Source organism: Variovorax atrisoli 110B (genome assembly GCF_000382045.1).
In the GTDB taxonomy this organism is placed as follows: domain Bacteria; phylum Pseudomonadota; class Gammaproteobacteria; order Burkholderiales; family Burkholderiaceae_C; genus Variovorax; species Variovorax atrisoli.
On record NZ_KB907450.1, the window covers coordinates 335,890 to 446,531 of the forward strand.

Annotated in this window: 118 protein-coding genes and 5 tRNA genes (2 of these 123 only partly in view); 66 read left to right on the forward strand and 57 right to left on the reverse strand. The window is 66.5% G+C overall.

The window, feature by feature from the left end; all coding sequences use genetic code 11:
- The 3 genes from G369_RS0101570 to G369_RS0101580 all read left to right on the forward strand — a co-directional run.
- Nucleotides 1-346: the 3' portion of an aspartate kinase gene (locus G369_RS0101570; protein ID WP_019652220.1), read on the forward strand. It extends 923 nt beyond the left edge of the window; only the last 346 of its 1,269 coding nucleotides appear in the window; its start codon lies beyond the left edge, outside the window; its stop codon occupies nt 344-346.
- Between the two features lie 27 nt (nt 347-373).
- Nucleotides 374-466: transfer RNA gene (locus G369_RS0101575), tRNA-Ser, on the forward strand.
- 211 nt (nt 467-677) lie between these two features.
- Nucleotides 678-1,895: a tyrosine-type recombinase/integrase gene (locus G369_RS0101580; RefSeq protein ID WP_019652221.1), complete on the forward strand. Its 1,218-nt coding sequence runs from the start codon at nt 678-680 to the stop codon at nt 1,893-1,895.
- On the opposite strand, the gene G369_RS37430 is transcribed toward G369_RS0101580, so the two are convergent.
- From G369_RS37430 to G369_RS0101665, 17 genes are all read right to left on the reverse strand, one after another.
- Nucleotides 1,852-2,052 (reverse strand): helix-turn-helix transcriptional regulator, encoded by a 201-nt coding sequence (locus tag G369_RS37430; protein ID WP_038113759.1) that lies wholly within the window; start codon nt 2,050-2,052, stop codon nt 1,852-1,854. The genes G369_RS0101580 and G369_RS37430 overlap by 44 nt on opposite strands.
- Nucleotides 2,049-2,534, reverse strand: coding sequence for a DUF551 domain-containing protein (locus tag G369_RS0101590; RefSeq protein WP_157773617.1), 486 nt, complete (start codon nt 2,532-2,534; stop codon nt 2,049-2,051). The genes G369_RS37430 and G369_RS0101590 overlap by 4 nt, the downstream gene beginning before the upstream one ends.
- Nucleotides 2,527-2,883, reverse strand: coding sequence for a hypothetical protein (locus G369_RS35275; RefSeq protein ID WP_019652223.1), 357 nt, complete (start codon nt 2,881-2,883; stop codon nt 2,527-2,529). Before G369_RS35275 ends, G369_RS0101590 begins: the two co-directional genes overlap by 8 nt.
- Nucleotides 2,880-3,104 carry a hypothetical protein gene (locus tag G369_RS38395; protein WP_157773619.1) on the reverse strand — a complete coding sequence of 75 codons (225 nt, stop codon included), beginning with the start codon at nt 3,102-3,104 and terminating at the stop codon, nt 2,880-2,882. Before G369_RS38395 ends, G369_RS35275 begins: the two co-directional genes overlap by 4 nt.
- Nucleotides 3,097-4,050: a hypothetical protein gene (locus G369_RS0101600; protein ID WP_019652224.1), complete on the reverse strand. Its 954-nt coding sequence runs from the start codon at nt 4,048-4,050 to the stop codon at nt 3,097-3,099. The genes G369_RS38395 and G369_RS0101600 overlap by 8 nt, the downstream gene beginning before the upstream one ends.
- 156 nt (nt 4,051-4,206) lie before the next feature.
- Nucleotides 4,207-5,163: a hypothetical protein gene (locus tag G369_RS0101605; RefSeq protein ID WP_020722912.1), complete on the reverse strand. Its 957-nt coding sequence runs from the start codon at nt 5,161-5,163 to the stop codon at nt 4,207-4,209.
- Nucleotides 5,164-5,237: 74 nt separating this feature from the next.
- Nucleotides 5,238-5,768 (reverse strand): hypothetical protein, encoded by a 531-nt coding sequence (locus G369_RS0101610; protein WP_019652226.1) that lies wholly within the window; start codon nt 5,766-5,768, stop codon nt 5,238-5,240.
- A gap of 134 nt (nt 5,769-5,902) precedes the next feature.
- Complete coding sequence (locus G369_RS35280; protein WP_019652227.1) at nt 5,903-6,841, reverse strand: recombinase RecT; 939 nt, start codon at nt 6,839-6,841, stop codon at nt 5,903-5,905.
- Nucleotides 6,838-7,845 (reverse strand): YqaJ viral recombinase family nuclease, encoded by a 1,008-nt coding sequence (locus G369_RS0101620; RefSeq protein ID WP_019652228.1) that lies wholly within the window; start codon nt 7,843-7,845, stop codon nt 6,838-6,840. Before G369_RS0101620 ends, G369_RS35280 begins: the two co-directional genes overlap by 4 nt.
- Complete coding sequence (locus G369_RS0101625) at nt 7,845-8,051, reverse strand: hypothetical protein (RefSeq protein WP_019652229.1); 207 nt, start codon at nt 8,049-8,051, stop codon at nt 7,845-7,847. The genes G369_RS0101620 and G369_RS0101625 overlap by 1 nt, the downstream gene beginning before the upstream one ends.
- Nucleotides 8,052-8,061: 10 nt before the next feature.
- Entirely contained in the window at nt 8,062-8,289 is a 228-nt protein-coding gene (locus G369_RS0101630) for a hypothetical protein (protein WP_019652230.1), read from the reverse strand.
- Nucleotides 8,286-8,459: a hypothetical protein gene (locus G369_RS38400; RefSeq protein WP_019652231.1), complete on the reverse strand. Its 174-nt coding sequence runs from the start codon at nt 8,457-8,459 to the stop codon at nt 8,286-8,288. Before G369_RS38400 ends, G369_RS0101630 begins: the two co-directional genes overlap by 4 nt.
- A complete protein-coding gene (locus G369_RS38405; RefSeq protein ID WP_157773620.1) occupies nt 8,456-8,884 on the reverse strand; it encodes a hypothetical protein in 429 nt (142 codons plus the stop codon). The genes G369_RS38400 and G369_RS38405 overlap by 4 nt, the downstream gene beginning before the upstream one ends.
- A gap of 219 nt (nt 8,885-9,103) precedes the next feature.
- A complete protein-coding gene (locus G369_RS0101650) occupies nt 9,104-9,343 on the reverse strand; it encodes a hypothetical protein (RefSeq protein WP_019652233.1) in 240 nt (79 codons plus the stop codon).
- Nucleotides 9,340-9,525, reverse strand: coding sequence for a hypothetical protein (locus G369_RS0101655; RefSeq protein WP_019652234.1), 186 nt, complete (start codon nt 9,523-9,525; stop codon nt 9,340-9,342). The genes G369_RS0101650 and G369_RS0101655 overlap by 4 nt, the downstream gene beginning before the upstream one ends.
- Nucleotides 9,522-9,881, reverse strand: a complete 360-nt coding sequence (locus G369_RS0101660; protein ID WP_157773621.1) for a hypothetical protein — start codon at nt 9,879-9,881, stop codon at nt 9,522-9,524. The genes G369_RS0101655 and G369_RS0101660 overlap by 4 nt, the downstream gene beginning before the upstream one ends.
- 164 nt (nt 9,882-10,045) lie before the next feature.
- The gene (locus G369_RS0101665) at nt 10,046-10,237 is read right to left on the reverse strand and encodes a YegP family protein (protein ID WP_019652236.1); all 192 of its coding nucleotides are present in this window, start codon (nt 10,235-10,237) and stop codon (nt 10,046-10,048) included.
- 11 nt (nt 10,238-10,248) lie between these two features.
- On the opposite strand from G369_RS0101665, the gene G369_RS0101670 reads away from it, so the two are divergent.
- Entirely contained in the window at nt 10,249-10,446 is a 198-nt protein-coding gene (locus G369_RS0101670) for a hypothetical protein (protein ID WP_019652237.1), read from the forward strand.
- A gap of 5 nt (nt 10,447-10,451) precedes the next feature.
- Here G369_RS0101670 and G369_RS38410 read toward each other — a convergent pair whose 3' ends face one another.
- Together G369_RS38410 and G369_RS0101675 are read right to left on the reverse strand one after the other, a co-directional pair.
- Nucleotides 10,452-10,838: a hypothetical protein gene (locus tag G369_RS38410; protein WP_157773622.1), complete on the reverse strand. Its 387-nt coding sequence runs from the start codon at nt 10,836-10,838 to the stop codon at nt 10,452-10,454.
- Nucleotides 10,838-11,575 (reverse strand): LexA family transcriptional regulator, encoded by a 738-nt coding sequence (locus G369_RS0101675; protein WP_019652238.1) that lies wholly within the window; start codon nt 11,573-11,575, stop codon nt 10,838-10,840. Before G369_RS0101675 ends, G369_RS38410 begins: the two co-directional genes overlap by 1 nt.
- 131 nt (nt 11,576-11,706) lie before the next feature.
- Here G369_RS0101675 and G369_RS0101680 point away from each other — a divergent pair, with 131 nt between their 5' ends.
- Nucleotides 11,707-11,952 carry a helix-turn-helix domain-containing protein gene (locus tag G369_RS0101680; protein ID WP_019652239.1) on the forward strand — a complete coding sequence of 82 codons (246 nt, stop codon included), beginning with the start codon at nt 11,707-11,709 and terminating at the stop codon, nt 11,950-11,952.
- 92 nt (nt 11,953-12,044) lie between these two features.
- Here G369_RS0101680 and G369_RS0101685 read toward each other — a convergent pair whose 3' ends face one another.
- Nucleotides 12,045-12,371, reverse strand: a complete 327-nt coding sequence (locus G369_RS0101685; protein ID WP_019652240.1) for a hypothetical protein — start codon at nt 12,369-12,371, stop codon at nt 12,045-12,047.
- 320 nt (nt 12,372-12,691) lie between these two features.
- Here G369_RS0101685 and G369_RS0101695 point away from each other — a divergent pair, with 320 nt between their 5' ends.
- From G369_RS0101695 to G369_RS0101810, 23 genes are all read left to right on the forward strand, one after another.
- Nucleotides 12,692-13,123: a hypothetical protein gene (locus tag G369_RS0101695; RefSeq protein ID WP_157773623.1), complete on the forward strand. Its 432-nt coding sequence runs from the start codon at nt 12,692-12,694 to the stop codon at nt 13,121-13,123.
- A gap of 10 nt (nt 13,124-13,133) precedes the next feature.
- Nucleotides 13,134-13,700 (forward strand): HNH endonuclease, encoded by a 567-nt coding sequence (locus tag G369_RS37315; protein WP_019652243.1) that lies wholly within the window; start codon nt 13,134-13,136, stop codon nt 13,698-13,700.
- Entirely contained in the window at nt 13,700-14,653 is a 954-nt protein-coding gene (locus G369_RS36995) for a hypothetical protein (RefSeq protein WP_019652244.1), read from the forward strand. Before G369_RS37315 ends, G369_RS36995 begins: the two co-directional genes overlap by 1 nt.
- Nucleotides 14,628-15,122: a hypothetical protein gene (locus tag G369_RS0101710; RefSeq protein ID WP_020722916.1), complete on the forward strand. Its 495-nt coding sequence runs from the start codon at nt 14,628-14,630 to the stop codon at nt 15,120-15,122. The genes G369_RS36995 and G369_RS0101710 overlap by 26 nt, the downstream gene beginning before the upstream one ends.
- On the forward strand, nt 15,119-15,346 hold the full coding sequence (locus G369_RS0101715; protein ID WP_019652246.1) for a hypothetical protein: 228 nt from the start codon (nt 15,119-15,121) through the stop codon (nt 15,344-15,346). Before G369_RS0101710 ends, G369_RS0101715 begins: the two co-directional genes overlap by 4 nt.
- Entirely contained in the window at nt 15,343-15,954 is a 612-nt protein-coding gene (locus tag G369_RS0101720) for a hypothetical protein (protein ID WP_019652247.1), read from the forward strand. Before G369_RS0101715 ends, G369_RS0101720 begins: the two co-directional genes overlap by 4 nt.
- Entirely contained in the window at nt 15,951-16,484 is a 534-nt protein-coding gene (locus G369_RS35295) for a hypothetical protein (RefSeq protein ID WP_019652248.1), read from the forward strand. Before G369_RS0101720 ends, G369_RS35295 begins: the two co-directional genes overlap by 4 nt.
- A complete protein-coding gene (locus G369_RS0101730; protein WP_019652249.1) occupies nt 16,481-16,726 on the forward strand; it encodes a hypothetical protein in 246 nt (81 codons plus the stop codon). Before G369_RS35295 ends, G369_RS0101730 begins: the two co-directional genes overlap by 4 nt.
- Nucleotides 16,723-16,893: a hypothetical protein gene (locus G369_RS38415; RefSeq protein ID WP_019652250.1), complete on the forward strand. Its 171-nt coding sequence runs from the start codon at nt 16,723-16,725 to the stop codon at nt 16,891-16,893. The genes G369_RS0101730 and G369_RS38415 overlap by 4 nt, the downstream gene beginning before the upstream one ends.
- 145 nt (nt 16,894-17,038) lie before the next feature.
- Nucleotides 17,039-17,308 carry a hypothetical protein gene (locus G369_RS38070; protein WP_099047467.1) on the forward strand — a complete coding sequence of 90 codons (270 nt, stop codon included), beginning with the start codon at nt 17,039-17,041 and terminating at the stop codon, nt 17,306-17,308.
- Between the two features lie 365 nt (nt 17,309-17,673).
- Nucleotides 17,674-18,012, forward strand: coding sequence for a hypothetical protein (locus G369_RS0101745; protein ID WP_019652252.1), 339 nt, complete (start codon nt 17,674-17,676; stop codon nt 18,010-18,012).
- A 36-nt stretch (nt 18,013-18,048) separates the two neighbouring features.
- Nucleotides 18,049-18,222: a hypothetical protein gene (locus tag G369_RS38420; RefSeq protein WP_019652253.1), complete on the forward strand. Its 174-nt coding sequence runs from the start codon at nt 18,049-18,051 to the stop codon at nt 18,220-18,222.
- Nucleotides 18,223-19,863: a portal protein gene (locus G369_RS0101755; protein ID WP_019652254.1), complete on the forward strand. Its 1,641-nt coding sequence runs from the start codon at nt 18,223-18,225 to the stop codon at nt 19,861-19,863.
- Nucleotides 19,860-20,108 (forward strand): Bbp19 family protein, encoded by a 249-nt coding sequence (locus tag G369_RS0101760; RefSeq protein WP_019652255.1) that lies wholly within the window; start codon nt 19,860-19,862, stop codon nt 20,106-20,108. The genes G369_RS0101755 and G369_RS0101760 overlap by 4 nt, the downstream gene beginning before the upstream one ends.
- Nucleotides 20,105-21,007, forward strand: coding sequence for a hypothetical protein (locus tag G369_RS0101770; RefSeq protein ID WP_157773624.1), 903 nt, complete (start codon nt 20,105-20,107; stop codon nt 21,005-21,007). The genes G369_RS0101760 and G369_RS0101770 overlap by 4 nt, the downstream gene beginning before the upstream one ends.
- Nucleotides 21,008-21,229: 222 nt before the next feature.
- Nucleotides 21,230-22,090, forward strand: coding sequence for a phage capsid protein (locus G369_RS0101775; protein WP_019652258.1), 861 nt, complete (start codon nt 21,230-21,232; stop codon nt 22,088-22,090).
- Between the two features lie 42 nt (nt 22,091-22,132).
- Complete coding sequence (locus tag G369_RS35300) at nt 22,133-22,594, forward strand: hypothetical protein (RefSeq protein ID WP_020722919.1); 462 nt, start codon at nt 22,133-22,135, stop codon at nt 22,592-22,594.
- Between the two features lie 70 nt (nt 22,595-22,664).
- Complete coding sequence (locus tag G369_RS0101785; protein ID WP_019652260.1) at nt 22,665-23,243, forward strand: phage connector family protein; 579 nt, start codon at nt 22,665-22,667, stop codon at nt 23,241-23,243.
- Nucleotides 23,243-25,663 (forward strand): phage tail protein, encoded by a 2,421-nt coding sequence (locus G369_RS37435; protein ID WP_019652261.1) that lies wholly within the window; start codon nt 23,243-23,245, stop codon nt 25,661-25,663. The genes G369_RS0101785 and G369_RS37435 overlap by 1 nt, the downstream gene beginning before the upstream one ends.
- A 3-nt stretch (nt 25,664-25,666) precedes the next feature.
- The gene (locus G369_RS35315; protein ID WP_019652262.1) at nt 25,667-26,113 is read left to right on the forward strand and encodes a GNAT family N-acetyltransferase; all 447 of its coding nucleotides are present in this window, start codon (nt 25,667-25,669) and stop codon (nt 26,111-26,113) included.
- A gap of 1 nt (nt 26,114) precedes the next feature.
- Entirely contained in the window at nt 26,115-26,603 is a 489-nt protein-coding gene (locus G369_RS0101800) for a hypothetical protein (RefSeq protein WP_019652263.1), read from the forward strand.
- 2 nt (nt 26,604-26,605) lie between these two features.
- Nucleotides 26,606-28,624 carry a hypothetical protein gene (locus G369_RS0101805; protein WP_020722920.1) on the forward strand — a complete coding sequence of 673 codons (2,019 nt, stop codon included), beginning with the start codon at nt 26,606-26,608 and terminating at the stop codon, nt 28,622-28,624.
- Nucleotides 28,621-30,852 (forward strand): transglycosylase SLT domain-containing protein, encoded by a 2,232-nt coding sequence (locus tag G369_RS0101810; RefSeq protein WP_019652265.1) that lies wholly within the window; start codon nt 28,621-28,623, stop codon nt 30,850-30,852. Before G369_RS0101805 ends, G369_RS0101810 begins: the two co-directional genes overlap by 4 nt.
- Here G369_RS0101810 and G369_RS0101815 read toward each other — a convergent pair.
- Nucleotides 30,838-31,032 (reverse strand): hypothetical protein, encoded by a 195-nt coding sequence (locus tag G369_RS0101815; protein ID WP_019652266.1) that lies wholly within the window; start codon nt 31,030-31,032, stop codon nt 30,838-30,840. The genes G369_RS0101810 and G369_RS0101815 overlap by 15 nt on opposite strands.
- On the opposite strand from G369_RS0101815, the gene G369_RS0101820 reads away from it, so the two are divergent.
- From G369_RS0101820 to G369_RS37440, 7 genes are all read left to right on the forward strand, one after another.
- Complete coding sequence (locus tag G369_RS0101820) at nt 31,033-33,549, forward strand: hypothetical protein (RefSeq protein WP_019652267.1); 2,517 nt, start codon at nt 31,033-31,035, stop codon at nt 33,547-33,549.
- Nucleotides 33,546-33,935 (forward strand): hypothetical protein, encoded by a 390-nt coding sequence (locus G369_RS0101825; RefSeq protein WP_019652268.1) that lies wholly within the window; start codon nt 33,546-33,548, stop codon nt 33,933-33,935. The genes G369_RS0101820 and G369_RS0101825 overlap by 4 nt, the downstream gene beginning before the upstream one ends.
- Nucleotides 33,922-35,544 (forward strand): phage terminase large subunit, encoded by a 1,623-nt coding sequence (gene terL / locus G369_RS0101830; RefSeq protein WP_019652269.1) that lies wholly within the window; start codon nt 33,922-33,924, stop codon nt 35,542-35,544. The genes G369_RS0101825 and terL overlap by 14 nt, the downstream gene beginning before the upstream one ends.
- Nucleotides 35,541-37,778 carry a glycosyl hydrolase family 28-related protein gene (locus tag G369_RS39690; protein WP_019652270.1) on the forward strand — a complete coding sequence of 746 codons (2,238 nt, stop codon included), beginning with the start codon at nt 35,541-35,543 and terminating at the stop codon, nt 37,776-37,778. Before terL ends, G369_RS39690 begins: the two co-directional genes overlap by 4 nt.
- Before the next feature lie 20 nt (nt 37,779-37,798).
- Nucleotides 37,799-38,107: a hypothetical protein gene (locus G369_RS35320; RefSeq protein WP_020722921.1), complete on the forward strand. Its 309-nt coding sequence runs from the start codon at nt 37,799-37,801 to the stop codon at nt 38,105-38,107.
- Nucleotides 38,104-38,568: a lysozyme gene (locus G369_RS0101845; RefSeq protein WP_019652272.1), complete on the forward strand. Its 465-nt coding sequence runs from the start codon at nt 38,104-38,106 to the stop codon at nt 38,566-38,568. Before G369_RS35320 ends, G369_RS0101845 begins: the two co-directional genes overlap by 4 nt.
- 70 nt (nt 38,569-38,638) lie before the next feature.
- Complete coding sequence (locus G369_RS37440; RefSeq protein ID WP_080647785.1) at nt 38,639-39,142, forward strand: DUF2514 family protein; 504 nt, start codon at nt 38,639-38,641, stop codon at nt 39,140-39,142.
- Here the strand turns inward: G369_RS37440 and G369_RS37005 are convergent.
- The 14 genes from G369_RS37005 to G369_RS39025 all read right to left on the reverse strand — a co-directional run bounded on the left by G369_RS37005 (nt 39,130) and on the right by G369_RS39025 (nt 54,086).
- The gene (locus G369_RS37005) at nt 39,130-40,410 is read right to left on the reverse strand and encodes a class I SAM-dependent methyltransferase (protein ID WP_020722922.1); all 1,281 of its coding nucleotides are present in this window, start codon (nt 40,408-40,410) and stop codon (nt 39,130-39,132) included. The genes G369_RS37440 and G369_RS37005 overlap by 13 nt on opposite strands.
- 86 nt (nt 40,411-40,496) lie before the next feature.
- Nucleotides 40,497-40,763, reverse strand: a complete 267-nt coding sequence (locus G369_RS35330; RefSeq protein ID WP_038113762.1) for a hypothetical protein — start codon at nt 40,761-40,763, stop codon at nt 40,497-40,499.
- Nucleotides 40,764-41,242: 479 nt separating this feature from the next.
- Nucleotides 41,243-44,035: an isoleucine--tRNA ligase gene (gene ileS, locus G369_RS0101865; RefSeq protein ID WP_019652276.1), complete on the reverse strand. Its 2,793-nt coding sequence runs from the start codon at nt 44,033-44,035 to the stop codon at nt 41,243-41,245.
- 58 nt (nt 44,036-44,093) lie between these two features.
- The gene (locus tag G369_RS0101870; protein WP_019652277.1) at nt 44,094-45,485 is read right to left on the reverse strand and encodes an MFS transporter; all 1,392 of its coding nucleotides are present in this window, start codon (nt 45,483-45,485) and stop codon (nt 44,094-44,096) included.
- The gene (gene argE, locus G369_RS35335; RefSeq protein WP_019652278.1) at nt 45,482-46,624 is read right to left on the reverse strand and encodes an acetylornithine deacetylase; all 1,143 of its coding nucleotides are present in this window, start codon (nt 46,622-46,624) and stop codon (nt 45,482-45,484) included. Before argE ends, G369_RS0101870 begins: the two co-directional genes overlap by 4 nt.
- The gene (locus tag G369_RS0101880) at nt 46,621-47,724 is read right to left on the reverse strand and encodes a Leu/Phe/Val dehydrogenase (protein WP_019652279.1); all 1,104 of its coding nucleotides are present in this window, start codon (nt 47,722-47,724) and stop codon (nt 46,621-46,623) included. The genes argE and G369_RS0101880 overlap by 4 nt, the downstream gene beginning before the upstream one ends.
- A 279-nt stretch (nt 47,725-48,003) precedes the next feature.
- Entirely contained in the window at nt 48,004-48,621 is a 618-nt protein-coding gene (locus tag G369_RS35340) for a Rieske 2Fe-2S domain-containing protein (protein WP_019652280.1), read from the reverse strand.
- Nucleotides 48,622-48,651: 30 nt separating this feature from the next.
- Nucleotides 48,652-49,377, reverse strand: a complete 726-nt coding sequence (locus tag G369_RS0101890; protein WP_019652281.1) for an alanyl-tRNA editing protein — start codon at nt 49,375-49,377, stop codon at nt 48,652-48,654.
- A gap of 50 nt (nt 49,378-49,427) precedes the next feature.
- On the reverse strand, nt 49,428-50,348 hold the full coding sequence (locus tag G369_RS0101895; RefSeq protein ID WP_019652282.1) for a DMT family transporter: 921 nt from the start codon (nt 50,346-50,348) through the stop codon (nt 49,428-49,430).
- A gap of 89 nt (nt 50,349-50,437) precedes the next feature.
- A complete protein-coding gene (locus tag G369_RS0101900) occupies nt 50,438-50,752 on the reverse strand; it encodes a DUF1330 domain-containing protein (protein ID WP_019652283.1) in 315 nt (104 codons plus the stop codon).
- Nucleotides 50,753-50,787: 35 nt separating this feature from the next.
- Nucleotides 50,788-51,603 carry a hypothetical protein gene (locus G369_RS0101905; RefSeq protein WP_019652284.1) on the reverse strand — a complete coding sequence of 272 codons (816 nt, stop codon included), beginning with the start codon at nt 51,601-51,603 and terminating at the stop codon, nt 50,788-50,790.
- 79 nt (nt 51,604-51,682) lie between these two features.
- Nucleotides 51,683-52,675, reverse strand: a complete 993-nt coding sequence (locus tag G369_RS0101910) for a class I SAM-dependent methyltransferase (RefSeq protein ID WP_026346142.1) — start codon at nt 52,673-52,675, stop codon at nt 51,683-51,685.
- A 278-nt stretch (nt 52,676-52,953) separates the two neighbouring features.
- On the reverse strand, nt 52,954-53,793 hold the full coding sequence (locus G369_RS0101915; protein WP_019652286.1) for an AraC family transcriptional regulator: 840 nt from the start codon (nt 53,791-53,793) through the stop codon (nt 52,954-52,956).
- Complete coding sequence (locus G369_RS39025) at nt 53,772-54,086, reverse strand: hypothetical protein (RefSeq protein ID WP_145758629.1); 315 nt, start codon at nt 54,084-54,086, stop codon at nt 53,772-53,774. Before G369_RS39025 ends, G369_RS0101915 begins: the two co-directional genes overlap by 22 nt.
- On the opposite strand from G369_RS39025, the gene G369_RS0101920 reads away from it, so the two are divergent.
- Nucleotides 54,085-55,794 carry an acyl-CoA dehydrogenase family protein gene (locus tag G369_RS0101920; protein WP_038113949.1) on the forward strand — a complete coding sequence of 570 codons (1,710 nt, stop codon included), beginning with the start codon at nt 54,085-54,087 and terminating at the stop codon, nt 55,792-55,794. The genes G369_RS39025 and G369_RS0101920 overlap by 2 nt on opposite strands.
- Here the strand turns inward: G369_RS0101920 and G369_RS0101925 are convergent.
- Nucleotides 55,782-57,725: a sensor histidine kinase gene (locus tag G369_RS0101925; protein WP_019652288.1), complete on the reverse strand. Its 1,944-nt coding sequence runs from the start codon at nt 57,723-57,725 to the stop codon at nt 55,782-55,784. The genes G369_RS0101920 and G369_RS0101925 overlap by 13 nt on opposite strands.
- Before the next feature lie 100 nt (nt 57,726-57,825).
- Complete coding sequence (locus G369_RS0101930; RefSeq protein ID WP_020722923.1) at nt 57,826-58,170, reverse strand: c-type cytochrome; 345 nt, start codon at nt 58,168-58,170, stop codon at nt 57,826-57,828.
- A gap of 142 nt (nt 58,171-58,312) precedes the next feature.
- Between G369_RS0101930 and G369_RS0101935 the strand changes: the two genes are divergently transcribed.
- Nucleotides 58,313-58,981, forward strand: a complete 669-nt coding sequence (locus tag G369_RS0101935; RefSeq protein WP_019652290.1) for a hypothetical protein — start codon at nt 58,313-58,315, stop codon at nt 58,979-58,981.
- Between the two features lie 57 nt (nt 58,982-59,038).
- Here G369_RS0101935 and G369_RS0101940 read toward each other — a convergent pair whose 3' ends face one another.
- From G369_RS0101940 to G369_RS0101955, 4 genes are all read right to left on the reverse strand, one after another.
- Nucleotides 59,039-59,845 carry a PPK2 family polyphosphate kinase gene (locus tag G369_RS0101940; protein WP_019652291.1) on the reverse strand — a complete coding sequence of 269 codons (807 nt, stop codon included), beginning with the start codon at nt 59,843-59,845 and terminating at the stop codon, nt 59,039-59,041.
- A 56-nt stretch (nt 59,846-59,901) separates the two neighbouring features.
- Nucleotides 59,902-60,336: an RNA-binding S4 domain-containing protein gene (locus G369_RS0101945; RefSeq protein ID WP_019652292.1), complete on the reverse strand. Its 435-nt coding sequence runs from the start codon at nt 60,334-60,336 to the stop codon at nt 59,902-59,904.
- A 19-nt stretch (nt 60,337-60,355) separates the two neighbouring features.
- A complete protein-coding gene (locus tag G369_RS0101950; protein WP_019652293.1) occupies nt 60,356-61,798 on the reverse strand; it encodes a sensor histidine kinase in 1,443 nt (480 codons plus the stop codon).
- 115 nt (nt 61,799-61,913) lie between these two features.
- Nucleotides 61,914-62,597, reverse strand: coding sequence for a response regulator transcription factor (locus tag G369_RS0101955; protein ID WP_019652294.1), 684 nt, complete (start codon nt 62,595-62,597; stop codon nt 61,914-61,916).
- 136 nt (nt 62,598-62,733) lie between these two features.
- Between G369_RS0101955 and G369_RS0101960 the strand changes: the two genes are divergently transcribed.
- From G369_RS0101960 to G369_RS0101970, 3 genes are all read left to right on the forward strand, one after another.
- A complete protein-coding gene (locus G369_RS0101960) occupies nt 62,734-63,693 on the forward strand; it encodes a Bug family tripartite tricarboxylate transporter substrate binding protein (protein WP_019652295.1) in 960 nt (319 codons plus the stop codon).
- Nucleotides 63,694-63,835: 142 nt separating this feature from the next.
- Nucleotides 63,836-64,372, forward strand: a complete 537-nt coding sequence (locus G369_RS0101965; RefSeq protein WP_019652296.1) for a tripartite tricarboxylate transporter TctB family protein — start codon at nt 63,836-63,838, stop codon at nt 64,370-64,372.
- A gap of 1 nt (nt 64,373) precedes the next feature.
- Nucleotides 64,374-65,897, forward strand: coding sequence for a tripartite tricarboxylate transporter permease (locus tag G369_RS0101970; RefSeq protein WP_019652297.1), 1,524 nt, complete (start codon nt 64,374-64,376; stop codon nt 65,895-65,897).
- An 84-nt stretch (nt 65,898-65,981) separates the two neighbouring features.
- Here G369_RS0101970 and G369_RS0101975 read toward each other — a convergent pair whose 3' ends face one another.
- Genes G369_RS0101975 through G369_RS0101990 form a run of 4 tightly spaced genes read right to left on the reverse strand, consistent with a single transcriptional unit; the run spans nt 65,982 to nt 72,569 of the window.
- Nucleotides 65,982-69,098, reverse strand: coding sequence for an efflux RND transporter permease subunit (locus tag G369_RS0101975; RefSeq protein ID WP_019652298.1), 3,117 nt, complete (start codon nt 69,096-69,098; stop codon nt 65,982-65,984).
- Between the two features lie 20 nt (nt 69,099-69,118).
- Complete coding sequence (locus G369_RS0101980; protein ID WP_019652299.1) at nt 69,119-70,327, reverse strand: efflux RND transporter periplasmic adaptor subunit; 1,209 nt, start codon at nt 70,325-70,327, stop codon at nt 69,119-69,121.
- Entirely contained in the window at nt 70,324-71,874 is a 1,551-nt protein-coding gene (locus G369_RS0101985) for an efflux transporter outer membrane subunit (protein WP_019652300.1), read from the reverse strand. Before G369_RS0101985 ends, G369_RS0101980 begins: the two co-directional genes overlap by 4 nt.
- Entirely contained in the window at nt 71,871-72,569 is a 699-nt protein-coding gene (locus G369_RS0101990; RefSeq protein WP_026346143.1) for a TetR/AcrR family transcriptional regulator, read from the reverse strand. Before G369_RS0101990 ends, G369_RS0101985 begins: the two co-directional genes overlap by 4 nt.
- Before the next feature lie 135 nt (nt 72,570-72,704).
- Between G369_RS0101990 and G369_RS0101995 the strand changes: the two genes are divergently transcribed.
- The 12 genes from G369_RS0101995 (at nt 72,705) to G369_RS0102050 (ending at nt 83,848) form a co-directional block, all read left to right on the forward strand.
- On the forward strand, nt 72,705-74,237 hold the full coding sequence (locus tag G369_RS0101995; protein WP_019652302.1) for a sigma-54-dependent Fis family transcriptional regulator: 1,533 nt from the start codon (nt 72,705-72,707) through the stop codon (nt 74,235-74,237).
- A gap of 54 nt (nt 74,238-74,291) precedes the next feature.
- On the forward strand, nt 74,292-74,627 hold the full coding sequence (locus G369_RS0102000) for a hypothetical protein (protein WP_019652303.1): 336 nt from the start codon (nt 74,292-74,294) through the stop codon (nt 74,625-74,627).
- Entirely contained in the window at nt 74,624-74,911 is a 288-nt protein-coding gene (locus G369_RS0102005) for a hypothetical protein (protein WP_019652304.1), read from the forward strand. The genes G369_RS0102000 and G369_RS0102005 overlap by 4 nt, the downstream gene beginning before the upstream one ends.
- Before the next feature lie 132 nt (nt 74,912-75,043).
- The gene (locus tag G369_RS0102010; RefSeq protein WP_019652305.1) at nt 75,044-76,234 is read left to right on the forward strand and encodes a substrate-binding domain-containing protein; all 1,191 of its coding nucleotides are present in this window, start codon (nt 75,044-75,046) and stop codon (nt 76,232-76,234) included.
- A 246-nt stretch (nt 76,235-76,480) separates the two neighbouring features.
- Nucleotides 76,481-77,941: an extracellular catalytic domain type 2 short-chain-length polyhydroxyalkanoate depolymerase gene (locus G369_RS0102015; protein ID WP_019652306.1), complete on the forward strand. Its 1,461-nt coding sequence runs from the start codon at nt 76,481-76,483 to the stop codon at nt 77,939-77,941.
- Nucleotides 77,942-77,986: 45 nt separating this feature from the next.
- Nucleotides 77,987-78,751, forward strand: coding sequence for an ABC transporter ATP-binding protein (locus tag G369_RS0102020; protein ID WP_019652307.1), 765 nt, complete (start codon nt 77,987-77,989; stop codon nt 78,749-78,751).
- Nucleotides 78,748-79,476 (forward strand): ABC transporter ATP-binding protein, encoded by a 729-nt coding sequence (locus tag G369_RS0102025; protein ID WP_019652308.1) that lies wholly within the window; start codon nt 78,748-78,750, stop codon nt 79,474-79,476. The genes G369_RS0102020 and G369_RS0102025 overlap by 4 nt, the downstream gene beginning before the upstream one ends.
- A 154-nt stretch (nt 79,477-79,630) precedes the next feature.
- On the forward strand, nt 79,631-80,614 hold the full coding sequence (locus G369_RS0102030; protein ID WP_019652309.1) for a branched-chain amino acid ABC transporter permease: 984 nt from the start codon (nt 79,631-79,633) through the stop codon (nt 80,612-80,614).
- A 16-nt stretch (nt 80,615-80,630) separates the two neighbouring features.
- Nucleotides 80,631-81,698 carry a branched-chain amino acid ABC transporter permease gene (locus tag G369_RS0102035; RefSeq protein WP_019652310.1) on the forward strand — a complete coding sequence of 356 codons (1,068 nt, stop codon included), beginning with the start codon at nt 80,631-80,633 and terminating at the stop codon, nt 81,696-81,698.
- Nucleotides 81,695-82,579, forward strand: a complete 885-nt coding sequence (locus G369_RS0102040) for an alpha/beta fold hydrolase (RefSeq protein ID WP_019652311.1) — start codon at nt 81,695-81,697, stop codon at nt 82,577-82,579. The genes G369_RS0102035 and G369_RS0102040 overlap by 4 nt, the downstream gene beginning before the upstream one ends.
- 65 nt (nt 82,580-82,644) lie before the next feature.
- The gene (locus G369_RS0102045; protein ID WP_019652312.1) at nt 82,645-83,151 is read left to right on the forward strand and encodes a DUF1993 domain-containing protein; all 507 of its coding nucleotides are present in this window, start codon (nt 82,645-82,647) and stop codon (nt 83,149-83,151) included.
- 133 nt (nt 83,152-83,284) lie between these two features.
- Complete coding sequence (locus G369_RS0102050; RefSeq protein WP_020722924.1) at nt 83,285-83,848, forward strand: thioredoxin family protein; 564 nt, start codon at nt 83,285-83,287, stop codon at nt 83,846-83,848.
- Between the two features lie 10 nt (nt 83,849-83,858).
- Here G369_RS0102050 and G369_RS0102055 read toward each other — a convergent pair whose 3' ends face one another.
- The 3 genes from G369_RS0102055 to hemH are packed head-to-tail and all read right to left on the reverse strand — an operon-like array spanning nt 83,859 to nt 86,856.
- A complete protein-coding gene (locus G369_RS0102055) occupies nt 83,859-84,968 on the reverse strand; it encodes a hypothetical protein (protein ID WP_019652314.1) in 1,110 nt (369 codons plus the stop codon).
- On the reverse strand, nt 84,965-85,813 hold the full coding sequence (locus G369_RS0102060; protein WP_019652315.1) for a class I SAM-dependent methyltransferase: 849 nt from the start codon (nt 85,811-85,813) through the stop codon (nt 84,965-84,967). Before G369_RS0102060 ends, G369_RS0102055 begins: the two co-directional genes overlap by 4 nt.
- Nucleotides 85,810-86,856, reverse strand: a complete 1,047-nt coding sequence (hemH, locus tag G369_RS0102065) for a ferrochelatase (protein WP_019652316.1) — start codon at nt 86,854-86,856, stop codon at nt 85,810-85,812. The genes G369_RS0102060 and hemH overlap by 4 nt, the downstream gene beginning before the upstream one ends.
- Before the next feature lie 15 nt (nt 86,857-86,871).
- Here hemH and G369_RS0102070 point away from each other — a divergent pair, with 15 nt between their 5' ends.
- On the forward strand, nt 86,872-87,618 hold the full coding sequence (locus G369_RS0102070) for an HAD family hydrolase (protein ID WP_019652317.1): 747 nt from the start codon (nt 86,872-86,874) through the stop codon (nt 87,616-87,618).
- A 124-nt stretch (nt 87,619-87,742) separates the two neighbouring features.
- Here the strand turns inward: G369_RS0102070 and G369_RS0102075 are convergent, their stop codons facing one another.
- Nucleotides 87,743-88,048: an NIPSNAP family protein gene (locus G369_RS0102075; RefSeq protein ID WP_019652318.1), complete on the reverse strand. Its 306-nt coding sequence runs from the start codon at nt 88,046-88,048 to the stop codon at nt 87,743-87,745.
- 139 nt (nt 88,049-88,187) lie between these two features.
- On the opposite strand from G369_RS0102075, the gene G369_RS0102080 reads away from it, so the two are divergent.
- Nucleotides 88,188-88,829, forward strand: a complete 642-nt coding sequence (locus G369_RS0102080; protein WP_019652319.1) for a LysE family translocator — start codon at nt 88,188-88,190, stop codon at nt 88,827-88,829.
- Between the two features lie 19 nt (nt 88,830-88,848).
- On the opposite strand, the gene G369_RS0102085 is transcribed toward G369_RS0102080, so the two are convergent.
- Genes G369_RS0102085 through hpnC form a run of 4 tightly spaced genes read right to left on the reverse strand, consistent with a single transcriptional unit; the run spans nt 88,849 to nt 92,177 of the window.
- Complete coding sequence (locus G369_RS0102085; protein WP_019652320.1) at nt 88,849-89,157, reverse strand: hypothetical protein; 309 nt, start codon at nt 89,155-89,157, stop codon at nt 88,849-88,851.
- Nucleotides 89,158-89,161: 4 nt separating this feature from the next.
- On the reverse strand, nt 89,162-90,424 hold the full coding sequence (gene hpnE / locus G369_RS0102090; RefSeq protein ID WP_019652321.1) for a hydroxysqualene dehydroxylase HpnE: 1,263 nt from the start codon (nt 90,422-90,424) through the stop codon (nt 89,162-89,164).
- Nucleotides 90,425-90,426: 2 nt separating this feature from the next.
- A complete protein-coding gene (gene hpnD / locus G369_RS0102095) occupies nt 90,427-91,266 on the reverse strand; it encodes a presqualene diphosphate synthase HpnD (RefSeq protein WP_019652322.1) in 840 nt (279 codons plus the stop codon).
- On the reverse strand, nt 91,263-92,177 hold the full coding sequence (gene hpnC / locus G369_RS0102100; protein WP_019652323.1) for a squalene synthase HpnC: 915 nt from the start codon (nt 92,175-92,177) through the stop codon (nt 91,263-91,265). Before hpnC ends, hpnD begins: the two co-directional genes overlap by 4 nt.
- A 150-nt stretch (nt 92,178-92,327) precedes the next feature.
- Between hpnC and G369_RS0102105 the strand changes: the two genes are divergently transcribed.
- From G369_RS0102105 to G369_RS0102120, 4 genes are all read left to right on the forward strand, one after another.
- Nucleotides 92,328-94,172 carry a potassium transporter Kup gene (locus G369_RS0102105; protein WP_026346144.1) on the forward strand — a complete coding sequence of 615 codons (1,845 nt, stop codon included), beginning with the start codon at nt 92,328-92,330 and terminating at the stop codon, nt 94,170-94,172.
- 118 nt (nt 94,173-94,290) lie between these two features.
- A complete protein-coding gene (locus G369_RS0102110) occupies nt 94,291-95,490 on the forward strand; it encodes an efflux RND transporter periplasmic adaptor subunit (RefSeq protein WP_019652325.1) in 1,200 nt (399 codons plus the stop codon).
- On the forward strand, nt 95,487-98,675 hold the full coding sequence (locus G369_RS0102115) for an efflux RND transporter permease subunit (protein ID WP_019652326.1): 3,189 nt from the start codon (nt 95,487-95,489) through the stop codon (nt 98,673-98,675). The genes G369_RS0102110 and G369_RS0102115 overlap by 4 nt, the downstream gene beginning before the upstream one ends.
- Nucleotides 98,676-98,780: 105 nt before the next feature.
- Nucleotides 98,781-98,867, forward strand: a tRNA-Leu gene (locus G369_RS0102120).
- A gap of 87 nt (nt 98,868-98,954) precedes the next feature.
- Here G369_RS0102120 and G369_RS0102125 read toward each other — a convergent pair.
- Complete coding sequence (locus G369_RS0102125) at nt 98,955-99,926, reverse strand: tetratricopeptide repeat protein (protein ID WP_157773626.1); 972 nt, start codon at nt 99,924-99,926, stop codon at nt 98,955-98,957.
- A gap of 262 nt (nt 99,927-100,188) precedes the next feature.
- Here G369_RS0102125 and tig point away from each other — a divergent pair, with 262 nt between their 5' ends.
- The 8 genes from tig to G369_RS0102165 all read left to right on the forward strand — a co-directional run bounded on the left by tig (nt 100,189) and on the right by G369_RS0102165 (nt 107,190).
- Complete coding sequence (gene tig, locus G369_RS0102130; protein WP_019652327.1) at nt 100,189-101,505, forward strand: trigger factor; 1,317 nt, start codon at nt 100,189-100,191, stop codon at nt 101,503-101,505.
- A gap of 116 nt (nt 101,506-101,621) precedes the next feature.
- Nucleotides 101,622-102,230: an ATP-dependent Clp endopeptidase proteolytic subunit ClpP gene (gene clpP, locus G369_RS0102135; RefSeq protein ID WP_019652328.1), complete on the forward strand. Its 609-nt coding sequence runs from the start codon at nt 101,622-101,624 to the stop codon at nt 102,228-102,230.
- A gap of 107 nt (nt 102,231-102,337) precedes the next feature.
- Nucleotides 102,338-103,603, forward strand: coding sequence for an ATP-dependent Clp protease ATP-binding subunit ClpX (clpX, locus tag G369_RS0102140; protein WP_026346146.1), 1,266 nt, complete (start codon nt 102,338-102,340; stop codon nt 103,601-103,603).
- Between the two features lie 23 nt (nt 103,604-103,626).
- Nucleotides 103,627-106,068 (forward strand): endopeptidase La, encoded by a 2,442-nt coding sequence (lon, locus tag G369_RS0102145; protein WP_019652330.1) that lies wholly within the window; start codon nt 103,627-103,629, stop codon nt 106,066-106,068.
- A 61-nt stretch (nt 106,069-106,129) separates the two neighbouring features.
- A tRNA-Gly gene (locus G369_RS0102150) sits at nt 106,130-106,205 on the forward strand.
- Nucleotides 106,206-106,268: 63 nt separating this feature from the next.
- Nucleotides 106,269-106,342, forward strand: a tRNA-Cys gene (locus G369_RS0102155).
- A gap of 103 nt (nt 106,343-106,445) precedes the next feature.
- A tRNA-Leu gene (locus G369_RS0102160) sits at nt 106,446-106,537 on the forward strand.
- A 20-nt stretch (nt 106,538-106,557) separates the two neighbouring features.
- Nucleotides 106,558-107,190 (forward strand): DUF6806 family protein, encoded by a 633-nt coding sequence (locus G369_RS0102165; RefSeq protein ID WP_019652331.1) that lies wholly within the window; start codon nt 106,558-106,560, stop codon nt 107,188-107,190.
- Between the two features lie 102 nt (nt 107,191-107,292).
- Here the strand turns inward: G369_RS0102165 and G369_RS0102170 are convergent, their stop codons facing one another.
- From G369_RS0102170 to murI, 3 genes are all read right to left on the reverse strand, one after another.
- Nucleotides 107,293-109,509: an Ig-like domain-containing domain gene (locus tag G369_RS0102170; protein WP_019652332.1), complete on the reverse strand. Its 2,217-nt coding sequence runs from the start codon at nt 109,507-109,509 to the stop codon at nt 107,293-107,295.
- A gap of 90 nt (nt 109,510-109,599) precedes the next feature.
- Complete coding sequence (locus tag G369_RS0102175) at nt 109,600-110,397, reverse strand: PA3715 family protein (RefSeq protein ID WP_019652333.1); 798 nt, start codon at nt 110,395-110,397, stop codon at nt 109,600-109,602.
- Between the two features lie 8 nt (nt 110,398-110,405).
- Nucleotides 110,406-110,642, reverse strand: the final stretch of a protein-coding gene (murI, locus tag G369_RS0102180; protein WP_019652334.1) for a glutamate racemase. 567 nt of this gene lie beyond the right edge of the window; 237 of the gene's 804 nt are visible here — the last part of the coding sequence; its start codon lies off the right edge, out of view — the gene reads right to left on this strand; its stop codon occupies nt 110,406-110,408.

Genomic DNA, 110,642 nt, shown 5'->3' on the forward strand with positions numbered 1-110,642 from the left:
CCAGAACCTGAGCAAGGACGGAAAGACCGACTTCAGCTTCACCGTCCACCGCAACGAATACGCGCGCACCATCGACCTGCTGCAGTCGAAGGTGATGCCCTCGCTGGGCGCGACCGAAGTGGTCGGCGACACCAAGATCTGCAAGGTCAGCATCGTGGGCATCGGCATGCGCAGCCACGTCGGTGTGGCGAGCAAGATGTTCCGCGTTCTGGCCGAAGAGGGCATCAACATCCAGATGATCTCGACCAGCGAAATCAAGACCTCGGTCGTGATCGACGAAAAATATATGGAATTGGCAGTGCGCGCACTGCACAAAGCCTTCGATCTTGATCAGCCGGGCGCCTAAGTAGTGGCATAATCTCAGCTTCTTTCAGGAACTGTGACCGAGTGGCCGAAGGTGCTCCCCTGCTAAGGGAGTATGGGGTGTAGAGCCTCATCGAGGGTTCGAATCCCTCCGGTTCCGCCAACTGAGGTTCTGGATCAATCCAGAGTCTTCCAAAAAAGCCCCGTAAATCGCTGATTTACGGGGCTTTTTCTTCGAATGAGCTTCCCAAGCGTTCCGAAGTTTTCCAGCACTTTCCAACGCGAGTCGGCCCCATGGGGTGGTAGGTGGGGTGGTAGGCCCCATTTGCGGTGGTAAGACTTCCCCGAAAAGCCGTGTGGTAAAACCCGCGCCCATGGCTCGACACACACTCACGGCACTGGCGCTGAAGGCACGACTGGCGGAAGCCCAGAAGGTCGCTGCGGAGAAGAAAAAACCGCAGCGCATCGGCGATGGCGATGGCCTCATGCTGGTCGTGCAGCCGAACGGGTCGGCCTCTTGGGTGTTGCGCTACACGACGACCAGGCGCACCGACATCACGCTTGGGCGCTGGCCCACGGTGACACTTGCGATGGCGCGTGAAAAGGCAGAAGAGAAGCGCCGGCTGATCGCGACGGGGGAGGATCCAGCGCAGAAGCGCGCCGAGGAGAAGCAGGCCCGCGCTGCAGTGGCGTCGCCCGACACCGTGCGCAAACTCTTCGATGACTGGATGGCCACGACGAAGGCCGATCTGAGCGCCGTCTACCGCGGCAACATCGAAGCCGCGATGACCAAGGACGTGCTGCCGAAGCTGGGCGCGAAGCGTCCCCACCTGATCACGCGAGCCGACATCATCGACTTGATGCGCAAGATCGAGGACCGAGGAGCCTTCGAGATGGTGCGGCGTGTCCGCATGTGGCTGCGCGAGATGTTCGAGTTCGGCATCGACGACGAGGAACGGCCGCTCATGCTGGCGTCCCCGGTGCCCATGGGAACACTGCGCAGCTTCAAGACGCGCAAGACCATGAACTTCCCCGCGGTCACGAACCACAGCGATGTGAAAGACCTGATGGTCGCCTTGCGCCGGACCGAGAACTGGACCGTGCGGGCGGCGCTGCTGTTCTCGGCCTACGTGTTCCAGCGGCCCACCGAGGTCCGCGAGGCCGTCTGGGCAGAGATCGACCTCGAGCAGGCGAAGTGGACGATTCCTGCCGAGCGGATGAAGGGGAGGCTTGAGCACTGGGTGCCGTTGGCGCCTCAGGTCGTCGAGCTCCTGCGGCAGCACCAGGGTGTCGTCGGAAGCGAGGGGTGGGTGTTCCCTGGGCGCCGATACGGCAAGACGCTCTCAGAGGGAACTCTGACGGGGCGCCTGAACGCCTGTGGCTACGAGGGGAAGCACTCGCCGCATGGCTTCCGTGCGATGGCCCGCACGGTGATGGACGAGTTGCTGAAAGTCGATACACGCTTCATCGAGAAGCAGCTTTCGCACGAGGTCGACGCCAGGCTGAAGGGCGCGTACAACCGCGCCGAGTACTGGGACGACCGCGTGCTCATGATGCAGAAGTGGGCGGACTGGCTGGACGCTCAGAGATGAGCTTCTGCAGGTGCGCGTCGATTTCGGATTCGAGCCAGAAATTCCCGCCGCCTTGCTTCAGCGGGGCAGGGAAGGTGCCCTTCTTGATCTCGCTGTAGATCGTCGATTTGCCGCGGCGCACGCGCTCGCAGACCTCTGGTATGCGCAGTAGTTTCATGAAACCTCCTTCGATTCGTCGTTGTCCTGTTCCCCCCTCCCCGAGCTTCTGATAGCGGCAGCGGGAGCTTCGGGCAATGGCATCCAGTGAGTCGCTTTGCAGTACCCGCTGGTGTAGTTCGATCCATCCATTCCTTTGGGCACGGTGCTTTCCCAGCAGCCACGGTTGAACTCTTGCCCGGAAACAAGCGATATCACGGGGTCATGGGTTCGTTCTGCCAAAGGGCGAAAGGCGATGAACAGGCGGCCATCTCTCGGCGCTGTTTCGATTGGCAGCCACGCCTCCTTCGCCGCCCGCTCAGTAGCGGCGTCCCAGACGGCTTGCATTGCGGTGCGCATTTGGTCGGCGGTGTAGAGGGGTTCGGCGTCAGGCGGCACTGCTCGGCCAGCGAGTTGCCAGCGCGAGCTGTGGCCGTGCGACATGTACCGATGTGCGGCCGGCTCCGGCATCAGCGCCTCGAACTCGTCTCTCAGGTCAGGCATGGGCATCTCCCTTCATTGCATCGTCGATGGCGGCGTCGAGTTCTCTCGGGCTGAGACAGGTCGCCCATCCATTGCTGTACTTCTCTACCGTGAAATCGCCATTTCGACCACGTATGAACCGATACCGCTCCGCATCAGCCCTCATCGCCTCAGCCTCATTGCGTGCGGCTTGAATGGCGGCGTCCCAGACGGCCTTGGCAAAGGTCTGCATGTCGGCATAGTCCTTGCCGGTCAGGAAGTTCCAGCCCACAGGAACAGCGAGCAGCGCAAAGTGCAATTCACTGCCTGGCTCGATCTTCTTTGCCACCTTCAGCGGCTCGGGCGATTCGGGTTGGGGGGATGTAGTCATGCGGAGGCTTCCTCTTCGTCTTCCGGTTCAGCCGGATTCACGCGCTCAGCCAAGCGGCGCAGTCGGTCGATTTCTCGGCTAAGGGCGAACTCAACGCTCCCGAAGTGCTTGGCATCGCGTCGGTACTCATCGCAGAAGCCTGCGATCTCGTTGGAGCGGCGATCAAGGATTTGGGCTATCTGTGCACGCTCGGAATTGGAGAGATCGGTGTGCTTAGCCACGGTCACCCCCTGCAGGAGTCAGGCCCTTGATCGCTGCATCGATGGCCTCCCGGGCCGTCTTGCCTTGCCCGTAAGCGTTGTCCATGCCATGGACGCGGTATTCGCCATCGTCTGGCGCATCGACGATCACGGAGCAGGAGAACTCATCTCCTTGCCTGACGATCCAATCGAGGCGAGCTGTGTCCGCCTCTCCCTCCTTTGCGCTCGGCGCTGCCTCGGGGGCTGGGGTTGCTGCGAGGGCTTTTCGCGTGTCTTGCTCGATGCAATAGAGTTGCAGGATTTCGTCCACGACGGCTACATCTCCCGTATACCAGCGGCGGCCCAGTTCTGTCAGGTGGTCCTTGAGTTGGCGCAGCATTTCGGCCAATGCGGGTTCGCGGCGAAGGCCGACTTGGGCTTGCTTGAGCAATCCCGAGTAGTCCACGCGCATGCCAGTGTGCTTGGCAGCCAGTATCGCCACCGCCCCCTGTGCCGCAGCCGGGGCGGCGAGGAAGCGCACGCGGTCGCGATAGCGCATGACGGTGCGGGCGTCTTCTTGGCTGGCAGGCCCCTTGACCAATCCGTCCTCGATCATTCGCTGGAGAGCCTCCCAAACCGAATCGGGAACGGGCTCTGGCGCCACTGCCTGCTGTGCTCCTGCCGGGGCAGCGAGGGCGGCGCGAGCTCGCCATGCGTCATATGCGGCCTGCGTCTCATAGCTCTCGTAGGACCACTTGCCGAGCGCGCTGCAGAACTTGTCGAGGCGATTCCCGCGCGCCTCGGCCCACGCTTCAAACGCCTGTTGCTCATCCGCCACCGCCTGCTGTGCTCCTGCCGGGGGAGGGGCGGAGAGGGAGGCAATCTCGTTGCTGCGCGCATTGACGACGTGCGTTGACCAGCATTCATGCGTGCGATGGCCCTCCTTCTCGCAATGCAGGCAGTAGGGCGCGTAGGTTTGCTCAGCCATGATTGCTCTCCTCCCCTTTAGGAGTGGCCTTGGAGTTCAGTCGATTGCAGAAGTTGATGGCCTTCACAAGCCGCAGATGGCGTCCTTTCCGGTCGCCTCCGGTGGCAGAGGCGTACCACTGCCCATGCCACAACTTGATGCGCACACGCACCGGCGTCATTCCGACCTCCCGCTCTTCTCTGCGGCTTTAGGAGCGGCGGCAGTGGCATTCCGGACTTCGTCTTTCTTGGCCATCTCGTAGGCCGCGTCAAGCGTGCTGGCGCTGAATTGCACGGGGCCGACTGGCGGGACGATGATCCATCGGTCAGCCTTCCAGATTCGCGCATACCGACGCAGTTCGACGCCAGCATTCATGCGGTCCCTTTGTTCGGGCGTCATGTCGCGGTGCGTCATTCCAGGACGAAGGCACAACCGCTCGTAGTCGATGCGGTCGGCAAGCTCGTACAGCTTCTGCTGCTTCGCGCTCGGGGTATCGCCATCGCTCTCCTCGGTGGAGGTGAGGGAGAGGGCGGATTCGACGTTTCTCACAAACGCGATCAACTCCTCGGCTGGTACGGTGGCAAGGGCCGTCGAATACGGGCGGACCGCTGTAACGCAATCCGCGATCTGCGTATGGCTCAGGACCACTGCATCGCCTCCCAGAGACTGGAGGGTGGGGCGGGTGGCGAATCCGCAGACGCGCTCGATGCTCACACCTCCGATCTCGAACGTGATCTCGTGTGCGCCTCCGCGCCCGTTGTGATCTTCTTCGTGCCGATCGAAGTCGTCCTTGATCTGCAGAAGCGTCTCTTCATCCTCTCTGCCGAGCCATTCGCGGATCATGAATCGGCGCACGCCTTCCCAGTCGGTGACAAGCTCGGCGCTGGCGAGGTCAGTTTCGCCCCACGCGCGGCACAGGAAGGCGTCGAAGGCCTTGGGCTCTCCTCGCTCGTCCACCATAGTGGTAGCGGGGGTGGGGAGGGATTTGAGTTCGTAGAACATGCACCAGGCACCCTGCACCCATTCCTCGCAGTATTGCGATTCGCCTTCTTCGTCTGGCTTGAAAGTCTCGCGGCTCCAATACGGCTTAAGCCACTTCTCGAACTCGACTCTCAGCGCACTTTTGTCGGTCATCGTCTGTTCTCTCTTTTCTGGCATGGTGGGACTCAGAAGGGGTGAAGCGGGCGCCGCGGGGGCGCTCCGAAAGATCAGTTTTCGATCTCGGACTGATCGACCTTCGGAAGCGCGAGCAGCAGCTGCACGTCGCGCGACTTGAACGTGGCCAGCTTGCCGAACACGGCCTCGCCCACGTCGTTGATTTCGCAGGTCCATGTCCACGTCGTGGTGCCGCCTTCCTTGGGCGTGATGTGCAGGTTGTCGACCTTCACGTCGGGCAGCGTGATGTCGCTCTTGCCGCCGAGGCCGAAGTCGAAGGTGAGCTCGCAGCCGGTCTGCTCACCACCCCACGAGAAGCGGCCGATGCGCTGGCCGATCTTCGTGAGGTTCGGGCGGTCGGTGATGGGCTCCACGCCGTCGAGGCCTTGCTGTTCCTGCTCAGCGGCCTGCTTCGTGTACAGCATGCCCAGCAGGAAGCCATCCAGCATCGACAGCGCGCCGTTGGGCATTTCTGCGGAGAACCCGAGCTTCACGCCCGGGTTGCTGTCCGGCGGCCGGTTCTTCTGCGACAGGACATCGATGTCGGTCAGCTTCGCTTTGGTCGAGGACTCGAGATAGAACATGGGTCAGGCTCCTGGAATAAAACGTGGAATAAATTGCGGTCGGTTTTGTAGAAATGGGCGCCGCCGAAGCGGACCGGCCGGGAAGCAGAACGGAGGGAGGACAGGGGATTGCCGGCCGGGCTCGCCCGAAAGGGTTAGACGGGGTACTTGCCGTCGATCAGCGCCGCGAGGTCCTTCTGCTGGTCAGCAGGCAGATGACGCGCCGTGTCGAGCACCAGGTCAGCGGTGTCGCGGCTCGTGGCCTTGTTGATCTGGTCTGCGAGCTGGGCGTAGGTCGGGCCGGAGTCCTGGGTGCTTGCGCCCTTGATCTCGCCGGTGTCTTCGTCGACGCCTTCCTGCACCGTCACCACGTCGGCTTCGATCACAGCGCCGCGGCCTTCCTCGGCAGCATGCGAGACGGTGACGGCGTTGTGCAGCTCGATGCTCGACGGCATGTACTTCAGCACCTGCAGCAGCGCTACCTTGCGCGCGTACATCTCGAAGTTCGATTCGCTCGCCTTCGCGTAGTGGCGGTCGCCGACCTTGTTGAACTGCTTCAGGTGCTTTTCGACCTTGGCGCGCGTCCACACCTCGATGACAGGCATCTGCGCATCCTTGACGCGGCCGATGGCGTAGACGTGGGTGAACTTGCCTTCGTTGTCGCCGGGCTTGTGACGGCAGAACGGTGCATCGCCGAGTTGGTAGTCGAAGTCGTCGCCCTCGAAGACAACACCGGTCCAGACGGTGGCGCGGCCGCTGCGCGCTACGAGGTCGACAAGCCCTTTCCAGCCGGGCACGAAGGTGCAGGTGGTCTTGTAGGGGATGAGGTAGCCTTGACCACCGATGCCGGGCTCCAAGCCGAGCTGCGCGGCCGTCATGATGCAGCCGGCGATGCTCTGCGGCGTGCACTGCTGCAGGGCCGGCGTGGTACTGAAGGCCGTGAGCGCGAGCCGCGCCATGCGGTCGGCGTTCATGTGCTTCGGCAGCGCGAGCGCCAGTTGCGGCTTGAGCTTGTCGAGGAAGCTCGAAAACTTCGCCACGGGCGAGACGGCGACTTGGCCAGTTGCTGCGGCCTTGAGGTTTGCTACGGTCATTTCTTTCCTTTCTTGAGGCGCAGGACGCGCACGGTTTGCTGCTTGGTGAATTCGGCGCAGAGCGCGGGGTGGGCTTCCTTGAAGTCCTTCGCGCGGAAGCTGCTGTGGCCTTGGCCCTTCCAGGAGGCGATCTCTTTCCCCTCGAAGGTGAGCAGGGCGTTCGGGCTGATGAAGTCGGCGATCTCGAAGGTCAGTGCCTCTTCGGCCTCCTCAAAGTCCTTGATGCGGGACTTGATGTCGGCGAGTTGGCGCACCTTGTCGGCGATCTCGGCTGTGGCTTCCACGGGCTGGCCGTTGTCCATCGGGAAGAGCAACTTGATGTCGCTGAACTCGATAGGGTCGGGCGGCGTGTCACCCAGCACGTGGTCCACCCAGAAGCGAACCATCTTTTCGCGCATGGCCGCCACCGTCTCGTCGTCGCGCAGCGTCCAGAAGATGTCCACGTCATCGAAACTGCGCAGCGCGGCAACCAGGCACATGCGCCGGCCGGTGACGCCCAGGCCATGCATGAACTGTGCGGCGTACTCGATCGGCACGTCTTCGCTGTCCGTCTCGCCCCACTTCTTGCGAGCGAAGCCGCTCACGCTCTTGGCGTCGGCGTTGATGTGCTCGCGCTGCAGTTCGTACATCTCCCCGCCGATCTCGACTTGGCCGGTGAGCCGCAGCTCGAAGTCGATCTCGCAAGCGAGGAACGGGTGCTCGGCATCGGTGTAGCGCTGGTTCACCGCAATGAGTTCGACCTGCAGGCCCATGTCCTGCAACTTCGTGATCGTCATGTCGCGGATGAAAGGCTCGAGCTTGTGCCCGCGTTCGAGCATGCGCTGCCGAACTACATCAGGCTCTTCCTTCGGCGCACGGCCGGTCTTCTGGTTCCACAGTTCAACCGGCGTGGCCCATGGGCTCAGGCCCATCACAGCCGCGGCGTCAGAGCCGCCCAGGAACTTAGAGCGGTCCGGCGGTGACAGCACCTCGCACGGCAGCAGGTCGGTTTCGACGGCGCCCATTACGCAGCCTCAACGACATCCTGAGATGCTTGCGCGACGCGGTCGGGCATCTGCTCGAATGGAAGGTCATGGGGCGCGAAGCCTGAGACTTCGACGACGCCGTCGTCAGTCTCAAATACGACCTTGTGCGACACGAAACTGCCGAAATCGGTTCGTTCCAGACGGATTGCCTTCACGCCGTGAATATTGGTGGTGCCGAGAAACATGGTCAGCCTTTCAACGGAAGTAAAAATGAACGCCCAGCGCGATCAGCAGCAGGGCAATGAAGAGGGCCGCGAGCACGCGGAAGCACCCGTTGGCGCGCGCGATGTCGTGGCGCTCGTCGGCCTCGGCGATCTCGTCGGGCGTGGGCATCTCGAACACGGCCGGATAGGGCCGCTGCTTGCGCGCACGCTTGGCGCGTTCGTCGGCGAGGACGATGGGAGCGTGGTAGCCGGTGTTCATGACGTCACCCCCACGACGATCAGCGCCACCACGAACAGGATGTAGATCACCCAGTCCACTGCGGTGAAGTCGCGCACCGGGTCTTCCATGGGCACGATCTCGCACTGGCTGCTGCGGTTGTATGGACCGAAAGCCTCATCGGTCGTGCGGGGGTAGCGGCGCGTGTTCATGCGGCCCTCTTCGCAATGGTGGCTGCGTAGTAACGCAGCAGGTCACGGATCTCTACGCGCGCCCCATAGGGGCCAGACCACGCACCGGCATCCCCGAACACATGCAACTTGCCGTCAGGCAGCAGACTGCAAACCTTGTAGCCGGGCTTATCACTGCATTGCCAATGCCGGATCACAAACTCCGTGTCCTTCGTGATTTGCCCAAGAACCATGCGTTGCTCGGCGCCTTCGTACATCCCATTCCATGACCTGGATTGGCATGCTCGATCAATCACTGCAAGAAGCGTTGCGCCATCTCGCAGCATCTCGTTTGCTGCATCAAGGTCGGCCAGCCATTCGCTCCATTCCTGCGCGGCGGACTTCGAACTGTGCTTTTTGCCGTCAGCGGTTTCATAGACCGTGAGAGTTTTGTATGCAGGGCTCACAGCACACCTCCCTGCTTAAGCGTCGCAACCGCCGCCAAGCCAAACCCAGCAGCACCGAACAAGAAGCCTGCGAGCCAGGCGATGTACTCGCGGCGGGTCACGATGCAGCCTCCTGCGTCTTGGCGAGGGCGGCGAGCAGCAGAGCAACAAGAGCCGCCCCAATATGAGCGAGCGCAGCGCGCGAGCCGGAGCACCGCGCACATTGACAGTTCCAGCCCTTCACGCCTCGACTCCATTGGCGCGAAGAAACTCTCGGCGATCTGCAACGCTCTTGATGCCAGCTGCCTTGCGAAGCATGGCGGCCTTGCCCAAGTCTTCGCAGTAGCGGTGGGCTTGCCCGAGGATGACCCATGTCGGAAGGCTTCCCTCGGCCGACGATTCCAGTTCGGCCGCTGCTGACTCCAGCCATTCGGCGCTGACGGTCGGGCGGCGCCCCGGCTTGCTCTGCGCGGCGCTCACGATGCACCTCCCTCAGCGGCGGCAATCGCAGCCTTGGCGCACTTGCTCGCCAGCGCCACCCGGCGGAACCCCATCCGGGTACGCGGCACGTCCTTCGTCACCTCGATCACTCCAGCAGGCCCAGCCCACACGGTGAACTGCTGCCCGCCGACCGTCACCGTGGTCTTGCGCGGGGCGGTCACGATGCGTTCCTCCGGACGATGCCCTCGATCCGCTCATGAACCAGGTCCATCAGCAGCTTCCCGACTTCGGCCGGCGCGCGTCCATCGCGCAGGCACTTGGCCAGGCGCTCATCGTGCGCAACATCGCCGACCGTCGAGGCGTCCAGCTCGCGCCACTGCCGCGTGCGGATCTCGTCGCAGCGCTCGCGGTATGCGCGGTCGCCGGCGTCTGAGGTGTTATCAGCCTTGGCCGGGAAGAAGTTGCGCCCGACCTTCCAGCCGTTGAGCTCGGCCAGGTCGACGGCCATGTCGGGGATCAGGTCCGGCATCGGGCGGAAGTTCCGTCCGTAGTCCCTTGTCTGGGGTGCTGCTTTCATGTCCATCTCCGTGTTGGGATGGATGAATTATTAGTCGGGCTGCTTTATCTGTCAACAGTCCGACTGATAATTCCTGCCGCGGTCCGAAAAAAAGCCCGCGCGCGGCGGGCTTTGGTGCTGGTGCCCCCAGCAGGGTTCAGGCGGTCGCGCGGGCGCGCGTACGCTCAGGCAAACACTTGGCGAATCGGGGTCTGTGTGTTCGTGGCCTGGAGAAGACTTATGCCGTGAAGGCAGGCCTCCTTCGAGTTGTATCCCTCACCGCTGGCAATGATCTCGTGATTTGCGCCTTTCAGCCGCCAACGCCACTGCTGAACACCGAGTAACCCGCCAACGGTGGAATAGATCTCGAAATACATGGAGCCTCCTCATGGCTGAAAAAGAACGCATCGCGGGCTGGAAGGCCCAAACCGAGTACGTTGCTGAATACACCCATCGCGGAAGTACGTGGGCGCTCAACTTCTTTGCCGTCGACGACGAAGATGCCGCCGCCAAGCTAGCGAGCTTGCGAGCGAGCGTGACGCTGCTGGGGAGGTTGGAAGGGCGCATCGAGGTGGACCTCCAGTAGGCAGCTCAGTTGCAGTGGAAGGTGTTGCCGGCCCCGCGCGCGCAGAACGATCCGTTCGTCCCTTGTAGATTGCCGCCCGCGACGAAGTTGTACCGCACGCCGTTCGCGGATCCCCAGCAGCCAGCCTGGTCGCAGTTCACGAACTGGCCGGGCGGCCGGCGCACTGGGTTGGGTTCGGGTTCTGGTTGGTACTGGGCGCGCGGGGGGAGGGGTGCCGCCGGGCCGTACCCGCACGCGGCCTGCATTTCACGGACGGCACGATCAACCATGCCAGCGTCCGGCCGCATTGAGTTGATCGACACCTCGTAGTTGCGCGTAGCACGCGCGCAGTCCTGAGCGTGCACACCACCAGCGGCCAGCACGGCAAGGATGAATATTGCATTGGCTCGCATCAGAAGTCCTCGCTTTCCCAGGCCTTGACCACTCGGCCAAAAATCTCGAAATCCATGCCCTTCACGATGTCGAACGGGTCGTAATCGGTGTTGGCCGACTTCGCCCGCAAGATCACTCCGTCGATGGTGGGGATGCGCTGTAGACGCTTGACGAACCCCTCTTCGCCAACGCGGAAGAAGTAGATGCCGTCGATGTCGGCGCGCGTGACGCCTGTGTCGATCAGCAACGGGTCGCCGGGGTTGAACACGCCCTTCATCGAGTCACCGAAGCCGGTCACGATCGCCAGGTTCTTCGGGCTGGTTATGCGGTGCACGTTCTTCTGGACCCAGTCGGGGCTGACGGTCCAACTGCGAATGACGCCTGGCTGATCTTGCAGCACGAGTCCGTGGCCCATCTTCCCTCCGGTGTCGAACTGGTTGATGCGAATGGTTCGGTCGGCAGGCGGAGACTCGATGATTTCGGCGTTGCCGTAGACCGGGAGGCCCTCGCGCGCGACGAGCGCGGACGCAGAGAGCTTGCGAATCTCATCCGCGAGGGAAGGGCTGAAAACCGAGACGTCGACGCCTAGGAGCGCGGCGAACTTCGACGCGGCCTCAGGGTTGAGCGGGATTTTCCCGTTCAGGTACTGGTTGATAGCGCTTTGGCCGAAGCCCATTTCGCCGGCACACCAGTCTTGCGAAGCCGGCAGCTTCGCCTGCTTCCGGTCGGCCTGCCACTGCGCGAACAGCTCCTTCAATCGGTTTGCGTCTCCGAGTTGTCGGACGGTTAAGGGTTTGGCGGGCATCAAGCGAGCCTATTAGTGCGGCTCATGAGAATCAAACAGTCGGGCTGTTGACTTTGACAATCAGTCCGACTAATAATTCCGACATGAACCCCATCAAAGCAATTCGTGAGCGGTTGGGTCTGACCCAGGCCGCGCTGGCAGCCGAGCTCGGGTGCTCTCAGAGCAACGTCTCGTTCTACGAAAAGGGTCAGACCGTGCCCCAGCCGATGGCGAAGGCGCTGATCACGACCGCCGCTCGGCTCGGCTTGGCGATCGGCTACGAGCACGTCTACGGCGACGAGGAACTGCCGCCCGCCCCAGTCCCCGAGCCCGAAGCGAAGGCTGCGTGACATGCGCAGCACCCAGAAGAAGGGCCCGCGCACGCCGGCGCTGATCCGGCCCAGCGCCGCAACAAGGCGGCGCACCGAGATCAATGCGCGCGTCAGCGCTGCGTTGGAAGCCGCACGAGCTCTTTCAGCCCAGTCGGAAGCATCCGTTGAAGGATGTCGTCGCGCTGCTGGAGGTACTGCTCTGTGACCGGAAAGCCCAGCGCCACACCGTGCATGCGTTCCGCGGCTTCTTCGATCTCGGGTGCCAGCTTCGCAGCGAGCTTCGGATTCTTCGCTGCCATCCGGAGGATCCCGATGACGCATACCTGCAGCCCGTGGAACCGCAATTCGCTCATCTCGGCAGCGCGGTTCTGCATCTCGAGCGTCTTGGCGAACAGCTCCCTGAAGCCGTCGAAGTCCTCTTGGTTCATTTCGTCCACCCCTCGCGGGGTCCGTGTTGTGGTGACCGGACTCTATCCCGCGAGCGGGTGGGCACCCATCGGAGCCTGACCCATGGCCGCCCACCCCCTCACCGCCTGGTTCGTCCTCGTCGTCCTGCTCGTGTACGTGAGCGGGGCGTTCGAGGACTACAGCGATTCCGAGTAGAGCGGCGTCGTGCACGTGAATCCATTCAGAGGCCTTGCGCGGCCGTCCTTCCGTAAGGCCCTCAAGCGGCCGACTCCCCCGCAAGGGGGCTGAGCGGATAGGGCGGCCACCTAAGCCCTTTTTTTCATCAACCAAAGCGATGGGAGTCGTTTTCATGGATCGCAGTTTTTTTCCTACCGAATGGAAACCACAAGAAACCACTGGAAAGCGCTGGCAAGCCGGCCTCTCCGTGACAGAGCAGGTTCCTCGCCCCGAGGCGGTCGAGCTCGAGTTGATCGAGCGTTCGGGCTTCAGCAAGGCGCTCTCCGATGCCGCGATGCAAAGCGGCATGGACAACTACCAGATCGCCGACGCGATCCACATCAGCCACGGCTACATGTGCAAGTTCATGCGCGGCGTGGGCGAGCAATGGGCCAAGCGCCTCGTTGCGTTCATGCGCAAGACGAAGAGCTTGGCGCCCCTTGTCTGGCTGGCCGATCAGATGGGCTGCGACGTTGTGGTGCGACACAAGATGTCCGCGGAGTTGATGGCGGCCTACTCCAAGATCCAGGAGTACGAGCGCGAACACGGGCGGCTGATCGCCTGAGGGGAACGCCATGACGAAAGCAGTACGTGCCACCGTCTCGAAGAAGTTGCGGTTCGAGGTCTTCAAGCGCGACGCCTTCACGTGCCAGTACTGCGGAGCTCACCCTCCCAACGTGCTGCTGCACGTCGACCACATCAATCCTGTCGCCAACGGCGGCAAGAACGACATCGACAACCTGGTCACGTCATGTGAACCATGCAACCTTGGCAAGGGCGCCCGGCTTCTGACGGTGGTGCCCGAAACGCTGGCCGCGAAGGCGGCTGCCGTTGCGGAACGCGAAGCGCAGCTGCTTGGCTACCAGGAAATCCTTGAGGCCAAGCGCGCGCGCATCGAGGACGAACTGTGGCGCGTTGCCGAGGTCGTCGACCCGGGAAGCAGCAAGTTGGGCATGTCACGGGATTGGACGGCCAGCATTCGACGGTTCAACGAGCGCCTTGGAGTGCATGCGGTGCTCGACGCGGCTGAGATCGCCAGAGGCCGCTATCCGTGGGGCGGCAAGCGCACGTTCCTCTACTTCTGTGGGATTTGCTGGAACCTCGTGCGCCAAGCTGACGCTGGGCGAGGAGGGGAACTCTGATGGCCCGCGCACGCAACATCAAGCCGGGGTTCTTCAAGAACGAAGACCTCGCCGAATGCACGCCGTTCGCGCGCCTGTGCTTCGCCGGCCTGTGGACGATGGCGGATCGTGAGGGACGCCTTGAGGACCGTCCCAAGCGCATCAAGGGCGAGCTGTTCCCCTACGACAGCGTGGAGGTCGAGCCACTGCTTGAGGAACTGGTGCGCTGGGGGTTCATCCGCCGCTACCAGGTGGGCGGGGAGCGCTTCATCTTCATCCTGAAATTCGTGGAGCACCAGGCGCCTCATGGCACCGAAAAGGACGGAACTATCCCGGATGAGAACGGTTTCCTCACGATCCACGAACGCGGCAAGAACGGGTACATAACAGGGAATTACCGCCTTGAACCCCATGCCTTAACAGTTAAAGCGACCAGTCAAACTTCGAATCAACCAGCTACTGATAACGAGTCCTTAACTGTTAAGCCCCCATCTCCAGATGGGGGGCAAAACACCCTGATTCCTGATTCCGGATTCCTGATTCCTGATTCCCCCATCCTGAATCCTGATTCCGAAGAAAAGCGCGCGCCACTGCATTCCGCGGGCGAGGCCTGCAAAGCGATGAAGGCCGTCGGCCTGCCTGGCGTGAACCCCTCGCATCCCGACCTCGTGCGGCTGCTGGCCGCTGGCGTCACCGCGCAGGAGTTGGCCGACTGCGCCGTCGAGGCCGTGAGCACCGGCAAGCGCACGCCGTTCGCTTGGGTGCTGGCCACCGTCGAGGGTCGCAGACGCGATGCCGCGCAACGGGGTGCCGTGCCGCCAGCGCAGCAGTCCGCGCCCACCGAAACGCCCTACGAGCGAAAGGCTCGAGAACGCATGAACGCGTGGGCGCCAGGCGTTGCGAAACGCGCGCCGCAGCAGTCCGAAACCGTCGAAACGGAGGCCCGCGATGTCTCTCCCCGCGCCCTGGGTTGAAAGGATTTTCGAGCGGCTCATCGTGCGCTACGGCCGCGACTTCATGGCCCGCTACGAAGGCATTGGCAACACGCCAGTCGAGGGCGCAGATCTCGTCCGAGCAGACTGGGCCCGAGAACTCGACGGCTTCGAGCGGCATCCCGCGCTGCTCGCATGGGCGCTCGACCACCTCCCGGATCGTCCGCCGACGGCCGGCGAGTTCAAGCGGCTGGCGAAGTCTGGGCCCGACATTCAACCCGACCAGCAACGCCTGGAGGCACCGCGCCCGGCGTCCCGTGCCACCCGCGAGCGCCTGATCGCCGCCATCAAGCCCGCCCTGAAGCCGCAGCAGCGCGACCCGCGGCAGTGGGCTCGCGACCTCATCGAACGCCACGAGAGCGGGCGCTATCGCTCCACCCCCACAGCCCTGGCCATGGCGCGCGATGCGCTTCGTGAGCCGGCTTTCCTTGCCGAGGAGATCACGCCATGAACCCCGTTCACATTCGTCGCCCCGAGCCCGAAGAAACGCCACTGTCGCCCTCCGAGCGGCTGGTCGCAATTCGCGAGGGCTTCCATCCCTACGAGATCGAGCGCTGGCACCCGCAGATCGCGCGCAACTGGTCGCTGCTGTCGGCTCGCACGCACCGGGCGCAGGCGATTGCGGCGCTGCCTGACCATCTCGCGCCCGCGCGCGCATTTGCGGAGGCAGCATGAGCCACACGAAGGGCACACGCCTCGACGGCATCGCCACGCTTGAAGACCTGCGCCAGCGCTGCGTGATCGACGAGGAATCGGGCTGCTGGCACCTTCGCACCGCGCGCGGCCGGGCATTGCCACAGGGCCCGCGGCACGTGATCTGGGTGTTCGGCATCGGCCACACCACGGCGACGCGCGCCTCGTGGCTGCTGGCTCACCCGAAGCGCAAGCTGCGCAACGGCTGGGTCTGCTACCGGACCTGCGAAAGCTACGACTGCGTGGCGCCCAAGCACATCGTGTCGGGCACGCGCAAGGCCTGGGGCGAGCACATGGCGGCATCAGGCAAGGGCGTCACGGCCGCGAAGACAAAGGCCAACCAGACGGACGCGAAGTCGACCTGGAAGCTCACGCCCGAGCTCAAGCAGTGGCTGCTGGAGAGCCCGCAGAGCGGTATCGAGGTGGCGCACGCGCTGGGCATCGCGCAGGGCCGCGCCAACGCCATCCGAGCAAAGGAGCGCGCAGCCCTGATCGCGCGGCCGGCGTCCAGCGTCTTCGAGTTCGCCCAGCGTCACACCCCGTTCAACCTGGTGCGCGCCTCGGTACGCGCGGAGGGACTTGCAGCATGATCATCCTCGCCCTCGACCCCGGAACAACGCAGACCGGCTTTGTGCGCTACGACGGCGCACGAGTTGCAGAAAGCGGAGTGATGCAGAACAGCGACATGCTTCTGTTCCTGCAGAACGATGCACGACTGGAGGCTCAGCACCTTGCAATAGAAATGATCGCGAGCTACGGCATGGCCGTGGGCCGCGAGGTCTTCGAGACCTGCCGCTGGATCGGCCGCTTCCAACAGGCTTGGCACTCACCTGATTCCGTGGAGTTCGTCTACCGCCGAGAGGTGAAGCTGCACCTGTGCGGCACATCGAAGGCCAAGGACGCGAACGTGCGGCAGGCGCTCATCGACCTGTTCCCGGCCACTGGCGGCGGCAAGACACCGCAGATCGGCACGAAGGGGCAGCCCGGCCCACTGTACGGCGTCTCATCGCATGCATGGCCGGCGCTCGGCGTCGCTATGACGGTCATGCATCGCGAGCGGCCGCGCATCGAGCAAATCGCGCAGCCGGTGGTGCAGGGCGAGCTGTTGGGGGTGGCATGAAGATCACCCAGCAGCAAGCCGAAGAGTTCGCCAAGAAGGTCGTGGGCGACTACCTCACCGCCTGCAACCTGCAGGACGCTAGCCAGATCGGCGACGTGCTCATGAAGCTGTGCAGCGTGGCGGGCGTGATGATGGCCAACGCCGAGGGATCGGAGCAGGCGTTCGACAGGCTGCTCGGCACCGCGCAGTTCGTCCTGAAGAGCATGCCGAAGCAGCCGGCGCACCTTGGGCCGATCCAATGACCTGCGCCACCTGCACCCACTGGCGCCTCGAAGGCCAGCTCGCCCAGCACGGCTACGGCCAGTGCCAGCAGCGCCCCATCCAGCAGCGCGCTGCCATCACCACCAGCGCGCAGAACGTCTGCAGGCTGGGGAAGTTCGTGGCGATCGTGCCGAAGGAGGGCGCTTGACTTTGCTTTGTCGCCCCAAAGGCCGAGGCAACTGGCGGGTGATCCCCATGCTGCTGCCGGACACGCACGCCGACTTCTTCGCGTTCCGCCCCAACATGACCGTGACCATCGGCAGCCGCGTGCTGCGCATCGTGGAGGTACGCCCTTGAAGGAAATCGCAACATCTCCTCGTGTCTCCTGGAGCCGGCTCATCATCGATCTGGGCCGACATGGCTACACCAGCGGCCAGATTGCGGCGGTCGTAGGCTGCGGAAGCAGCACTGTGCGCGACTGGAAAAACCTCGGTTCGGAGCCGGAGCCGAGCCATGTTGATGGCGAGCGGCTCATTGCCTTGTGGTGCGCCGTTACCCGCAAGCCGCGAGATGAAGTCCCATTGAACCTGAACGACATCCTTTCGGCCGCCAACTTCAAATAGCCGAGATTCCGGCTTCTTTGCTTCCGAGACTAGGCGCTCCCAGAGATGGGACGTCAGGGCGCGACAGCTGATGGCCTGTATGGGCTGAACCCAAGAAACACCGGCGGGGCACTACCGCACCCGCGCCGACGCAGCGTTGATGCAGCGACTGCGACAAGGACCATGCGAACGTGACTGGCAATAGCGCATGGGCCGAGGCAATGCATCCCTCTGGGAACTTGGGCTTGAAACCGACAGATGAGCGGACAGGCTGGAGAAGGTGACAACTGGTCACCCTGCCGAAGCTATGGCGAATTGCGCCGGGATTCCGGCAGAGGGGTGCGGGACATTGCGGCGTCCCTACCAACCCCTTCAGGAGCCGCACCATGGGCCGCACTGCCTCCCCCGTCACCCCGGGCACCAATCCCACTCCGGACGCATCCGAGGCTGAAGCCTCCCCCGTCACCCCGGGCACGGGCGAGACGAACACCGCAGCAGCGGGCACCGACCTTTCGGAAACCGTGAAGGCCCAAGCCGCCGAGATCGCCGAGCTCAAGGCCATGATGCGCACGATCGCGCGCAACCAGGTCGCCGCCGCCGTGCCCGAGAAGGTCGAGCTGCCGAGCATGGCCTCGGTCCTCGAATCGAAGCCGACCATCCCCGTGCTGACCGAGGACGGCTGGTACGTCCCGCTGGTCCACCCCACCGACCGCAAGGTGTCGTAAGCCATGTGCGGAGGTGGCGGCAGGGCTCCCGCGCCAGTGGAGCCGCGCGAAGACCCGCAGGTCGCGGCAGATCGTGCCGCGGCCGAAGCTGCGAGCAAGGCCAACGCCGAGGCTGCAGTGCGCAAGACCGCGCGCCGTGCATCCGCGCTCTCCACGGGCGCCGGCACCACGTCGGCGCTCAGCTACGGAAAAACCACCCTCGGGGAATAGATGACCGAAGCAGCCGACCAACTGGACCGCCGCTACACCCAGTTGGCGGCGCAGCGACTCCCGCACGAGACGATCTGGCAGGAGGTCTTTGAATACCTCGCGCCAGAGCGTGCTGTCGGCTGGTACTCCTCACCCACCGAATCCGCCGGCACCACGGCCGCCAACCAGCGCGCGGTGCTCTACGACTCGACCGCAATCGATGCTGGCGAAGTGCTCAAGTCCAACTTCGCCAGCTGGATGACGCCCGACAACTCGCGCTGGTTCGGCCTGGACGCTGGCCAGGACGACGAGCAGACGACCGCGTGGATGGACGGCGCGGCGCAGTTCCTCTTCGAGCACATCAACTCCGCGGGCTTCGGCGCGGTAGCCGGTGAGTGCTACAGCGACATCGTGCCGGCGGGCTGGTTCGTTCTCTACATCGACGAGGGCAAGGACGAGCAGGGCCGGCCCATCGGTGGTTACAACTTCGAGCAGTGGCCGCTGTCTCAGTGCTTCGTGGCGAGCAGCAAGCCTGCCGGCCGCGTGGACACGATCTACCGGTGCTTCGACATGACGGTCGAGCAGGCTGTCGCCGAATACGGCCTCGACAAGGTGAGCGACGAGACCGCCAAGCTGTTCAACGACGGCAAGCTGACCGAGAAGGTGCCGATGCTCTGGGCCATCGAGCCGCGGCGCAAAGGCGAGTACGGCGCCGCGCTGTCGAAGAACCTGCCGTTCCGCTCCTGCCACATGGAGAAGCGCAAGAAGCACATCGTGCGCGAGTCGGGCTACCACGAGTTCCCGTGCGCCGTGCCGCGCTGGCGCCTGATCCCTGGCACGCCGTATGCCACGGGCCTCGGCTCCAACGTCCTGCCCGACGTGAAGACGCTCAACCAGATCAAGAAGCTCGAGCTGATGAGCCTCGACATCGCCGTGGGCGGCATGTGGAAGGCCGTGGATGACGGCGTGCTCAACCCGAAGACGATCCGCATCGGCCCGCGCAAGATCGTGGCCATGGCATCGCTGGAGAGCATGGCGCCGCTGGAGACGGGCGCGAACTTCAACGTGTCGTTCTCCAAGTGCCAAGACCTGCAGCAGGGCATCCGCCGGGCGCTGCTGGCCGACATGCTCACGCCCCAGGGCGGCCCGGTGCGCAGCGCCACAGAGATCGCTCGCGACATGAACCAGATCCGGCAGCTCATGGCGCCGCTGGTCGGCCGCTTCCAGTCCGAGTTCCTGCAGGTCACGGTCGAGCGCTGCTTCAACATCGCCTATCGCGCGGGCGCGCTGGTCGCCAAGCTGGGCCCGGTGCCCGAGGGCCTGCTCGAAGGCGACTACACCGTGAAGTACATCAGCCCGCTGGCACGCAGCCAGCTCATGGAAGAAGTCACGGCGATCGACACCTTCGTGGCCGGCCTGCTCGCGCTCGCTGGCTCGACGCAGGACATGACCGTCCTCGACAACATCAAGCTCGACGATGCCAACTACGAGAAGGGCAAGGCCCTAGGCGTGCCGGCCAAGCTGCTGCGCGGTCCTGAAGAGCTGGCCGAGAAGCGCGAGATGGACAACCGGAACCGGCAGCAAGCCCAGCAGGACCAACAGGCCCAGGCGCTGCAGATGAAGGCCGGCGAGACGGCCATCGACGCTGCCGTAGCCGCATGAGCCGCGATGTTTCGCCAGAACAGCTCCCCGAGCTGTATCGCCAGATCTTCGAAGTCGACAAGCGCGGCGCGCAGATCCTTGAAGACCTCGTGCGCCGCTATAGCAAACCGGCTGTCGTCGAGGGCGGCATCGACGCCGTGATCAAGACCTATCACCGCATGGGCGAGCACGAAGTCGTGCAGCACATCATCCGCATGATCAACCGGGCCAATTCCGTGCCCGACACCCAGGAGAACGAACCATGAACTTCGGAGCACGACATGTCTACATGGAAGGAGAAGCTGGCGCGGCTGGCGGTGGCGATGGTGCAGCGGGTGCCGCAGCCGGTGCCGCCGGCAGTGGTGCAGGAGCCGCCGGCGGTCAACCGGGCGCAGCGGCGGGCTCAGGCGCGGCAGCAGGCGGCGAAGGCAATCCAGCAGGCTCGGCGCTGAGCGGCGGCAACGAGTGGACCCCGCAGTCCATCCCCGAGAAGTTCCGCGTCAACGGCGCCGATGGTGAGCTCGACCTCGTGGCGTCGCTGCGCAAGGTCGACGAGCACCGCAGCGCGCTGGAGAAGCGCATGGGCAGCGGCGACATCCGCCCCAAGACGGCCGACGAGTACAAGTTGCCGGACAACGACACGTTCAAGTCGCTGCAGCTCGATGATGCTACGGCCAAGGCTTTCAAGGAAAAGGCCCACGGCTGGGGGCTGAGCCAGAGCCAGTACGAGAACGTGATGAACGAGTGGGCCACGCTGGCGCCCAGCCTGGTGGGCGCGGGCCAGGCTGAGACGGTCGAGACGGCCGTCGCTGAACTGAAAAAGACCTGGGGCAACGACTACGACGCCAACATCAGGGCATCGTTCTCTGCCGCCGTGAAGGTCGGCGCCGCGGCCGGCTTCACCTACGACGAGGTGGACAAGGCCATCGGCAACAACCCGGTCGCGATCCGCATGTTCGCTGCGCTGTCGAAGGAGATGGGCGAGGACGCGACGCCGGCCGCAGCCAACGGCGGGACTGGTGGCGGCGCGCAGACGGCGGCCGACTTCCTGACCGAGAACTTCGCGGCCTACAGCGATCCGAAAGACCCGAAGCACAAGTCCGTGACCGAGCGCTACAGCGCGCTGCTCGCGCGCGAGACGAAGGGCAAGAACGAACCGATCTGAGCGTGGGCGTCTCCTTGGTCGAGCAGTCGACCTTCAGCCCGCCAGCGAAAGCTGAGCGGGCTTTTCTTTTGCCGGGATTCCGGCACGTCGAAATCTGACATTGCAGGCCACGGCCCCGCTTGGCATGCGGGATCACCGAGAAGCCCGCAGCAGCCAGCGACGCAGGCCCGGCAACGGATCACCTGAACGGCGAACACCAGTTCAAAACTTCAGGAGTTCTCAATGACCGATACCGTGACCCGCCAGTTCGTAACGCAGTTCGATTCCTCGCTGCGCCTGCTGGCCCAACAGAAGGATTCCCGCCTCCGCGCCACCGTCTTCGACCGCGGCACCATCGAGGGCGCGAGCTTCACGATCAACAACCTCGGCGCCGTCGAGATGGACGAGAACGTCACCCGCCACGGTGACACCATCTGGTCCGACATCGACCACACCGCGCGCACCGTGCCGATGCGCGACTTCTTCAAGGCTCTGCCGCTGGACAAGGCGGACATCCCGAAGATGAAGGTCAACCCGGTGACGGGCGGCCAGTACATGCAGCAGCTCGTCGCCGCGCGCAACCGCAAGATCGACGACATCATCTTCGCGGCTGCCCTGGGCACGATCAACAGCGTGGACGGCACGACCGGCCCCTACACGCTGCCCGCCGGCCAGATCATCGCCGCCGGTGGCACGGGCCTGACCAAGGCCAAGATCATCCAGGCCCGCGCGATCTTCCGCGCCAACGAGACCGACGACGAGGAGCTGTTCTTCCTGTGGGACTCGCTCGCCATGACCCAGATCCTGAGCGACACCACGCTCACGAGCGCGGACTTCATGGCCGGCAAGATGATCCAGGAAGGCAACATCGCCAACAAGTGGCTCGGCTTCACCTGGATCCCGTACGAGCGCACCACGGTTGCCGGCGCCGTGCACACCACGGCCGCCTACGCCAAGAGCGCCATCCACTTCGGCATGGGCTTCGAAGAAGGCAGCGTCGATAAGCGCCCCGACAAGAAGAACTCGCTGCAGGTGTCGATGGCCGGCAGCTACGGCGCAGGCCGCCAGGACGAGAAGAAGGTCGTCCAAGTCTCGTTCCAGTAATCGCTGGCGCGAACCCCGGACCAACTCCCAGGAGAAAACGAAATGGCTGAACTTCTCACCGTCACCCGCACCCAGGTGGCACAGACCGCAGGCACCAAGGCGCCCGCGGCTTCCTTCAACCGCATGCGCGTCGCTGTCATCGAGACGCCCGCGGCCTACGCAGCGCCCGCGCAGAACGACACGGCCGGCACCTCCATCGTGCTGCCGCAGGGTTCGCGCCTGCTGCTGCCCGTCACCGTGTCGTGCGCCGCTGGCACCGCGTCGAGCACGCTGTCGGTGGGCCTGCGCGACCCAAAAACCAAGGTGGCCATCGACGCGACGGCCGTGGTCAACGCGGCGGCGATCAACGCAGCGTCCACCTCGCAGGTCAACACCGGCACGAAGACGATCAACGGCCAGACCTACCTGCTGCCGCAGGACTGCGAGCTGTACCTGACGTTCGGCGGCGCCGCAGGCTCTGCCAACCAGGCGATCCGCGTCGAAGTCCCGTTCGTCGCACCGTAACCAAGGGGTCCGCCCCTGCAACCGGAGGGGGAGGCCACGCCTTCCCCTTTTTTCGTTTCTGGAGAAGCCGATGTCCACCTCGATCTCGATCTGTTCCAACGCGCTGCTGCAGCTGGGCAAGGCCCCCATCGCTTCCTTCAGCGAGCCCGGCGACCTTGCGCGCCTGTGCTCCAACCTCTACGGCCCGGAGCGCGATTCGATCCTGCGTGAGAACGACTGGAACTGCGCGATCAAGCGCGACGTGCTGGCACCGATGGCGACGACGCCCGCCTTCGGTTTCTCCGCGCAGTTCGCGCTGCCCAGCGATTACCTGCGCATGATCAGCATCGGCGACTGGAAGGTGGGCATGCCCGCATGCAACCGCTTCAAGGTCGAGGGGCGCCGGATCCTGGCGAGCGGCACGGCTCTGCCGATCGTGTACGTCTTCCGAAACGACCAGGAGGCAACCTGGGACTCGAAGCTCGTGGAGCTCATGACCGCCCGCATGCTCTGGAAGCTGGCATACCCGGTCACCCAGTCCACCACGCTGCGCGACGAGCTGAAAGCCGAGTACATCGCCATGGCGAAGTCCGCCCGCGCAATTGATGCCCAGGAGAACCCGAGCGACGCCCTGAGCGACGACTTCACGCTGATCACGGGGCGGATGTAATGGCTCGCGCTTCGCTGATCCAGACCAATTTCACCGGCGGTGAGCTTTCCCCCGCCATCGCGCTCGGCCGCGTCGACATCGCCAAGTACAACAACGGCGCGCGCCGGATCGAGAACTGCGTGCTCACGGTGCAAGGTGGCGCCAAGCGCCGGCCGGGCACGCGCTTCATCCGCGCGACGAAGGATCAGACCAAGGTGGCGCGGCTGATCGATTTCGTCTTCAACCGCGGCCAGGCCTACGTGCTCGAGATGGGCGAAGGCTACATCCGCTTCATCAAGGACCGCGCCCATGTGCTGCTGTCCGGCTCGCCCTACGAAGTCGTCTCCCCCTACACCGCCGCGCAGCTCCCGACCGTCAACTATGTGCAGAAGGCGGACACGGCGTTCTTGGTGCACGAGAACGTGTTCCCGTACCGCCTGCAGCGCTTCGCGGATTCGCAGTGGGGCATGGCGAGCATCCCCTTCATCACGGCACCCTTTGAGGAGCAGGGCGACTACCTTGAGGTGGCGCTGACGCTCAGCCAGACCGGCGTGGGCCCGGCGACCGTGACGGCAGCGAGCACCATCTTCCTGAACTCGGACGTCGGGCGGCACATCCTCTACGGTGGCGGCGACGCGCTGATCACCGGTTTCGTCGACAACTTCCATCTCAACATCACGATCCGCACGCCGTTCCCGACGGTGAACCTGCCGGCCTTCGGGTGGAACCTCGACGGCAGCCCGCAAATGGGCATCGCGCCTTCGAGCGTCGGCACCATCGGCCAGATCATCTCGCTGTCGTCGGACTATGCCTTCTATGAACCGGCGAAGACCATCGGCGCGATGATCGCCAACGGGCTGAATGGCGTGATCGCCACCGTCACCGGACATGGCTATTCCACCGGCGACACCATCTCGCACTTCACCACGGGCGGCGCCGCCTTGAACGGTTCGTATGTCATCACGGTGATCGACGCCAACACGTACACCTACCAGGCGGTCGGCACTGGCGGGGTCGTCGGCGGCTCTGCTCGCCGGCTGCTGGCGTCGCCGGACGGCCGCGTGTTCCGGGCGAACGACGTGGGCAAGGTGATCTCCGTGAACGGTGGCCTCGTCGAGATCGTTTCGGTGCCGAGCAACACGATCGCCAACGTGAAGGTGCTGCGTCCGCTCACGTCCATCGTGCCCGCGGGCGCGAACGCCTGGACGATGGAGAGCCCTGCATGGAATGCACGCCAGGGCTACCCGCGCGCGGTGACGATCAACAAGCAGCGCCTGATCTTCGGCGGCTCGCAGGGCTACCCGCAGAACGTGTGGGCCAGCCGCATTCAGGAATACCTGAACTTCCAGTTCGGCACCAACGACGACGACGCCTTCCGCTTCGAGCTCGACGGGCCACGCAACAGCCCGATTCGCCACCTGGTGCCGGCGCGCCAGATGCTCGTGCTGACCGAGGCGGACGAGATGAGCCTCAAGGGTGGCCAGGAGAAGCCGATCACCGCCACCAACATCCAGAAGACCGACGAGTCCACGGTCGGAGCCAGCTCGGTGCGGCCAGTCAAGATCGGCAACGAGATGATCTTCGTGCAGGCGGCCGGGAAGAAGATCTCGGCCATCGGCTACCGCTACGAGATCGACGGGTTCTCGTCGCCGGACCGCACGGTCTTCGCTTCCCACATCACCGGGCCGGGCGTCACCCAGGTGGCGCACCAGAAGGAGCCGGACTCCGCGCTCTACGCTGTGCGGTCGGATGGCCAGATGGCGGTGTGCGCCTACGACATCGAGCAGGAGGTCACCGGCTGGTCGCGGTGGATCACGAACGGCGCATTCGAGTCGGTGGCCACGATCCCGACAGCCACCGGCGAGGATGCCTACAGCATCGTCCGGCGCACCGTCGGCGGCACCACGAAACGCTACGTCGAGGTGTTCGACCCCGACATGCTGGTGGACTGCGGCATCAGCGGAACTCACCCGACCGGGCAGGCCACGTGGACAGGGCTTGACCACCTCGAAGGCGAAACCGTCCAAGCGTGGGCCGATGGCGCGTATCTGGGAACCTACGAGGTGTCCGGTGGTTCGGTCACTCTGACGCGGCCGGCCAAGTCGGTGCAGATCGGCCTCGGCTTCACCTGCCTGATCGAGATGCTGCAGCCCGAGTCCGGCGGCAATGGCACGACAGCGCAAGGCTCGCAGGTGCACGTGAACGAGGTGATCCTGCGCGTGCTCGACACCACCGCGGCCGTGATCAATGGCCAGGAGATCGAGTTCCGCCGCTTCGGCGCCGACCTGCTGGACGTGCCGCCGCCCGTGTTCTCCGGCGACGTGCGCAAGACCACGCTCTCGGACGAGATCTACCGCACGAGCCAGATCATCACCCAACCGTACCCGCTGCCGTTCCATCTGCTGGACGTCATCCGGCGCGTCACGATCAACGAGGGGTAGCCCATGAAGGTTGAAGTAGCCACGCCCGACGACGCAGCCGAGATCGCTGCGCTCGGCCAGATCCTGCACGACACGTCGAGCTATGCGGCCATTCCGTACAACGTCGCGAAGGTCGAAGCCTTGATGCGAAGCCTCGCGGCCGGCGCCGGCGTGGTCTTCGTCGTACGCAAGGACGGCGCGATCGTCGGAGGCATTGCCGGCGGCGTGACCGAGTGGTGGTTTAGCGACGAGCGCCACGGCTACGAGTTCTCGTTCTTTGTGCGCGAGGACGCGCGCAACGCATTCACCGCGGTGAAGCTGGTGAACAGCTTCCGCATCTGGTGCGCCCGGCAAGGCGCCAAGAAGGTGCGGCTCGGCATCACGACCGGCATTCACGAAGACAGCACCGGCAAGTTCTATCGCATGCTGGGCTTCGAGCCGGCAGGCACTCTTTTTTCCCTGGAGGTCTGAGATGGGCATCGAAACAGCACTCTTGGTCGGCCTGGCCGCCGCGGGCACCGCAGTCAGCGTCTACGGCCAGCAGCAGCAGGCGAAGCAGGCCGACGCCATCGCCAGCCAGCAGGAACAGATCGCGCGCGACGACGCGGCGTATGCCGCCAGCGAGGCGCAGCTGCAGGCCCGGGCCATCCGCAAGGCGGCCGACAAGCAGCGCGCCGAAGCGCGCGCCGCGCTGGCCGGGTCTGGCGTGGTGGTCGGCGCCGGCACCGCAGAGCAGATCGACACCGAGATCCAGCAGCAGAGCGAGGAGGACGCGCTGATGGCGATCTACGACGGCAAGAACCGGGCGCGCAGCATCACCCAAGGCGGCAACCTCGCGGCGCAGCGCAGCCGCAATGCCGCGGATGCAGCCCGGATTGGCTCGTGGACCTCCGCGCTCCAGGGCGGCGCCACCATCGCACGCGGCTGGAACACCGGCGGCGCCAACGCACCGAGGGCCTGAGCATGGCGAAGATTCCAACCGGCAACTTCGGCTTTCGGGTGCCACAGGGCGGCGACACCACGCCGATGCCCCAGGTCGACAACCAGGTGGGCGATGCGACCCAGCGGCTGGGCGCGACAGCTGTAGGCATTGCTGGCAGCATGCTCGAGCAGCAGAAGCACGAGGCCAAGATCGCGGCCGACCGCGCCACGCAGGTGCAGGTGATGACCGCGCACGCGAACATCCAGAACGGCCTGGCCGACGCCTTCGACGCGGTGAACGCCGACGTGCTGGATGGCAAGACGGACAAGATCGCAGCCACCGCTGCGTGGCGCGACACCTCGCAGAAGATCATTGCCGACAACCTGAAGGGCGTGCCCGCCGACCGCGCGCCGCTGGTGGCCGCCCAGGTCAAAGGGCTGGAAGGGCAACTCCAGAACCGTCTGTTCGACACCTTCCGCAAGCGCGACCAGCAGGATGTGGCCGCCGGCCTGCTCACCTACAACGAACAGATGCAGCGCTTCGCCGCGACGGACCCGAAGGCCGCAATCCAGCAGTGGGGCACGTTCGTGGACCAGATGGGGCCGGGCGCCGGCTGGCCTGCGGAGCGCATCGCCAAGGAAAAGCAGACCTTCATCGAAGGCGTGACCTTCAACCAGTTCCGGCGCGCGGGCCAGCAGGCGATGCAGTCGGGCAGCGTGGCGGCCATCGAAGAGGTGCAAAAGCGCCTCGCCGGCCCCGAGGGCGACGCGCTCGACCCGGCGAAGCGCAACACGCTCGACCAGACGCTCTTCGGCTGGCGCACGAGCATCGAGGCGAAGCAGGCGCGCGCCGCCGACAAGGCCGAGCGGGACGCCACGAAGCGCTTCAACACCGCCACCGACACGCTGAACCAGTGGGGCGACATGGCGCTCAACGGCGCCACCGCATCCCCCGAGTTCATCGCCACCGCCGTGCAGCAGGTCGAGGGCATTCCCGAACTGCAGCCGCGCCTGCGTGACCTGCTGGAGACGCAGAAGGCGGTGTCCGGTTTCGCCAACCAGTCTGCGGCCCAGCGTGCGGCCATCCTCGAAGACGCGCGCGCCGAGCGCTCGAACCCCGCCCGCGGCACGGACCCCGCCGGCGAGCGCCGCCTGAAGGCTGCCGAGCAGATCGACGACCGCCTGCGCCAGAAGGTCAACAACGGCGAGGCTTGGGCGGCGGCCCAGAGCGTGGGTGTCATCGGCGCCGCGCCGCTCATGCAGATCACCAACCCTCAGCAGGCTCTGCAGGTCTTCCAGCAGCGCACGCAGGACATCACCGCGGTGGAGGCCTGGGCCGGGCGCAAGGTGTCCCCGCTGCAGCCCCAGGAGGCCGAGCAGTTCCAGAAGATCGTGCGGACGCTGAAGCCCGACCAGGCCGCCTCGCTGCTCGGCCAGATCGGCGGGGTGGTCGGTGATGCCGATCGGATCGCGGCCATCGCCAAGCAGATCGGCGACAAGGACAACACGATGGGCATGGCGATGCTCTACGCCAACTCGAAGACGACGCAGGGCCGCTACACCGCGGAACTGGTGCTCCAGGGCGAGCAGGCCATTCGCGACAAGACGGTGCGCATCGACGGCGCCGTGGAATCCGGCTGGCGGGCCGACATCGCTAAGAAGGTGCGCGGCGCCTACTCGAACCAGGAGGTCGAGAACAACATCGTCGATGCGGCATTCAAGATCGCCGCGGCGAAGGGCGGCGACATCGACAACGCGATCAACCTCGCGGCCGGCGGCATCATCGAACGCAACGGCGGCAAGATCCCGCTGCCCTACGGGATGAAGGAGCCGGAGTTCGACAAGCGCATCAAGGCATTCACCGCGGCCGACCTCGCCGGCCAGGCGCCCGACGGCTTCGTGCAGGCCGGCCCCGCGCGCATGCCGCTCGCCGACTTTGTGAAGACGCTCCCCGATGCGCGGCTCGTGCATGCCGGGCAGGGCCTCTACAACGTGCGCGCCGGCAACACCCTGGTGACCAACGAGCGCGGCCAGCGCATCACCCTGAAGGTCAGCCCATGATCGACGCGATGTTCCAGCAGGGCACCGACCAGGCCCTCGACGACCAGATCCAGCGGCCCGCGCCCTTCAAGAAAGAGGGCCCGGGCTTCAGCACTTTCGGGCTTGGCCGCGGTGCGGTGCTGGGTGTCGGCGGCGGTGCGGCGAACACGCTGGCCTTCGGAGCCGAGCTGGTGGGCGCGTTCGGCGACGTGGCGGGCGCCGGCGGCTTCAACCAGGGCGGCATGTTCAGCACGCCGACCGCAGAGGAGAAGCGCCAACAGGATGAGGCCGCCAAGCGCCTGCGCGAGCAGGGCCCGAACTTCAGCAACGAGGCGGGCGACATGTTCCGGCAGCGCGCCAAGGAGATCATGCCCGACCCCGCGACCACGCACGCGAGCGAGCAGGTCGTGGCCGGCGTCTCGCAGTTCGCGACCCAGGCCATCGGCTACGCGGCCACGACCGGCCCGGCCGCGCCGTTCCTGCTGGGCGCCGACGTGGGCATGGCCGAGGCCGACAAACTCAAGCAGCAGGGCGTGGACTTTGAGACTCGGACGAAGGCCGGCCTCGTGTCCGGCGCGGTGGCCGGTGTCTCCGTCGCGCTGCCCGTGGCGGTGCCCGGCTCGGTGGCGAAGACTGCCGCGCTGGTCGCAGTCGGCGGCCCGGGCGGGTTCGTGGCGCAGAACGCCGCCGAGCGCGCCATCCTGAACAACGCCGGGTACAAGGACATCGCCAGCACCTACGATCCGCTCGACCCCGTGGGCCTGGCGCTGTCGACACTGGTGCCGGCCGGCTTCGGCGCGGTGGCCGTGCGCGGCGCGCGCACGAAAGCGGCGCCGACGCTGAAGGAGGTGGTGCTCGGCATCGAGAGCAACGGGCAGCGCTACGACGCCAAGGGGAACGTGCTGACCTCGCCCAAGGGCGCCAAGGGCGAGATGCAGGTCATGGACGGCACCAATCTGGACCCGGGATTCGGCGTCCGTCCGGCGGCCGACAACAGCCTCGCCGAGCGCGCCCGCGTGGGCAGCGACTACCTCGACGCCATGCTCAAACGCTACGGCAGCGAGGACAAGGCCATGGCCGCCTACAACGCCGGCCCGGGGGCGCTCGACAAGGCGCTCGCGCGCGCGGCGAAGGAGGGCGGGGACTACCTGCGGTTCCTGCCCGAGGAGACGCAGGCCTATGTCACCAAGGGCATGAAGCGGCTTGGCGAGGAGCGTACGAACGCTGGTGCGCGCGAGGCCATCGCCCGCGATCCTGACCTCGTGGCTGCGGCCCGCGTACGCCAGACGCTCAACGCGATCGACAGCTACCGCCTTAGCGGCGACGGCGACATTGCCGGCATGTCGCGGCACCAGGACGCCATGGAAGCCGCCCACGACCAGCTCGCCCGCGGCGAGCCCGTGAGCGTGTCCGACCTGCTGGCGCTGGATTCCGTGCGCGCCGGCCGCCTGCTGGACGACCAGATCGCCGCAGGCGAAGCCCAGCGCGCCTCCCTGCTCGGTGAAGCCGGGAACATCGCCGACGCCGGCCAGGTGCGCCAGATCCGCGCTGAGCTCGATCAGGTGAAGACGCAGCGCCCGGACGACAGCGCCGCGGCCATCAAGGCGCGCGCGAAGGAGCTGCAGGAATCCGACCAGCTGAGCTACAAGCAGGCCCAGGCTGCGGCCCGCAAGGAGATCGCCTCGGCGCTGGAGACGCACGATGCGCAGATCCAGCGGCTGAATGGCTTGCTCGACCAGAACGCGCGGGCGCAGCGCGCCGCTGAGGATGTCGGCCGGGTGGATGCAGAACTGGCCAGCCTTCGGGAGCAGCGCGCGGAACTGGATGTGCCGGCCACGTCGCCCCGCTCGCTGGCGCTGGCCCTGAACGAGGCTTTCCGGCCGCCGCCGGCGCCGCGCGTGCGCACCGCAGTGGAAGCGCAGCCGCGCGCCACCGGCCGGCAGATGCTGGCTGCGGCAGGGGAATCGACGCCCGCGGCGACGGCTCCGGCCCGCGGTGTCAGCGCTGGCGAGCCTGCTATCAATTCAGGAAAACCAGCCGAGTCGGCGCCCGCGGACACAGCCGCCCTTGACCGCCAGGCCGCCGAGGTCGCGGACCTGCAGCCCGACCTCATGGTGCAACTCGAAGGCATGGACAAGCCCGTGCGCGCGGCCGACTTGCTCGAGCAGGTGAAGAAGGAGGCGGCTGACGAAACCCGCGATGCGTCGCTGATAGACGTGGCGGCGAACTGCTTCCTACGCAGTAGCTGAGGCGACGAGCATGACCAGCGACAACACGGCCGCCGCGCCGACCATCAGGGCGAGAACCTTCCAGTACGCCTTCGTGGCTTCCCATGCGTCCTGCCAGCGCCCGCGCGCGGCCCAAGCGGACAGCGGGATCGGCGCGAACAGCACGGCAATGCCCGCGAGGAACAACAGAAAGGACTGCATGTGAAGCCCAATTGTGTCACCGCCGTACAAGAGGCGGCGAAAAAGCTGGGGCGCAACGCCCTGACGGCCGCTCAGCTGCAGGCCATCGACGACCGCATCAACGCCACGATGCGCCGCCTTGCCCGCAGCGATCCGGACTGGCAGGCCAAGAGCACCGACCAGCGCGTCATCGAGGCCGCGCAGGCCGCCATGGCCGACATCCAGGCCGAGGCCGCGCGCAAGGTGGCGAACGCCCAGCGCCAGATCCTGAAGACCGCGGCCACCGACATCCGCATCACCGAAGGCATGGCTCAGTTCAAGGAAGGCCGCAGCCGCGCCCTCGTGAACGACATCGACAACACCGGCCACTACATCAACGGGATCAAGCAGGAAGCCGTGGGCAACATGGTCGACCTGATGGAGGCGGCCAAGACGGGCGAGGGCGCCGGCTTCGGGCGCCGCGTCATGATGTTCCTGTTCGACGCCGACAACCCGCGGATGACGCGCGACCTGGCCACCGAGATCTATCGCAACGGCGACGGCAGCACCGGCAACAAGATCGCGGCCGAGGGCGCGAAGGCATACCTGAATGTGATCGAGGGCCTGCGCCAGCGCTTCAACAGCGCCGGCGGCGACGTGGGGCGGCTGGAGTACGGCTACATCCCCCAGCCGCACGACGCCGCCAAGGTGCGCGGAGCCGGCGACGCCGCGGCGCGCGAGGCGTGGGTCGACCGCATTGCGCCCCTGCTGGACCGCTCGCGCTACGTGCTGGAGGACGGGTCGCGCATGGGGGACGCGGAGTTCCGCGCGCTGCTCGGCCGGGCCTGGGAGACGATCAGCAGCGACGGCGCGAACAAGCGCGAGCCTGGCGCCTTCGGCGGCAACGGCGCGAAGGCCAACGCCGGCAGCGAGTCGCGGCAGATCCACTTCAAGGACGCCGACAGCTACATGGCCTACATGAAGGACTTCGGCACCGGCAGCATGTACGACGCGGTGATCGGGCACGTGGGCCGGATGGCGCGCGACATCGGGCTGATCGAGCGATACGGTCCGAATCCGAACTCGCAGATGCGCCTGCAGTTCGACCTGGCCGACCGGGCAGACGGTGGCATCAAACGCGACTTCGGACTGCGCCCGCAGAGCTACTGGGACCAGCTCAACGGAACGGCCGGCACGCCGCAGAGCGCGAAGCTCGCGCAGCTCGGCACCGACGCGCGCAACATCCAGACGTTCGGCAAGCTGGGAAGCGCGGTGATCTCCAGCATCACCGACCTGGGCACCTTCATGACGACGACCGGCTACAACAAGCTCGGGTACTGGGACGCCATCGCCAACCTCGGCAAGACGGCCGCCAGCAAGGACGCGCGCGACTTCATGACCACGCACGGGATCATCGCCGAATCGATGATCGGAGACATGAATCGCTGGACGGGCGACAACATCCGCCAGACCTGGAGCGGGCGGCTCGCGAACAGCACCATGAAGCTATCCCTGATGAACGCCTGGACCGACACGCTGCGCCGCGCGTTCTCTCTCACGATGATGCAGGGCTTGGCCCGCATGTCGAAGACGGAATGGGGCAAGCTGACCGAGTGGGACCGCACGCTGATGGAGCGCCGCGGCATCACCGAGGCCGACTGGCAGGTGATCACGAAGGCCGACCTCACCGAGTTCGGTGGCAAGCAGCATCTCACGCCAGAGGCGATCCGGGCCACGAACGACGACCGCGCGAGCGAGGTGGTGGCCAAGGTGCTCGGCCTGATCCAGAACGAGAGCGAGTTTGCCGTGCTCAATCCAGACCTCGCGACGAAGACTCTGGCCAGCGGTGGCGCTACGCAGCGCGGCACCGTGCGCGGCGAGCTCGCGCGCAGCGTCATGCAGTTCAAATCGTTCCCCATCGCCATGGTGTCGCGCCACTGGCGCCGCATGCTGGAGGCGCCGCAGGTCACGGACGGCAGCGCGCCGGTTCTGGCCAACCGGGTGATGTACGCGGGCGCGCTCATGGTAACCACCACCGCCCTCGGCGCTATCGCGCTGCAGGCGAAGCAGTTGGTGGCCGGCAAAGACCCGATCGACATGCAGGGGCCGCACGCGGGCAAGTTTTGGACAAAGGCAGTTGCCCAAGGAGGCGGCCTCTCTATCGTCGGAGATTTCTTGCTGGCCGATTCAACAGACCAGCCCGGCGGATTCGTTTCGAACGCGGCGAAGTCTGTGCTGGGGCCGGCTCTTGGCTCTGTCTTCGAACTTGCATCTATCGGGAAGACCAACATCGACCGCAAGCTCGCAGGAAAGACGACCCACACGGCAGCCGAATCGCTGCAGTGGGCGCGCGCGAACACGCCCTACACCGGCATCTGGTACGCGCGCGCCGCGCTTGACCACGCCGGCCTGCACGCCCTGCAGGAGAACCTGAGCCCGGGCTACCTCGGGAAGATGAAGGCGCGGTCGGCCAAGGACTTTGGGCAGTCCTACTGGTGGAACCCCGGCACCGGCATGCCAGACCGCGCGCCCGATTTCGGAAAGGCGGTGGGTCAATGAAGCAAGAGCAATTCGAGCGTCTTCAGGCGCTGCACGAGAAGCTGGTCGACGTGTTCCTCGACGAGGCCGACCCCGACAAATGGCCCGGCACTGGCGTCGCGGTCGCGAGCTGGGACCAACAGACCCGCGGGGATCGCTACTGGGTCAAGAAGAACGCTGTGGCCACCATCGCGCTGACGCAGCGCATCCAGTCGCTGGTCACTGTCGTGCGCCATGCCACCGCAGCCGGCGGCGGTGAGGAGACGCCTGAGGCCGTGACCGATCCGCAGGACGACCTGGACAAACAGGTAGCCGACGCTGAGAAGGAGGCCGCGAAGTTGCTGGCCAACCTGCAGAACCCGAAGGCGAAGGCGGACTTCGACAGGAAGGTGCATGGAAAAGCGTGAGATCAGTTTTCTCGCCTTCTTCCTGATCTGGGCCAAAGCCCGCAACTGGGTGGTGCCGGACGTGCATGTCCGCGCGTGCCACTGGCTCGAGCACCGCGGTTCGCTGGCGGTGCTGCGCTGCTTCCGCGGCTTCGGCAAGTCCACCATCCTCGCCGTCTACAACGCCTGGCGCTACTACTGCGACCAGACCTACCGCATCCTCCATCAGTCCGAAGCGGACAAGACCGCGTACAAGACCAGCCGCGACACGCAGTACGTGCTGCGCAACCATCCGCTGACGCGCGGCATGCTGCCGCCAGGGCAACTGTCCGTCGAGGCGTGGTGGCTCACCGGATCGTCGGACCCGCGGAATGCCTCGATGTACGCCAAGGGCATCCTGTCGAACGTCACGAGCGCGCGCGCCGACGAGTGCCAAAACGATGACGTGGAGGTGCCGCGCAACATCGGCACGCCCGAGGCGCGCGAGAAGCTGCGGTATCGCCTCGGCGAGCAGACGCACATCCTGGTCCCGGGCGGGCGGCAACTCTACATCGGCACGCCGCACACGCACGACAGCCTCTACGACGAACAGGAGAAGCTGGGGGCCGACTGCCTGACGATCCGCATGTTCGAACGCGAGCACCGCACCGAGAAGCCGGCGATGGTGATCGACCCTGGCTTCGCGCCCGAGTTCATCTTCGTGGGGATCGGCCGTGGCGCGCGGTGCCTCGTCGTTGGCATCGACTACCAGCTGATCGGCACCCAGGTGCACTTCGCCGGAATGCCGGAAGGGGTCGTCGACTGCTATGCCGGCAGCGCCTGGCCGGAACGATTCGACCGCGCTGAGATGGAGCAGCGCCGGCGCAAGACGAGAACCCTGAACGAGTGGGATAGCCAGTACCAGCTGCACAGCAAGCCCATCGGTGAGATCCGGCTGGACCCCGAGAAGATCATCCCCTATGAGATGAAGCCGGTCCTGAAGCGCGCGAACCGGGAAGCCATGCTGATGCTGGGCAATGTGCGCATCGTGAGCGCCGCGTGCCGCTGGGACTGCGCCATGGGCAAGATCGACACGGACGCCTCGGCAATCTCGCTGGTCTACAGCGATGCGGCCGGGCGGCTGTACTGGCAGTTCGCGATCGGCCTCACCGGCGACATCGACGAGCAGTGCGAGAGCATCCGCAAGCTGGTGATCGAGTACCACATCCCGAGCGTGACGGTTGAGACGAACGGCCCGGGAGGCTTCGTGCCGCCGATCCTGCGCAAGCACCTGCGCGGCCAAGGGGGGAAGAAGCCGCTGCCAGCCGTGGCGTGCGGCGTGGTGGAGGACCACGTGGGCACGAACAAGAACAAGGACATCCTCGACGCCTTCGAAGCGCCCATGTCCATCGGCGCACTCTGGGCGCATGTCGACGTCCTCGACGGCCCGATGTGGGACCAGATGAAGGACTGGAACCCCGCCGTCACTACCCAGCCGGACGACTACCTGGACTCGGGCGCGAGGGCGATTCGGGCCAATCCCGTGCGGATCGGCAACGGGCACAGCGCCGGGATTCCGGCAGCGGTCGAGCGTGCAATCTGGCGGCCAGATTCTGGCGTCCATGAAGTCACGCTGGAGGCCTCTGAATGACCGTCCCCGTCCAAACCCCCGTGTCGAACCACATCGGCAACGGCATCACCACCTCCTTCGCCTACGGGTTCAAGCTGCTCGATGAGGTCGACATCAATGTTTCCGTCGACGGGGTTGTTCTGAGCCTGGGCGTCGACTACACGGTGACAGGGGTCGATGTTGAAGCCGGCGGCACGGTCGTCTTCGCGGTCGCACCCGCGGCCCTGAGCGCCGTGGCCCTCGTGCGGCGCGTGGCGCTCAACCGGCTCACGGACTACCAGTACTCAGGGGATTTCCAGTCCGACACCGTGAATCGGGATTTCGACCGCATGGTGATGATGCTGCAGGACAGCGGCCTCGCGCTCGCGAACACGATTCGCCTCCCTCCTGGTGATGCGGCCAGCGGCGTGCTCCCCGACGCTGCAGGGCGTGCACTCAAGGGCCTGGCCTTCGATGCCGAAGGCGATCTCTTCCTGACCGCTGCGGCTGGCAACGCTGATGTGCTCGCCGCGGCCCTCGGCTCGTCCAGCACCGCATCGCAAGGCGGGGGCCTGGTGGCCTACGATTCCTCCAAGAGCTATGCCGCAGGCACCGTCGGGAAGGGGATCAAGGATGCGGCGCAGGCCGGGGCCGATGCTTCGGCCACCGCCGCCGGCGCGGTCACGAACATCAACACGTACAAGACCGATATCGCCGACCTCACCAACTCGGCGAAAGGCGCGGCCCTTGTGGCGTACAAGACGACGTACACCGGCGGCGTGGGGCGCTCGCTGGCTGCAAAGCTCGCCGACACCCTGAGCGTCAAAGACTTCGGCGCCGTGGGCAACGGCGTGGCTGATGACACCACCGCGCTGCAGGCCGCCATCAACGCAGCGAACGCCAGCGGCAAGGTCGTCTATCTGCCCGCCGGCATCTATCGGACGACCTCGGTTCTGTCCGTCACGAAGGGCATTCGCATCACCGGCGACGGCGCCAGCCCTTACAACCCGCAGATCGGCACGGTAGGAGGCGGCTCGTGGCTGCACTTCGACCACATGGGCAACGGCATCTATGTGCTGCAGTCCGGCAACTTCACGTCTGGCGTGCGTTTCGACAACTTCGGGACGCGCCGCACGCAGCCCGCGCCGGCGCCAGGATGGACGCCGACCGCCTACGACTACGACATCGTGGTCGATAACTCGGACGTCGACATCAGCGACTTCGTGCTCCTGAATCCCGCCAAGGGCATCAAGCTGATCAACGGCAACGCCGGCCGGCTCATGATCAACCGGCTTCGCGGGCAACCGCTCATGACCGGCATCCGAATCGAAGAATGCTTCGACGTGGTGCACTTCAACCAGATCCACTTCTGGCCGTTCTGGCAGATCGACAGCCGCGTCACCGACTACACGTTGATCAACAGCAACGCCTTCGAGTTCTTCCGCTGCGACAACCCGCTGCTGTCGAACATCTTCACGATCCTCTACAAGGCCGGCATCTACATCGGGCAGGGCACGACGGGCACGGTGTCGAAGATGCACCTGGTAAACGGCGACTTCGACGCCGGCACCTATGGCATCTGGGTGGGCGCCGCATCGAACGGCGCCACCGGGCAATTCAACAACGTCACCAGCGAGCCGAAGCCGGGCATCGCGAACACCTACGGCATCTACGTCGAAGGGTCCAATGCGCTGCTCGACTTCGGGCTCGTTGGCCTGAACAACACCCGCAACAACGCGGTCCGCGTCAACGGCTCCAACAACGAGTTGCGCTTCGCATCCCTGACGGTGAAGGGCTACGACCTGGGCGCGCAGAACTTCCCTGCGATCGAGGCCCTGAACTCCAACATCGTGCGTTTCGCGCAGACGCCGTACATCATCAACGGTGGCGGTTCCGGCGGGCGTTTCGCGGAGGCCACGGGCGCGATCTACTCTCCGGAATGGCGCAGCTTCGCGCCGTCGGTCACGCCTTCATCGGGGACGATCAGCGCTTTCGGCACGGTGTCGGGCCGGTTCATGCGGCACGGCAATTCCTGCAAGGTGGCGGTCGACATCTCGATCACCACCAATGGCACCGGCGCCGGTGCGATCAACGTTCAACTGCCGGTCACCGCCCAGTTCCAGGCGACCGGCGCCGGGCGGGACGTGAACGTCGGCGGGAACATGCTGTCGTTCAACTTCAACGGCAACACTGGCGGCATCCTGAAGTACGACAACTCGTACCCGGCCGCAAACGGCAGTCGCCTGGTTGCTACGGGCGAGTATCCGATTTCGTGAGGCGCTAAATGAAGCACGACTTGAGCGACATCGTGAAACTCGACCCGACGACCACGGATCTCGGAGAGCTGCGGGACAGAGTTGGCAACCTCGAGGAGGGATTCGGCACCTTCCAGACCGAGCTCGCCGAAAACACTGCGGCCACGAAGCGCATCGAAGGCAATACGGCGGAGCTGATCGAGGCATTCGCCAACGTCAAGGGCGCGTTCAAGGTGCTCAACTGGATCGGCAAGTTCGCGCGACCGTTGGGTTATATCGCTGGCCTGCTCGCCGCGGTGGCCAGTCTGTGGACCGCCTATAAGACCGGCACGACGGTCACGCCGAAATGAACGCCAAGGCCAGACTCATCGCCAAGGTGGGTGCCGTTGCAGCAGCGGCGGCCGTGGCTTTCGTGGCTGGCAAGGAAGGCACGGTGCCGCGCACCTACCTTGATCCGATCGGCATCATCACCGCGTGCACCGGGCACGTGGACCCGACCCTGAAGCTCGGCACGACCTACACCGCCGAGCAGTGCCGCGACATGCTCTACGAGGACCTGGCCAAGCATGCCGACGACCTCGATTGCATCAAGAAGCCGCTCACGGACAACCAGAAGGTTGCGTTTCTGTCGTTCACGTTCAACGTCGGCCGGCCTGCTTTCTGCGGGTCGACCCTCGTGCGCAAGGCCAACGCTGGCGACATGGCCGGCGCGTGCGCCGAGCTGTCGCGCTGGGTCATGGCCGGCGGGCGGCAACTGCCTGGCTTGGTGAGCCGCCGCGCGGCTGAGCGCGCGTTGTGCGAGACGCCATGAGATGCATCGCCTGCGGCAGAGAGGGCCACGTGGCTGCGAACTGCCCGCGCGAATTCTGGAAGCTCAAGCTATGCCGCTGACCTGGGCGCTATCCAACTGGAAGCTGCTCGGTCTTGCCGTGCTGCTGGCGCTGCTGGGCCTGCAGACGGTGCGCGTGTCCGAGCTGCAGCAGGCCGCCGCTGAGCGCCGCGCCGTCGACGCTGAGAGCCAGCGCTTGGCCGAGCGTGCGCAGCGCACCGAAGAACAGCGCCGCACCGCGGCAGTCGCCCAGGAGGCCTCCAATGCTCAGACCCGCATCGCTTCTCTCGAAGATGACCTGCAGCGCGCTCGCGCTGCTTCTGACGGCGTGCGCAGTGCAGCCGCCGGCGCCGCCGGTCGAGCCCGCGCGAATTCCTGCCCTGCCGCCGCAGGCACGCGCCAGCATGGTGACGACGCCCTCGGGCTGCTCGTTGACGTGCTCGGCCGGGCTGACCAACGCGCGGGAGAGCTGGCGGAATACGCTGACCGGCTCCGGATTGCCGGCGTTGCCTGCGAGCGCTCCTACGACGCGCTGACCACAACTCAGAGAAGGTAGCGCAGCGTCGAAACCGCGACGCCAACGCGCCGGTTATCGTCCAGCCCTTCGATCACTTCGGAGATCGTGACCGGCTTGCAGCCGATGCTGAGCGATCCGTATCGCGCTCCCAGCGGCACGGACACTGCGCGCACTTCTCCCGGCTCCATGGTGACAGGCACGACGTTCGATCCGGCGACCAGATCGACACGCCGAGTCATCGGCAGGAAGTTGTGCAGCTTCACCTCAACGCTGCGCGCGCGCTTGGTCTGGTCGAGGCCGACCGACGCCGTGCCGCGTGTCCACCGCGTTTTCCCCTCGCCGTCGAACCAGCCATCATCCTGCGCGGTCGACTCCACGAGGAGCGAGGGGTCGCCCAGGTCGATCACCTCGCCTGCTAGCACGCCGGTGTAGATGTCGCCCCGGTCGGTTGCCGGGCACTTTCTGAACCGCACGAGCCAGCCGGTGCGCATCATCTGCTCCACCAGGTACTCTCGCTGGAATCCCAGCTCGCACCATCCGTAGGTCCGTATCGCACGCAAGGAGAGCCCATCCAGGCGCGGCCCCCAGGCGAAGGGCACGATCTTGCGCCAGTAGCTGTCCTTCGCGATGACGGGCTCGCCGGCCAGCAACAGCCGGCCTTCGGGCTTCAGCACGTCGCGCAAGCGCAGCAACGTGTCGGCATGGTCGAGGCTGTGGTGGAAGGCCTCGTAGAACAGCACGCGGTCGAATTTCTTGCCGGGCACCGGATCGCCGAACAGGCCCTTCACGGTGTTGATCTTGATCCCCATGGCCTGGGCCTGGCGGTCGATGATGCGCAGGTAGCGCTCGTCGATGTCGATGACCGAGACGTCGCAACCCATGCGAGCCAGGGCGAGGGCGATCTGGCCATCACCCGCACCGTACTCCAGCACCGCATCGCCGGCGCGGACCTCCATCGCGGTGATGATCGCGCCCGCGGCGCTGAGCGAATCGCCCACCATGCGGCTGTCGTTGTAGCGGTAGATTGATGGGGTGTAGGGGCCTTCAGCGAAGCCGTCTAAGAAGTCGGAGCGCTCGTTCTCGGCCGCGTTGTAGCCGGCGGTGCCCGAAAGGGAGGCGAGGAATTTGCGGCATGCACTCAGGTGCTGCTCGCCGAAGGGGTCGTTCTGCAGCATGGCCGGCGGCACACCTTCGGCGCTCAGGTAGACATCGCATAGCCGATCGATGCGGGACATCTCGTCCGGCAGTTGCTCGATCTCCTCCTGCATCGCCGCGAATTGCTCGAGCGAGCTGATAGCCGTCTTCATCATCGCCTCCAGGGTTATGTCGGCATGTTACATGTCTTGCCTCTTTGCTCCCGCGCTGGCGCCGCTGGAGAGCGCGGGCGCTGTGCTCAGTCGGCCATGTCGTCATCATTCACATCGAACCCACTGGACGACCGCGGCGCATGGCGCTCCATCGCTGCATAGCCAGTCTCCATCTCGACGACGCACCACCAGGTCTGGATGGTCTTGATGGACTTGCTCTTCGCGCCGCGCGCTGTGATCTCGTAGCCGGCGATCATGATGCCGCCCTCCTTGATGGCCAGGATGCGGGCGTATTGGAGGGGGAGCAGCACGTCGCTCTCCAGGCTCTTGATGTTCAGCAGCCGAGCCTGCATCGTGCGGCCCCAGTAGGCCGGATCGGCGCGTCGGTAGTCGAGGTAGCCGACGAAGCCCGGCTGGCCGGCTACCCTTGAGCGGGGCAGCCAGTTCCCGTTCTTTCGGAGCTGGACGACATGGCAAAGCACTGTACGAGCATACAGTGATCGTCATCGGCGGTTCGAATCCCGACTCCTCAGCCAAAGAATCGGGATGTGGTGGTAAGTGGGTGGTAAAAAATCCTCCGTGCCTCCGGAAGACGCGCCAATGCTAGAGATTGGAACTCAAAAAAAAAGGTAAAAAATCCTCCGTGCCTCCGGAAGACGCGCCAATGCTAGAGATTGGAACTCCAAACACCTGGTAAAAAATCCTCCGTGCCTCCGGAAGACGCGCCAATGCTAGAGATTGGAACTCCTCCGGTTCCGCCAAGATGCAACCCCTGTAGCAACCCAGCTACAGGGGTTTTTTCTTTCCAGGTCCGGACTCCGTCCGAGGCGCCTCAGGCGCCATGCAATTCCGGGAACCCCGCCATTACCGTCCGGCACCGCTGGCAGAGCATCGCTTGCTCGGCGTCGTCGCCCATCACGGTGGCGTCGTGCCGCCAGCACCTGCGGCAGCGAAGGAACGAGGTCGGCCTGACGCGGACTTCGACCTTGTCGCCCACCTTCAGCACCACGTCGGCGACCATGAAGATCGAGGCCAGTTCCGAACCCAGCAGCGCGAGCGACTCGAGGATCTCCACGGGCGCCTCGATCACCAGATTCGCCTCGCTGGAACGGCCGATGCTTCCCGACGAGCGCAGGTCTTCGATCGCCTTCATCACGCTCGGGCGCAGCTGCCTCGCATGGCGCCAGAAGTCGCGGACGTCCGGGTCTTCCATGCCGGGCGGAAGGGCTTCGTCCCAGGTGTGGAGGAACACGCTGTCGCCTTTCTCCTCTTCTGCATCGAACAGCACCGTCCATGCCTCCTCGGCGGTGAAGCTGAGGATGGGCGCCGAAAGCAGCAGCAGGTTCTTCAGGATCGCATGCAGCGCGGTCTGTGCGGACCGCCTTTCGTGGCTGTCCCGCGCGCTCGCGTACAGCCGGTCCTTCAGCACGTCGAGATAGAAGCCGCCGAGTTCGTCGGCGCAATAGCCATGGATGAGCCGCGTCACCGCGACGAAGTCGTAGTCCCTGTAGCTCCTGCGGCACTGCTCGCCGAGTTCGCGGCAGCGGGCCATGGCGTAGCGGTCGACGCTCGCGAGGTCGTGCTCGGACACTGCATCGGCTTGCGCGTCGAAGTCCGACACGTTCAGCAGCAGGAAGCGGATCGTGTTGCGGATTCGCCGGTACATCTCGACGACGCGATCCAGGATCTCCTCGGAGACGGAGATGTCCGTCGAGTAGTCGGTGCTCGCGATCCACAGCCGGATGATCTCTGCGCCCCGCGTGCTCGCCACCTCCTGGGGGCTGACGGTGTTGCCCAGCGACTTGCTCATCTTCTTGCCGTTCCCGTCGACGGCGAAGCCGTGCGTGAGCACGGCCTTGAAGGGCGCGCGGCCGTCCGCCGCGCAGCCCGTCATGAGCGAGGAGCCGAACCAGCCCCTGTGCTGGTCGGAGCCCTCCAGGTACAGGTCGGCCGGGTGGTCGTGCGCGTCGGGGCGGCGCGGGTCCCTGTAGACGGTTGCGTGGATGGAGCCGGAGTCGAACCACACGTCGAGGGTATCGGACAGCTTTTCGAACTCCGACTCATCCACGCCCAGGTCCGCGGGACTCAGTCGAGTCCAGGCGGAAATTCCTTCGCGCTCCACGCGCTGTGCCACTTCCTCGACGAGGCGCGAGGTCTCGGGGTGCAGCGAGTTGTCGCTGCGCCTGACGAAGAAGGCGAGGGGTACGCCCCATGCGCGCTGGCGCGAGATGCACCAGTCGGGGCGGCCGTCGATCATCGCTTCCATGCGCGAGCGGCCGGATGCCGGATAGAACGGCACGTCCCTGATCGCCTCGCGCGCGGTCTCGCGCAGCGTGCGCTCGTCGCCCTTCGCGGGATGGTCCATGGCGATGAACCATTGCGTCGTCGAGCGGAAGAGGATCGGCGTCTTGTGCCGCCAGCAATGGGGATACGAATGCTCGATGCGCTCCTGCCGCAGCAGCGAGCCGTCGGCCTTCAGCATTTCGAGGATGGCCTTGCTGCCTTCCTCCAGCGACATGCCGCCGATCACCGGCAGGCCAGGCACGAAGCGCCCGGCACCGTCGATCACGTTGTCGCCGGTGATGCCCAGCCCGCGGCACAGCTCGAAGTCTTCCGCGCCGTGCGCTGGCGCCAGGTGCACGAGGCCGGTGCCGGTGTCCAGCGAGACGAAATCGGCCGCCACCATGGGCACTGCGTTGTCGTGCAGCGGATGCTTCAGCATCGCGCCCACGAGGTCGATGCCGGGTGCGACCGCGCGGAGTTCGTGCGCGATGCCGAAGCCGCCCAGCAGCTTTGCCGCGCTATCCGAGGCCAGCACCAGCAGGCCCTCGGGCTTGTCGTACAGGCCATAGCTCGCCTCCGGGTCCAGGCCTACGGCGGCGTTGCCGGGCAGCGTCCATGGCGTCGTGGTCCAGATCACGACACGCGCCGGCTTGCCGGCAACGGGAGCGCACTTGAAGCGCGACGCCAGGTCGGCAGCGTCGATGGCCTGCATGCCGACGTAGGCCGTCATCGAGCGCTTGTTCGCGTATTCGAGCTCCGCCTCCGCCAGCGCCGACTGGCAGTCGACGCACCAGTTCACCGGCTTCTGGCCGCGAAACAGCAGGCCGCGCTGCCGGATGCGATCGAGAAAGCGGATCTCGTTGGCTTCGGTCTCGAAGTCCATGGTGCGAAAGGCGTTGTCCCAGTCGCCGAGCAGGCCCAGGCGCAGGAAATCCTTCTTCTGGCTCTGCGTCTGCGAGAAGGCGTATTCGCGGCATAGCGCCTGGACCTGCTCGGTCGGCAGGCCCCGGCCGTTCATCTGCTCGATGCGGTGCTCGATGGGCATGCCGTGGCAATCCCAGCCAGGAATCCACTGCGAGTCGAAGCCGTCGAAGAAGCGGCTCTTGAAGACCATGTCCTTGAGCACCTTGTTCACCGCATGCCCGATGTGGATGTCGCCGTTCGCGTACGGCGGGCCGTCGTGAAGGATGAAGGGTGGGCGGCCCGCAGCCGCCTCGCGCATACGCTCGTAGATGCGCTGCCGCGCCCAGCGCTCTACCAGTGCGGGTTCGCGCCTGGGCAGGTCTCCCTTCATCGGGAACGGAGTGGTCAGCAGGTTCAGTGTGTTCTTCAGGTCTGACATGTGGTGGTTTCGTCGATTTCTTTTCTTCTCGTCGATGGGGTGAGCGGCCGCATGGGGCTCAGTCCTTGTTGCGCAGGGCCGAGCCGGCGGCCAGCAGCGCGACGAGGCTGGCTGCCGCGGCGAACACCACGTACCAGGCGGGAGCGAGCGGATTCCCGGTCCGCGCGATCAGCGCCGTTGCAATGAAGGGCGCGAAGCCTCCGAAGATCGTGACAGCGAAGTTGTAGGCAATGGAAAGGCCTGTGGAGCGCACCTGCGTCGGATAGAGCTCCGCCATGGCGGCGGGCGCGGGCCCGGTGAAGCCGGCTATCAGCACCGCGAACACGAGCAGCACGATGGTCAGCGTCGACGGGTTGGGCACGGCCGTGAGAAGCCAGAGCGCCGGATAGGCCAGCACCAGGATCGCAGTGGCGAAGCCGATCAGCAGGGGCCTGCGCCCGATCCGGTCCGACAGCGCGCCGAAGAAGGGCGCCAGCACCACCAGCACCATCAGCCCCGCGCCATTGGCCCACAGCGACACGCTCTGCGGCAGCTTCAGCGTGCGCACCGCGTACGTCGGCATGTAGACGAGAAAGAAATACGTGCACACCGTCCATACGATGGTCACGCCGAAGCCCGCGATGATTTCCCGGCGGTAGGAGCCCAGTGCCTGCTTCAGCGGCGAGGTCTGCCTGTTGGCAGCCCTCACCTGTTCGAAGCTTTCTGATTCGTGCGTGCGGGTGCGGATGTACCAGCCCACCGGTCCGATGACCAGGCCGAAGAGAAACGGCACGCGCCATCCCCACGCCTCGAGCTGCTCCGGCGTCAGCACGTCCGTGAGCGTCGCGCCGAAGACAGAGCCCAGCAGCAGCGCGCCGGCCTGGCTCGCCTGCTGCCAGCTCGCGAAGTAGCCCCTGCGGCCCTTGGGCGCGTGCTCGACGAGGAAGGCGGTCGCGCCGCCCACTTCGCCGCCGGCGGAGAAGCCCTGGATGAGCCGCGCCAGCACGATCCAGGCCGGCGCCCACAGGCCCACGTCGGCATACGTCGGCGCGAAGCCGATCATGGCCGTGCCCAGTGCCATCAGCAGGATGGTCGTGGACAGCGCGACCTTGCGCCCGCGCGAGTCCCCCAGAGCACCCAGCACCACCGCGCCGACGGGCCGCATCACGAAGCCCACGCCGAAGGTCGCCACCGTCAGCAGCAGCGACGAAGTCTCGTCGCCCGTCGGGAAGAAGAGCCGGGAGATGGTGAGCGCGAAGAAGCCGTAGACCGCGAAGTCGAACCACTCCAGCGTGTTGCCGATGACGGCGGCGAGGATCGTCCGGCGCGTGGCGTCGCGAGTCCCTGCGCCCTGTGCAGGGAGGCCGTGAGCGGAGGAGAGAGATGAAGAAGAGGAAGAAGAGGGAGAGGAGGAGAGGGGAGCGAGGCTGCTCGTGGCGTCCGCCAGCGCGGCTGCGTCGAGGTTTTTCATGCTGTCTTGAGGGTTGGAGTGGTGGAACGGTCGGCGGCCCCGGAAAGCGCCCATGCGCCGGCCGACTGCATGAAGCGGTCGGCGGCCTGCAGTTGGCTTGCGGCGATCCATTCGTCGGGCTGGTGCGCCTGGGCGATGGAGCCGGGGCCGCATACCACCGTCGAGATGCCGACCTGCTGGAAGAACCCCGCCTCGGTGCCGAAGGGCAGTTCCGCCTCGGGCCAGAGCGCGCCCAGTTCGCGCGCCACCGAGACGGCCGCGTCGTTGTCGCGCGCCGAAAGCGCCGGCACGCCCGCGACCTGCCCGGCCTCGACGGTGACGCCTTCGGGAAGCTCGGCCAGCGCCTCGCGCACCGTGTCGCGCACCAGCTGGGCCGTGGCCTCGTCCTGCGGACGGAATTCCCACAGCACTTCGCAGCTGCCCGGCACGATGTTGATCGCGGTGCCTCCGTTGATCTGGCCGATGTTGATGGTGGCCTCGCCGCCTTTCCCGGCCAGGTTGCGCCGAAGCCCGGCCAGACGCGTGACGAGGTAGGCCGCCGGCTCGATCGCGCTGGCGCCAAGCGAGGGATCGCTCGAATGGGCGGGCAGCCCCGTGAAAAGCGCGCGGTGTCCGAAGAAGCCGCGATGCCGCACCCCCACGCGCATCTCGGTCGGCTCGCCGACGATGGCCAGCGCGGGTGCCTCGATCTGCGTCTTCAGGCGCTCCACGAGCTGCGGAACGCCCAGGCAGCCGATCTCCTCGTCATAGGAGAAGGCCAGGTGGATCGGGCGGCGCAACGGCTGTCGCCGCCACGCGGGCACCGCCGACAGGCAGGCCGCGATGAAGCCCTTCATGTCCGCCGCGCCGCGCCCGTGGAGCCGGCCGTTGCGCTCGACCAGCGCGAAGGGGCTGGCGCTCCAGTTCTGGTCGGTCACGGGGACGGCGTCGCTGTGCCCCGAGAGCACCATGCCGCCCGCAGCGTCGGGTCCGATGCTCGCGAGCAGGTTGGCCTTGCGCCTGTCCTCGCTGTGCACCAGGTGCACCTTGACGCCGTGCCCCGAGAGGTAGTTGCCGATCCAGTGGATCAGGTCGAGGTTGGAGCGGTGCGAGGTCGTGTCGAACGCCACCAGGGCCCGCAGGATGTCGATGGTGGTCATGCGATGCGCTCGGCAAGGGGCCGCTCGTTGGTGTTGTTGTTCGCGGCGGCGCCGCCCGGCCTGCCGGTGCTGCCCAATCGCTCCTGCACGAGCCGCATCGCGGCCGACTGGGTCGGCGTGCCGTCGCGGTCGGCGAGCTCGAAGATGCGGCGCAGCGTGGCGCCGATGCCTTTCACCTGCGCATCCACCTTCGCGGCATTGAAGCCTTCATGCTCCGACGCCACGCGGATCAGCCCGCCCGCGTTGATGACGAAGTCGGGTGCGTAGAGGATCTCCCGCTCGCGCAGCTGCCTGCCGTGCTCGTCGCGTGCGAGCTGGTTGTTCGCGCCGCCCGCGATCACGCGAAAGCGCATCTGCGGCAGCGTCTTGTCGTTCACCACCGCGCCCATCGCGCAGGGCGCGAACACGTCGGCCTGCACCGCGTAGATCGCATCGGGCTCGACGATGCGTGCATCGAATTCGGCCGCAGCCCTGGCTGCAAGTGCCGGATCGACGTCGCACACGACGAGTCGCGCACCGGCCTCGTCGAGCAGCCGGCACAGGTTCCAGCCGACGTTGCCAAGGCCTTGCACCGCCACGGTCAGCCCCTGCAGCCCGCAGCCCAGGCGGTGCGCGACGCTGGCCACGATGCCGTGGTAGACCCCCAGCGCCGTGGTCGGCGACGGATCTCCCGTGCCGCCCAGCGCTTCGGGCAGGCCGACCACATGCCGTGTGCTCTGCCGCACCCAGGCGAAGTCGTCGACCGTGGTGCCCACGTCCTCGGCCGTGATGTAGCGGCCGCCCAGGCGGTTGACCGCCACGCCCATGGCGCGCAGCAGGTCGGGTGTCTTGCTCTTGCGGGGATCGCCGAGGATCACCGACTTTCCGCCGCCCAGGCCGAGCCCGGCCGCCGCGGCCTTGAAGGTCATTCCGCGCGACAGCCGGAGCACGTCGCGCAGGGCCGAGGCCTCGTCTGCGTAGGGATACATCCGGCATCCGCCCAGCGCGGGCCCCAGCCTCGTGCTGTGGATGGCGATGATGGCTCGCAGCCCGACCTTGTCGTCGGATATGAAAACGACCTGCTCGTGGTCCGCGAAAGACTCGGTGGAAAAGACTGTCATCTGGTTCTTCTTCTGAATTTCGTTTGAACGAGTGCGGACCGGCTTCGCGCTATGCAGGGCCGCCGCATCCATGCCTGGTCAAGCAGGCTAGGAACAGCAACAGTCGACGTAGATATAGCAGCAGCTCGATGTGCTGCACATCGAATTCCGTGCCACATAGCGGCAGGATTTCAGGGCTTGCTTGGCGAAATGATTGCGTCATGTGTTGGCCTCGCTTTGAGGTGCAGCATGACAGGGAAGGTCGCCGCGATATTGGCGAAAATTTCGCTCGCCGAAGAATCAGCTTCGAGAAGCCTGAAGCGGCTGAAGCGTACTCGCCTGACTCATCCCATTGATGAGTCTTCTGTATTCGTTAATGGCGAGATCGATTTTTGAGTCGCCAAGGAGATCGTTTGAAAGTTTGAAATCGAATGTCTCGTCGACCAGACCCTGCACCACGGCGCCCGAAGCAATTTCCGGAATCGCAGCTTCGTCTTCGGGTATGAGGCAGGTCCAGATAAGTCCGTGCCGCTCGACGGCCGGAAACGCAGTGATCCTGAAGCAGTCCGGTGTCTTGGGCGCCAGCTTCTCCGGAACCTTGCTGCAGCTGCCGTCCGATGCGAAGCGCAGGCCGTGGTAGGCGCAGACGAGCTCGTCGCCTTCGGTTCGCCCGCTGCTCAGCGGCAATCCGCGGTGCGGGCACATGTCGCGGCCGATGCGGATGCCCTCGGGCATTCGGTAGACGGCCAGCCGCAGGTTCAGCAGCACGACCTGCCGCGGTTTAGCGAGCGGATCGTCCGCGCGCACCAGGGGAAACCACAGCCGCGCCAGCACGGGCCAGTCCTGCTCCGTGTAGGTGCAGTTCGGCGGGAGAAAGCCCTCGGGCAGCGGGCGGGCAGAAGCCGCTTCGACGGTCATGTCTCGCCTCCCTGTGCGCGTTGAATCGGTCTACCTGACCAGCCCGATCCGGATCCGCCGGTTGTGCTGGCCCTTGTTCTCGATCTTCATGATGCGCAGCGGCGCCGATTGCGAAGTCTTCGAGAGATGTGTGCCGCCGCAGGCCTGGCGATCGAGGCCCACGATCTCGATGATGCGGGTGGTGCCGTCGTCCTGCGGAGGCGGCGCGACCGAGCGGCTGCGCAGCACGCCCGGCTCGCGTGCGAGCGCGGTGGAGTCGAGGTAGACCGCATTCACCTGCAGGCCGTCGGAGATCAGGCTGTTGAGCTCAGGCTCGAGCTTGCGCAGTTCGTTGTTGTCGACCGCGGGCAGGTCGAAGTCGATGCGGGCGGTGCCGTCGGCGGCCATCTGCACGCCGGTGACCAGCGAGCCTTCGAAGCGCTGGTAGACCAGCGCGTTGAGGATGTGCAGGCCGGTGTGCAGCTGGCACATCATGAGGCGGAAGTCAGGGTCCACGCTGGCGACCACCTTCTCGCCAGGGGCCTTGCCGATGTCCGCCTCGTCGAAGACGTGCCAGGCGTTCTTGCCTTCCATCTCGATGCGGTCGATCTTCACGGTGCTGCCGTTCCATTGCAGCGTGCCGCGATCCGCCAGCTGCCCGCCGCCTCCCGGATAGAAATAAGACTTGTCGAGAAGAACTGCATTCGGCCTGCGCGCGATGACGTCGGCCTCGAACTGGAGGCGGTCGGGTTCGATGTGGCAAAGATACTGGGACATGGATTCCTCGGTTGTGCGGAATGCTGGGTTGCTTGCTTGCGGGTTGCCGCTCAGGAGAATCGCCGGGCCGTCACGATGCCGGCGAGGATGATCACGGCACCCACGAACTCGGTGACGCTCAGGTACTCGTGGAAGAGGTAGGCGCCGAACACCGTCGCGATGACGGGCTGTATCAGCAGCGTGATCGACGACATCGCGGCTGGCAGCTTGGCCAGCGCATAGGCGATCAGGCCCTGGCCGCCGACGTGCGACACCACGGCGAGCGCCACCAGCATCAGCACGCCGTGGAGCGTGTGCGGCACCAGCGATTCGCCGCGCAGCAGCGTGATCGGCAGCAGCACGATGAAGGTGCCGACGCTGCTCCATGCCATGACGGTCATCGTCCGGTAGTTGGAGCGCACGAGGCTCACCGCCAGCAGATAGGAGCCGTAGAAGACCGCGGTTAGCAGCCCCAGCAGGTTGCCCGCCATGTAGCTGGAGCCGAAGTCGAGCCGGTGGCCGATGAGGATGAATGCGCCGGTCAGCGCGAACAGCATGCCGAACAGGAAGCCCGGCTTGAACCTCTTGCCGAGGAAGATCCTGGAGCCGAGCACCACGAAGATCGGCGCCAGGTTGGCCAGCAGGTTGGAGTTGGCCAGCGTGGTCAGCGTCATCGACCAGTGGTAGAGCGCGAGGTTTCCCGAGAAGATGAAGCCCACGAGGATGAGCTTGAAGGGAATGCCTGGCGTGGATTTCTGCGCGGGTTGCTGCGTGCCTGCAGGCTCCGGCTCGGCCCTTGCCGAGAGCATGTCGAGCAGGAAGAAGATCGGGATCGCGAGCGCGACCCGGTAGACCGCGCTCGCGGTCGGCGGCAGTTCGCTGTGGCGCAGGAACACGCCGCCCAGCGCCAATGCCGCCGCGCCCAGCAGGAGCGCGACGAAAGAGAAGAAGCTGCTCTTCGATGCAGCCGGTAGTGCGATGGTTGTCGTCATGTTCTGCTTGATGCGACCGAGTCTCCATCGGTCGCATCCTTCGGTTTGTTGTGAATCGTCTGAAGCACGGACATGGCGAAGGCGACGGGCTAGGGCCGTAGTAGCGGCGGCTCTTCGAAACCTTCGATCACCATGAGCTGCATGTCGACCGCGGCGTCCTTGCGCAACCCTCTTGCGTGGGTGTACTCGGGCGACTCGTAGAACATCCTCGCCGCGTCCGCGGTCTTGAACTCGACAAGAACCACTCGCCTGTCATCGGGAGCGCCTTCCAGGTGCATGCGCTCGCCTCCCCGCGTCAGGAACCTGCCGCCGAATTTCTCGACGATGCCGGGCGTGAGTTGCTTGTATCGGTTGTACTGGTCCGGATTCACGATGGACATCCGGCCGATCAGATAGGCGACCATCTGGCGTTCCCGAGGTTGCTCAGCCGCGGGCGCTGCTAGACGTAGGCCACCTTCTTCTGCGTCGCGACGCCCGACTGCAGCAGCGCCGCGTCCAGGACGTCCCAGAGGCCGGTCAGCGAATCGAGGAAATCGTCTGCGCCTTCGATGACCAGGTGGGCGTATTCCGTCTTCAGCGCGAGTTCGACCGCGGTGCGCGCGTTCTGCTCATGGTGCTGCTCGGCGCCGACTTCGCCCCAGTGCTCCAGCAGGTAGTGCATCTCGGGCTTTTCGAGGTCGGCGTTGTAGATGCCGCTGTCCACCAGGCAGTACTTCTCGCCCGGGATCAGCTGCTGGTTCGAGATCATCTCCAGCGCCAGCGTGGTGCCGAGGTTGCGGTAGGTGTTCTCGATGTCCGTCAGCTTGCGGTGGTCGAACACGCCGATGGCCTTGCGCACCTGCGTGGTCAGCCCGGTCTCCATGTCGTAGCCCGGCAGCGAACCGAGCAGCTGGTCGGAGAAGGCCTTCAGCTTCGCCTCGACCTTCTCCTGGTTGTAGAGGTCCGCGAAGACGGGCTGGTCGGCCGACTGGTTCACGATGAAGCCGGCCATCGTCGCGAGTTCGGGTCCGTGGCCCGATTCGCTCTCGACGATTTCCTCGAGCAGCTCGCTCTGCTTGTGCAGGCCGTGCTTCTTCAGCGCATCGGGAAAGCTCCAGCCCGGCCGCGTCGAGGCGCAGAAGCTCTGGATCTGATGGAACAGCGCGCCGACGACGGGCGGCTCCGGTTCGACTTTGGCCCAATTCTTGAAAATCGGGTGTGAATAGCACCGATGATTTTTGACTCTGTCAACCAGATCGGAAATGGTCACGCTCATTTCTTGCTCCTAATCACAGTGGGTTGAAAAAATACCAAGGGGAAAATTCGATTGCTCGTGTTTCAAAGGGTGGGGTGGGTTACTTGCTTGCCATCAACATGCGCCCTCCAGGGTGGTCGAGTACTTCGATCCTGACGTTTGAAAATCCCGCGCGGAAAAGCTTTTCCGTCCATTCCTCCTCGCTCAGGAGCCTTCTGGACATGAAATGGTTGTGCAGATGATTGAATGCGGCGGCGAACGGTTTTTCCCAATTCGACTGGGCGACCGGAATTGCGTCGACGATGATCAGCGTGCCCTTGATGGCATGGGCGCAGCAGGCGCGCAGCAACGAATCCAGCGTTTCTTCTTCCGCGGGAAGAAGGTCGTGCATGACGAAGCCCGCGTGGATGATGTCCGCGTCCTTGATGAGGGAGGCGTCCTCCACGAGCACCTGGATGGGTGCGGTCACGAACTGGAGCCTGTCGCTCATGCCGGCCTCGCGCGCCGCCTGCACCGCCTGCTCGGTGGCCGACGGGCTCAGGTCGATGCCCACGCCGGTGGAGCCCGGGATCTTGCGCAGCATGCGGATCAGGAAGCCGCCGGAGCCCGATCCAAGATCCACGATTTTCTTTGGTGCCATCGCGACGATGGCGTTCTCGGGCTGGGGATAGAACGACTTCTCGCCCATCCACTTCGAGGTGCGCGCCACCAGGCCGCCGCTGCGCGGGTACTTGGCCTGCGCCTCCTCGTTGTTCTCGGAGAACTCCTTCGCGTTGTTGATCAGCGGCGCGCAAGCGCGAAGCGCCCACGAGAGATAGCCGACCTCGTTGATCAGCTCGTCGAAGTTGCTTCCCACCTTGTAGGTCGCCGGCGCCTTGGTGCCGAGGTCTTCGATGATGCCGGCCTTGCTCAGCGAATCGAGGTACGCCGAAATGACCGACTCCTTGATGCCGCAGGAACGGGATGCCGCGGCGGCATCCACGACCGGTGATTTCTGGAGGAATTCAATGACTCCGTATTCGGCGCCTATTTCCAGCAGGATTGCGGAACCTGCGAGGGAAGAACCAGTAATGCCGCGATCAACGTTTTGCATGGGTCACCTGTGGGTTGAAAGCTATTGAAAACGAACTGATTAATCTGCTCTGGCCGAAACCATTTAGTTGCACGATAGAGGGGGCGCCCGAACCCGTATTGGCAAAAATTGCGGCACAGCAGCAATCCGCAAAAAAGTGGGCCGAAGAATTCCAGCCGGGCGTGCGAATGCATTCGCGCGCGGCACGTGGCCGGCGCGGCGCTCAGCTGCCAGAGGCTTGTGAAGGGAAGGGCGCGAACCCCTCGGCGTGCATCGCGAGGGGGGCGGCGATCAGACTGTCAGTTGATCCGCGCGCGCACGTACTGCAGCGGCGTCATGCCGAAGGTGCGCTTGAAATGCCGCGTGAGTGCGCTCTGGTCGTAGAAGCCGCTAGCCACCGCGGCCTCGATGAGCGGGCGGCCTGCGGTGAGAAGGCCGATTGCGGCCCTGAGCCGCAGCTGCGTCAGGTACATGTGAGGCGTCAGGCCGATCGTGCGGTTGAATGCGCCGATCAGCTGGAAGGGCGTGAGGTCGGCGGCCGACGCCATCTGCTCGAGCGTCAGCCGCTCGGCGAACGCGTCGCGCAGCAGCTCGAGCACCGGCGCGAGCACGCTCGCATCCGCCGGCACAGGAAGCACGCGCTGTCCCGGCTGCGCATGGTTCTGGAAGAGCGTGCCGAAGCTATGGACGAACAGCTCCTGCTGCCGCAGTGGGTCCCACTGGCCGCTGTCTCCATCGAAGGCGCGATGCAACTCCAGGAAGCAGGCGATGAGTTCGGGGTCGTCGTAGATGTTGGAACCAAAGTATCGGGTCTGGTCGATGCCCAGCGTCGACATCAAATGCCTGATGCCCGGGTCTGCGAGGTAGAGGGCGCGGTACCGCCAGCGCGCGCTGCCGCCCATGCGGCCCGAGTGGGGCTCGGAAGGGTTGAAGACGAGCAGCGCCTGCTGATGCGCGATGCCCGTGCGTCCGCGGCTCTTGAATTCCGCACCTCCCACTTCGGTGACCGCGATCACGAAGGAATGGTGCACGTGCGGCGCGTACTCGTGCGTTGTGAAGTCGGCATGCAGCATGTCCATGCCGGGGATTCCGGATGCATGCCAGTAGCGCGACGTGTTCAGAGGGTCCAGCTTGGCCAATGAAAACCTCCGTTTGCATCGGCGGTTGCCACACATCCCGCCAGCGTCGTCGAACCGATCGATGGCACCTGAATGGTGAGCAAGGCCGTCTCGTTGCGGTGATTACAGCGCGATCTTGGTGGATGCGGAAAGCCTCCAGCCTCGATGCGGAAATCAAGCAAGCGGTGTGCCATTCGGCGGCCCCTGCATGGCCCGCAGCCGCTGCGGGAAAGATCAGATTCACGAACGGCGGCGAATGCCTCAACATGCTTCGCGGCGCAGCCATCTTGCCGCCGCTCATTGGAGACCTTCATGAACATGCCTCTCGAGAGCACCGAACTGGCGTTTCAGTTTTCGCTTGCCGATGGCGTCGAAACGCACAAGGTATTCAACCAGGCCGAACCATGCATCGGCCACAACGCGTTCATCGACGACGTGGCGCTACGTGGGCTGGTGGAGCGCCATGCACCATGGAGCATTCCGCATGCGATGGCCGTCGGTGCATTGGCGGGCGACGAGCAGGTGCAGGACCTTGCGCGGCTGGCCAACGAGCACAACCCGCAGCTGCGCACGCACGACCGCTTCGGCAACCGGCTCGACTGGGTCGAGTTCCATCCCGCATGGCACCAGCTCATGAGCCTGGCCTTCGCGCATGGCGTGCCCGGGCTTGCATGGACCACGAGCGAAAGCTCGGGCCACTTCGCACGCGCCGTGCTCAGCTACCTGTGGAACCAGGTCGAGAACGGCACGGGCTGCCCCACGGGCATGGCGTATGCCGCTTGCGCCGGCTTCGAGGGAAGGCCCGAGTTCGCGCTCTGGAGAGAGAAGACGCTCTCCGGAAAGTACGACCCGCGCCGCCTTCCGCTTTCGCACAAGACGGGCGCGGTGATCGGCTACGCGATGACCGAGAAGCAGGGCGGCTCCGACCTGCGCCAGACGCAGACCACCGCCACCTTCGTCGGAACCGAGAACGGCGTGCAGGTCTACAGCGTCACCGGCCACAAGTGGTTCTTCTCGGTGCCCACTTCCGATGGCTTCTATACGCTCGCGCAAACCAGGTCCGGCGTGAGCTGCCTCTTCGTTCCGCGCTTCCTGCCCGACGGCAGTGCCAACCGCGTCGCGGTGCAGCGCCTGAAGGACAAGTGCGGCAACCGCTCCAACGCATCGAGCGAGGTCGAGTTCAACAAGACGTGGGCGATGCTGGTCGGCGAGGAGGGGCGCGGCATCCGCGAGATCCTCTCGCATGCGCACCTCACGCGGCTGGACTTCGCCGTCGGCTCGGCGGGCCTGATGCGCCAGGCGCTGACGCTGGCGATCGGCCACGCATCGACGCGCGACGGCTTCGGCCGCCGCATGGCCGACCTGCCGATGCAGACCAACGTGCTCGCGGACCTCGCGCTGGAGAGCGAAGCGGCCATGCTTTGCGCAATGCGCGTGGCGCGCGCGACCGACGGCATGGCGTCGGACGAGCGCGAGCGGCTTCTTGCACGCGTGGCAACGCCGGTGGCCAAGTACTGGAACTGCCAGAGGGCGACGTACTTCGTCTACGAGGCGCTGCAGGTGCACGGCGGCAACGGCTTCATCATGGAGAACCCGATCGCCAGGCTGTACCGCGAGGCGCCGCTCAATTCGATCTGGGAAGGCACGACCAACATGATGTGCATGGACGTGCTGCGCGCACTGGGGCGCGAGAAGGGCGCGCTCGAGGTCTTCATGGACGAGGTTTCGCCGTCGCAGGCACAGGCCAGCGCCGCGCACGCGAAGTTCGTTGCCGCGCTGCGCGACGACCTTGCCGCGGGCGCGATCGACGAGGGCAACGCACGCGCGATCGTGACGCGCATGGCGCTTGCGCTGCAGGCGAGCGAGATGCTGAAGCACAGCGATGGCGCGGTTGCGCAGCGCTTCGTCGAATCGCGCCTGGGTGGCCGTCATGCCGGCGTGATGGGCACGCTGGAGGCCGGGGCCGACCTGCGCGGGATCGTCTCCCGCGCGTCGGTCGCGCCCGTGCGTCAGGCCGCCTGAGCCTGGCGCCGCAGCGGCAGCCACAGCACGAAGCGCGTTCCCCTCGGCAGCGGCTCCCAGCTGACGGTGCCGTTGATCGAGCGCGCACGCCGCCGCTGGTTCTGCAGGCCCCGGCCCGATGATGCGGCCATGGCCTTGTCGATGTCGAAGCCTTGTCCGTTGTCCTCGATGGTCACGCGCACGCCGCCGTCACCCAGCGAGGTGCCCACGCGGATTTCGGTCGCGCGCGTGTGGCGCAGGATGTTGGAGATGCTCTCCTGCACGATGCGCAGGATGTGCAGCGCGCTCGACGGATCGAGCCACTCCAGCGCGGGCAGCTCCTGCACCTCCCAGCGCAGCGAGACGCCCGTGCCTTCGAGGCGCGGCTCGAGCCGGTAGCGCAGCGTGGCCAGCAGCACGAGCAGGTCGGCCTCGATGGGCTCCAGCGAATCGAGCGTGAGCTTCAAGTCGTCCAGGCAGCTCTTGAGGATCTGCGAGACCTTGTCGTCGCTCATGCCGCCGCCCTCCACCGAGCGGATGGCGCTGATCAGCGAGGAGCCCAGCCCGTCGTGCATGTCCTGCATCAGCCGCTGGCGCTCGTCGCTGATGGTCTGCAGGCGCTCGACCTCGCGCAGCCTGCGGTGGCTGAACTCGAGCTCGGCCTCGCGCACCTGCAGGCGGTGCGCGAGGCTCGCGTTGAGCTCCTCGACCTCGCCGATGGCGTGCACGTAGCGGCGGTACATGAGCACGCCGAACACGATGAAGGTGGCCGCGTTCGTGTACGCGCCGAGATACCAGCCTTCGGGGCTGATGAAGTTGTTCTGCAGCAGCCAGTCGGTGACGCCCAGCAGCACGCAGACGCCGATGCCCACCGCCACCAGCCGTCCTTCGCTGGAGCGGCGCCAGGCGCTGACGCCGCCCACGAGGCAAACGGCGGTGCCCATCATCGCGGCGATCGCGTAGATCAGCGGCGTCACCTGGGGCGTGTTCTGCACGATGGCAAGACCGGGAATCGTGACGATGCCGATGGCCGTGGTGGTCACGACCACGCCGCGGGTCAGCCACACGAGCTGCCGCCCATGCAGCTGGCGCAGGAAGAAGTGCACGACCATCACCAGCCAGAACAGCGAGTTGACGGTCAGCCACGCGAACCAGTCGTTGAGCACCGGCAGGCCCACGTAGAAGTGCAGCCCCCGCATGAACGAGGTGGCCGAGAGGTTGAAGAACAGCAGGTAGCCGGTCTCGTCGCGGCGCCTGAACCACACGAAGAGGGCGAACACGCCCACCGCCATGAAGGCCGCGCCCAGCATCGCGGGCAGTTCCTGCTGCAGCCACTGGCGCATGCCGTGGCGGCCCCTGAGCGCATCCACCGGGCCGATCCACAGCGAGGACAGCGCCACCTGCGCGCTATGGGTGTGCTCCAGGCGCAGGAGGATTTCCGCGGGTGGGGCGTTGCCGCCGGCGCCATGTCCGTCGAGCTGCACCCACAGCGGCGTGCGGGTGCTGTTCCACAGCGGGCCCGACTGCTGCGCGCGATGAACCAGCTGGCCATCGGCATAGACGGCGATGGTGCCGTCGGTCTTGATGCGCGCGCCGTACAGCGCCCAGGGGCCGGCGCCGGCCGGCAGGCCGCGGGTGCCGAGCCTGATCCAGGTCGTGCGTGTGGTGCTGGTGGAGGTGTTCCCGGCCTGGCTCAGGAGCGCGATGGGCAGGGCCAGCGGAAGCTCGATCTGCTTCCAGTCCTGCGGCAGCGCGCCGCTGTCCTGCCGGGCCGGCGGCGTGCTGAAGCCCGAGGCGTCCTGCACCTGCCAGTCGGCGTGCGTCATGTGCAGGAGCGCGTCGGATTGCCGCACGCCGGTCGCCCCGACCAGGTAGACGCCGATGATGCCCAGCAGTGCGATCGAGAGAACGAGCACCACGGAGGCGAAGAAGGGTGCGGGGCGGTAGTTCAAGGGATGCTGGAAGTGCCGCGACCCGGGCCGGCGCGGAGGTTTATGTAACCTATTTTCTCACTTTGTTACCAAGCGGCCCTTCGGGTGAGCCCCGATGGCCTCACCGCGGGGCGGGTTGCGAGAGGATCCACTGCGCCAGCACCTGCGCGTCGGCCTCCGACACCTGGGTCTGCCTCGGCATGATCACGCGGCCCCAGGTGCCGACACTGCCGTTGCGAATCTTCCCGGCCAGCCGCGAGGCCGCCTCCGCATCGCCGCGATAGCGCTCGGCGATCTGCGCGAAGCCCGGGCCCACCTGCTTGTGCACGAGGCCGTGGCAGGCCATGCATGCGTTCTTGCGGGCCAGCTCGGCCGGCGTCTGGGCGATGGCGGAGAGCGAATGGATGGCCAACGCACAGCCCGCGAGGAACTGGCAAAGGCGCTGGACGGGAGTCTGGATCTTCATGGGTGGGGCGGTGCCTGCGCCCGTCATCGTCGCATGCCGCTTGCGCGGGGCCGGCCGTCGTGCATTCACGACAAGACGATTCAAGAGTAACTATATGTATGGTTAAATCCCCGCAACTATCGCGAAGAAGACGAGGGATTGCATGAAGCTGCTGCTGAGCATTGCGTTCGCCGCCGTGGCCCTGGCCGGTTGCGCCAGCGCTCCGACCACCCCCACCGAACCCGGAACGGGCAGGGGGACTTCCTATGTGCCGATGGTGGCCATGGAAGGCGTGGACAAGGTGCGCTACGACCAGGACGTGGCCGACTGCCGCACCGCCGCCAACCGCATCACCGCCCGCAGCGAAACCGGCGACGCCATGTGGGGCGCCCTGGGCGTGGGCCTGATCACCGTGTACGGGCAGGGCATCGTCGCCGCGGCGTCGTACACCGGCATCACGGCGGCCGTCATCGACTGGAACGGCCGCCCGAGTTCCGAACTCATCGCCGATCATCAGCAGATCGCCATCGTGCATTGCATGGCCAAGCGCGGCTACCGCAACCTCGACCCGAACGTGCGCGACACCTTCTACGGCAACACCTTCGATCCGGGCGTGATCGTCAAGCCGCGCCGCACCGGCGTCGACACCTACAACGTCGAAGCGCTGGCCAAGGCCGGCCGCTGCAACATCCAGCCGCGTGCCGAGCTGACGGCCAAGGGCCCCGGCTACGAGAGCTACAACGTGCCTTGCGACAACGGCGGAACCTGGGCGGTGCGCTGCGAGTTCGGCAAGTGCCGCGTGCTGGCACAGGCGGCGATACGCCGCTCCTGAGTCCGGCGGCTTCCCGCCCTCGGCAAGGCAGACGGGCCCGCGACGCGGGCCCGTTTTTCATTTGACGATCATTCCCTTGAGCGCCGGATCGGGCGCGGGCGGCTTGAGCTTCATCTGCCGCATGGTCTTCACCAGCAGCTGGGCGATCATCACGTTGCGGTGCCGCTTGCTGTTGGCCGGCACCACGTGCCACGGCGCATGGTCGGTCGACGTGGCCACCAGGGCGTTCTGGTAGGCCTGCTGGTAGGCGCTCCACTTGGTGCGCACCGACAGGTCGTCCATGCTGAACTTCCATTGCTTGCCGGGCGTATCGATGCGCGCTTGCAGGCGCTCGCGCTGCTCGTCCTTGTCGATGTGCAGCATGCACTTGACGACCACCGTGCCGGTTTCCGTCAGCAGGCGCTCGAAGTCGTTGATCTGTGCGTAGCGGCGCTTCGCCTCGGCCTTGTCGATCCAGCCTTCCACCACGGGCACCAGCACGTCCTCGTAGTGGCTGCGGTTCCAGACCATGATCTCGCCGGTGCGCGGCACCACGGCATGGCAGCGCCAGAGGTAGTCGCGCGCGCGCTCGTCCACCGTCGGGGCCTTGAATGCGGTCACGCGCACGCCCAGCGGCGAGGTGCGCGAGAACACCCAGCGAACGGTGCCGTCCTTGCCGCTGGTGTCCATGCCTTGCAGCACCAGCAGCAGCTTGCGCTTGCCCTCGGCGTTCAGCAGGTCCTGCAGCTCGTCGAGCTCCACGGCGAGGGCATCGAGCTCGACGCGCTGGGCGTTCTCGTCGCCTTCGCAGAAGGGCGTGTCGTCGGGGTCGATGTGGGAGAGCTTGAACTTGCCGCCGACGCGGTACTTCTTGAAGCTGGCCATGTAGCTGGACTCCGTGTTGGGAAGGGAACGACGAAGCCCGCAGGTTAAGCGATTGCTCAGGACTCGTCGTCCTCGGGCAGCGATGCGCTCCAGCGGTTGTCCCACTCAGCATGCTGGCGCACCGCGCCGTCGAGCTCGCGCCGGTCGCGCTTGGTGGGACGGCCCTGCTCGATGGCAAGTGCCGGTTCGATGCCCGCACGGCGCATCTCGCGGAAGGCGGCCTGCGCGGCCAGGCTCTCCGCCGTTTCCTCGTAGAGCTGCTGCGCCACCGGCGCCGGCCCGCGCTGGCCGCTGAGACCGCGCACCGTGACGGTCCGCGTCAGCGGGCCCATGCGCATCGCGACGGTGTCGCCCGCCTTGACCTCGCGCGAGGCCTTGGCGACGTCTCCGTTCACCTGCACGCGGTTCTTGCCGATTTCCTCCGCAGCCAGCGAGCGCGTCTTGAAGAAGCGGGCGGCCCAGAGCCATTTGTCGATGCGCAGACGGTCCATGAAATTCGAGGAGTGGAGGTCAGGCATTGTGCCGCGACGGCACCGGCTGCGGCGACGCGAGCGGAAGGCGCACGACGGCGTCCAGCCCGACGATCCGTCCGCTGCCGTCGGGCTCGGTACGGTTGTCCAGGCGGATGTGCCCGTCCAGCGCCAGCACGATCTCGCGGCAGATCGCCAGACCCAGCCCCGAGCCGCTGGAGGTGCTGCCCGCCGAGAAGGGCGCGAACAGGCGCTGGCGAAGCTCGGGCGAGATGCCGGGGCCGCCGTCGCTCACCACCAGCACCGCGTCGGCGCCCTCCGCGCGCACCGCCACAGACAGCGCGGCGCCCGGCGGGCTCTGCTTGATCGCGTTGTGCAGCAGGTTGCGCGTGAGCTCCTGCAGCATCCACTGGTGGGCACGCACCGGCACGGGCTCGTCGACAGCGAGCTCGAAGTCGAGCGCCTTGTCGGCCACCAGCGGCGACAGGTCGAGCGCGATGTCGCGTGCCACCTCGGCGAAATCGAGCGTCACCGATTCCGGCTGCTGCCGCAGCTGTTCCACCTTGGCGAGCGACAGCATCTGGTTGGCCAGCATGGTCGCGCGGTCGACGGTGCCGCTGATCTCGTCCAGCGCCTGTTCCGGCACCACGTCGCCGCGCTGCGCGGACTGCACCTGCGCCTTGAGCACCGCCAGCGGCGTGCGCAGCTGGTGGGCGCTGTCGCGCACGAAGCGCTTCTGGTGGTCCAGCAGGCGCTGCAGCCGGCCCATGACCTGGGTGGTGGCGTCGATCAGCGGGCGCAGCTCGCGCGGCGCGTCGGGGGCGTCGATGGGCGAGAGGTCGTCGGCCTGGCGCTTCTCGATCGCCTCGCCCAGTTCGCGCACCGGTCGCGTGGCGCGCTGCACGACGAACACGGTCACCAGCGCGATCACGCCCATCAGCAGCAGCTGGCGCCACAGCGTGTCGATGAGCAGCTTGCGCGCCAGCGTCTCGCGGATCTCCAGCGTCTCGGCCACCTGCACCACGGCCATGCCGCGGCCGGTGGCGCTGGCGACGGGCTGCAGGAGCACCGCCACACGCACCGGCTGGTTGCGGAACTGCGCGTCGTAGAAGTCGACCAGGGCCGCGTAGGCGCTGCGGTCAGGGATGCGGCCGTGCCAGAAGGGCAGCTCCGCGAAGCCCGAGATCATCTCGCCATTGAGTGCCGAGACCCGGTAGAAGAGCCGGCTGCGGTTGTCGGCCTCGAAGGCCTCCAGCGCGGAGTAGGGCACGATGGCGCGCAGCCGAGCCATGTCGTCGTAGCCCTCCACGTCGAGCTGCTCGCCGATGGTCTTGGCCGAGGCCAGCAGCGTGCGGTCGTAGGCGGTGGTGGCCGCCGCCAGGCTCTGGCGGTACAGGCTCACGCTGTTGATCACGATGAACACCGTGACCGGCGCGAGGATGCCGATCAGCAGCCGCGCGCGCAACGAGATCGCGCGGATCATCGAATGGGCGCGCAGGCCGGCGAACGCCGCGGAACCGGCTTCGCCGGGCCGCAGGCGCTGTCCCCTGCAAGAGTGTTGGCGAGGCGACACGAAGTGCGCGCAGCCTGGGGGTTTGTCATGTTTCAGGGCGCAGCAGATAGCCGAGTCCGCGCATCGTCATCAGCACGGCGCCGGTGCCGACCAGCTTCTTGCGAAGCCGGTACACCACCACCTCGATGGCCTCGTACTGCACGTCGGTCTCGCCCGGGAACACCAGTTCGAACAGGCGCTCCTTGGTCACGGCGTGGCCGGGCTTCATCATCAGCGCCTTCAGCAGGGCCAGTTCGCGCGGGGTGAGCTCGAGCAGCTCGGCGCGGTTGTAGATGGCGCCGTTGTCGGGCTCGAAGCGCAGGCCGCCGATCTCCTGCGGGTTCAGGCCCGCGTCCGGCCCGGTGGCGCCGTGGCTGCGGCGGCGCAGCGCGCGGATGCGCGCTTCCAGTTCGTCGAGGTCGAAGGGCTTGGGCAGGTAGTCGTCGGCGCCGGCGTTCAGGCCGACGATGCGGTCGCCCACCGTGCCGCGCGCGGTCAGCAGCAGCACCGGTGTGCGCAAACCTTCGGCGCGGGCCTGGGCCAGCACCTGCAGGCCGTCCAGGTTCGGCAGGCTCAGGTCGAGGGCGACCACGTCGGGTTCGATGGCTCGCCACTGGGTGACGGCCTGGGCGCCGTCTCCGCAGACGCGCACGTCGATGCGGCGGCGCCCGAGGGTGCGCTGCAGGGTGATTTGCATCGTGGGGTCGTCTTCGACCAGCAGCAGCTTCATACGTGGGGCTTCGGGGTGCGTACTTTGGTGTTTTCCCCAGTCTGGCGGACAGCCAACTGACAGCGGGGCGGCGCATGATAGCGCTCAGCTACAAGTCAGCTTCCTTTCAAGTTACTTCCAATCAGGAGACCCAAGCATGCGTCGCGACACCTTTCTGAAGTCACTGGCCGCCATGGCCGCCGTGGGAGCGCTGCCACTGTCGGCGCGCGCGGCCGCCAACGTCAAGATGATGATCCCCGCCAACCCGGGCGGCGGCTGGGACACCACCGGCCGTGCGCTGGGCAAGGCGCTGACCGACGCCAAGGTGGCCGACACCGTCACCTACGACAACAAGGGCGGCGCCGCCGGCGCGCTGGGCCTGGCCCAGTTCGTCAACGGCTCCAAGGGCGACGCCAACGCGCTGATGGTCATGGGCTCGGTCATGCTGGGCGGCATCATCACCGGCAAGCCGCCGGTCAACCTGTCGCAGGCCACGCCCATCGCGCGCCTGACCACCGAATACAACGTCTTCGTGCTGCCGGCCAACTCGCCGTTCAAGACCATGAAGGACGTGGTCGAGCAGCTCAAGAAGGACCCGGGCAGCGTCAAGTGGGGCGGCGGTTCGCGCGGCTCCACCGAGCACATCGCCGCGGCGATGATCGCGCAGAAGGTCGGCGCCGATCCGTCCAAGATCAACTACGTCGCCTTCCGTGGGGGCGGTGAGGCGACCGCCGCCGTCCTGGGCGGCAACGTCACCGTCGGCGGCAGCGGCTACAGCGAGTTCGCCGAGTACATCGCCGCCGGCAAGATGAAGCCCATCGCCGTCACCTCCGCCCAGCGCCTGCCGGGCGTCGACGTGCCCACGCTGAAGGAGCAGGGCATCGACGTCGAGATCGGCAACTGGCGCGGCGTCTACGGCGCTCCCGGCATCTCGGCCGAGCAGCGCAAGGCGCTGACCGACATGGTGCTGGCCGCGATGAAGAGCGCCTCGTGGGCCGAATCGCTCAAGAAGAACGACTGGACGGCGGCGGTGCTCTCGGGCGACGCCTTCGCCAAGTTCGTGGACGACGACTTCGCGAACCTGCGCGCGATCATGACGAAGTCCGGCATGGTCTGAACCTGGTTATCCCCCGGGCTGCGCGCACTTCGTGTCGCGCGCGCCTTCCCCCTTCGGGGTCAACACCCGAGGCCCGGCAAAGCCGGCTCCTCGGTGTTTCTTGCCGAAGGGGCTCTCTTTCCCCTCGATGCGGGAGCAAAAAATGACAACTCCAGACTCCTCGGCCTCGCCGCAATCCGCGGCCACGTGGCCCCAAACCCTTGTCGGCGCCGGCGTGCTGCTGACCGGCGTGGCGCTGGCCTTCGGCGCCATCGGCATCTCCTCCGACGCGGGCTACGGCGGCGTCGGTCCCAACTTCCTGCCCTGGCTGGTGTCCGTGGTGCTCGTGCTGTGCGGCGCCTGGATCCTGTGGGAGGCGCGCACCGGCGGCTTTCGCGAACTCGATGCGCCGTCGGGCGCCGAGCATGCCTACTGGCCCGGCTTCATCTGGGTGTCGGCGGGCCTGCTGCTCAACGCGGCGCTCATCACCACGCTGGGCTTCATCCTGAGCTGCACGCTGTGCTACCTGCTGGCGGTGCAGGGCCTGCGCCGCGCGAGCGGGCAGGCCGGCGTCAATTCGCCGCGCACCTGGGCGACCGACTTCGTCACCGGCGCCGTGATCTCCGCCCCGGTGTTCTGGATGTTCACGCAATTCCTGGCCATCAACCTGCCTGGCCTCACTTCGACCGGCTGGATCTGACATGGAAATCTTCAACGCCCTGATGGCCGGCTTCGCGGCCGCCATCACCCCGGTCAATCTCCTCTGGTGCCTGGTCGGCTGCGCCCTGGGCACGGCCGTGGGCGTGCTGCCCGGCATCGGCCCCGCCGTGGCGGTCGCCATGCTGCTGCCGATCACCGGCAAGGTCGACATCACGGCCTCGATGATCTTTTTCTCGGGCATCTACTACGGTGCCATGTACGGCGGCTCGACCACCTCCATCCTGCTGAACACGCCCGGCGAAACCGCCAGCATGGTGACGGCGATGGAGGGCAACAAGATGGCCAAGAGCGGCCGAGCGGGCGCGGCGCTCGCCACGGCCGCCATCGGCTCCTTCGTGGCCGGCACCATCGCCACCGTCATCGTCACGCTGTTCGCGCCCTTCGTGGCCGACTTCGCGGTCAAGCTCGGCCCGCCGGAATACTTCATGCTGATGCTGCTGGCCTTCACCACGGTGAGCGCGGTGCTCGGCAAGAGCACGCTGCGCGGCATGACGGCGCTGTTCGTCGGCCTTGCCGCAGGCTGCATCGGCCTCGACCAGATCTCGGGCCAGGGCCGCTACACCGGCGGCATCCCCGAACTGCTCGACGGCATCGAGATCGTGCTGGTGGCCGTGGGCCTGTTCGCCGTGGCCGAGGTGCTGTACGCCGTGCTGTACGAAGGCCGCGTGGTGGAAGGGCAGAACAAGCTCAGCCGCGTGCACATGTCCAGGCGCGACTGGAAGCGCTCCATCCCGGCCTGGCTGCGCGGCACCGCCATCGGCACGCCCTTCGGCTGCATTCCGGCCGGCGGCACCGAGATCCCGACCTTCCTGAGCTACGCCACCGAGAAGAAGCTGGCCAAGGACGAGGCGGCCAAGGCCGAGTTCGGCACCACCGGCGCCATCGAAGGCGTGGCCGGCCCCGAGGCCGCCAACAACGCGACGGTGACGGCCGCGCTGATCCCGCTGCTCACGCTGGGCATTCCGACCTCGAACACCACCGCCATCCTGCTGGGCGCGTTCCAGAACTACGGCATCCAGCCGGGGCCGCAGCTCTTCACCACCTCGGCCGCGCTGGTGTGGGCGCTGATCGCGTCGCTGTACATCGGCAACGTGATGCTGCTGGTGCTGAACCTGCCGATGGTCGGCCTTTGGGTCAAGCTGCTGAAGATCCCGAAGCCCCAGCTCTACGCCGGCATCCTGATCTTCGCGACGGTGGGTGCCTACGGCATGCGCCAGAGCGCGTTCGACCTGTTCCTGCTGTACGCCATCGGCCTGCTGGGTGTGGTGATGCGCCGCTTCGACTTCCCGACCGCTCCCGTGGTGGTCGGCATGATCCTCGGCCCGCTGGCCGAAGCGCAGCTGCGCAACGCGATGTCGATCGGCGAGGGCAGCGCGGCGGTGTTCTTCCAGCGCCCGATGTCGATCGCCCTGGTCATCATCGTGGTGGCCGTGCTGGTCCTGCCGCGCCTTGCCAAGCGCATGAGCGAGCGCAAGCTGGCGAAACTGGCGCAGATGGACGCCTGATCTTCCGGAGGCTTCGTTCGAGGCCTGGCCAAAAAAAAGCTGCGGCATTGCCGCAGCTTTTTTTGTTTGCGCAGCAGCTTCTTGCTACCGCCCCGGCGCGGGCGTCTCGATCAGGTCGTCGTCGATGTGCGGATCCGCCGGCTGCCCGCGCAGCCTGCGCACCGTCCGCTTGATCCAGTGCTCGATGTCGTCGACGTATGTGAAGACGGCCGGCACCACCAGGAGGCTCAACACGGTGGAGGTGATCAGGCCGCCGATCACCGCCATCGCCATCGGCGAGCGGAAGCTGGAGTCGGCCGCACCGAAGCCCACCGCGATGGGCAGCATGCCCGCGCCCATGGCCAGCGTGGTCATGATGATGGGGCGCGCGCGCTTGTGGCAGGCGTCGCGCAGGGCATCCCAGCGGTTCATGCCGTGGTCGCGGCGCGCCACGATGGCGTACTCCACCAGAAGAATGGAGTTCTTCGTGGCGATGCCCATCAGCATGATCAGCCCGATCAGCGAAGGCATCGACAGCGCCTTCTGCCCGATCAGCAGGCCCACGAAGGCGCCGCCCAGCGCGAGCGGCAGCGCGCACAGGATGGTCACCGGGTGCAGGAAGTCCTTGAAGAGCAGCACCAGCACGATGTAGATGCACAGCACGCCCGTGAGCATGGCCAGGCCGAAGCTGGCGAACAGCTCGGTCATCACTTCCGCGTCGCCCACCTCGGCGATGCGCACGCCCGGCGGCAGGTTCTGGATCGACGGCAGCTTCTGCACCGCGTCCTTCGCGTCGCCCAGGCCCACGCCCGAGAGCTCGATCTCGAAGTTCACGTTGCGCGAGCGGTCGTAGCGGTCGATCACCGCCGGGCCGCCTTCCATGCTCAGCGATGCCACCTGGTTCAGCATGACCGGCCCGCGCGTGCCGGGCACGGACAGACGCCCCAGCAGGTCGATGTCGGTGCGCGCGGAGTCCTCGAGCTTCACCAGGATCGGCACCTGACGCTGCGCGAGGTTGAGCTTGGCCAGCGACTGGTCGTAGTCGCCCAGCGTGGCCACGCGCAGCGTCTCGGCGATGGCCGAGCTGGTCACGCCCAGGTCGGCGGCGCGCGCGAAGTCGGGGCGCACGGCGATCTCGGGACGGATCAGGCTCGCGGTCGAGGTGATGTTGCCCAGGCCGGGGATGGTGCGCAGGTCTTTCTCCACCGCGCTGGCCGCGCTCGACAGCGCCACCGGGTCCTCGCCCGTGAGCGCCAGGATGTACTTCTCGCCCGAGCCGCCCAGGCCCACCGTGCTGCGCACGCCGGGCAGCGTTTCGAGCGCCGCGCGGATCTGGTTCTCGATCACCTGCTTGCGCGGCCGGTCGCCGCGCGGGTCGAGCTTGATGGTGAGCGTCGCCTTGCGTGTCTCGGGCGTGCCGAAGTTCGCGAACGGGTCGCCGCCCGCGCTGCCGCCGGCCACCGTGGTGTAGACGCTGCGCACGTGCTGGATCTTCATCACGCGGTTGCGGGTTTCCTCCGCCGCCGCCGTGGTCTGCGCCAGCGTGGAGCCCGGCGGCAGCGACAGGTAGATCTGCGTCTGCGAGTTGTCGTCCGGCGGAATGAAGCCAGTCTTGAGCAGCGGGATCATCGCCAGCGAGCCGAAGAAGAAGAGGGTGGCCAGCACCATCGTCTTGAAGCGGTTGTGCGTGCTCCAGGTCACGGCGCGCATGTACCAGCGCATCCAGCCCGGCTCCGTCTCGGCCGTGACCACCGGCTTGAGCATGTAGGCCGCCATCATCGGCGTGAGCACCCGCGCCACCACCAGCGACGCGAACACCGCGAGCGAGGCCGTCCAGCCGAACTGCTTGAAGAACTTGCCGGCCACGCCGCTCATGAAGGCCGTGGGCAGGAACACCGCGATCAGCGTGAAGGTGGTGGCGATCACCGCCAGCCCGATCTCGTCGGCCGCTTCCATGGCCGCCTGGTAGGGCGTCTTGCCCATGCGCAGGTGGCGCACGATGTTCTCGACCTCCACGATCGCGTCGTCCACCAGTATGCCGACCACCAGCGACAGCGCCAGCAGCGAGATCACGTTCACCGAGAAGCCCAGCAGGTGCATGCCGATGAAGGCCGGTATCACCGACATCGGCAGCGCCACGGCAGAGACGAAGGTGGCGCGCCAGTCGCGCAGGAACAGCCACACCACCACCACCGCGAGGATGGCGCCCTCGTACAGCAGGTGCAGCGAGCCGTTGTATTCCTCTTCCACCGGCTCGACGAAGTTGAAGGCCTCGGTCAGCTCAATGTCGGGGCGCGCGGCGCGCATGTCGGCCAGCGCCTTCATCACTGCATGGCCCACCTCCACCTCGCTGGCGCCGCGGCTGCGGGCCACCTCGAAGCCCACCACGGGCTTGCCGTTGAGCAGCGCCGCAGCGCGCGGCTCGGCGATGGTGTCGCTTACGCGCGCCACCTGGTCGAGGCGGATGCGGCGGCCGTCGCTCAGCGCGATCTGCATGTCGGCGAGCTGGTCGGCCGACTTCACCGTGGCCATGGTGCGCACCGGCTGCTCGCTGCCGCCCAGGTCGAAGCGGCCGCCCGCGCTCTCGGTCTGCACCTGCCGCAGCTGGCGCGAGATGTCGGCCGCGGTGGCGCCCAGTGCCTGCAGCTTGGCCGGATCGAGGTCGACGTGAACCTGCCGCGTGACGCCGCCCACGCGGTTCACCGCACCCACGCCGGGCAAGGCGAGCAGCTTCTTGGTGACGTCGTTGTCGACGAACCAGCTCAGCGCCTCGGCATCCATGGCCGAGGAGGCGATGGTGAAGGCCAGCACCGGCTGCGCCGCGAAGTCGAGCTTGGTGACCACGGGGTCGCGCACGTCGGCCGGCAGGTCGGCACGCACGCGCTGCACGGCGGAGCGCACGTCGTCGACCGCCTCCTGCACGGGCTTCTCGAGGCGGAACTCGACGATCAGCGTGGCGGCGCCGTCCTGCACCTTGGTGGTGATGTGCTTGAGGCCCTGCACCGTGGCGATGGAGTTCTCGAGCTTGCGCGCGACGTCGGTCTCCAGCTGCGAAGGCGCGGCGCCGGGCAGCGAGGCCGAGACCGTCACGGTCGGCAGGTCGATGTCCGGAAAGTTCTGCACCTTCATCGCGTTGAACGACAGCAGCCCACCAAAGGTGAGCAGCACGAACAGCATCACCGCCGGAATCGGGTTGCGTATGGACCAGGCGGAAACGTTCATGGGCGTGTCCTTTGCATTGCTTACTTCGCCGCAGCGTCGGATGCCGCCGGCCTGGCGGGCTGGGCCGCGGCGGATGAAGGAGGCGAGGGCGCATCGACCACGCGCACCAGGTCGCCGTCGTTGAGGAAGCCCGCGCCCTGCACCACCACCTGGGCACCCTCGGGCAGCGCGCTGGTGATCTCGATGCGGTCGTTCAGCCGCCGACCGATCTGCACCTTCATCTGCGCCACCTTGTTGTCGGGCTTCAGGATGAACACGTTGTTGAAGCCGTCGCGCGGCACCACGGCGGCCTGCGGCACCGTCGGTGCCGTGCTGCGGCCGAGTTCGAAGTCGCCGCGCGCGAACATGCCGGCCTTGACGCCGGTGTTCTGCTGAACGTTGGGCAGGTCCACGTACACCAGGGCCGCCCGCGTCTGCGGATCGACCGTGGGCGCGATGCTGCGCACCTTGCCGCGCACCTGCGCGCCGCTGGCGCTCACCACGAAGGCGGTGGTGCCGACCGCGACGCGGCTCAGCTCGGCCGAGGTCACCTCGGCGCGCCATTCGAGGCGGCCCTGGCGGATCAACCGGAAGAGCTCGGTGCCCGCCGCGACCACGCTGCCCACCGTGGCGGTGCGCGCCGAGATCACGCCGTCGTCGGGTGCCAGCACCTGGGTGTTGCGGCCGCGAACCTGCTGCGCGGCCAGCACGGCCTCGGCCGCTTCCACGCGCGCCTTGGCGGTCTGCTCGGTGGTCTGGTACTGGTTGATCTGCTGCTGGCTGAGTGCGCCCGTGGCCTGCAGCGTGCGTGCGCGCGCCGCGTTGCCGGCGGCGTCGGCCGCGGTGGCGCGGGCCTCGGCCAGCGAGGCGCGTGCCTGCGCGATGTCGGCCTGCACCGTCTCGGGCGAGAACACGGCGAGCACCTGGCCCTTCTTCACCGTATCGCCCACGTTCACGCGCACTTCGGCCAGCTTCAGGCCGTTGGACTCGGAGCCGATGACTGCCTCCTGCCACGCGGCCACGTTGCCGTTGGCCGCGAGCGTGAGCATCAGCTCGGTGGGCTCTGGCTTGGCGACGGTGACGGTCAGCGCGGGCTTGGGGGCCGCGGCGCCGTCCTTTCCCTTGGTTGCCGCGACCTGGTCGCCGGCCTTGCCCGAGGGCTTGCCGCCCCTCATGAAGAAGATCGCCGCGATGACGACGACCAGCGCGATCAGCGCGATGGCGAGAGTGGAACGCTTCATTGTTTTCATGGCGACGTCGCGACCTTCGCGGCCGGGGATGTGGTCATTGAGGACGATTCGAAAGAGGGGCCCTGCGCGGCCTGGCGATTCCAGCCGCCGCCCATCGAGCGGTACAGCGCCACCCATGCCTCGGTGCGCTCGCGCTGCAGCGAGACGCGCGCGGTCTGTGCCGAGAACAGCGTGCGGCGCGAGTCTTCCAGCTCGAACAGGCTTGCGAGACCGGTGCTGTAGCGCGCCTGCGTGGCGTCGAAGGAGGCCTGGTAGTTCTTCACCGCGGCATCGGCGTCTGCCGTGCGGGTGTCGGTAGCGTCGAGATTGACCAGTGCCTCCTCGACCTCGCGCACGGCCTGCCGCACGTTGGCACGGTAGAGCGACACGGCCTCGGCATAGCGCGCCTTGGCGGCATCGACGTTCGCCTTGCGCGAGCCGCCGTCGAGCAGCGGCACCGTCAGCGCGACGGGGCCCACGGTCCAGGTCTCGAGCGACTGGCGCACGCCGCTCACGCGGTACTGCGAGCGGCCGATGGAGCCCGACACCGTGAGCTTGGGATAACGCTCGGCCTCGGCCGAACCCACGTCCGCGCTCGCGGAGGCCACGCCGAGCTCGGCCGCGTACACGTCGGGGCGCTGCGAGATCGCCTCGGCCGGCACGTTCGCGATGCTGCCCACGGCCGGCAGAGCGCGCTGCGCCGGCGCGGCGGCGAGCTTGCCTTCGAGCGTGGCCTCGTCGATGCCGCTGAGCGCGACCAGCGCCTTGCGCTGCACGGCGCACTGGGCGCGCTGCTGCGTGAGCCGGCCCGATGCATCGGATGCGCTGGCGCGTGCAAGGGCCGCATCGGCGGGCGCGGTGAAGCCGGCCTTCGCCGACAGGTCGGTGAGCCGCGAAGTCTCGGCACGCGAGCGTGCATCGGCCTCCGACACGCGAAGCTGCTGCTGGCAGGCGCGTTCGGCGAAATAGGCGTTGGCGGTTTCCGCCGCCACCGCCACGCGGGCGTCGTGCCACTTGGCGTTGGCGCTGTTCTGCTTGGCCTCGGCCGCGTCGCGGTCGGCACGCAGGCGGCCGAACAGATCGACTTCCCACTTCGACTGCAGGCCCGCCTGCAGCGTGGTGATCGGCGTGCTGGAAGAGAGTCCGCCGCTGCTGCTGCTTCCCGAACCTGCACCCGTGCCCGCGCCCGCGCCAGATGGGCTGCCGCCGGAAACGCCCACCGGCCCGCGGCTTGCCGAAGCGGTGCCGTCGAGGCTGGGCAGCAGCGCCGCACCGGCCTGCACACGCGTGAAGCGCGCCTCGGCCACGCGCGCGGCGGCGCTCGCGACGTTGGGGCTCGCGGCCTCGGCGGCGGCGATGAGTTCGACCAGCAGCGGATCGTCGAGCTGGCTCCACCAGTTGGCCAGCGAGGCCAGCGAGCCGCCATGGGGCAGGGGCGCGCGCCATTGCGCGGGCACCGGCGCTTCGACCTGCGCGGGCGGACGCGTCAGCGAGCAGCCCGAGAGGCCGATGCCGATCCCCGTGCAGAGGACGGCCGTCAGCCTGGATCTGAATCGGAGTTTTCTCATTGTTTCTTCTGCTTTCTCTCGGCCTGCCTGCGCGCCGCCTCGGTCTGGACCAGCGCCAGCGCGTAGGAAGTAAGGCGATCGGCCCAGGTGTCGATGGCGCGCGGTGTGCGCAGCAGCGACGGGCGCAGGGCCTCGATGAAGTCCTGGCTCACGTAGAGCTGCATCGACAATCCGGTGATCGCGAAGGTCAGGCGATGGATGTCGTCGTCGGGGCGCTCCACCTTCAGGTGGCGGCACAGCAGCTCGGCGATGGCGCGGTGCGGCCCCTTGATGTCGCGCTCCAGCTCCTCGGCCCAGCGGCTCGTGGGCTCCAGCATCTCGCGCATGTGCAGCTGTATGCACTGCCGCACGATCTCGCCCTGCTTGAGCGGGTCGATCATCAACACCATGCATCTGCGCAGCGTGGCCTCGAGCGGCTGGCTGGGCACGTTGCAGGCGGCGATGAGGTCGCTGGAGTCGCCGCCCATCGGTTCGCTGAAGGTGGCCGCATAGAGCCCCTCCTTGTCGCCGAAGTAATAGCTGATGGCCGAGATGTTGACCTCGGCCTCGCGGGCGATCTCGCGCGTGGAAGTCTTTGCGAAGCCCTTCTGCGCAAACAGCCTCAAGGCGGTGTGGAGCAGCCGGTGGCGTGCCTCGGCACCGTCTGCGCGCGGTGCGCGGCGAGGTGCCTGGGTGATCGGATCTCTCGCGTTCATGCCCGGCATTACACCACGCACAAAATCAAACGATTGATTAACTTAAGGCTTCCTGAAGGTCTTTGCCGGACCGTGCCCGTCGAAGCGAATCCTTAAGACTTAAGGGGCGGGCCCGGCCCGCGCTACGATCCCGACATGCCTGCAGCCTCCACCGCAACACCCTCGCTGCCTCTCGATGCCGAGGGCATTCTCGCGCTCGCCGCGCGCTCGATGTTTCATTTGTTTTCGAGCATCAGCCAGGGCATGTTCCTGGTCGACAGCACCGGGCGCATCGTGTGGGTCAACGAAGGCTACCGGCGCTTCCTGCCCGCGCTGGGCTTCTCGTCCATCGACGAGTTCATGGGCCACATGGTGGAGGACGTGATCCCCAACACCCAGATGCGGCGCGTGCTCGAGACCGGCGAGCCCATCCTGGTCGACCTGCTGACCAACAAGGCCGGCACCTTCGTCGTCAGCCGCATTCCGCTGCGCGAAGAGCGCGGTGGCGGGGAGGGCGGCATGGGCAAGGTCATCGGTGCGATCGGCATCGTGCTCTTCGACCAGCCCGAGACCACGCTGCAGCCGCTCATCAGCAAGTTCGCGCTGCTGCAGCGCGACCTCGACGACGCCCGCCGCGAACTCGCGAGCCAGCGCAACAACCCGCTCTACCAGCACTCGGGCGATGGCCAGCGTCGCTCCAAGTACACCTTCGCGAGCTTCATCGGCAGCAGTCCGGCGGCGGTGGAGGTGAAGCGGCATGCGCGGCGCGCGGCGCAATCGACGAGCCCGGTGCTGCTGCTGGGCGAGACCGGCACCGGCAAGGAGCTGCTCGCGCATGCGATCCATGCCTCGTCGGCGCGGGCCAGGGGCCAGTTCGTCAGCGTCAACATCGCGGCCGTGCCCGACACGCTGCTGGAAGCCGAGTTCTTCGGCTTCGCGCCCGGCGCCTTCACCGGCGCCGACCGCAAGGGCCGGGAAGGCAAGTTCAAGCTGGCCGACGGCGGGAGCCTCTTCCTCGACGAGATCGGCGACATGCCGCTGGGCCTGCAGGCCAAGCTGCTGCGCGCGCTGCAAGAGGGCGAGATCGAGCCGCTGGGCTCCAACAAGCTCGTACCCTTCGACGCCCGCGTGATCGCCGCCACCTCGCGCGACCTGCCCGAACTCGTGCGCCGCGGCCAGTTCCGCGAAGACCTGTACTACCGCCTCAACGTGCTCCCGCTGCGTGTGCCGCCGCTGCGCGAGCGGCGCGCCGACATCCCCGCGCTCGTCGAGGCGCTGGGCGAAGACATGGCGCTGCGCAGCGGCGAAGCGCCCCCCGAACTCACGCCCGACGCGCTCGCGCTGCTCGCCGGCCAGCACTGGCGCGGCAACATCCGCGAACTGCGCAACGTGCTGGAGCAGGTGACGATGCGAAGCGACTCGCAGCGCATCGACGCCGTGCAGCTCGAACGCATCCTGCGCGAAGCCGGGCTGGAGCAGATCGAGCTGCCCGCCACCCTGCAGACCAGCCACGATGCCGACGAGCAGGCCGCGCTGCTGCGGCCGCTGTCGCAGCAGGTGGCCGAGCTGGAACGCAAGGCGATCGCCGCGGCTATGGCGTCCACCGGCGGCAACAAGCTGGCCACTGCGCGGCTGCTGGGCATTTCGCGCGCGACGCTCTATGAGCGGATGACGAGTCAGGAGCAGTGAGCCCATGCCCGAGCGATACTCCCGCCCCATCCCACAACCCCGACGCCACATCCGATGAAGAAGGCCCTCGTCCGTATCGCCGCCTGTCTTGGCCTCTGCGCCGTCGCCGGCATGGCCAACGCCGCGCCGCAGTGTTCCGGCGAAGCCGTCTCCCGCGCAAAGAAGCTGCTGACCTTCCACTTCGGCGAGGACGACCGCATCCGCATCAGTCCCGACGTGAAGGAGCTGCCGCCGATCCGCAACCCCGCCAACAAGAAGCAGCAGTTCAAGGTGCTCGAGGTCTGGGGCAGCATCTACAAGGGGCAGTACCGCATGCGGCTCATCTACTACGTGTCGGGCAACGACTGCACGCTGATGGGTCAGGAGATCCTGGAGTACGCGGACCTGTGAGCGTCAAGGCCCTGCGTTCCACCTTCGGCCCCAACTGCCACTGGTGCGGGCTGCCGATGGACTTCGACGAGCCGGCGGGCCGTCCGGAGTCGGCCACCATCGAGCATCTGGTGGATTCGACCTTCGGCGGAGTGCGCTCCTCGAAGCACCGGCGGCTCGCGCACGCCGCCTGCAACCATGCGCGCAACGAGTTCCGCCAGCAGGCCGAGCGCCAGTTCGAGCAGTGGATCGCCCAGCGTCAGGTCTCCGCGAAAACCCTGAATGAAAATCAGACATCCGACTGAAATTCAGACACTGCGAGTGTTCTGAATTCAGCCGGAGAGCGCTTCTCTCGAATGGAGAAACGTTTGTTATCAATGGCTTAGCGGGTGGCACGAACTGTGCAATATTCAGTCACCTTTTTCAGGAGACAAAGAATGAACCGTCGCCACCTCGTCGCCCTGGCCGCGCTCGCCGCCTGTGCCGCAGCCACCGCTCCGGCCTGGGCACAGTCCAACGAAATCCGCATCGCCCACATCTACAGCAAGACCGGCGCGCTGGAGGCCTACGGCAAGCAGACCCAGACCGGCTTCATGATGGGCCTGGACTACGCCACCGGCGGCACGATGACCGTGGCGGGCAAGAAGCTGGTGGTCATCGAGAAGGACGACCAGGGCAAGCCCGACCTGGGCAAGTCGCTCCTGGCCGCCGCGTATTCCGACGACAAGGCCGCGCTGGCCGTGGGCCCGACGGCCTCGGGCGTGGCGCTGGCGATGCTGCCGGTGGCCGAGGAGTACAAGAAGATCCTGATCGTCGAGCCCGCGGTGGCCGACTCGATCACCGGCGACAAGTGGAACAAGTACATCTTCCGCACCGGCCGCAATTCGAGCCAGGACGCGATCTCCAACGCGGTGGCCATCGACAAGCCCGGCGTCACCGTCGCCACGCTGGCGCAGGACAACGCCTTCGGCCGCGACGGCGTGAAGGCCTTCGGTGCCGCGCTCAAGAAGGCCAAGCTGGTCCACGAGGAATACCTGCCGCCCGCCACCACGGACTTCACCGCCGGCGCGCAGCGCCTGATCGACAAGCTGAAGGACCAGCCGGGCCGCAAGATCATCTGGATCGTCTGGGCCGGCGCGGGCAACCCGTTCAAGATCGTCGACCTCGACCTCAAGCGCTACGGCATCGAGATCGCCACCGGCGGCAACATCCTGCCGGCCATGGCCGCCTACAAGGCGCTGCCGGGCATGGAAGGCGCGGCCTACTACTACTTCGGCATCCCGAAGAACCCGGTGAACGAGGCGATGGTCTCGGCCCACTACAAGGAATTCAAGACGCCGCCCGACTTCTTCACGGCCGGCGGCTTCTCGGCCGCCATGGCGGTGGTGACCGCGCTGAAGAAGACCAACGGCGACACCAACACCAACAAGCTCATCAGCACGATGGAAGGCATGAGCTTCGACACGCCCAAGGGCAAGATGACCTTCCGCAAGGAAGACCATCAGGCGATGCAGTCGATGTACCACTTCAAGATCAAGGTCGACCCGGCGTTCGCCTGGGGCGTGCCGGAGCTGGTGCACGAGATCAAGCCCGAGGAAATGGACATTCCGATCAAGAACAAGAGGTAAGAACTCGCCCCCCAGGCTACGCGCACTTCGTGTCGCTACGCCAACCCCCTGCCGGGGGCAACACCTGCGGCCCGGCAAGGCCGGTTCCGCGGTGTTCCTCGAATTAATTTCAGTTTCGCCCCGGATGGCCGCCGGGCGAAGCGCCAGCCTGCGTCCTTCTTCGCGGCGGCATGTTGTTCCCCCGGCCGATTCGATTCGTCAGTCAGCAAAGCAAGCGTTCGATACCCACAACACAAGGAGACAGCGATGCCAGCGATGAAATGGAACAAGTGGAAGAACTGGAAGGCGCTCGCCGCAGCCGCGGCGATGACGGCGGCGGCGCACGCCGCGCAGGCGGCCGTGCCGCTGCCCGCGCTCGGTGCCAATCCGGCGGAGGTGAGCGTGTCGGGCCTGTCGGCCGGCGGCTTCATGGCCGTACAGCTGCACGTGGCGTACTCCGCCACGTTCAAGCGCGGCGCGGGCGTGGTGGCGGGCGGCCCGTACTACTGCGCCGAAGGTTCGGTGCTCAACGCCACGGGGCGTTGCATGACGCACAGCACCAGCATCCCGGTGTCCTCGCTCGTGAGCACCACCAACAGCTGGGCTGCCAGCGGTGCGATCGACCCGGTGTCGAACATGAGCGGCTCCAAGGTCTACATGTTCTCGGGCACCTCGGACAACACCGTCAAGCAGGCGGTGATGGACGACCTCAAGACCTACTACCAGAGCTTCGTGCCCGCGGCCAACGTCGTCTACAAGAACAACATCGGCGCGGGCCACGCGATGGTCACCGACGACTACGGCAGCGCCTGCAGCACCACTGCAGCCCCCTACATCAACAACTGCGGCTTCGACCTCGCGGGAGAGATCCTCACGCAGCTGTACGGCCCGCTGAACCCGCGCAACAACGGCACGCTCGGCGGCACCTTCACCGAGTTCAACCAGTCGGAGTTCGTCAGCGGCCACGGCATGGCCGCGACCGGCTGGATCTACGTGCCGCAGGCCTGCACCACCACCTCGTGCCGCGTGCACCTGGTGCTGCACGGCTGCAAGCAGAACTACACCGACGTGGGCGACCAGTACGTTCGCAAGACCGGCTACAACCGCTGGGCCGACACCAACAACATCGTGCTGATCTATCCGCAGACCAGCACGGCCGCCACCAACAGCTGCTGGGACTGGTGGGGCTACGACAACGCCAACTATGCGAAGAAGTCGGGCCCGCAGATGGCCGCTATGAAGGCGATGATCGACCGCGTCACCGGCTCCTCGGGCGGCAGCGGCCTGCCGGCGCCGACCGGCGTGGGCACGTCGGGCGCCACCGCCAGCAGCATGGTGATCGCCTGGAACGCAGTGAGCGGCGCCAGCGGCTACAACGTGTACCGCGGCGGCAGCAAGGTCAACGCCTCGCCGGTGACTGCCACCAGCTACACCGACAGCGGCCTTGCCGCTTCGACCACCTACAGCTGGACCGTGGCCGCGCTGAACGCGAGCAACGTCGAGGGCGCGATGTCGTCGGCCGCCACCGGCACCACCACCGGAGGCGGCAGCGGCGGCACCTGCTACACCGCGAGCAACTACACGCACACCATCGCCGGGCGCGCCTATGCCTTGTACGGCCTGACCTATGCGTACGGCTCGAACCAGTCGATGGGGCTGTGGAACATCTACGTGACGACCACGCTGAAGCAGACGGGGCCCAACTACTACGTGATCGGCACCTGTTGAGGCCGGTCTTCTTTCCTGTTTTCCGATTCGCAATGACCAACGACGATGCTTGAGACCCGAGATCTGACCATCCGCTTCGGTGGGCACGTGGCCGTCAACAGCGTGAGCTGCGCCTTCGCGCCCGGCACGCTGACGGCCATCGTGGGCCCCAACGGCGCGGGCAAGACCACCTACTTCAACCTGATCTCGGGCCAGCTCAAGGCGAGTGCGGGCACCGTGTCGCTCGACGGGCAGTCGTTGTCGGGCCTGTCCCCCTCCGCGCGCACGCACGCGGGGCTGGGGCGGGCGTTCCAGCTGACCAACCTGTTCCCCAACCTCACGGTGCTGGAGAACGTGCGCCTCGCGGTGCAGGCCACGCGCGAAGGCGCGCACCGGCGCGGGCTCAACCTGTGGAGCATCTGGAGCGACCACAGGGCGCTGACCGAGCGCGCCGACCAGATCCTGGCCGACGTGGCGCTGAAGTCGCGCGAGCACGCCACGGTGGCGAGCCTGCCGCACGGCGACCAGCGCAAGCTGGAAGTGGCGCTGCTGATGGCGCTGGAGCCCAAGGTCTTCATGTTCGACGAGCCCACGGCCGGCATGAACGCGGCCGAGGCGCCCGTCATCCTCGACCTGATCCGCAAGCTCAAGAAGGACAAGACCAAGACCATCCTGCTGGTCGAGCACAAGATGGACGTGGTGCGCGAGCTCGCCGACCGCATCATCGTGCTGCACAACGGCACGCTGGTGGCCGACGGAGAGCCGGCCGAAGTGATCGCCTCGCCGGTGGTGCAGGAGGCCTACCTGGGCGTTTCGAAGGAGGCCGCATGAGCGCGAACAATCTGCTGACCCTCGAGGGCGTGCACACGCACATCGGGGCGTATCACATCCTGCACGGCGTCGACCTCGCCGTGCCGCGCGGGCAGCTCACCATGCTGCTCGGCCGCAACGGCGCGGGCAAGACGACCACGCTGCGGACCATCATGGGCCTGTGGCATGCGTCGCAGGGCAGGGTGCGCTTCGGCGAGAAAGAAATCACCGCCCAGCACACGCCGCAGATCGCCGGGCTGGGCATTGCCTACGTGCCCGAGAACATGGGCATCTTCTCCGACCTCACGGTGAAGGAGAACATGCTGCTGGCCGCGCGCGGCGCGAAGAACGCGGCGCAGATCGACGACACGCGGCTGAAGTGGATCTTCAAGCTCTTCCCCGCGGTCGAGAAGTTCTGGAACCATCCGGCGGGCAAGCTCTCGGGGGGGCAGAAGCAGATGCTGGCCGTCTCGCGCGCCATCGTGGAGCCGCGCGAGCTGCTCATCATCGACGAGCCCAGCAAGGGCCTGGCGCCCGTGATGATCAACAACATGATCGACGCCTTCGCAGAGCTCAAGCGCAGCGGCGTGACCATCCTGCTGGTGGAGCAGAACATCAACTTCGCCCAGCGGCTGGGCGACACCGTCGCGGTGATGGACAACGGGCGCGTGGTGCATGCGGGCTCCATGGCGGAGTTTTCTGCGGACGCGCAATTGCAGCAATCTCTCTTGGGTCTCGCGCTATGACGTATTCCGTGTCTTGTTCCCTCTGCCGCTTGCGGGAGAGGGCTAGGGTGAGGGCAGGCGGCCTGTGCAACGGCCATGTCCTCGCATCGGTGCCGCCGGCCCTCACCCCAACCCTCTCCCGCAAGCGGGAGAGGGGGCAAGAGGGAGTGCAGCAATGAAGACGCTCGACTTCGATTGGCGGCCCCTGCTGCTCGCGCCGGTGCTCGCGCTCGTCGCGCTGCCGCTCACCGGCTCCTTCTCCACCTGGCTCACGCTCACGGTGGCGGGGCTGGCCATGGGCATGATCATCTTCATCATCGCCTCGGGCCTCACGCTGGTGTTCGGCCTCATGGACGTGCTGAACTTCGGCCACGGCGTGTTCATCGCGCTGGGCGCCTTCGTAGCCAGCAGCGTGCTCGGCCTCATGGGCGACTGGACCGGTTCGGGCGAGCTGTGGCGAAACCTCGTGGCGGTGTTCCCGGCAATGCTGGCCGCGATGGCGGTGGCGGGCGCGATCGGTTTCGCCTTCGAGCGCTTCATCGTGCGGCCGGTGTACGGCCAGCACCTGAAGCAGATCCTCATCACCATGGGCGGCATGATCATCGGCGAGGAGCTCATCAAGGTGATCTGGGGCCCGGCGCAGGTTCCGCTGCCGCTGCCCGAGGCGCTGCGCGGCTCGCTGCTGGTGGGCGACGCGGCCATCAGCAAGTACCGCCTGCTCGCGGTGGCCGTGGGCGTGGTGGTGTTCGGCGTGCTCGCATGGACGCTGGGCCGAACCAAGATCGGCCTGCTGATCCGCGCCGGCGTGCAGGACCGCGAGATGGTCGAGTCGCTGGGCTACCGCATCGGGCGGCTCTTCGTCGGGGTGTTCGTGGTCGGCAGCGCGCTGGCCGGGCTGGGCGGCGTGATGTGGGGCCTCTTCCAGCAGAACCTGGTGCCGCAGATGGGCGCGCAGGTCAACGTGCTGATCTTCATCGTGATCATCATCGGCGGGCTGGGCTCGACGGGCGGGGCGCTCATCGGCGCGCTGCTGGTGGGGCTGATGACCAACTACGTGGGCTTCCTGCTGCCCACGCTCACGCAGTTCGCGAGCATCTTCCTGATGGTGGCCGTGCTGCTGTGGCGCCCGCAGGGCGTGTACCCGGTGGCCAACCGCTGAAGGTGGAGAAGACCACATGTTCCTGAAACGACTTCTCTCCAACGACATGCCCCGCAGCCGCCTGCTGGCGGTGCTGCTGATCGCGGTGTTCGTCGCGCTGGCCTTCGCGCCGTTCATCTTCCCAGGCGTGAAGGCGCTGAGCGTGGCGGCCAAGGTTCTGGTGTTCGTGGTGCTGGTGGCCAGCTTCGACCTGCTGCTGGGCTACACGGGCATCGTGAGCTTCGCGCACACCATGTTCTTCGGCATCGGGGCCTACGGCATCGCCATCTCCGCCTCGCGGCTCGGGCCCAACTGGGGCGCGGTGCTCGTGGGGCTGGGCGCTTCGCTGGCGATCTCGCTGGTGCTTTCGTTCGCCATCGGCCTGTTCTCGCTGCGGGTGCGCGCGATCTTCTTCGCGATGATCACGCTGGCCGTGGCTTCGGCCTTCCAGACGCTGGCCTCGCAGATGTCGGACTTCACCGGTGGCGAGGACGGCCTCACCTTCAAGCTGCCCGAGCTGATCTCGCCGAGCTTCGAGTTCGCCGAAGAGCCTTTCCTCGGCGTCTCGCTCGACGGCCGGCTGCTTTGCTACTACCTGCTGTTCGTGGCGGCGGTGGTGCTGGTGCTGGCGCTGCTGCGCATCGTGAACTCGCCCTTCGGCCGCGTGCTGCAGGCGATCCGCGAGAACGAGTTCCGCGCCGAGGCCATCGGCTACCGCGTGGTGGTCTACCGCACCACGGCCGCGGTGCTGTCGGCGCTCTTCGCCACGCTGGCCGGCGCGATGCTCGCGATCTGGCTGCGCTACAACGGGCCCGACACCTCGCTGAGCTTCGAGATCATGATCGACGTGCTGCTGATCGTGGTGATCGGCGGCATGGGCACCATCTACGGCGCGGCCATCGGCGCGGTGCTCTTCGTGGTGGCGCAGAGCTACCTGCAGGACCTGCTTCGCATCGGCAACGAGGCCGCAAGCGGCCTGCCATGGCTGGCCGCGCTGCTGTCGCCCGACCGCTGGCTGCTGTGGCTGGGCCTGCTGTTCGTGCTCTCCGTCTATTACTTTCCCACCGGCATCGTCGGAAAACTGCGAGCAAGGGCAGCGCGATGAGCGACAACCAGATTCCACTCTCCCGCTACGCCCGGCTCGCGGGCCGCGAGATCCACTGGCTCGAATGGGGCGCGCCCGAGGCGCCTGTGGTCATTGCCTGGCACGGCCTCGCACGCACGGGCCGCGACATGGACGAACTGGCCCAGCACTTCGCCTCGCGCGGTTTCCGCGTGATCTGCCCCGACACCATCGGCCGCGGCCTGAGCCAGTGGAGCCCGCTGCCCGACGAGGAATACACGCTCGCGTTCTATGCGCGCATCGCCAATGCGCTGTGCGACGAGCTGCGGCTGGGGCGCGTGCATTGGGTCGGCACCTCGATGGGCGGCGCCATCGGCACCGTATGCGCCTCGGGCCTCTTCGAGCCGCGCATGAAGGCGCGCATCGCGAGCCTGGTGCTCAACGACAACGCACCGGAGCTGGCGCAGCCCGCCATCGAGCGCATCCGCGCCTACGCGGGCAATCCACCGGCCTTCGACACGGTGGCCGAGCTGGAGGCCTTCTTCCGCACGGTCTACAAGCCCTACGGCTGGCTCAGCGACGCGCAGTGGCGCCGCCTGACCGAGACCTCCACGCGCCGCCTGCCCGACGGCCGCGTGACGCCGCACTACGACCCGGCCATGGTCCGGCAGTTCAGCGCACACGACAACGACTACCTGATCTGGCCGCACTACGACGCCATCGAGGTGCCCGTGCTGTGCCTGCGCGGAGCCGAGTCCGACCTGGTGCTGCCCGGCGTCGTCGAGGAAATGAAGCGGCGCGGCCCCGGCGCGGCCGGCAGGCTGCAGGTGATCGAAGTTCCTGCCTGCGGTCACGCGCCCGCGCTCAACGTGCCCGAACAACTTGATCCCGTCGAGGGGTTTATCCGGGCGGCCGGCCGCTGAGGCTGCGGCGGCGTGACAATCGCCGCCCACCTCAACCACAAGGCCGAGACAAGGCCTCGAACACCATGGCGCTCTCGATGTACGACCTGTCCGTGCCTGTCTTCACGCGCGGACTCGGCCAGCTCACCCATATCCTCGACAAGAGCCTCGCGCATGCGAAGGCTAACGGTATCGACCCGGCCTCTCTGGTCGATGCGCGGCTGGCGCCCGACATGCTCACGCTGGTCGGCCAGATCCAGCGTGCGAGCGATGCCTCCAAGCTCGGCACGGCCCGCATCGCCGGCATCGCGGCGCCGAGCTTTCCCGACGAGGAAAAGACCTGGGACGACCTGGTCGCGCGCATCGCGAAGACACACGACTTCCTGGCCGGCGTCGATCGCGCCCTGATCGACGGCCACGAGGATCGCGCCGTGACCATCAAGACCCGCGAAGGCGAGGCGACCTTCACGGCGCAGCGCTACCTGCTGCAGTTCGCGCTGCCGAACTTCTTCTTCCACGTGACCACCGCCTACGACGTGCTGCGCCACAAGGGCATGCCCATCGGCAAGCTGGATTACCTGGGCAAGTTCTGATCCGGGCAGACCGTCACGCCGCCGGGACAAACTTCAAATTGCCGTGACACATGCGCACGCGGGGCGTGCGCCGCGAACAATCGCGCCTGACCGCTTTCGGTCTGACACTCGAGCGAGGTTCGCGATCATGAAGATGTTGTCCAGAAGGGCGTTCTCGGGGCTCGCCATCGGCTCCTCGGCGCTCGCGGCCGCTGCGGGCGGCGCATGGCCGGTGCGTAGCGCGCTGGCTGCGTCGCCGGGCCTGCGGGACTACGGCAAGGCGCCCGAATTCACGGGCATCGACAAATGGCTCAACTCGGAGCCGCTCACCATGCAGGGCCTGGCGGGCAAGGTGGTGCTGGTCGATTTCTGGACCTACTCCTGCATCAACTGCATCCGCACGCTGCCCTACGTCGTGAGCTGGTACGAGAAGTACAAGGAGCGGGGCTTCGTGGTGGTGGGCGTGCATTCGCCCGAGTTCGCCTACGAGAAGTCGACGCGCAACGTGCAGGACGCGATCCAGCGCTTCGGCATCCGCTACCCGGTGGCGCAGGACAACGGCTTTGCCACCTGGAAAGCCTACAACAACCAGTATTGGCCGGCCTTCTACCTGGCCGACAGCAACGGGCAGGTGATGCGGCAGCACTTCGGCGAAGGGGAGTACGCCGAGATGGAGGCCGCGATCGAGGCGCTGCTGGCGCGCAGGCCGCCGGCCTGAATCAGCGGCGCTACTTCGCCGATTGGATGATGCGCCGCACCGCCGCCTTGCCCACTGGCGTGAGCACGGGGTCGAGCTCGGTGTAGGGCACTTCGATCTCGATCTCGCAGCCGTTGCCGTAGGCGGGCTGGGCGAAGCGCATGCCCTTGGCTTCCAGCGTGAGGTCGTAGTAGGCGCCTTCTTCGTAGTTCGACCGGCAGTTGTCCTCGGCCTTCGAGGGATCGATGCCCGCATGGCGGAACAGGAAGCGGCGCAGCTTCGGTGTCATAGAGGCGCCTCCGGTGCCGGATATCCGGCCTTCGGCCGGGCGGGCCTTCGACAGCGAGCGCAGTCCGAACCAGGACCACGGGTCGATCTGCCTGCCGGTCTGCAGGTCCCATGTGCGGTAGAACCATGAGATGCCCGAGCGGCCCATGCCGGCCGCCCAGGTGTAGTTGCGGATGCTGAGCCACTGCGAGGTCCAGTACTCGGGGTCGGCGGTGTTCTCGTCCTCCGCCGGCACGCCGACGCGGCCGAGGAACTCGCGGCGCTTGTCGAAGTATTCCGTGACCGCGTCCTTGCTGGTGTCGAAGTCGCGCCGCAGTTCGCGGTTGATGGCCGCCAGCGTGGGCTCGGGGCCGGAGAGCTCGACGGTTTCCTGTCCGGCGAAGCGCAGCCGGCGGAAGCTGCGGCCGGCGGCGAACTCCTCCTTCTTTCCGATCTCGATCTTCGGCGGCGTCTCGAGCTGGCCTGCATAGCCTTCGCTTCCGCAGGCCCTGTCGCCGCCCGTGGCGTCGGCAAGGTCGAGCTTGATCGGCAGCGTGACGGGTGTTCCTTTCACGCTCTTCCAGGTGCCGGTGAGCGTATTGCCCCTGGCCGGCTCGAGCGACCAGAGGCCGGTGTCGCCGGTTTCGTGCCAGAAGCTGTCCTTCTCGATGCGGCTCAGCGGAATCGGCTTCTTGTACTGCCTGTAGAAGTAGCTCCCGCTCGGAAACTCCGCGTTGAAGCAGGCCACGATGGCCTTGGTGCCGAGCGTGCCTTCCCATACGCCCTTGGGTACGTCCGCGGTTGCGGCCGGGCAGGGCAGCAGGTGCAGCAGCGGGATCAGGCCGGCGAGGCACCGGGCGCGGAGATGTTTCATGGCTTGCGGGCGGAGATGGAATACATGAGCGGAATGCGCGGCATGCCCTCGGGCGGTGCCATGCGGCGCCCGCCGATGTCGCGCATGCCCTCGAAGGGCTTCCAGCCGTTGGCGTACGGATACTCGTCGAACTGCTCGATGACGAGGCCGGCCTGCGACAGCGCGGTCGTCACCTGGCCCACACCCCAGGTGAACTCGAAGCTCGGGTGCGGGTTGCTGAAGTTCTCCACGCCGCGCTCGTAACCTTCGCGCACCAGGCCGTCGCCGGACTCCGCCACGTAGTCGCCCACGCCCTCTTCGGGCACGGCGGCGTCGTTGAAATAGTCGTAGTGGAACTTCCAGGCCGGATCGAACACCAGCGCGAAGGGGTGGAATTCGACGATGACGAAGCGCCCGCCGGGCTTGAGCATCTGCGCCACGCCGCGTGCCCATGCAGCGATGTCGGAAAGCCAGCAAAGCGTGCCGTACGAACAGAACACGATGTCGAAGCGCTCGCCGCGCACCTGTGCGTCACGGAAGTAGTCGTAGACGTCCGAGCGCACGAAGCGCGCGGCAATGCCCGACTGCAGCGATAGCCGCGCTGCGAAGTCGACGGCTTCGTCGGAGATGTCCACGCCCGTCACGTCGGCGCCCAGACGCGCGATGCTCAGGCTGTCCTGACCCGCGTTGCACTGAAGGTGCAGCACCGACAGGCCCTTCACGTCGCCGAGCAGGCCGGCTTCTTCGGGAAAGAGCGTGGAGCCGCCTTGGCGGAAGAAGGTGGCCTGGTCGCCCTTGTGGCTGTTGTGCGCGACGGTGGCCGCGTTCCATGAGAGCCGGTTGGCTTCGTGCAGGTCCTTCTTCATCGGGCTGCGGGCACCGTATGCGTGGGCCAGCCGGCGAGGTTGCGTTCGGCGATGCCCGCGAGCGCGGTGATCCATGCGGGGCTGTCGTTCAGGCAGGGGATGTAGCTGAAGACTTCGCCTCCCGAGTGCAGGAAGGCTTCGCGGCCTTCCATGGCGATTTCTTCCAGGGTCTCGAGGCAGTCGGCCGGAAAGCCAGGGCACACCACGTCCACGCGCTTCACGCCGGACGCACCGAGCTCGCGCAGCGTAGGCTCTGTGTAGGGCTCCAGCCACTTGGCGCGGCCGAATCGCGACTGGAAGGTCACGCGGTGCTGCGCGTCCGACAGGCCCAGGCGCGCGGCGAGGAGGCGGGCCGTTTCGAGGCACTGCGCCTGGTACGGATCGCCCAGCGCGATGTTGCGTGCGGGAATGCCGTGGAAGCTCATGAGGAGCACCTGGCCGCGGCCTTCGGTCTTCCAGTGCTTCTCGATGCTCTGCGCGAGCGCCTCGATGTAGGCCGGGTCGTCGTGGTAGTCGTTGACGAAGCGGAATTCGGGCACGCGGCGCTGCCTGCTGCTCCAGGCGTTCACCGCGTCGATCACGCTCGCGGTGGTGGTGCCCGAGTACTGCGGATAGGCCTGCAGCACCAGCACGCGGCCGACGCCTTCGGCCTGCAGCGCGTCGAGCCGCGAGGCGATGGAAGGGCTGCCGTAGCGCATCGCGTCGCGCACGGTCGCGCGATGGCCGCGCTCCCCGAGCCAGCCGGCCAGCAGGGTGGCCTGCTTCTGCGTCCACACCTTCAGCGGCGAGCCTTCGCGCATCCAGATGCTCGCGTACTTGGCGGCCGACTTGGCCGGGCGCGTGCGAAGAATGATGCCGTGCAGGATCAGCGCCCACAGCGCCTTCGGGATCTCGACCACGCGCGGGTCGCCCAGGAAGTCGGCGAGGTAGGGGCGCACCGCGGCGGCGGTGGGGGCGTCGGGAGAGCCCAGGTTGCACCAGAGCACTGCGGTGCGAAGGGAACCGGGGGTACTCGGAGCGGCGTTCTCTTGGATCGAAGGCATGCGGTATTCTGCGGCATGACTTCCGCTTCCCCGGTGCCCGCGGGCGCCGCGCCTCTCGATCTCAAGCCTCTCGAGCTCAAGCGCATTTCGGCGATCTCGCTGGACCTCGACGACACCCTCTGGCCGATCTGGCCCACCATCGAACGCGCCGAGGCCGTGCTGCACCAGTGGCTGCTGCGCGAGGCGCCCAAGACCGCCACGCTGCTGATGACCCCGGGCATCCTGCGCGAGCTGCGCGAAGCCACTGCCAAGGAGCGTTCCGACCTCGCGCACGACCTGAGCGCGCTGCGCCGGGAGTCGATCCGCACCGCACTCACCCGCGCGGGGGAAGACCCGGCGCTGGCCGAACCGGCCTTCGATGCCTTCTTCGCCGAGCGCCAGCGCGTGACGCTGTACGACGACGCGCTGCCCGCGCTGAAGTGGCTCAGTGAACGCTATCCGCTGGTGGCCATTTCCAACGGCAACGCCGACATCCACAAGACGGGCGTCGGCCGCTGGTTCCGCACCGCCTTCAATGCGCGGGCCTTCGGCAGCGGCAAGCCGCACGCGCCCATCTTCCGCGCCGCCGCCGCATCGGTCGGCCTGCTGCCCAAGGACGTGCTGCACGTGGGCGACGATGCGGAGCTCGACGTGGTCGGCGCGCTCAACGCCGGCATGCAGGCCGCCTGGCTGGTGCGCGACGAACGCCCCTGGGTGCACGGCGCGCGGCCGCAGCTGATCGTGCCGAACCTGCACGCCCTGTGCATTGCGCTCGACGGCTGAGACGCCACCAGTCCGACAAGAGCAGCGCGTCTTTCAAAACCTCGCGGAACCGGCTTTGCCGGGCCGCAGGTGTCGCACCCTGCAAGGGGGACGTCGCGAAACGAAGTGCGCGAAGCCTTGGGGGTCAGCCGAATACAGGTCTGAAGAAGCTGCGTTCGTAGCTGAGGATGCAGCGCGTCTCCTCCGCGTACCTGAACGCGGCCTGGCACTCCGCATCCTGCATCGAATCGGCGCGGTACTTTTCGTAGTCGGCCAGGCTCGGAAAGCTGAACATCGCCAGCGCGACGTTGTTCGCGCCTTCCGAGGGCAGGAAGTAGCCGTGGTGCTTGCCGCCGAACTTCTCGACGAGCGGGATCCAGAGCCTGCCGTAGTGATCGAATTCCTTCAGCTTGTAGGGATCGACGATGTAGCGCAGGTAGCAGGTGACCATGAGGGATGTCTTTCGGGATGCAGGTCGGGGAGTGGTGAGGGGTATTGCTCGCGGCGTCTGCGGCCGCGCGCGGGGCTGACTATAGTTTCCCGGCTGTTGTCCCACCCTCCGCGGCCTCGCGCCGGACAGGAAACCCGAAGTGCATCTCTCCAACTGGCTCATCTTCTGCGGCGTCACGCTGCTCGTTGCGTTCACCCCCGGACCGGCCGTGCTGCTGGCGGTCTCGAACTCGATGAGCGTGGGCCCGCGACGGGCGATGATCAGTTCGCTGGGCAATGCGGCGGGGCTCTTCATGGTGTCCGCTGCCGCCATGGCCGGGCTGGGCGTGGTGCTCTCCACCTCGGCCCATGCCTTCATGGTGCTGAAGCTGGCTGGTGCGGCCTACCTGATCTACCTGGGCATCAAGCAGTGGCGCAGCCAGGGCAGCGTGTTCGCCGACGTGCAGGGCGGCCAGGGCGGCGCGGCACCGCGATCGAGCTGGCGCCTCTTCGGCCACGGGATGACGGTGGCGCTGACCAACCCCAAGGGCATTCTTTTCTTCTCCGCGCTGTTCCCGCAGTTCCTCACGCAGGACGCGTCGATGCTCACGCAGTTCGCGGTACTGACCGGCACCTTCGCAGCAGCGTCGGTGATCGCGCATTCGTTCTACGTGCTGCTGGCGCGCCTGCTGCGCAAGCAGCTTTCCGACGTGCGCCGCACGCGCATCTTCAACAAGGTGTCGGGCGCGGCCTTCGTGCTGCTGGGGCTGAGCCTGCTGAGACTGCGCAACAAGGCAGCCTGAGCCCGGCCTTCCTTCTGCTTCAGTCGATCCCGAAGCGTTCGCGCAGCGCCGCGCAGAAGTCGGCGGTGCCGCTGATCGAGAGGGTGATGGTCTCGTAGCGCGGCTCGTCCTCGCTCGATTCCTGCAGGTCGTAGTCCCACGTGCCGCCGTCGTCGAGGGCGCCGCGCGCATCGGGAAACGCGGCCTCGGCCCACGCGAGCACCTGCGCGACTTCGGCCCGCACCTCGGGTGTCTTGTCGGGCGAGGTCGATGCCATGGCGTCGAAGGTACCGTGGCCCTCGGTGTCCTCGCTGTAGTCGAAATCGAGGTAGCGCAGTTCGGTCGTCATGTGGTCAATCCAGTGATCTGGCGGCGGCGAGCCCGCTGAGCACCGCGCCTTCGAGCGTGGCGGGGTAGGGGCCTTCGACGTAGTCGCCGCAGGCCTGCAGGCCCGGTGCGATGGTCGAGGGCGGCCGCGCGAGGCCGGGCGTGCAGGCGAAGGTGGCGCGTTTCTCGATCACCGTCTGCACCAGCTCCAGATTCGACTGGCCCAGCTGGGCTTCGGCCTGCGCGATGACCTGCGCTTCCAGCACCTCGCGCGACGCCTCGTTCGCGCTCACCACCATCGCGAGCACGCCCTGCAGGCCGCCGAGCTGGCTCCTGTCGAAGGCGAACTGGGCCGGTGCCGTGGCCGGATCGCTGCGAAGCGCGAGCATCGGCTCGGCCAGCGGCTTGGCGCCGCGCACGTAGACTGTCGCGATGGCCTCGAAGCGCAGCGCCTCGGTGGTCTCGCACCAGCGGTCCGCCGGCAGGCCCGAGCTGCGGACAAGGCGCGCCGCGTCCCATGGCGCGCAGGCCAGCACGACCCGATCGAAGGCTTCACCATCGACCAGCCATTGCCCCGCCTTCGATGCGATGGCACGCACGCGCGTGCCGATGTGTACCTGGGCGCCGTGCTGCCCCATCCAGTGGATCGCGGCGTCGGGCAGCAGCGCTCCGAGATCCGCCCGCGGCAGCAACAGGTCGGCGCCGCCGCTTCCGCTGAAGAGCGCGTCGTTCAGCACACGCAGGAAGACCTCGCCGCTCGACTGCGCGACGGGCGTATTGAGCGCGGAAACGCAAAGCGGCTCGATCAGCTCCCGCATCACGCGCGGAGTGAGCCCGGCGCAAAGATCGGCAACCGTCGCGGCGCGGCCGCAGCGAAAGCCCGAGAGCCTCCAGCCGATGGCGGTGCGCAGCAGCGACGACTTGTCGCGCCACGTCCAGCCCCGCGCCGTGAAGATGCCCGCCAGCAGATCGAGTGGCGCAGGCAGCCGCGGCAGCTTCAGCCCGCCGCCGTTGGCGAAACGCAGCGAAAGAGGCAGCCGCAGCAGCGCGCCTTCGACGTCGACGCCCACATCGCGCATCAGCTGCAGCGTTGCGGTGTATGCGCCGATCAGGATGTGCTGGCCGTTGTCCAGTGCCAGCCCGTGCATGTCGTCGACCCGCCGCGCTCGCCCGCCCGGCATGTGCGCCGCCTCGAACAGCGTCACGGCATGGCCGAGCCGCGTGGCCTCCACCGCACAGGCGAGGCCGGCCCAGCCGGCGCCGATGACGGCGGTCTTCTTCTTGCTCAAGCTCAGATGCGTCCGAGGGCCTGGACTTTCCAGGCCAGCCAGAACTTGCGCACCGGCGTCAGACTCACGCGCTGGTTGAGCACCTGGAAGTTGTCGCGTTCGATCTCGCGCAGCAGGGTGCGGTAGATGCTGGCCATCATCAGGCCGGGCTTCTGCGAGCGGCGGTCGGCCAGCGGGAGGAGGGCGAGCGCTTCGTCGTAGGCGGCGTGGGCGCGCGCGGCCTGGAACGTCATGAGTTCGACGAATCGCTCGGAGTGCACGCGGTTCAGGATCTCGTGCGCCTTCACGTCGAACTTCTGCAGCTCGTTGACCGGCAGGTAGATGCGACCGCGCATGGCGTCCTCGCCCACGTCGCGCAGGATGTTGGTGAGCTGCAGCGCCAGGCCCAGCTTGTGGGCGTAGGCGGTGGTCTGGGCTTCGGTCTGGCCGAAGATGCGGGCGGCGACCTCGCCGACCACGCCGGCCACGAGGTGGCAGTAGCGCGCGAGGCCCTGGAAGTCGAGGTAGCGCGTCTGATCGAGGTCCATCTGGCAGCCGTCGATCACCTCGTTGAGCTGGCGCGCCTCGATGCCGTAGGCCGCGGCGTGCGGCATCAGCGCCTGCATGACCGGATGGCGCGGCGTGCCCGCGAAGGACTGCGAGACCTCGGTGCGCCACCAGGCGAGCTTGGTGGCGGCCACGCCCGGGTCGCTGACCTCGTCGACCACGTCGTCGACCTCGCGGCAGAAGGCATAGAAGGCCGTGATCGCGGCGCGTCGCGGCTTGGGAAGGAACAGGAAGGCGTAATAGAAACTGCTGCCCGAGGCGGCGGCCTTGTCTTGCACGTATTGCTCGGGGGTCATCGGGGAGGCGCTGCTTTCATGGGGCGTGATTGTCTCCGCATCCGCACAGCCTTCCAGAGCAGCACCGGAGCGTCGAGCTTGCCGATGGTGGGGCGCTGGCTGAAGGTGTCGAAGCCCAGCTCCTGGATCTTGTCGAGGATGCGCAGTCCCCCCTGCACCACGAGGCGCAGCTCCCAGCCGGCGCGACCGGGCAGCCGGTGCACGAGCGGCGCGCCCTCGGTCATGAGCTCGCGCGCCCAGTAACACATCACTGCTATGAGATTGATAGCTTCCTGCGGAGGCTCCGCGCGCGAGAGCGGCGCGAAGACCTTGAAGTTCTCGGGCGAGAGGCCGCGCCGGTCGCAGTCGGTCAGCGGAAAGTAGAAGCGGCCGCGCGGCAGATCGACGCTCGGGTCCTGCCAGAAGTTGATGAGCTGCAGCGCGCTGCAGATGGCGTCGCTCTGCGCCAGGGCCTTTGCGTCGTGCACGCCGTACAGGTGCAGCAGGAGGCGCCCGACGGGGTTGGCGGAGCGGCGGCAGTAGTCGAGCAGCTCGGCGCGGTCGGCGTAGGTGCTGCGGTCGCGGGTCTTCTCGATGTCCTGCACGAAGGCGCTCAGCAGGTCGGCGAGCAGGCCTTCGGGCAGGCCATGGTGGGCGGTGTTGTGGGCCAGCGGGCCGAAGACGTGGGGCCAGCGCGATTCGGGCAGCACTTCGCCGCGGGCTGCGGCTGCGAGTTCTTCCCGATAGGCGTGCAGGTCGGCCAGGCGCTCGGCGGGCGAGGCGCTGCCTTCGTCGGCGATGTCGTCCGCGGTGCGCGCGAAGTGGTAGATCGCCGCGATGGGCGGGCGCAGGTGCGGCGGGCATAGCCACGAGGCTACGGGAAAGTTTTCGTAGTGCGCCGGCGGCGCGGCGTGTTGGGGAGTGGCGGACACGCCACGATTGTCAGCCACGATGCAATGCCCCGGCACTATGCTCGCAGCGTCGCCACTACGAACTCCCGCTTCATGAAAGCATCCGCTCCGGCTTCCGGGCCACAGGTTTCAGCGTACGGCGAGGCGGCGCATCCGGCGGGGCCGGCGCTCATGGTCGCAGCGCTGGGCGTCGTGTTCGGCGACATCGGCACCTCGCCGCTGTACGCCTTCAAGGAGACGATGAACCCCGAGCACGGCGTGCCGTTCACGCCCGATTCGGTGCTGGGGCTGCTCTCGCTGATCTTCTGGGGGCTGATGTTCGTGGTCACGCTGAAGTACGTGGTGTTCGTGCTGCGCGCCGACCACGACGGCGAGGGCGGCATCCTGGCGCTGCAGGCGCTCGCGCGAAGCGCCGTGTCGGGGCCGAAGACGAAGCCCTGGGTGTGGAACGTCATCGGGCTGCTGGGCCTCGTGGGCGCGGCCATGTTCTACGGCGACAGCCTGATCACGCCGGCCATCTCGGTGCTGTCGGCGGTCGAGGGGCTGGAGGTGCAGGCGCCGGTACTGCAGCGTGCGGTGCTGCCGATCACGGTGGCGATCCTGATCGCGCTCTTCATGGTGCAGAAGAAGGGCACCGGCACGGTGGGCAAGATCTTCGGGCCGGTCATGCTGCTGTGGTTCATCGTGCTGGCGGCGGCCGGCGCCTGGCAGGTGCTGCAGCAGCCGCAGGTGCTCGCCGCGCTCGATCCGCGCCGTGCCCTGGGCTTCCTGGTCGAGCACCGGGCGCAGTCGCTGGCGGTGCTGGGCGCGGTGTTCCTGGCCTTCACGGGCGGCGAGGCGCTGTATGCCGACATGGGGCACTTCGGCGCCCGCCCGATCCGCCTTGCGTGGATCTTCATCGCGCTGCCGGGCCTGGTGCTCAACTACTTCGGGCAGGGCGCGCTGGTGCTGGCGAACCCGGCGGCCATCGACAACCCGTTCTTCCGGCTCTTTCCCTCGTGGGGCGTGCTGCCGATGGTGGTGCTCGCCGCGATGGCGACGGTGATCGCCTCGCAGGCGGTGATCTCGGGCGCGTTCTCGCTCACGGCGCATGCGATGCGCATGGGCTACCTGCCGCGCATGCGGGTGATCCAGACCTCGGGCACGGCCATCGGGCAGATCTACGTGCCGACGGTCAACTGGCTGCTGATGGTTGGCGTGCTGCTGCTGGTGCTGGGCTTCAGGAGTTCGGGGGCACTGTCGGCGGCCTACGGCATCGCGGTGTCGATCACCATGGTGACGACTACGCTGCTGGCCGGCATCGTGGCCTGGGGGCTGTGGCGCTGGAACAAGGTGGCGGTGGTGATCGGCGTGGCGGCCTTCGCGGTGGTCGACCTGACCTTCGTGATCGCCAACAGCCTGAAGGTGGCCGAGGGCGGCTGGCTCACGCTGGCCGTGGCGGCCGTGGTGATGGTGCTTTTCACCACCTGGGCGAAGGGGCGCCGGCTGGGCCTGGAAGCGGCCGCCGCCGAGAGCCTCCCGCTGCGGCCCTTCGTCGAGTCGCTGGCGCAGCACATGCCGCACCGGGTGAGCGGAACGGCCGTGTTCCTGAACCCCGACGCCACGGCGGTGCCGCATGCGCTGCTGCACAACCTCAAGCACAACCAGGTGCTGCACGAGCAGGTGATCGTGCTGCGCGTGCTGGCCTGCGACACGCCGCGCGTCGACGCGCGCATCCGCATCGAGGCCGAGCAGCTGATGGAGGGCATCTGGATGGTCACGGCGCGCCACGGCTTCATGGAGCGGCCCGACGTGCCGGAATTCATCCGCATCCTGGCCTACCAGAAGACGCTGGCGATCGATTCGATGAAGACCTCGTACTTCGTCTCGCGCGCCTCGGTGGGCGAGGAGAATCTGCCCGGCATGAACCCGGTCCGGCGTGCGCTCTTCGGCTGGCTGCAGCGCAATGCGGGACGGGCATCGGACTACTTCGAGCTTCCTGACAACCGCCTCGTTGAGATGGGCCAGCGCACCTAGATTTTTTCGGTGGGGGGTGTCCTAGTGACCAACGGGTCATTGACACTGGTTCACGTTTACCCTAGATTACTAACCAGTGGGTCAGTAATGACTCGGTTCGTCCTATCCAGGGTGTCTCATGACCGCCTCCACCGTCTCCCCGTTCCGTGTGCGCAGCGCCGCCTGGCTGCTGCTTCCCGCCGTGCTTCTGGCCGGCTGCTCTCCGAAGCCCGCGGCCGAAGATCCGGTCCGGGCGGTCAAGTTCGTGACCGTGGGGACCAGCGAATTCGATGCCCAGCCCGAGTTCTCGGCCGAGGTGCGAGCCCGCGTCGAATCGCGCCTGGGCTTCCGCGTGGGAGGCAAGATCACGAAGCGCCAGGCCGAGCTCGGCCAGCACGTGCAGGCCGGCCAGATCCTGGCCCAGCTCGATCCGCAGGACTATCGCCTGGCCGCCGAAGCCGCACGCGCCCAGCAGGCCGCTGCGCTCACCAATCGCGACCTCGCTGCCGCCGACCTCAAGCGCTACACCGAACTGCGGGCCCAGAACTTCATCAGCGGCGCCGAGCTGGAGCGCCGCGAAACCACCTGGAAGGCCGCGCAGGCCCAGCTAGAACAGGCCCAGGCGCAGCTCGCATCGCAGGGCAACCAGGCCACCTACACGACGCTGGTGGCCGACGTGGCCGGCATCGTCACCGCCATCGAGGCCGAGCCGGGCCAGGTGGTGCAGGCCGGTACGCCGGTGGTGCGCATCGCCCAGGACGGCGCGCGCGACGTTGTGTTCGCAGTGCCCGAAGACCGCGCCACGCTGATCAAGACCGGCTCGCCCGTCACGGTGCGCGGCTGGTCCGGAGGCAATGAACTGCAGGGCCAGGTGCGCGAGGTGGCGGCCAGTGCCGACGCGGTCACGCGCACCTACTCGGTCAAGGTCGCGATCGACGCCGCCACCGCGCCGCCGCTCGGGGCCACGGTCTATGCGCGCCCGCAGGCGCTTGCGCACTCCAGCGCTCCCGTGATGAAGCTTCCGACGAGCGCCCTGCGCCAGGAAGGCAAGGGCACGGCCGTGTGGGTGCTCGACAAGTCGACCATGACCGTGCGCTCGCAGCCCGTGCAGGTAGCCACCGCCGACGGCAACGAAGCCGTGATCGCCGGCGGCATCTCGCCCGGCATGATGGTCGTGGCGGCCGGCGTGCACGTGCTGTCGCCGGGGCAGAAGGTCACCATCTACCAGTCCAGGGAGGCGGCCGCGGCCGCCGCCAATGCCGGTGCGAAGGAGTCGGCACAGCCCGTCACGGCTGTCGCTGCGACGAACAAGGAGATCGCATCGGGTGCCGCCAAATGAGCGGCGGCGCAGCGAACCCCACCGACAAGCCTTCCGGCTTCAATCTCTCCAAATGGGCGCTGGACCACGCGCCCCTCACGCGCTACCTGATGGTGGTGCTGATGGTGCTGGGCGCATTCGCGTACTTCCAGCTCGGGCAGGACGAGGACCCTCCCTTCACCTTCCGTGCGATGGTGGTTCGCACCTACTGGCCCGGCGCCACCGCGCAGCAGGTGGCCGAGCAGGTCACCGACAAGCTCGAACGCACGCTGCAGGAGGCTCCGTACGCCGACAAGATCCGCAGCTACTCGAAGCCTGGCGAGTCGCAGATCATCTTCAATATCAAGGATTCGTCGAAATCCACCGAGGTGGCCAACGTCTGGTACACGGTGCGCAAGAAGATCGGCGACATGCGAGCCACGCTCCCGGCAGGCGTGCAGGGGCCGTTCTTCAATGACGACTTCGGCGACGTCTATGGCGTGATCTACGCGCTGGAGAGCGAGGGCTTCAGCTATGCCGAGCTCAAGACGATGGCCGACGACGTGCGCCAGCAGCTGCTGCGCGTGAAGGACGTGGCCAAGGTCGACCAGTTCGGCGTGCAGGACGAGAAGATCTACATCGAGATCTCGCAGAAGCGCCTGGCCCAGTTGGGGCTCGACTTCAATGCGGTGCTTTCGCAGCTCGGCTCGCAGAACGCGGTGGAGAGCGCGGGCACGATCCAGTCGCCGGCGGACGTGGTGCAGGTGCGCGTCGCGGGGCAGTTCACCAGCGTGGACCAGCTGCGCGAGATGCCCATCCGCGGCAGCTCGGGCAACCAGCTCAAGCTCGGCGACATCGCCGACATCCATCGCGGCTACATCGATCCGCCTTCGGTCAAGGTGCACCACCAGGGCAAGGAAGTGATCGGCCTGGGCGTGTCGATGGCCAAAGGCGGCGACATCATCGCGCTGGGCAAGGCGCTGAAGGCCACGGCCGTGACCATCGGGCAGCGGCTGCCGGCCGGCGTGAAGCTGGCGCAGGTGCAGGACCAGCCGGTGGCGGTGGCCAGCTCGGTCAACGAGTTCGTGGGTGTGCTGATCGAGGCCGTGGCCATCGTGCTGGGCGTGAGCATCGTCTCGCTCGGCCTGCACAAGGGCGGACGCTTCGGCTGGTACATCGACATGCGCCCGGGGCTGGTGGTGGCGATCACCATTCCGCTGGTGCTGGCCGTGACCTTCCTGGCCATGAACTACTTCGGCATCGGGCTGCACAAGATATCGCTGGGCTCGCTCATCATCGCGCTGGGCCTGCTGGTGGACGACGCGATCATCGCGGTCGAGATGATGGTGCGGAAGATGGAAGAGGGCTACGACAAGGTCCGCGCCGCCACCTTCGCCTACGACGTGACGGCCAAGCCGATGCTCACGGGCACGCTCATCACGGCGGCGGGCTTCCTGCCGATCGGCATCGCCAAGTCGGTGACGGGCGAATACACCTTCGCGATCTTCGCGGTGACGGTGATCGCGCTGGTGCTGTCGTGGATCGTCTCGGTGTATTTCGTGCCCTACCTCGGCACGCTGCTGCTCAAGGTGAAGCCGCACGCGGCTGCGACGGAGTCGCCTGGCCAGTCGACTCCCGACGCGACGCCGCACGAGCTCTTCGACTCGCCGTTCTACAACGCCTTCCGCAAGACGGTGAACTGGTGCGTGCAGCACCGCTGGATGACCATCGGCGCCACGGTGCTGATCTTCGCGCTGGGCATCTTCGGCATGGGCAAGGTGCAGCAGCAGTTCTTCCCGGATTCGAGCCGGCCCGAGATCCTGGTCGACATCTGGTTCCCCGAAGGCACCTCGTTCGCCGCGAACGAGGAGGTGGCCAAGCGCGTCGAGAAACGCATCATGCAGGAGGCCGGCGTGAGCACCGTCAGCACCTGGATCGGCTCGGGCGTGCCGCGCTTCTACCTGCCGCTGGACCAGGTGTTCCCGCAGACCAACGTGTCGCAGCTCATCGTGCTGCCCACGGACCTGAAGGTGCGCGAGACCCTGCGCATCAGGCTGCCGCAGCTGCTGGCGCAGGAATTTCCCGAGGTGCGCGGCCGCGTCAAGCTGCTGCCCAACGGCCCGCCGGTGCCGTACCCGGTCCAGTTCCGCGTGATCGGCCCCGACCCGGCGCTGCTGCGCGGCCATGCCGACGAGGTGAAGGCCGTGCTGCGCGACAACGCCAACATGCGCGGCGTGAACGACAACTGGAACGAGTCTGTGAAGGTGATCCGCCTCGAGATCGACCAGGCCAAGGCGCGCGCCCTGGGCGTGACGAGCCAGGCCATCGCGCAGGCTTCCAAGACCATGTTCAGCGGCACGACGGTGGGCCAGTACCGCGAGAACGACCTGCTGATCGACATCGTGCTGCGCCAGGCGCCCGACGAGCGCCAGGCCATTTCCGACATCGGCAACGCCTACATCCCGACGGCCTCGGGCCGCTCGATTCCGCTCACGCAGATCGCCAAGCCGGTGTTCACCTGGGAGCCGGGCGTGATGTGGCGCGAGAACCGGGACTACGCCATCACCGTGCAGGGCGACGTGGTCGAGGGCCTGCAGGGCGCCACAGTGACCGCGCAGCTGCTGCCGAAGCTGCGCGAGCTCGAGGCCGGCTGGGTCGCGGCCGGGCAGGGCGCCTACCGCATCGAGGTGGCGGGTGCGGTGGAGGAAAGCAGCAAGGGCTCCGCCTCCATCGTGGCGGGCGTGCCGATCATGCTGTTCCTGGTGTTCACGCTGCTGATGCTGCAGCTGCACAGCTTCAGCCGCTCGCTGCTGGTGTTCATCACCGGTCCGATGGGTATCGCCGGCGTGGCAGGTGCGCTGCTGGTGCTGAACCGGCCCTTCGGCTTCGTCGCGCTGCTGGGCGTGATCGCGCTGATGGGAATGATCCAGCGCAACGCGGTGATCCTGATCGATCAGATCGAGCTCGACCGCGCGGCGGGCGTGCCGGCGTGGGATGCGATCGTCGAATCCGCGGTGCGCCGACTGCGGCCCATCGTGCTGACGGCCGCCGCGGCGGTGCTGGCGATGATCCCGCTGTCGCGCAGCGTGTTCTGGGGGCCGATGGCCGTCGCCATCATGGGCGGACTGATCGTGGCGACGGTGCTGACCCTGCTCGCGCTGCCTGCGATGTACGCCGCTGCATTCCGTGTGAAGCGTGAGCCGGAAACGCGGCCGATTAGCGTCTAAAATCGCTGGCTGACCGATTTCAAGCGGATGGTCTTTGGCCCACGGGAATCCGTGGTGCGAAAAGCCCGTCCGCTTTTGCATTCACCTGAAAAAAAGATTGGCATCGCGCGGGTGGCGAAATTGGTAGACGCACCAGGTTTAGGTCCTGACGTTCGCAAGAACGTGCCGGTTCGAGTCCGGCCCCGCGCACCAGCCCTGCACGTAGCCCGTTCTATCGAGCAGACTAAAAGCCCCGTTCCGAAAGGAGCGGGGCTTTTTCCTTCTGCCTCTTCGTTTTCTTCACCAGTCGTTGTCGCTGCTGCCGCTGTCGAAGCTGCCGCCGCTGCTGCTCGAGTCGTCCCAGGAGCTCGTGTCCTTGATGCCGAAGTCGTTGTCGACGAAGCGGTCGGGCTCCTGCGAGGTCGAGGGCGTGGACGACGAGGGCCAGAGGCTTCGGCCCATCTCGGTGTTGCCGCTGTCGGGCACGTGCGTCGTCGTGCCGCTGTCGTTCCTGTCGAACACGCCGTTGTCGCTGCGCCCGTGCATCCAGTGGCGCACGGCTTCTTCCGCCACCACCGCGCCGACGCCCACGGCCGCACCGGTGGCGAGGGCCGAGCCGAGGCCCATGCCGGGGCTTGCCGCAGGCGGGGGCGCAGGCGTCCAGTTGCCGGCGGGACCGTAGCTTCCGTAGCCCGTCGGCATGCCTTGCGCGCCGGGTGCGCCGGGCACGGGACCGTACGACGGCGAAGGCGCGGCCGCGGGCGGCGCCACCCGGCTGCGGAAGGCCAGGTAGCCCACGACCAGCAGGCCGACGAGGGCGATCGGCATCCACGGCACGGAGCCCGTCCTGCCTTCGCTTGTCACAGGTGCGGGAGCGGATTCGCTGACGCGCGAAGGCGTGTTCACGGATCGCGGCGCGGGCGAGTCGAGCTTGTTCGTGAGCCGTTCGACGGCTTCCGGCCTGGCGAAATCGAGGCCGGGTGAGAGCTTCTTCGCCTTCGCGAGCTCACCTCTCGCGTCCTGCAGCCTGCCTTCTGCCGCGAGCAGTTCGGCGTGGACGAAATGGGCCTTCGCGCTGTCGGGATGCTCCTTCAGCACCTTCGCGATCATGGCGTCGGCATCGGACATGCGCCCGCCGTTGGCCGCTTCGTAGATCTGCTGGATGGTGGGGTCTTTCGGCGCGGCCGCCTCGGTCCCGGCCTGCGCGAGCGAGGGCAGGCCCAGTGCCAGGGCAAGGGTAAAGGCGAGGGCGGCGAACATTCGCTGGAGCATGAGATTTTTCCTGTGCGTTCCTGTGCAGGAGGATGACACGGCCACTCTACGGGCCGAATATTGGACGAACCTGACCGCCGCCGGGCCCCGGCTCCAACCCCGTGAAAACCCGCTTTGCGGCCAGATTAGAATTGCAGGTTGCCCAGTTTTGCAGGCGGCACACGCGTGCCTCCGCTTAAATCCCGCCAGCGCGTGCAAGTCTTTGATCCGTATCGACAAAAGACACAGGCATCGCGCGGCAGCCCCTCACCAGGAAGACATCATGACCGTGACCGTTGAAACCCTCGAGAAGCTCGAACGCAAGATCACGCTGACCCTGCCGGTCGGCACCATCCAGTCCGAAGTCGATTCGCGCCTCAAGAAGCTCGCGCGCACCGTCAAGATGGACGGCTTCCGCCCCGGCAAGGTGCCGATGAACGTCGTGGCCCAGCGCTATGGCTACTCGGTGCACTACGAAGTCATGAACGACAAGGTCGGCGAGGCCTTCTCGCAGGCCGCCAACGAAGCCAAGCTGCGCGTCGCGGGCCAGCCCCGCATCACCGAGAAGGAAGGCGCGCCCGAAGGCGAACTGGCCTTCGACGCCGTCTTCGAAGTGTTCCCCGACGTCAAGATCAACGACCTGTCGGGCGCCGAAGTCGAGAAGCTGTCGGCCGAAGTCGGTGAAGACGCCATCGACAAGACCCTGGACATCCTGCGCAAGCAGCGCCGCACCTTCGCCCAGCGCGCCCAGGACGCCGTGGCCCAGGACGGCGATCGCGTGACCGTCGACTTCGAAGGCAAGATCGATGGCGAGCCCTTCCAGGGCGGCAAGGCCGAAGACTTCCAGTTCGTCGTCGGCGAAGGCCAGATGCTGAAGGAATTCGAGGACGCCGTGCGCGGCATGAAGTCGGGCGACAGCCGCACCTTCCCGCTGTCGTTCCCGGCCGACTACCACGGCAAGGACGTGGCCGGCAAGCAGGCCGACTTCCTCGTCACCGTGAAGAAGATCGAAGCCTCGCACCTGCCCGAAGTCAACGAGCAGCTCGCCAAGTCGCTCGGCATCGCCGAAGCCACCGTCGAAGGCCTGCGCGCCGACATCAAGCGCAACCTCGAGCGCGAGGTGAAGTTCCGCCTGCTGGCACGCAACAAGAACGCCGTGATGGACGCCCTGGTCGCCAACGCCGAGCTCGACCTGCCCAACGCCAGCGTGCAGGCGGAAGTCAACCGCATGATCGAAGGCGCCCGCGCCGAGCTGAAGCAGCGCGGCATCAAGGACGCCGACAAGGCTCCGATCCCCGACGAAGTGTTCCGCCCGCAAGCCGAGCGCCGCGTGCGCCTGGGCCTGGTGGTCGCCGAGCTGGTGCGTGCCAACAACCTGCAGGCCAAGCCCGAGCAGATCAAGGCCCACATCGACGAGCTCGCGGCCAGCTACGAGAAGCCCGCCGACGTGGTGCGCTGGTACTTCAGCGACAACAACCGCCTGGCGGAAGTCGAAGCCGTGGTCATCGAGAACAACGTGACCGATTTCGTGCTGGGCAAGGCCAAGGTCAACGAAAAGTCGGTCTCGTTCGACGAGCTGATGGCTCAGCAGCAGGGCTGATCTCCGTCTTCGCCCGCTACGCCGATGGGGCTTGTGCTTTGCGGCACGAGCCCCATTTCACTCAAGGCGTACATTCCAGAAACAGCGAACGATCCCTTTTCCCGGAGAGCAAATTCATGAGCGCACAGGATATCCAGGCCCTCGGCATGATCCCGATGGTCATCGAGCAATCGGGCCGCGGCGAGCGGTCGTATGACATCTACTCGCGCCTCCTCAAGGAGCGCATCGTCTTCCTGGTGGGCGAGGTCAACGACCAGACCGCCAACCTCGTGGTGGCCCAACTGCTGTTCCTCGAGAGCGAGAACCCGGACAAGGACATTTCCTTCTACATCAACTCCCCGGGCGGCAGCGTGAGCGCCGGCATGGCCATCTACGACACCATGCAGTTCATCAAGCCCGACGTTTCGACCATGTGCCTGGGCTTCGCGGCCAGCATGGGCGCCTTCCTGCTGGCTGCCGGCGAGAAGGGCAAGCGCTTCTCGCTGCCCAACTCGAAGATCATGATCCACCAGGTGCTCGGCGGCGCACGCGGCCAGGCCACGGACATCGAGATCCACGCACGGGACATCCTGCGTACAAAGGACCAGATGAACCGTATCCTGGCCGAGCGCACCGGCCAGCCGCTGGAAAAGGTCAAGGCCGACACGGAGCGCGACTATTTCCTCACGGCTGACGAGGCCAAGGAGTACGGCCTGGTGGACCAGGTCGTCACCAAGCGCGGTTAAACGCCGGCGCCGAGGGCGCCAAATGGCAAAAGACGGCGTTTTCCACACGGGGAACGCCGTTTTTGTTTAGTTATCATTGTCCCTACCCTGTAACGAGGCAAATGTCCATGGCCGATAAAAAAGGCTCCTCCAGCGAAAAAACGCTTTATTGCTCGTTCTGCGGCAAGAGCCAGCACGAGGTCAAGAAGCTGATCGCGGGCCCTTCGGTCTTCATCTGCGACGAGTGCATCGACCTTTGCAACGAGATCATCCGCGACGAGCTTCCGGCGGGTGAGGAAGCGCGCGAAGCGCGCAGCGACCTGCCGACGCCGCTGGAGATCAAGGCCAACCTCGACAACTACGTGATCGGCCAGGAGCCGGCGAAGCGCATGCTGTCGGTGGCCGTCTACAACCACTACAAGCGCCTGCGCCACAAGGAAAAGGCCAAGGGCGACGACGTGGAGCTCAGCAAGAGCAACATCCTGCTGATCGGTCCCACCGGCTCGGGCAAGACGCTGCTGGCGCAGACCCTGGCGCGCATGCTCGACGTGCCCTTCGTGATGGCCGACGCCACCACGCTGACCGAAGCCGGCTACGTCGGCGAGGACGTCGAGAACATCATCCAGAAGCTGCTGCAGAGCTGCAACTACGAAGTCGAGCGCGCCCAGCGCGGCATCGTCTACATCGACGAGATCGACAAGATCTCGCGCAAGTCCGACAACCCCTCCATCACGCGCGACGTGTCGGGCGAGGGCGTGCAGCAGGCCCTGCTGAAGCTCATCGAAGGCACCATGGCCAGCGTGCCGCCCCAGGGCGGGCGCAAGCACCCGAACCAGGACTTCCTGCAGATCGACACGACCAACATCCTGTTCATCTGCGGCGGCGCGTTCGCGGGCCTGGAGAAGGTCATCGAAAACCGCACCGAGGCCTCGGGCATCGGGTTCGGGGCAGCGGTCAAGAGCAAGCAGCAGCGCAGCCTCACGGAAGTGTTCCGCGAGGTCGAGCCAGAGGACCTGATCAAGTTCGGCCTGATTCCCGAACTGGTGGGCCGCATGCCCGTGGTCGCCTCGCTCGCCGAGCTCTCCGAGGACGCGCTGGTGCAGATCCTCACCGAGCCCAAGAACGCGGTGGTCAAGCAGTTCACCAAGCTGCTGCAGATGGAGGGCGTGGACCTCGAGATCCGTCCGGCGGCGCTCAAGGCGATCGCCCGCAAGGCGCTGGCCCGCAAGACCGGTGCACGCGGTCTGCGTTCGATCCTTGAACAGTCGCTGATCGACACCATGTTCGAGTTGCCGAACGCGACCAATGTCGACAAGGTGGTGGTCGAGGAATCGACCATCGACGAAAACAAGCCCCCGCTGCTCGTGTACCGCGAAGCGGCGAAAAAGGCTTAAAGCCTAAGACGCGAAGGATTTGCATGTCTGGCCACACCCCCTTGCCTCCCGAAGCCCTCGACCTGCCGCTGCTGCCGCTGCGCGACGTCGTGGTGTTTCCCCACATGGTGATCCCGCTGTTCGTGGGACGCCCCAAGAGCATCAAGGCGCTCGAGCTGGCCATGGAGGCGGAGCGCCGCATCATGCTCGTGGCCCAGAAGGCCGCGGCCAAGGACGAGCCCTCCGTCGAGGACATGTTCGAGGTCGGCTGCGTCTCGACCATCCTGCAGATGCTCAAGCTGCCCGACGGCACCGTGAAGGTGCTCGTCGAGGGCCAGCAGCGCGCCCGCGTCAACCGCATCGATGACGGCGAGACCCATTTCTCCGCCAACGTGACGCCCGTCGAGGCGCCCGAAGGTGGCGAGAAGGGCACCGAGGTCGAGGCGCTGCGCCGCGCGGTGATGCAGCAGTTCGACCAGTACGTCAAGCTGAACAAGAAGATTCCGCCCGAGATCCTCACCTCGATCTCGAGCATCGACGATCCGGGCCGCCTTGCGGACACCATCGCCGCGCACCTGCCCCTCAAGCTCGACAACAAGCAGGCCGTGCTCGACCTCGACGACGTCAAGGAGCGCCTGGAAAACCTGTTCGGGCAGCTCGAGCGCGAGGTCGACATCCTCAACGTCGACAAGAAGATCCGCGGGCGCGTGAAGCGCCAGATGGAGAAGAACCAGCGCGACTTCTATCTCAACGAGCAGGTCAAGGCCATCCAGAAGGAGCTCGGCGAAGGCGAAGAGGGCGCGGACATCGAGGAGATCGAGAAGAAGATCAAGCTCGCGAAGATGTCCAAGGAAGGCCTGAAGAAGGCCGAGGGCGAGCTCAAGAAGCTCAAGCTCATGTCACCCATGTCGGCCGAGGCCACCGTGGTGCGCAACTACATCGACGTGCTGGTCGGCCTGCCCTGGAGTAAGAAGACCAAGATCAAGCACGACCTCGCCAATGCCGAGGCGGTGCTCAATGCCGACCACTACGGCCTCGAGAAGGTCAAGGACCGCATCCTCGAGTACCTCGCGGTGCAGCAGCGCGTGGACAAGGTGAAGGCGCCGATCCTGTGCCTCGTTGGACCTCCGGGCGTGGGCAAGACCTCGCTGGGTCAGTCGATCGCCAAGGCGACCGGCCGCAAGTACACCCGCATGGCGCTGGGCGGCATGCGCGACGAAGCCGAGATCCGCGGCCACCGCCGCACCTACATCGGCGCGCTGCCGGGCAAGGTGCTGCAGGGCCTGAGCAAGATCGGCACGCGCAATCCGCTGTTCCTGCTCGACGAGATCGACAAGCTGGGCACCGACTTCCGCGGCGACCCGTCGAGCGCGTTGCTCGAGGTTCTCGATCCCGAGCAGAACCACACCTTCGGCGACCACTACGTGGAAGTCGACTTCGACCTGAGCGACGTGATGTTCGTCGCCACCTCGAACTCGATGAACATCCCGCCGGCGCTGCTGGACCGCATGGAAGTCATCCGCCTCTCGGGCTACACCGAGGACGAGAAGACCAACATCGCGATCAAGTACCTGCTGCCCAAGCAGATGAAGAACAACGGCGTGAAGGACGACGAGCTCGCGGTCACCGAAGAAGCGGTGCGCGACATCGTGCGCTACTACACGCGTGAGGCCGGCGTCCGCTCGCTCGAGCGCGAGCTGTCGAAGATCTGCCGCAAGGTGGTGAAGGGCCTGCTGCTCAAGCAGCTCACGCCGAAGGTCACCGTCACCGGCGAGAACCTCAACGACTTCCTCGGCGTGCGCAAGTACACCTTCGGGCTGGCCGAGAAGCAGAACCAGGTCGGCCAGGTGGTCGGCCTTGCGTGGACCGAAGTCGGCGGCGACCTGCTGACGATCGAGGCGGTCACCATGCCCGGCAAGGGCGTGATCAGCCGCACCGGTTCGCTCGGCGACGTGATGAAGGAGTCGGTCGAGGCCGCGCGCACCGTGGTGCGCAGCCGCTCGCGCCGCCTGGGCATCAAGGACGAAGTCTTCGAGAAGCGCGACATCCACATCCACGTGCCCGATGGCGCGACGCCAAAGGATGGCCCGAGTGCGGGCGCCGCGATGACTACGGCCTTCGTGTCGGCGCTCACGGGCATCCCGGTGCGCAGCGATGTCGCGATGACGGGCGAGATCACGCTGCGAGGCGAGGTCACGGCCATCGGCGGCCTGAAGGAAAAGCTGCTGGCGGCGCTGCGTGGTGGCATCAAGACCGTGCTGATCCCGGAAGAGAACGCCAAGGACCTGCAGGACATTCCCGAGAACGTGAAGAACGGCCTCGAGATCGTGCCGGTGAAGTGGATCGACAAGGTGCTCGAGATCGCCCTCGAGAAGATGCCCGAGCCGCTGTCCGACGAAGAGGTGGCTGCATCCGCTGCTGCGATGGCCGAGCTGGCCAAGCAGCGTACGCCGGCACCGGCTTCGGAAGGCTCGGTCAAGCACTGATCGAAGCGTCGCAAAAGTTGCGGGACCTTGAAAAATTGGTATATACTTCAAGGCTCGAAACGCGGGAATAGCTCAGTTGGTAGAGCGCAACCTTGCCAAGGTTGAGGTCGAGAGTTCGAGACTCTTTTCCCGCTCCAGTTTTGAAAAAGGGAAGCTCCAGCTTCCCTTTTTTTCGCTAGGTCGATTTCGTATTTCAGCGTGGCGCGATAGCAAAGCGGTTATGCAACGGATTGCAAATCCGTCTAGTCCGGTTCGACTCCGGATCGCGCCTCCACTCTCCTCTCGGTTCAAACTGATTCGACCCCGAACACCAAGCCCCGCCAACCGACGTTGCCGGGGCTTGTTTTATTTGGGTTATCGTCGATGTCCAACCTGATGCCCGGATGGTGAAATTGGTAGACACATCGGACTTAAAATCCGCCGCTTCCTTAATCGGGGCATACGGGTTCGACCCCCGTTCCGGGTACCACACTTAAAAGGGAGCATTAGATGCCTCGCTACAACGCTCCATTTGAAATCCATGTGCACGGCGACGTGCCGCTGCGTTCGGACGTGACCTTCGATCAGATCCAGGAAGCGCTCAAGCCGCTGTGGAAGTACGCCGGCGCCAAGTCGCTGGCGGATGGCGCGACCAGTTCCTACGAGGAAGAGCCCGGCATCCGCTACGAGCAGAAGGACCACATGCTCCAGATGTGCTGGACCGTGGCCGGCGACGAAGACTTCCGCCAGGCGCTCGACGAGATGTGCATGGGCCTCAACGAGCTTTCCGAGCGCGGTGCGGCCATCGAGGTCACCTTCTACGACACCGACTTCGACGAGGAAGAGGGCGACCCCGAGGAAGAATCACGCGACGACTTCCTGATGTTGTTCGTCGGCCCGAATCCGGCCGCGATCATGCAGGTGCAGCGCGACCTCCTGGTGGAAGACGTGGTCAATCTCATGGAGCGTCATTTCGACGGCTCCGAGCTGGGCGGCGTGGTCGCCGAGATCGACCGCCTGTTCAGCGACCGTTTCGACGCGCTCGTGAACTCGCTCGAAATCGGCAAACGCCCGCGCGGTACGGGCGGGCCGGGCAGCGGCGGTGGTCACGGCGGCGGTCGTCGTCCGCGCCATCTGCACTGAGCAGAGTCCCCCGCCTGCCCGGGCGGGACTCCGCAACTCCGCAACTCCGTGCATGGCGCGGCCTGCAGGCCGCGCAGCGCGCTTTCTCCTGACCGCCGGCGATCAGGGCAGCTTGTCGCCGAACAGGCTGTCGTTGGTCAGCGGCCACCCGACTTCCGGTGCGTAGCGCACCGTCCAGTTCGCCGGGTTCTTCACGCGCGCCGCGAAGGCTGCCAGGTCCGAGCGATCGAGTGAACCCGTGTAGATCGCGTTGGTCTGGTTGGCGGGGCTCACCGTGAAGCTGAAGGCGGTGCCTGCGGTCGTGACGGCGTCGGGAATGGTGCCTGCGGTGCCGCCCAGCGTGATCGTCGCGAGGTAGTCGCCGACGGCGGTGATCTGTCCCGCTACGCCGTCGCCCAGTCCGGCGATGGTGCCGCCCGCGATGGCATAGACGGTTTCCGACTTGCCGATGCCGCCCGGCGAACCGAGCGTGAAGCCCTTGTCCGCGATCGGATTGCCCGTCACGTCGGTCTGGATCGTCAAGATGGTGCCTGCCGGCAGGTTGCGGTCGGCGGTCCAGAAGAAGGCGGTCTCGTTGGTGATGCCGGAGAACTCGTTGGTGCCCGACTTGCGGTCGCGGTCGGTGAAGAGCACCTTCGTGCCGCCGTTGACCGCCTTCAGCAGCACGAAGGCGTAGGCGTCGGGCGCCTCGGCGTTGGCCGCCATGAAGAGCAGGTCGCCGGTGGCGAGCGTGGTGGCGCCGGCGGTGGTGGTGAAGCTCAGCGTCGTCGCGTCGCCGATCCCGGGGAAGGCGTTGCCTGCGGGATCGGTGATGGCGTTGCCGTCGATCGTGACGTAGTAACCGCTGCTTGCCGACAGCAGTGCGGTCGGCACCAGCTTCAGCTTGTTGAAGGCCACCTGCAGGCGTGCGGCGGGGCTGTTGGCGTTGAAGGTCTCGACCACGCTGCCATCGGCCTTGTGCAGCACGATGCTGCCCGAGCCCAGGCGCACGGCTTCGTTGAACGTCAGCGTGAGCGATGCATCGAGGTTCACGCCGACGAGGCCCGCCAGTGATGCCTTCTTCAGCTTCGGCGCTGTGGTGTCGACCAGGGGCGTACCCAGGCGGACCACGAGGCCGTCGAATTTCTGGTCGGCGGGCGGCAGGTCCTTCGAGGCGATCTTGCCGTCCCACTTGGTATCTCCGTTGTCCAGCAGCAGCTGGACCACCGTGCCGGCCTTCACGGGGCCCGGCACCTCCACGACGGACTCGAAGCTACCGCCGGTTTTCTTCGACAGGGAATCGAGGTCGTTCGACAGCTCGACCGGTGCGCTGCCAGGGTTGCCGTTCCACGCGAACAGCGCGAAGTTGCGGTCCACGTCCGGGCTCGCCGGGCCTGCCGGGCCGGCGACGATCAGGTAGTTGCCATCGGTGCCCTTGTCGATCGAGCGGATGCCGCGGCCGCCCAGTTCGAGCTCGATGGGCGTACCGAAGGCGGCCTGGGTGGCGGTGCCGGCGACCAGCGCCGCGTAGTTCTGCAGCGGCACGATCAGCGCCTTGGAGCGTACGGCGGCGCCCGTCTGCGGCGCGCGAAAGCCCAGCCATAGTGCGGTGTCGCCCGGCGAACTGGTCATGCCCTCGATGGAGAAGCCGTCGACCCGCTCAGGCGCGATGCCGGCCCCTGCCGATACGGCAAAGCCGAAGTGGTTGGCGCCGAGGCCGTGCGCATTGCCGGAATCCCACGCGATGAGCTGCGCTTCGAGCAGCGCGAACTGGCCGACATAGTCGAACGCGGTGGCCGCGCCGGTGCCGCTGACCTTGACGGCGAACAGGTGCGAGCGGTCGGAGACGGCGTCCGCGCCGTCCTTCTTGTTGCTGTTGGAGCCGGTGAGGTACAGCGTGTCGCCGATGCGCGTCCCGGCCTCGAGGTCGAGTTCCTTGGTGAGCTTGGGGCCGTCGAGCTTGTAGCTCCATTCCTTCACCGCCGCGCCGCCGGCGCGCGGGTAGACGCGCAGCACGTTGGCTTCATCGTCCGCGACGATCATGAAGTTGTCGGGCAGCGCGATGGCGGTCGATGCGTCGGACGAGCCTTCGGTGGTGCCCGCATTGGGCGTGAACCGCGCCTCGGAGACGAACTGGCCGGGCTCGGAGGGCGTGGCCGGCGGCTGCGCGGGTTGCTGTGCGGGAGGCTGGGCAGCGGGCGGCGCCGAGCTGACTGGCGGAAAGATCCCGCCGAGCCCTGAGTCTCCACCGCCGCCTCCGCAGGCGCCAAGGGCCAGCGCGAGGGCGCCGGCGAGGATCAGGGGCTTGAAGGGAATGCGAAGCTGGGGGAGGGAGTTCATTGTGCGCGGCAATACTTTTTGACAAACCGCGCATGCTGGTGCTTCTGTGTGACGGCCCGGTGAAAAAGCGGGCCCTGGATCAGCCTCCCGTCAGGGAATCTGCTGCTGGAGCGACTTCGGCACCTTGAAGCGCTCGCCGTCGTAGCGCAGCGTGACGGTGTTGAACTTCGGGGGCAGGGCCTTCTCGATGCAGCCCTGGTCTTCCTGCTCCTGCGCGCGGCTTTGCAGCAAGGTGCGAGACAGCTGCAGGTCGGCGAAGCCGTTGCTGCTGCCCTTGCCGACCGAGAGCATGGTGCGCAGCTTCTCGAAGTGGCCGGTGCAGGTGGAGTCCCAGCCGCCATGGTCGTGGTCGAGCTCGATCTCCTGCAGCACCTGGCGCAGCTGTTTGCCGTGATGCACGTACAGCCGCACCGTCTCGCTCGCCAGCGGGCTGCCGGGCCCGTTGCTGCCCTTGTAGCGCACGCGCAGCCCGAAGGCGCGCGCCTCGGGCGAGAGCACGTACCGCGAGGTGTCGATGCGGATGTCCTGGATGGAGGTGGTGGCGTCCTCGTCGAGCGCCTCGGGCTGCACGAGCCGGCCGATGACGGTGTCGCGCTCGGTGTTGCCGTTGTCGGGGCGCTGGATCAGCAGGATCTCGAGGTCGAAGACCTTGGCGCCGCGGTCGGTGGTTTCGCGCGGCATCGGCAGCACGACGATGCTGCGCCCCGGAAAGGCCGGCCACACCTTGCAGGCTGCGAGCCGCTCGTCGAGCTGGCGTTTGGGGTGCAGCTTGGCATGCATGCGCTCGGCAAGGCCGCTCTCGCAGGCCGCATGGCTCACTCCGGCGACCGAGAGGCCCAGGAGGAAGAAGGCCCACAGGGCGGCGCGGCGCGGAAGCGGCAGGCGCATGGCTCGGTTCAGGCCGTGGCGGCTGCGGAAAGCCCGAGCCACCTGGCAGCCGCGGCTTCGAGCACCGCGACGTCGCCGCTGCTCTGCAGCAGCAGGCTCCCGACGGCGCCGGTTGCTTCGGTGGCGTCGGCAAGCCGGCCCGCCGATGCGAGCAGGCGCCGCGTCTGCTGCGCAACCGGCACGCCGGTGTCGATGAAGCGCAGTGTGGCCGGCGCATGCTTGGCCAGCTCGTCCTTCACCAGCGG

Coding starts and splice junctions, on each gene's coding strand:
- G369_RS0101580 (WP_019652221.1), top strand. CDS start 678: ATGGCTCGACACACACTCACGGCACTGGCGCTGAAGGCACGACTGGCG.
- G369_RS37430 (WP_038113759.1), bottom strand. CDS start 2,052: ATGAAACTACTGCGCATACCAGAGGTCTGCGAGCGCGTGCGCCGCGGC.
- G369_RS0101590 (WP_157773617.1), bottom strand. CDS start 2,534: ATGCCTGACCTGAGAGACGAGTTCGAGGCGCTGATGCCGGAGCCGGCC.
- G369_RS35275 (WP_019652223.1), bottom strand. CDS start 2,883: ATGACTACATCCCCCCAACCCGAATCGCCCGAGCCGCTGAAGGTGGCA.
- G369_RS0101600 (WP_019652224.1), bottom strand. CDS start 4,050: ATGGCTGAGCAAACCTACGCGCCCTACTGCCTGCATTGCGAGAAGGAG.
- G369_RS0101605 (WP_020722912.1), bottom strand. CDS start 5,163: ATGACCGACAAAAGTGCGCTGAGAGTCGAGTTCGAGAAGTGGCTTAAG.
- G369_RS0101610 (WP_019652226.1), bottom strand. CDS start 5,768: ATGTTCTATCTCGAGTCCTCGACCAAAGCGAAGCTGACCGACATCGAT.
- G369_RS35280 (WP_019652227.1), bottom strand. CDS start 6,841: ATGACCGTAGCAAACCTCAAGGCCGCAGCAACTGGCCAAGTCGCCGTC.
- G369_RS0101620 (WP_019652228.1), bottom strand. CDS start 7,845: ATGGGCGCCGTCGAAACCGACCTGCTGCCGTGCGAGGTGCTGTCACCG.
- G369_RS0101625 (WP_019652229.1), bottom strand. CDS start 8,051: ATGTTTCTCGGCACCACCAATATTCACGGCGTGAAGGCAATCCGTCTG.
- G369_RS0101630 (WP_019652230.1), bottom strand. CDS start 8,289: ATGAACACCGGCTACCACGCTCCCATCGTCCTCGCCGACGAACGCGCC.
- G369_RS38400 (WP_019652231.1), bottom strand. CDS start 8,459: ATGAACACGCGCCGCTACCCCCGCACGACCGATGAGGCTTTCGGTCCA.
- G369_RS0101660 (WP_157773621.1), bottom strand. CDS start 9,881: ATGAAAGCAGCACCCCAGACAAGGGACTACGGACGGAACTTCCGCCCG.
- G369_RS0101665 (WP_019652236.1), bottom strand. CDS start 10,237: ATGTATTTCGAGATCTATTCCACCGTTGGCGGGTTACTCGGTGTTCAG.
- G369_RS0101670 (WP_019652237.1), top strand. CDS start 10,249: ATGGCTGAAAAAGAACGCATCGCGGGCTGGAAGGCCCAAACCGAGTAC.
- G369_RS38410 (WP_157773622.1), bottom strand. CDS start 10,838: ATGCGAGCCAATGCAATATTCATCCTTGCCGTGCTGGCCGCTGGTGGT.
- G369_RS0101680 (WP_019652239.1), top strand. CDS start 11,707: ATGAACCCCATCAAAGCAATTCGTGAGCGGTTGGGTCTGACCCAGGCC.
- G369_RS0101695 (WP_157773623.1), top strand. CDS start 12,692: ATGGATCGCAGTTTTTTTCCTACCGAATGGAAACCACAAGAAACCACT.
- G369_RS37315 (WP_019652243.1), top strand. CDS start 13,134: ATGACGAAAGCAGTACGTGCCACCGTCTCGAAGAAGTTGCGGTTCGAG.
- G369_RS36995 (WP_019652244.1), top strand. CDS start 13,700: ATGGCCCGCGCACGCAACATCAAGCCGGGGTTCTTCAAGAACGAAGAC.
- G369_RS0101710 (WP_020722916.1), top strand. CDS start 14,628: ATGTCTCTCCCCGCGCCCTGGGTTGAAAGGATTTTCGAGCGGCTCATC.
- G369_RS0101715 (WP_019652246.1), top strand. CDS start 15,119: ATGAACCCCGTTCACATTCGTCGCCCCGAGCCCGAAGAAACGCCACTG.
- G369_RS0101720 (WP_019652247.1), top strand. CDS start 15,343: ATGAGCCACACGAAGGGCACACGCCTCGACGGCATCGCCACGCTTGAA.
- G369_RS35295 (WP_019652248.1), top strand. CDS start 15,951: ATGATCATCCTCGCCCTCGACCCCGGAACAACGCAGACCGGCTTTGTG.
- G369_RS0101730 (WP_019652249.1), top strand. CDS start 16,481: ATGAAGATCACCCAGCAGCAAGCCGAAGAGTTCGCCAAGAAGGTCGTG.
- G369_RS38415 (WP_019652250.1), top strand. CDS start 16,723: ATGACCTGCGCCACCTGCACCCACTGGCGCCTCGAAGGCCAGCTCGCC.
- G369_RS0101745 (WP_019652252.1), top strand. CDS start 17,674: ATGGGCCGCACTGCCTCCCCCGTCACCCCGGGCACCAATCCCACTCCG.
- G369_RS0101755 (WP_019652254.1), top strand. CDS start 18,223: ATGACCGAAGCAGCCGACCAACTGGACCGCCGCTACACCCAGTTGGCG.
- G369_RS0101760 (WP_019652255.1), top strand. CDS start 19,860: ATGAGCCGCGATGTTTCGCCAGAACAGCTCCCCGAGCTGTATCGCCAG.
- G369_RS0101770 (WP_157773624.1), top strand. CDS start 20,105: ATGAACTTCGGAGCACGACATGTCTACATGGAAGGAGAAGCTGGCGCG.
- G369_RS0101775 (WP_019652258.1), top strand. CDS start 21,230: ATGACCGATACCGTGACCCGCCAGTTCGTAACGCAGTTCGATTCCTCG.
- G369_RS35300 (WP_020722919.1), top strand. CDS start 22,133: ATGGCTGAACTTCTCACCGTCACCCGCACCCAGGTGGCACAGACCGCA.
- G369_RS0101785 (WP_019652260.1), top strand. CDS start 22,665: ATGTCCACCTCGATCTCGATCTGTTCCAACGCGCTGCTGCAGCTGGGC.
- G369_RS37435 (WP_019652261.1), top strand. CDS start 23,243: ATGGCTCGCGCTTCGCTGATCCAGACCAATTTCACCGGCGGTGAGCTT.
- G369_RS35315 (WP_019652262.1), top strand. CDS start 25,667: ATGAAGGTTGAAGTAGCCACGCCCGACGACGCAGCCGAGATCGCTGCG.
- G369_RS0101800 (WP_019652263.1), top strand. CDS start 26,115: ATGGGCATCGAAACAGCACTCTTGGTCGGCCTGGCCGCCGCGGGCACC.
- G369_RS0101805 (WP_020722920.1), top strand. CDS start 26,606: ATGGCGAAGATTCCAACCGGCAACTTCGGCTTTCGGGTGCCACAGGGC.
- G369_RS0101810 (WP_019652265.1), top strand. CDS start 28,621: ATGATCGACGCGATGTTCCAGCAGGGCACCGACCAGGCCCTCGACGAC.
- G369_RS0101815 (WP_019652266.1), bottom strand. CDS start 31,032: ATGCAGTCCTTTCTGTTGTTCCTCGCGGGCATTGCCGTGCTGTTCGCG.
- G369_RS0101825 (WP_019652268.1), top strand. CDS start 33,546: ATGAAGCAAGAGCAATTCGAGCGTCTTCAGGCGCTGCACGAGAAGCTG.
- terL (WP_019652269.1), top strand. CDS start 33,922: ATGGAAAAGCGTGAGATCAGTTTTCTCGCCTTCTTCCTGATCTGGGCC.
- G369_RS39690 (WP_019652270.1), top strand. CDS start 35,541: ATGACCGTCCCCGTCCAAACCCCCGTGTCGAACCACATCGGCAACGGC.
- G369_RS0101845 (WP_019652272.1), top strand. CDS start 38,104: ATGAACGCCAAGGCCAGACTCATCGCCAAGGTGGGTGCCGTTGCAGCA.
- G369_RS37440 (WP_080647785.1), top strand. CDS start 38,639: ATGCCGCTGACCTGGGCGCTATCCAACTGGAAGCTGCTCGGTCTTGCC.
- G369_RS37005 (WP_020722922.1), bottom strand. CDS start 40,410: ATGAAGACGGCTATCAGCTCGCTCGAGCAATTCGCGGCGATGCAGGAG.
- G369_RS35330 (WP_038113762.1), bottom strand. CDS start 40,763: ATGCAGGCTCGGCTGCTGAACATCAAGAGCCTGGAGAGCGACGTGCTG.
- ileS (WP_019652276.1), bottom strand. CDS start 44,035: ATGTCAGACCTGAAGAACACACTGAACCTGCTGACCACTCCGTTCCCG.
- G369_RS0101870 (WP_019652277.1), bottom strand. CDS start 45,485: ATGAAAAACCTCGACGCAGCCGCGCTGGCGGACGCCACGAGCAGCCTC.
- argE (WP_019652278.1), bottom strand. CDS start 46,624: ATGACCACCATCGACATCCTGCGGGCCCTGGTGGCGTTCGACACGACC.
- G369_RS0101880 (WP_019652279.1), bottom strand. CDS start 47,724: ATGACAGTCTTTTCCACCGAGTCTTTCGCGGACCACGAGCAGGTCGTT.
- G369_RS35340 (WP_019652280.1), bottom strand. CDS start 48,621: ATGACCGTCGAAGCGGCTTCTGCCCGCCCGCTGCCCGAGGGCTTTCTC.
- G369_RS0101890 (WP_019652281.1), bottom strand. CDS start 49,377: ATGTCCCAGTATCTTTGCCACATCGAACCCGACCGCCTCCAGTTCGAG.
- G369_RS0101895 (WP_019652282.1), bottom strand. CDS start 50,348: ATGACGACAACCATCGCACTACCGGCTGCATCGAAGAGCAGCTTCTTC.
- G369_RS0101900 (WP_019652283.1), bottom strand. CDS start 50,752: ATGGTCGCCTATCTGATCGGCCGGATGTCCATCGTGAATCCGGACCAG.
- G369_RS0101905 (WP_019652284.1), bottom strand. CDS start 51,603: ATGAGCGTGACCATTTCCGATCTGGTTGACAGAGTCAAAAATCATCGG.
- G369_RS0101910 (WP_026346142.1), bottom strand. CDS start 52,675: ATGCAAAACGTTGATCGCGGCATTACTGGTTCTTCCCTCGCAGGTTCC.
- G369_RS0101920 (WP_038113949.1), top strand. CDS start 54,085: ATGAACATGCCTCTCGAGAGCACCGAACTGGCGTTTCAGTTTTCGCTT.
- G369_RS39025 (WP_145758629.1), bottom strand. CDS start 54,086: ATGAAGGTCTCCAATGAGCGGCGGCAAGATGGCTGCGCCGCGAAGCAT.
- G369_RS0101930 (WP_020722923.1), bottom strand. CDS start 58,170: ATGAAGATCCAGACTCCCGTCCAGCGCCTTTGCCAGTTCCTCGCGGGC.
- G369_RS0101935 (WP_019652290.1), top strand. CDS start 58,313: ATGAAGCTGCTGCTGAGCATTGCGTTCGCCGCCGTGGCCCTGGCCGGT.
- G369_RS0101940 (WP_019652291.1), bottom strand. CDS start 59,845: ATGGCCAGCTTCAAGAAGTACCGCGTCGGCGGCAAGTTCAAGCTCTCC.
- G369_RS0101945 (WP_019652292.1), bottom strand. CDS start 60,336: ATGGACCGTCTGCGCATCGACAAATGGCTCTGGGCCGCCCGCTTCTTC.
- G369_RS0101950 (WP_019652293.1), bottom strand. CDS start 61,798: ATGATCCGCGCGATCTCGTTGCGCGCGCGGCTGCTGATCGGCATCCTC.
- G369_RS0101955 (WP_019652294.1), bottom strand. CDS start 62,597: ATGAAGCTGCTGCTGGTCGAAGACGACCCCACGATGCAAATCACCCTG.
- G369_RS0101960 (WP_019652295.1), top strand. CDS start 62,734: ATGCGTCGCGACACCTTTCTGAAGTCACTGGCCGCCATGGCCGCCGTG.
- G369_RS0101965 (WP_019652296.1), top strand. CDS start 63,836: ATGACAACTCCAGACTCCTCGGCCTCGCCGCAATCCGCGGCCACGTGG.
- G369_RS0101970 (WP_019652297.1), top strand. CDS start 64,374: ATGGAAATCTTCAACGCCCTGATGGCCGGCTTCGCGGCCGCCATCACC.
- G369_RS0101975 (WP_019652298.1), bottom strand. CDS start 69,098: ATGAACGTTTCCGCCTGGTCCATACGCAACCCGATTCCGGCGGTGATG.
- G369_RS0101980 (WP_019652299.1), bottom strand. CDS start 70,327: ATGAAAACAATGAAGCGTTCCACTCTCGCCATCGCGCTGATCGCGCTG.
- G369_RS0101985 (WP_019652300.1), bottom strand. CDS start 71,874: ATGAGAAAACTCCGATTCAGATCCAGGCTGACGGCCGTCCTCTGCACG.
- G369_RS0101990 (WP_026346143.1), bottom strand. CDS start 72,569: ATGAACGCGAGAGATCCGATCACCCAGGCACCTCGCCGCGCACCGCGC.
- G369_RS0101995 (WP_019652302.1), top strand. CDS start 72,705: ATGCCTGCAGCCTCCACCGCAACACCCTCGCTGCCTCTCGATGCCGAG.
- G369_RS0102000 (WP_019652303.1), top strand. CDS start 74,292: ATGAAGAAGGCCCTCGTCCGTATCGCCGCCTGTCTTGGCCTCTGCGCC.
- G369_RS0102010 (WP_019652305.1), top strand. CDS start 75,044: ATGAACCGTCGCCACCTCGTCGCCCTGGCCGCGCTCGCCGCCTGTGCC.
- G369_RS0102015 (WP_019652306.1), top strand. CDS start 76,481: ATGCCAGCGATGAAATGGAACAAGTGGAAGAACTGGAAGGCGCTCGCC.
- G369_RS0102020 (WP_019652307.1), top strand. CDS start 77,987: ATGCTTGAGACCCGAGATCTGACCATCCGCTTCGGTGGGCACGTGGCC.
- G369_RS0102025 (WP_019652308.1), top strand. CDS start 78,748: ATGAGCGCGAACAATCTGCTGACCCTCGAGGGCGTGCACACGCACATC.
- G369_RS0102030 (WP_019652309.1), top strand. CDS start 79,631: ATGAAGACGCTCGACTTCGATTGGCGGCCCCTGCTGCTCGCGCCGGTG.
- G369_RS0102035 (WP_019652310.1), top strand. CDS start 80,631: ATGTTCCTGAAACGACTTCTCTCCAACGACATGCCCCGCAGCCGCCTG.
- G369_RS0102040 (WP_019652311.1), top strand. CDS start 81,695: ATGAGCGACAACCAGATTCCACTCTCCCGCTACGCCCGGCTCGCGGGC.
- G369_RS0102045 (WP_019652312.1), top strand. CDS start 82,645: ATGGCGCTCTCGATGTACGACCTGTCCGTGCCTGTCTTCACGCGCGGA.
- G369_RS0102050 (WP_020722924.1), top strand. CDS start 83,285: ATGTTGTCCAGAAGGGCGTTCTCGGGGCTCGCCATCGGCTCCTCGGCG.
- G369_RS0102055 (WP_019652314.1), bottom strand. CDS start 84,968: ATGAAACATCTCCGCGCCCGGTGCCTCGCCGGCCTGATCCCGCTGCTG.
- G369_RS0102060 (WP_019652315.1), bottom strand. CDS start 85,813: ATGAAGAAGGACCTGCACGAAGCCAACCGGCTCTCATGGAACGCGGCC.
- hemH (WP_019652316.1), bottom strand. CDS start 86,856: ATGCCTTCGATCCAAGAGAACGCCGCTCCGAGTACCCCCGGTTCCCTT.
- G369_RS0102070 (WP_019652317.1), top strand. CDS start 86,872: ATGACTTCCGCTTCCCCGGTGCCCGCGGGCGCCGCGCCTCTCGATCTC.
- G369_RS0102075 (WP_019652318.1), bottom strand. CDS start 88,048: ATGGTCACCTGCTACCTGCGCTACATCGTCGATCCCTACAAGCTGAAG.
- G369_RS0102085 (WP_019652320.1), bottom strand. CDS start 89,157: ATGACGACCGAACTGCGCTACCTCGATTTCGACTACAGCGAGGACACC.
- hpnD (WP_019652322.1), bottom strand. CDS start 91,266: ATGACCCCCGAGCAATACGTGCAAGACAAGGCCGCCGCCTCGGGCAGC.
- G369_RS0102105 (WP_026346144.1), top strand. CDS start 92,328: ATGGTCGCAGCGCTGGGCGTCGTGTTCGGCGACATCGGCACCTCGCCG.
- G369_RS0102110 (WP_019652325.1), top strand. CDS start 94,291: ATGACCGCCTCCACCGTCTCCCCGTTCCGTGTGCGCAGCGCCGCCTGG.
- G369_RS0102115 (WP_019652326.1), top strand. CDS start 95,487: ATGAGCGGCGGCGCAGCGAACCCCACCGACAAGCCTTCCGGCTTCAAT.
- G369_RS0102125 (WP_157773626.1), bottom strand. CDS start 99,926: ATGCTCCAGCGAATGTTCGCCGCCCTCGCCTTTACCCTTGCCCTGGCA.
- tig (WP_019652327.1), top strand. CDS start 100,189: ATGACCGTGACCGTTGAAACCCTCGAGAAGCTCGAACGCAAGATCACG.
- clpP (WP_019652328.1), top strand. CDS start 101,622: ATGAGCGCACAGGATATCCAGGCCCTCGGCATGATCCCGATGGTCATC.
- clpX (WP_026346146.1), top strand. CDS start 102,338: ATGGCCGATAAAAAAGGCTCCTCCAGCGAAAAAACGCTTTATTGCTCG.
- lon (WP_019652330.1), top strand. CDS start 103,627: ATGTCTGGCCACACCCCCTTGCCTCCCGAAGCCCTCGACCTGCCGCTG.
- G369_RS0102165 (WP_019652331.1), top strand. CDS start 106,558: ATGCCTCGCTACAACGCTCCATTTGAAATCCATGTGCACGGCGACGTG.
- G369_RS0102170 (WP_019652332.1), bottom strand. CDS start 109,509: ATGAACTCCCTCCCCCAGCTTCGCATTCCCTTCAAGCCCCTGATCCTC.
- G369_RS0102175 (WP_019652333.1), bottom strand. CDS start 110,397: ATGCGCCTGCCGCTTCCGCGCCGCGCCGCCCTGTGGGCCTTCTTCCTC.